The organism is Pseudomonas sp. MPR-R2A5 (assembly GCF_058793055.1).
In genome coordinates, this window is record NZ_JBXAFK010000005.1 from 1 (window position 1) to 107,531 (window position 107,531).

At 60.8% G+C, this 107,531-nt stretch carries 121 protein-coding genes and 1 pseudogene (1 of these 122 running past the window's edge); 62 read left to right on the forward strand and 60 right to left on the reverse strand.

Going from position 1 to position 107,531, the window contains the following annotated elements; translation table 11 throughout:
- Positions 1-201: 201 nt before the first annotated feature.
- The 3 genes from AC1Q6I_RS05225 to AC1Q6I_RS05235 all read right to left on the reverse strand — a co-directional run bounded on the left by AC1Q6I_RS05225 (position 202) and on the right by AC1Q6I_RS05235 (position 3,289).
- Complete coding sequence (locus AC1Q6I_RS05225; protein ID WP_102624941.1) at positions 202-1,815, reverse strand: NAD(P)/FAD-dependent oxidoreductase; 1,614 nt, start codon at positions 1,813-1,815, stop codon at positions 202-204.
- A gap of 106 nt (positions 1,816-1,921) precedes the next feature.
- Positions 1,922-2,593: a COG3650 family protein gene (locus AC1Q6I_RS05230; protein ID WP_024073880.1), complete on the reverse strand. Its 672-nt coding sequence runs from the start codon at positions 2,591-2,593 to the stop codon at positions 1,922-1,924.
- Between the two features lie 96 nt (positions 2,594-2,689).
- On the reverse strand, positions 2,690-3,289 hold the full coding sequence (locus tag AC1Q6I_RS05235) for a short chain dehydrogenase (protein ID WP_069075403.1): 600 nt from the start codon (positions 3,287-3,289) through the stop codon (positions 2,690-2,692).
- 104 nt (positions 3,290-3,393) lie between these two features.
- On the opposite strand from AC1Q6I_RS05235, the gene AC1Q6I_RS05240 reads away from it, so the two are divergent.
- Entirely contained in the window at positions 3,394-4,302 is a 909-nt protein-coding gene (locus AC1Q6I_RS05240; RefSeq protein WP_069075404.1) for a LysR family transcriptional regulator, read from the forward strand.
- Here the strand turns inward: AC1Q6I_RS05240 and AC1Q6I_RS05245 are convergent.
- The 9 genes from AC1Q6I_RS05245 to AC1Q6I_RS05285 form a co-directional block, all read right to left on the reverse strand.
- A complete protein-coding gene (locus AC1Q6I_RS05245; protein ID WP_069075405.1) occupies positions 4,299-4,784 on the reverse strand; it encodes a DoxX family protein in 486 nt (161 codons plus the stop codon). The genes AC1Q6I_RS05240 and AC1Q6I_RS05245 overlap by 4 nt on opposite strands.
- The gene (locus AC1Q6I_RS05250) at positions 4,781-5,557 is read right to left on the reverse strand and encodes an HvfC/BufC N-terminal domain-containing protein (RefSeq protein ID WP_102624940.1); all 777 of its coding nucleotides are present in this window, start codon (positions 5,555-5,557) and stop codon (positions 4,781-4,783) included. The genes AC1Q6I_RS05245 and AC1Q6I_RS05250 overlap by 4 nt, the downstream gene beginning before the upstream one ends.
- Entirely contained in the window at positions 5,554-6,432 is an 879-nt protein-coding gene (bufB, locus tag AC1Q6I_RS05255) for an MNIO family bufferin maturase (RefSeq protein ID WP_024073885.1), read from the reverse strand. The genes AC1Q6I_RS05250 and bufB overlap by 4 nt, the downstream gene beginning before the upstream one ends.
- A 22-nt stretch (positions 6,433-6,454) precedes the next feature.
- Positions 6,455-6,751, reverse strand: coding sequence for a BufA1 family periplasmic bufferin-type metallophore (locus AC1Q6I_RS05260; protein WP_102624939.1), 297 nt, complete (start codon positions 6,749-6,751; stop codon positions 6,455-6,457).
- Between the two features lie 234 nt (positions 6,752-6,985).
- A complete protein-coding gene (locus AC1Q6I_RS05265; RefSeq protein WP_017844798.1) occupies positions 6,986-7,687 on the reverse strand; it encodes an ABC transporter ATP-binding protein in 702 nt (233 codons plus the stop codon).
- Position 7,688: 1 nt separating this feature from the next.
- Positions 7,689-8,456 carry a high-affinity branched-chain amino acid ABC transporter ATP-binding protein LivG gene (gene livG / locus AC1Q6I_RS05270; RefSeq protein WP_016975067.1) on the reverse strand — a complete coding sequence of 256 codons (768 nt, stop codon included), beginning with the start codon at positions 8,454-8,456 and terminating at the stop codon, positions 7,689-7,691.
- Positions 8,453-9,706: a high-affinity branched-chain amino acid ABC transporter permease LivM gene (locus AC1Q6I_RS05275; RefSeq protein WP_024073887.1), complete on the reverse strand. Its 1,254-nt coding sequence runs from the start codon at positions 9,704-9,706 to the stop codon at positions 8,453-8,455. The genes livG and AC1Q6I_RS05275 overlap by 4 nt, the downstream gene beginning before the upstream one ends.
- Complete coding sequence (gene livH / locus AC1Q6I_RS05280; RefSeq protein WP_003172375.1) at positions 9,703-10,626, reverse strand: high-affinity branched-chain amino acid ABC transporter permease LivH; 924 nt, start codon at positions 10,624-10,626, stop codon at positions 9,703-9,705. The genes AC1Q6I_RS05275 and livH overlap by 4 nt, the downstream gene beginning before the upstream one ends.
- A gap of 228 nt (positions 10,627-10,854) precedes the next feature.
- Positions 10,855-11,982 (reverse strand): branched-chain amino acid ABC transporter substrate-binding protein, encoded by a 1,128-nt coding sequence (locus AC1Q6I_RS05285; RefSeq protein ID WP_024073888.1) that lies wholly within the window; start codon positions 11,980-11,982, stop codon positions 10,855-10,857.
- 340 nt (positions 11,983-12,322) lie between these two features.
- Between AC1Q6I_RS05285 and AC1Q6I_RS05290 the strand changes: the two genes are divergently transcribed.
- Positions 12,323-12,625, forward strand: a complete 303-nt coding sequence (locus tag AC1Q6I_RS05290) for a DUF2288 domain-containing protein (RefSeq protein WP_024073889.1) — start codon at positions 12,323-12,325, stop codon at positions 12,623-12,625.
- A gap of 221 nt (positions 12,626-12,846) precedes the next feature.
- Here the strand turns inward: AC1Q6I_RS05290 and AC1Q6I_RS05295 are convergent, their stop codons facing one another.
- From AC1Q6I_RS05295 to AC1Q6I_RS05305, 3 genes are all read right to left on the reverse strand, one after another.
- Positions 12,847-15,024, reverse strand: a complete 2,178-nt coding sequence (locus tag AC1Q6I_RS05295) for a hypothetical protein (protein WP_069075407.1) — start codon at positions 15,022-15,024, stop codon at positions 12,847-12,849.
- A 204-nt stretch (positions 15,025-15,228) separates the two neighbouring features.
- A complete protein-coding gene (locus AC1Q6I_RS05300) occupies positions 15,229-17,493 on the reverse strand; it encodes a putative bifunctional diguanylate cyclase/phosphodiesterase (protein ID WP_024073892.1) in 2,265 nt (754 codons plus the stop codon).
- A 138-nt stretch (positions 17,494-17,631) separates the two neighbouring features.
- Positions 17,632-18,000 carry a YkgJ family cysteine cluster protein gene (locus tag AC1Q6I_RS05305; protein WP_102624938.1) on the reverse strand — a complete coding sequence of 123 codons (369 nt, stop codon included), beginning with the start codon at positions 17,998-18,000 and terminating at the stop codon, positions 17,632-17,634.
- Between the two features lie 253 nt (positions 18,001-18,253).
- Here AC1Q6I_RS05305 and AC1Q6I_RS05310 point away from each other — a divergent pair, with 253 nt between their 5' ends.
- Positions 18,254-19,600 carry a spinster family MFS transporter gene (locus AC1Q6I_RS05310; RefSeq protein ID WP_069075410.1) on the forward strand — a complete coding sequence of 449 codons (1,347 nt, stop codon included), beginning with the start codon at positions 18,254-18,256 and terminating at the stop codon, positions 19,598-19,600.
- Between the two features lie 171 nt (positions 19,601-19,771).
- Here AC1Q6I_RS05310 and rapA read toward each other — a convergent pair whose 3' ends face one another.
- A complete protein-coding gene (gene rapA / locus AC1Q6I_RS05315; RefSeq protein ID WP_102624937.1) occupies positions 19,772-22,618 on the reverse strand; it encodes an RNA polymerase-associated protein RapA in 2,847 nt (948 codons plus the stop codon).
- A gap of 218 nt (positions 22,619-22,836) precedes the next feature.
- On the opposite strand from rapA, the gene AC1Q6I_RS05320 reads away from it, so the two are divergent.
- On the forward strand, positions 22,837-23,178 hold the full coding sequence (locus tag AC1Q6I_RS05320; RefSeq protein ID WP_024073896.1) for a hypothetical protein: 342 nt from the start codon (positions 22,837-22,839) through the stop codon (positions 23,176-23,178).
- Here the strand turns inward: AC1Q6I_RS05320 and AC1Q6I_RS05325 are convergent.
- The 3 genes from AC1Q6I_RS05325 to AC1Q6I_RS05335 all read right to left on the reverse strand — a co-directional run bounded on the left by AC1Q6I_RS05325 (position 23,175) and on the right by AC1Q6I_RS05335 (position 25,786).
- A complete protein-coding gene (locus AC1Q6I_RS05325; RefSeq protein ID WP_024073897.1) occupies positions 23,175-24,356 on the reverse strand; it encodes an aminotransferase class V-fold PLP-dependent enzyme in 1,182 nt (393 codons plus the stop codon). The genes AC1Q6I_RS05320 and AC1Q6I_RS05325 overlap by 4 nt on opposite strands.
- Positions 24,353-24,823, reverse strand: coding sequence for a RidA family protein (locus AC1Q6I_RS05330; RefSeq protein WP_102624936.1), 471 nt, complete (start codon positions 24,821-24,823; stop codon positions 24,353-24,355). Before AC1Q6I_RS05330 ends, AC1Q6I_RS05325 begins: the two co-directional genes overlap by 4 nt.
- Positions 24,824-24,913: 90 nt before the next feature.
- Positions 24,914-25,786: a LysR substrate-binding domain-containing protein gene (locus AC1Q6I_RS05335; protein ID WP_024073899.1), complete on the reverse strand. Its 873-nt coding sequence runs from the start codon at positions 25,784-25,786 to the stop codon at positions 24,914-24,916.
- A 131-nt stretch (positions 25,787-25,917) separates the two neighbouring features.
- Here AC1Q6I_RS05335 and AC1Q6I_RS05340 point away from each other — a divergent pair, with 131 nt between their 5' ends.
- Entirely contained in the window at positions 25,918-26,079 is a 162-nt protein-coding gene (locus tag AC1Q6I_RS05340; protein WP_017844811.1) for a hypothetical protein, read from the forward strand.
- Positions 26,080-26,222: 143 nt separating this feature from the next.
- Entirely contained in the window at positions 26,223-26,339 is a 117-nt protein-coding gene (ccoM, locus tag AC1Q6I_RS05345; RefSeq protein WP_024073900.1) for a cytochrome c oxidase subunit CcoM, read from the forward strand.
- Positions 26,340-26,526: 187 nt separating this feature from the next.
- Here the strand turns inward: ccoM and AC1Q6I_RS05350 are convergent, their stop codons facing one another.
- Positions 26,527-28,002: an inorganic phosphate transporter gene (locus tag AC1Q6I_RS05350; RefSeq protein ID WP_069075413.1), complete on the reverse strand. Its 1,476-nt coding sequence runs from the start codon at positions 28,000-28,002 to the stop codon at positions 26,527-26,529.
- A gap of 332 nt (positions 28,003-28,334) precedes the next feature.
- A complete protein-coding gene (locus AC1Q6I_RS05355) occupies positions 28,335-28,535 on the reverse strand; it encodes a hypothetical protein (protein ID WP_003172389.1) in 201 nt (66 codons plus the stop codon).
- Positions 28,536-29,060: 525 nt separating this feature from the next.
- Here AC1Q6I_RS05355 and pcaR point away from each other — a divergent pair.
- The 11 genes from pcaR to pcaC all read left to right on the forward strand — a co-directional run bounded on the left by pcaR (position 29,061) and on the right by pcaC (position 39,922).
- Positions 29,061-29,903, forward strand: a complete 843-nt coding sequence (pcaR, locus tag AC1Q6I_RS05360) for a pca regulon transcriptional regulator PcaR (RefSeq protein ID WP_024073903.1) — start codon at positions 29,061-29,063, stop codon at positions 29,901-29,903.
- A 141-nt stretch (positions 29,904-30,044) separates the two neighbouring features.
- Positions 30,045-31,385: a 4-hydroxybenzoate transporter PcaK gene (gene pcaK, locus AC1Q6I_RS05365; protein ID WP_069075415.1), complete on the forward strand. Its 1,341-nt coding sequence runs from the start codon at positions 30,045-30,047 to the stop codon at positions 31,383-31,385.
- Positions 31,386-31,651: 266 nt separating this feature from the next.
- Positions 31,652-32,509 carry a CoA transferase subunit A gene (locus AC1Q6I_RS05370; protein ID WP_102624934.1) on the forward strand — a complete coding sequence of 286 codons (858 nt, stop codon included), beginning with the start codon at positions 31,652-31,654 and terminating at the stop codon, positions 32,507-32,509.
- Positions 32,509-33,288 carry a CoA-transferase subunit beta gene (locus AC1Q6I_RS05375; RefSeq protein ID WP_024073906.1) on the forward strand — a complete coding sequence of 260 codons (780 nt, stop codon included), beginning with the start codon at positions 32,509-32,511 and terminating at the stop codon, positions 33,286-33,288. Before AC1Q6I_RS05370 ends, AC1Q6I_RS05375 begins: the two co-directional genes overlap by 1 nt.
- Positions 33,285-34,490, forward strand: a complete 1,206-nt coding sequence (pcaF, locus tag AC1Q6I_RS05380; protein ID WP_173903830.1) for a 3-oxoadipyl-CoA thiolase — start codon at positions 33,285-33,287, stop codon at positions 34,488-34,490. The genes AC1Q6I_RS05375 and pcaF overlap by 4 nt, the downstream gene beginning before the upstream one ends.
- 17 nt (positions 34,491-34,507) lie before the next feature.
- Positions 34,508-35,212: a protocatechuate 3,4-dioxygenase subunit beta gene (gene pcaH, locus AC1Q6I_RS05385; protein WP_102624932.1), complete on the forward strand. Its 705-nt coding sequence runs from the start codon at positions 34,508-34,510 to the stop codon at positions 35,210-35,212.
- A gap of 1 nt (position 35,213) precedes the next feature.
- Positions 35,214-35,780, forward strand: a complete 567-nt coding sequence (gene pcaG / locus AC1Q6I_RS05390) for a protocatechuate 3,4-dioxygenase subunit alpha (RefSeq protein ID WP_024073909.1) — start codon at positions 35,214-35,216, stop codon at positions 35,778-35,780.
- 188 nt (positions 35,781-35,968) lie between these two features.
- Entirely contained in the window at positions 35,969-37,264 is a 1,296-nt protein-coding gene (locus AC1Q6I_RS05395; protein WP_102624931.1) for an MFS family transporter, read from the forward strand.
- A 10-nt stretch (positions 37,265-37,274) separates the two neighbouring features.
- Complete coding sequence (locus tag AC1Q6I_RS05400; RefSeq protein WP_102624930.1) at positions 37,275-38,639, forward strand: 3-carboxy-cis,cis-muconate cycloisomerase; 1,365 nt, start codon at positions 37,275-37,277, stop codon at positions 38,637-38,639.
- 10 nt (positions 38,640-38,649) lie between these two features.
- Entirely contained in the window at positions 38,650-39,441 is a 792-nt protein-coding gene (pcaD, locus tag AC1Q6I_RS05405; RefSeq protein ID WP_102624929.1) for a 3-oxoadipate enol-lactonase, read from the forward strand.
- Positions 39,442-39,529: 88 nt separating this feature from the next.
- The gene (pcaC, locus tag AC1Q6I_RS05410; RefSeq protein WP_024073913.1) at positions 39,530-39,922 is read left to right on the forward strand and encodes a 4-carboxymuconolactone decarboxylase; all 393 of its coding nucleotides are present in this window, start codon (positions 39,530-39,532) and stop codon (positions 39,920-39,922) included.
- Here the strand turns inward: pcaC and AC1Q6I_RS05415 are convergent, their stop codons facing one another.
- The 7 genes from AC1Q6I_RS05415 to AC1Q6I_RS05445 form a co-directional block, all read right to left on the reverse strand.
- Entirely contained in the window at positions 39,923-40,822 is a 900-nt protein-coding gene (locus AC1Q6I_RS05415; RefSeq protein ID WP_024073914.1) for a polysaccharide deacetylase family protein, read from the reverse strand.
- 84 nt (positions 40,823-40,906) lie between these two features.
- Positions 40,907-42,157: an OprD family porin gene (locus tag AC1Q6I_RS05420; protein ID WP_024073915.1), complete on the reverse strand. Its 1,251-nt coding sequence runs from the start codon at positions 42,155-42,157 to the stop codon at positions 40,907-40,909.
- Between the two features lie 143 nt (positions 42,158-42,300).
- Positions 42,301-43,914, reverse strand: coding sequence for a J domain-containing protein (locus AC1Q6I_RS05425; protein ID WP_069075421.1), 1,614 nt, complete (start codon positions 43,912-43,914; stop codon positions 42,301-42,303).
- 10 nt (positions 43,915-43,924) lie between these two features.
- Positions 43,925-45,622, reverse strand: coding sequence for a molecular chaperone HscC (locus tag AC1Q6I_RS05430; protein ID WP_069075422.1), 1,698 nt, complete (start codon positions 45,620-45,622; stop codon positions 43,925-43,927).
- A gap of 236 nt (positions 45,623-45,858) precedes the next feature.
- Entirely contained in the window at positions 45,859-47,316 is a 1,458-nt protein-coding gene (adeC, locus tag AC1Q6I_RS05435) for an AdeC/AdeK/OprM family multidrug efflux complex outer membrane factor (protein WP_024073918.1), read from the reverse strand.
- Positions 47,313-50,474, reverse strand: coding sequence for an efflux RND transporter permease subunit (locus tag AC1Q6I_RS05440; protein ID WP_024073919.1), 3,162 nt, complete (start codon positions 50,472-50,474; stop codon positions 47,313-47,315). The genes adeC and AC1Q6I_RS05440 overlap by 4 nt, the downstream gene beginning before the upstream one ends.
- A gap of 3 nt (positions 50,475-50,477) precedes the next feature.
- Positions 50,478-51,623 carry an efflux RND transporter periplasmic adaptor subunit gene (locus tag AC1Q6I_RS05445; protein WP_024073920.1) on the reverse strand — a complete coding sequence of 382 codons (1,146 nt, stop codon included), beginning with the start codon at positions 51,621-51,623 and terminating at the stop codon, positions 50,478-50,480.
- A 287-nt stretch (positions 51,624-51,910) separates the two neighbouring features.
- Here AC1Q6I_RS05445 and AC1Q6I_RS05450 point away from each other — a divergent pair, with 287 nt between their 5' ends.
- Positions 51,911-52,543 (forward strand): TetR family transcriptional regulator, encoded by a 633-nt coding sequence (locus AC1Q6I_RS05450; RefSeq protein WP_024073921.1) that lies wholly within the window; start codon positions 51,911-51,913, stop codon positions 52,541-52,543.
- 305 nt (positions 52,544-52,848) lie between these two features.
- Here the strand turns inward: AC1Q6I_RS05450 and AC1Q6I_RS05455 are convergent, their stop codons facing one another.
- From AC1Q6I_RS05455 to AC1Q6I_RS05465, 3 genes are read right to left on the reverse strand one after another with little or no spacing between them, the layout of a single operon-like run.
- A complete protein-coding gene (locus AC1Q6I_RS05455; protein ID WP_024073922.1) occupies positions 52,849-53,904 on the reverse strand; it encodes an alkene reductase in 1,056 nt (351 codons plus the stop codon).
- 28 nt (positions 53,905-53,932) lie between these two features.
- The gene (locus AC1Q6I_RS05460; RefSeq protein WP_102625395.1) at positions 53,933-55,099 is read right to left on the reverse strand and encodes an MFS transporter; all 1,167 of its coding nucleotides are present in this window, start codon (positions 55,097-55,099) and stop codon (positions 53,933-53,935) included.
- Between the two features lie 13 nt (positions 55,100-55,112).
- Positions 55,113-55,451, reverse strand: coding sequence for an ArsR/SmtB family transcription factor (locus AC1Q6I_RS05465; protein WP_024073924.1), 339 nt, complete (start codon positions 55,449-55,451; stop codon positions 55,113-55,115).
- Between the two features lie 154 nt (positions 55,452-55,605).
- On the opposite strand from AC1Q6I_RS05465, the gene AC1Q6I_RS05470 reads away from it, so the two are divergent.
- A complete protein-coding gene (locus AC1Q6I_RS05470) occupies positions 55,606-56,190 on the forward strand; it encodes an acyl carrier protein phosphodiesterase (RefSeq protein ID WP_102625394.1) in 585 nt (194 codons plus the stop codon).
- Between the two features lie 109 nt (positions 56,191-56,299).
- Here the strand turns inward: AC1Q6I_RS05470 and AC1Q6I_RS05475 are convergent, their stop codons facing one another.
- Positions 56,300-57,091 carry a lysophospholipid acyltransferase family protein gene (locus tag AC1Q6I_RS05475; protein WP_041160860.1) on the reverse strand — a complete coding sequence of 264 codons (792 nt, stop codon included), beginning with the start codon at positions 57,089-57,091 and terminating at the stop codon, positions 56,300-56,302.
- Positions 57,091-57,846: an L-ornithine N(alpha)-acyltransferase gene (gene olsB / locus AC1Q6I_RS05480; RefSeq protein WP_024073928.1), complete on the reverse strand. Its 756-nt coding sequence runs from the start codon at positions 57,844-57,846 to the stop codon at positions 57,091-57,093. The genes AC1Q6I_RS05475 and olsB overlap by 1 nt, the downstream gene beginning before the upstream one ends.
- A gap of 185 nt (positions 57,847-58,031) precedes the next feature.
- Here olsB and AC1Q6I_RS05485 point away from each other — a divergent pair, with 185 nt between their 5' ends.
- From AC1Q6I_RS05485 to AC1Q6I_RS05500, 4 genes are all read left to right on the forward strand, one after another.
- The gene (locus AC1Q6I_RS05485; RefSeq protein WP_102625393.1) at positions 58,032-59,114 is read left to right on the forward strand and encodes a serine hydrolase domain-containing protein; all 1,083 of its coding nucleotides are present in this window, start codon (positions 58,032-58,034) and stop codon (positions 59,112-59,114) included.
- Positions 59,111-59,425 carry an amidase gene (locus AC1Q6I_RS05490; protein ID WP_102625392.1) on the forward strand — a complete coding sequence of 105 codons (315 nt, stop codon included), beginning with the start codon at positions 59,111-59,113 and terminating at the stop codon, positions 59,423-59,425. Before AC1Q6I_RS05485 ends, AC1Q6I_RS05490 begins: the two co-directional genes overlap by 4 nt.
- 99 nt (positions 59,426-59,524) lie before the next feature.
- Positions 59,525-60,115 (forward strand): YceI family protein, encoded by a 591-nt coding sequence (locus AC1Q6I_RS05495; RefSeq protein WP_102625391.1) that lies wholly within the window; start codon positions 59,525-59,527, stop codon positions 60,113-60,115.
- A gap of 1 nt (position 60,116) precedes the next feature.
- Positions 60,117-61,274, forward strand: a complete 1,158-nt coding sequence (locus AC1Q6I_RS05500; protein ID WP_102625390.1) for a phospholipase D-like domain-containing protein — start codon at positions 60,117-60,119, stop codon at positions 61,272-61,274.
- 128 nt (positions 61,275-61,402) lie between these two features.
- Here the strand turns inward: AC1Q6I_RS05500 and bglX are convergent, their stop codons facing one another.
- Positions 61,403-63,694 (reverse strand): beta-glucosidase BglX, encoded by a 2,292-nt coding sequence (bglX, locus tag AC1Q6I_RS05505; protein WP_102625389.1) that lies wholly within the window; start codon positions 63,692-63,694, stop codon positions 61,403-61,405.
- Positions 63,695-63,932: 238 nt separating this feature from the next.
- Between bglX and AC1Q6I_RS05510 the strand changes: the two genes are divergently transcribed.
- From AC1Q6I_RS05510 to AC1Q6I_RS05525, 4 genes are all read left to right on the forward strand, one after another.
- Positions 63,933-64,544, forward strand: coding sequence for a LemA family protein (locus AC1Q6I_RS05510; RefSeq protein ID WP_041160861.1), 612 nt, complete (start codon positions 63,933-63,935; stop codon positions 64,542-64,544).
- 18 nt (positions 64,545-64,562) lie between these two features.
- Complete coding sequence (locus AC1Q6I_RS05515) at positions 64,563-65,294, forward strand: TPM domain-containing protein (RefSeq protein ID WP_102690597.1); 732 nt, start codon at positions 64,563-64,565, stop codon at positions 65,292-65,294.
- Positions 65,295-65,325: 31 nt separating this feature from the next.
- A complete protein-coding gene (locus tag AC1Q6I_RS05520; protein WP_024073936.1) occupies positions 65,326-65,943 on the forward strand; it encodes a TPM domain-containing protein in 618 nt (205 codons plus the stop codon).
- A gap of 158 nt (positions 65,944-66,101) precedes the next feature.
- A complete protein-coding gene (locus AC1Q6I_RS05525; protein WP_102625732.1) occupies positions 66,102-67,319 on the forward strand; it encodes a class I SAM-dependent methyltransferase in 1,218 nt (405 codons plus the stop codon).
- A gap of 78 nt (positions 67,320-67,397) precedes the next feature.
- Here the strand turns inward: AC1Q6I_RS05525 and AC1Q6I_RS05530 are convergent, their stop codons facing one another.
- The 6 genes from AC1Q6I_RS05530 to AC1Q6I_RS05555 all read right to left on the reverse strand — a co-directional run bounded on the left by AC1Q6I_RS05530 (position 67,398) and on the right by AC1Q6I_RS05555 (position 75,224).
- Positions 67,398-68,312, reverse strand: a complete 915-nt coding sequence (locus AC1Q6I_RS05530; RefSeq protein ID WP_102625731.1) for a DMT family transporter — start codon at positions 68,310-68,312, stop codon at positions 67,398-67,400.
- A gap of 508 nt (positions 68,313-68,820) precedes the next feature.
- On the reverse strand, positions 68,821-71,379 hold the full coding sequence (locus tag AC1Q6I_RS05535) for a TonB-dependent receptor (protein WP_102625729.1): 2,559 nt from the start codon (positions 71,377-71,379) through the stop codon (positions 68,821-68,823).
- 124 nt (positions 71,380-71,503) lie between these two features.
- Positions 71,504-72,472, reverse strand: coding sequence for a FecR family protein (locus AC1Q6I_RS05540; protein WP_102625728.1), 969 nt, complete (start codon positions 72,470-72,472; stop codon positions 71,504-71,506).
- A complete protein-coding gene (locus tag AC1Q6I_RS05545; RefSeq protein ID WP_102625727.1) occupies positions 72,472-73,008 on the reverse strand; it encodes an RNA polymerase sigma factor in 537 nt (178 codons plus the stop codon). The genes AC1Q6I_RS05540 and AC1Q6I_RS05545 overlap by 1 nt, the downstream gene beginning before the upstream one ends.
- Positions 73,009-73,541: 533 nt before the next feature.
- Complete coding sequence (locus tag AC1Q6I_RS05550; RefSeq protein ID WP_069075432.1) at positions 73,542-74,414, reverse strand: dihydrodipicolinate synthase family protein; 873 nt, start codon at positions 74,412-74,414, stop codon at positions 73,542-73,544.
- 27 nt (positions 74,415-74,441) lie between these two features.
- A complete protein-coding gene (locus AC1Q6I_RS05555) occupies positions 74,442-75,224 on the reverse strand; it encodes an aldolase (protein WP_069075433.1) in 783 nt (260 codons plus the stop codon).
- A gap of 159 nt (positions 75,225-75,383) precedes the next feature.
- Between AC1Q6I_RS05555 and AC1Q6I_RS05560 the strand changes: the two genes are divergently transcribed.
- Positions 75,384-75,911 (forward strand): helix-turn-helix domain-containing protein, encoded by a 528-nt coding sequence (locus AC1Q6I_RS05560; protein WP_102623462.1) that lies wholly within the window; start codon positions 75,384-75,386, stop codon positions 75,909-75,911.
- A gap of 63 nt (positions 75,912-75,974) precedes the next feature.
- Here AC1Q6I_RS05560 and AC1Q6I_RS05565 read toward each other — a convergent pair whose 3' ends face one another.
- Entirely contained in the window at positions 75,975-76,991 is a 1,017-nt protein-coding gene (locus AC1Q6I_RS05565; RefSeq protein ID WP_069075435.1) for a DUF4917 family protein, read from the reverse strand.
- 123 nt (positions 76,992-77,114) lie between these two features.
- Here AC1Q6I_RS05565 and yiaY point away from each other — a divergent pair, with 123 nt between their 5' ends.
- Positions 77,115-78,263, forward strand: a complete 1,149-nt coding sequence (yiaY, locus tag AC1Q6I_RS05570) for an L-threonine dehydrogenase (RefSeq protein WP_024073946.1) — start codon at positions 77,115-77,117, stop codon at positions 78,261-78,263.
- Between the two features lie 249 nt (positions 78,264-78,512).
- On the opposite strand, the gene AC1Q6I_RS05575 is transcribed toward yiaY, so the two are convergent.
- On the reverse strand, positions 78,513-78,701 hold the full coding sequence (locus AC1Q6I_RS05575; protein WP_102623461.1) for a hypothetical protein: 189 nt from the start codon (positions 78,699-78,701) through the stop codon (positions 78,513-78,515).
- A 222-nt stretch (positions 78,702-78,923) separates the two neighbouring features.
- On the opposite strand from AC1Q6I_RS05575, the gene AC1Q6I_RS05580 reads away from it, so the two are divergent.
- Positions 78,924-79,598, forward strand: coding sequence for an NAD(P)H-binding protein (locus AC1Q6I_RS05580; protein ID WP_024073948.1), 675 nt, complete (start codon positions 78,924-78,926; stop codon positions 79,596-79,598).
- 20 nt (positions 79,599-79,618) lie between these two features.
- Here the strand turns inward: AC1Q6I_RS05580 and AC1Q6I_RS05585 are convergent, their stop codons facing one another.
- Entirely contained in the window at positions 79,619-80,107 is a 489-nt protein-coding gene (locus AC1Q6I_RS05585) for a DMT family transporter (RefSeq protein WP_102623460.1), read from the reverse strand.
- 77 nt (positions 80,108-80,184) lie between these two features.
- Between AC1Q6I_RS05585 and AC1Q6I_RS05590 the strand changes: the two genes are divergently transcribed.
- The 4 genes from AC1Q6I_RS05590 to AC1Q6I_RS05605 all read left to right on the forward strand — a co-directional run bounded on the left by AC1Q6I_RS05590 (position 80,185) and on the right by AC1Q6I_RS05605 (position 82,872).
- A complete protein-coding gene (locus AC1Q6I_RS05590) occupies positions 80,185-81,102 on the forward strand; it encodes a LysR family transcriptional regulator (protein ID WP_375156320.1) in 918 nt (305 codons plus the stop codon).
- A gap of 15 nt (positions 81,103-81,117) precedes the next feature.
- The gene (gene fos, locus AC1Q6I_RS05595) at positions 81,118-81,528 is read left to right on the forward strand and encodes a fosfomycin resistance glutathione transferase (protein WP_024073951.1); all 411 of its coding nucleotides are present in this window, start codon (positions 81,118-81,120) and stop codon (positions 81,526-81,528) included.
- A 54-nt stretch (positions 81,529-81,582) separates the two neighbouring features.
- On the forward strand, positions 81,583-82,224 hold the full coding sequence (locus AC1Q6I_RS05600; RefSeq protein WP_024073952.1) for a LysE family translocator: 642 nt from the start codon (positions 81,583-81,585) through the stop codon (positions 82,222-82,224).
- A gap of 120 nt (positions 82,225-82,344) precedes the next feature.
- Positions 82,345-82,872 (forward strand): DUF4142 domain-containing protein, encoded by a 528-nt coding sequence (locus AC1Q6I_RS05605; RefSeq protein ID WP_024073953.1) that lies wholly within the window; start codon positions 82,345-82,347, stop codon positions 82,870-82,872.
- Between the two features lie 53 nt (positions 82,873-82,925).
- On the opposite strand, the gene AC1Q6I_RS05610 is transcribed toward AC1Q6I_RS05605, so the two are convergent.
- From AC1Q6I_RS05610 to AC1Q6I_RS05625, 4 genes are all read right to left on the reverse strand, one after another.
- Positions 82,926-83,351, reverse strand: coding sequence for a low affinity iron permease family protein (locus tag AC1Q6I_RS05610; RefSeq protein WP_024073954.1), 426 nt, complete (start codon positions 83,349-83,351; stop codon positions 82,926-82,928).
- Positions 83,352-83,462: 111 nt separating this feature from the next.
- A complete protein-coding gene (locus AC1Q6I_RS05615; protein WP_102623459.1) occupies positions 83,463-83,963 on the reverse strand; it encodes a methylated-DNA--[protein]-cysteine S-methyltransferase in 501 nt (166 codons plus the stop codon).
- A gap of 101 nt (positions 83,964-84,064) precedes the next feature.
- Entirely contained in the window at positions 84,065-84,397 is a 333-nt protein-coding gene (locus tag AC1Q6I_RS05620) for a hypothetical protein (protein ID WP_102623458.1), read from the reverse strand.
- A gap of 48 nt (positions 84,398-84,445) precedes the next feature.
- Positions 84,446-85,363, reverse strand: coding sequence for a LysR family transcriptional regulator (locus AC1Q6I_RS05625; protein ID WP_102623457.1), 918 nt, complete (start codon positions 85,361-85,363; stop codon positions 84,446-84,448).
- Positions 85,364-85,458: 95 nt separating this feature from the next.
- Here AC1Q6I_RS05625 and AC1Q6I_RS05630 point away from each other — a divergent pair, with 95 nt between their 5' ends.
- The 3 genes from AC1Q6I_RS05630 to AC1Q6I_RS05640 all read left to right on the forward strand — a co-directional run bounded on the left by AC1Q6I_RS05630 (position 85,459) and on the right by AC1Q6I_RS05640 (position 88,343).
- Positions 85,459-86,625 carry an MFS transporter gene (locus AC1Q6I_RS05630; RefSeq protein ID WP_069075480.1) on the forward strand — a complete coding sequence of 389 codons (1,167 nt, stop codon included), beginning with the start codon at positions 85,459-85,461 and terminating at the stop codon, positions 86,623-86,625.
- A complete protein-coding gene (locus AC1Q6I_RS05635; protein WP_102623456.1) occupies positions 86,622-87,809 on the forward strand; it encodes an MFS transporter in 1,188 nt (395 codons plus the stop codon). Before AC1Q6I_RS05630 ends, AC1Q6I_RS05635 begins: the two co-directional genes overlap by 4 nt.
- A 294-nt stretch (positions 87,810-88,103) precedes the next feature.
- Positions 88,104-88,343, forward strand: coding sequence for a DUF6124 family protein (locus AC1Q6I_RS05640; protein WP_024073961.1), 240 nt, complete (start codon positions 88,104-88,106; stop codon positions 88,341-88,343).
- Positions 88,344-88,411: 68 nt separating this feature from the next.
- Here AC1Q6I_RS05640 and AC1Q6I_RS05645 read toward each other — a convergent pair whose 3' ends face one another.
- The 11 genes and pseudogenes from AC1Q6I_RS05645 to AC1Q6I_RS05695 form a co-directional block, all read right to left on the reverse strand.
- Positions 88,412-88,717 carry a DUF6482 family protein gene (locus tag AC1Q6I_RS05645; protein ID WP_024073962.1) on the reverse strand — a complete coding sequence of 102 codons (306 nt, stop codon included), beginning with the start codon at positions 88,715-88,717 and terminating at the stop codon, positions 88,412-88,414.
- 20 nt (positions 88,718-88,737) lie between these two features.
- Positions 88,738-89,262, reverse strand: coding sequence for a DUF3833 domain-containing protein (locus AC1Q6I_RS05650; protein WP_102623455.1), 525 nt, complete (start codon positions 89,260-89,262; stop codon positions 88,738-88,740).
- Between the two features lie 337 nt (positions 89,263-89,599).
- The gene (locus AC1Q6I_RS05655) at positions 89,600-89,827 is read right to left on the reverse strand and encodes a helix-turn-helix transcriptional regulator (RefSeq protein ID WP_102623454.1); all 228 of its coding nucleotides are present in this window, start codon (positions 89,825-89,827) and stop codon (positions 89,600-89,602) included.
- A gap of 85 nt (positions 89,828-89,912) precedes the next feature.
- Complete coding sequence (locus AC1Q6I_RS05660; RefSeq protein ID WP_173903799.1) at positions 89,913-90,068, reverse strand: hypothetical protein; 156 nt, start codon at positions 90,066-90,068, stop codon at positions 89,913-89,915.
- Complete coding sequence (locus AC1Q6I_RS05665; RefSeq protein ID WP_102623453.1) at positions 90,065-90,403, reverse strand: hypothetical protein; 339 nt, start codon at positions 90,401-90,403, stop codon at positions 90,065-90,067. Before AC1Q6I_RS05665 ends, AC1Q6I_RS05660 begins: the two co-directional genes overlap by 4 nt.
- On the reverse strand, positions 90,400-91,134 hold the full coding sequence (locus AC1Q6I_RS05670; RefSeq protein ID WP_102623452.1) for a metallophosphoesterase: 735 nt from the start codon (positions 91,132-91,134) through the stop codon (positions 90,400-90,402). Before AC1Q6I_RS05670 ends, AC1Q6I_RS05665 begins: the two co-directional genes overlap by 4 nt.
- Positions 91,131-91,865 (reverse strand): hypothetical protein, encoded by a 735-nt coding sequence (locus tag AC1Q6I_RS05675; RefSeq protein WP_102623451.1) that lies wholly within the window; start codon positions 91,863-91,865, stop codon positions 91,131-91,133. The genes AC1Q6I_RS05670 and AC1Q6I_RS05675 overlap by 4 nt, the downstream gene beginning before the upstream one ends.
- Positions 91,866-91,913: 48 nt before the next feature.
- The gene (locus AC1Q6I_RS05680; protein ID WP_102623450.1) at positions 91,914-92,597 is read right to left on the reverse strand and encodes an Arc family DNA-binding protein; all 684 of its coding nucleotides are present in this window, start codon (positions 92,595-92,597) and stop codon (positions 91,914-91,916) included.
- Positions 92,598-92,651: 54 nt separating this feature from the next.
- Positions 92,652-92,819: a DUF3927 family protein gene (locus AC1Q6I_RS05685; protein ID WP_173903800.1), complete on the reverse strand. Its 168-nt coding sequence runs from the start codon at positions 92,817-92,819 to the stop codon at positions 92,652-92,654.
- Between the two features lie 2 nt (positions 92,820-92,821).
- Positions 92,822-93,259 (reverse strand): tellurite resistance TerB family protein, encoded by a 438-nt coding sequence (locus AC1Q6I_RS05690; protein WP_102623449.1) that lies wholly within the window; start codon positions 93,257-93,259, stop codon positions 92,822-92,824.
- A gap of 166 nt (positions 93,260-93,425) precedes the next feature.
- A pseudogene (locus AC1Q6I_RS05695) lies at positions 93,426-93,662 on the reverse strand (sigma factor-like helix-turn-helix DNA-binding protein); the annotation flags it as partial.
- Between the two features lie 204 nt (positions 93,663-93,866).
- On the opposite strand from AC1Q6I_RS05695, the gene AC1Q6I_RS05700 reads away from it, so the two are divergent.
- A complete protein-coding gene (locus AC1Q6I_RS05700) occupies positions 93,867-94,142 on the forward strand; it encodes a DUF1654 domain-containing protein (protein ID WP_219730514.1) in 276 nt (91 codons plus the stop codon).
- A gap of 32 nt (positions 94,143-94,174) precedes the next feature.
- Here the strand turns inward: AC1Q6I_RS05700 and AC1Q6I_RS05705 are convergent, their stop codons facing one another.
- Positions 94,175-94,495, reverse strand: a complete 321-nt coding sequence (locus AC1Q6I_RS05705; RefSeq protein WP_102623447.1) for a hypothetical protein — start codon at positions 94,493-94,495, stop codon at positions 94,175-94,177.
- 59 nt (positions 94,496-94,554) lie between these two features.
- Positions 94,555-95,373, reverse strand: coding sequence for an XRE family transcriptional regulator (locus tag AC1Q6I_RS05710; protein ID WP_102623446.1), 819 nt, complete (start codon positions 95,371-95,373; stop codon positions 94,555-94,557).
- 90 nt (positions 95,374-95,463) lie between these two features.
- Between AC1Q6I_RS05710 and AC1Q6I_RS05715 the strand changes: the two genes are divergently transcribed.
- From AC1Q6I_RS05715 to AC1Q6I_RS05830, 24 genes are all read left to right on the forward strand, one after another.
- Positions 95,464-95,763, forward strand: coding sequence for a transcriptional regulator (locus tag AC1Q6I_RS05715; RefSeq protein WP_102623445.1), 300 nt, complete (start codon positions 95,464-95,466; stop codon positions 95,761-95,763).
- A gap of 356 nt (positions 95,764-96,119) precedes the next feature.
- Entirely contained in the window at positions 96,120-96,353 is a 234-nt protein-coding gene (locus AC1Q6I_RS05720) for a hypothetical protein (RefSeq protein ID WP_102623444.1), read from the forward strand.
- Positions 96,354-96,361: 8 nt separating this feature from the next.
- Entirely contained in the window at positions 96,362-96,688 is a 327-nt protein-coding gene (locus AC1Q6I_RS05725) for a hypothetical protein (protein WP_102623443.1), read from the forward strand.
- The gene (locus AC1Q6I_RS05730) at positions 96,685-97,152 is read left to right on the forward strand and encodes a Cro/CI family transcriptional regulator (RefSeq protein ID WP_173903801.1); all 468 of its coding nucleotides are present in this window, start codon (positions 96,685-96,687) and stop codon (positions 97,150-97,152) included. The genes AC1Q6I_RS05725 and AC1Q6I_RS05730 overlap by 4 nt, the downstream gene beginning before the upstream one ends.
- Entirely contained in the window at positions 97,149-97,883 is a 735-nt protein-coding gene (locus tag AC1Q6I_RS05735; protein ID WP_102623442.1) for a Rha family transcriptional regulator, read from the forward strand. The genes AC1Q6I_RS05730 and AC1Q6I_RS05735 overlap by 4 nt, the downstream gene beginning before the upstream one ends.
- Positions 97,880-98,473 carry a hypothetical protein gene (locus tag AC1Q6I_RS05740; protein WP_102623441.1) on the forward strand — a complete coding sequence of 198 codons (594 nt, stop codon included), beginning with the start codon at positions 97,880-97,882 and terminating at the stop codon, positions 98,471-98,473. Before AC1Q6I_RS05735 ends, AC1Q6I_RS05740 begins: the two co-directional genes overlap by 4 nt.
- Positions 98,470-98,697, forward strand: a complete 228-nt coding sequence (locus AC1Q6I_RS05745; protein ID WP_102623440.1) for a hypothetical protein — start codon at positions 98,470-98,472, stop codon at positions 98,695-98,697. Before AC1Q6I_RS05740 ends, AC1Q6I_RS05745 begins: the two co-directional genes overlap by 4 nt.
- Positions 98,694-99,425 (forward strand): helix-turn-helix domain-containing protein, encoded by a 732-nt coding sequence (locus AC1Q6I_RS05750; RefSeq protein WP_102623439.1) that lies wholly within the window; start codon positions 98,694-98,696, stop codon positions 99,423-99,425. The genes AC1Q6I_RS05745 and AC1Q6I_RS05750 overlap by 4 nt, the downstream gene beginning before the upstream one ends.
- Positions 99,409-100,206, forward strand: a complete 798-nt coding sequence (locus tag AC1Q6I_RS05755; RefSeq protein WP_102623438.1) for an ATP-binding protein — start codon at positions 99,409-99,411, stop codon at positions 100,204-100,206. The genes AC1Q6I_RS05750 and AC1Q6I_RS05755 overlap by 17 nt, the downstream gene beginning before the upstream one ends.
- Complete coding sequence (locus AC1Q6I_RS05760) at positions 100,203-101,576, forward strand: replicative DNA helicase (RefSeq protein ID WP_102623437.1); 1,374 nt, start codon at positions 100,203-100,205, stop codon at positions 101,574-101,576. Before AC1Q6I_RS05755 ends, AC1Q6I_RS05760 begins: the two co-directional genes overlap by 4 nt.
- The gene (locus AC1Q6I_RS05765) at positions 101,573-102,064 is read left to right on the forward strand and encodes a hypothetical protein (RefSeq protein WP_102623436.1); all 492 of its coding nucleotides are present in this window, start codon (positions 101,573-101,575) and stop codon (positions 102,062-102,064) included. The genes AC1Q6I_RS05760 and AC1Q6I_RS05765 overlap by 4 nt, the downstream gene beginning before the upstream one ends.
- A complete protein-coding gene (locus AC1Q6I_RS05770) occupies positions 102,061-102,345 on the forward strand; it encodes a hypothetical protein (protein WP_102623435.1) in 285 nt (94 codons plus the stop codon). Before AC1Q6I_RS05765 ends, AC1Q6I_RS05770 begins: the two co-directional genes overlap by 4 nt.
- Positions 102,342-102,686 carry a hypothetical protein gene (locus AC1Q6I_RS05775; protein ID WP_102623434.1) on the forward strand — a complete coding sequence of 115 codons (345 nt, stop codon included), beginning with the start codon at positions 102,342-102,344 and terminating at the stop codon, positions 102,684-102,686. Before AC1Q6I_RS05770 ends, AC1Q6I_RS05775 begins: the two co-directional genes overlap by 4 nt.
- On the forward strand, positions 102,683-103,003 hold the full coding sequence (locus tag AC1Q6I_RS05780; protein ID WP_102623433.1) for a hypothetical protein: 321 nt from the start codon (positions 102,683-102,685) through the stop codon (positions 103,001-103,003). The genes AC1Q6I_RS05775 and AC1Q6I_RS05780 overlap by 4 nt, the downstream gene beginning before the upstream one ends.
- Before the next feature lie 319 nt (positions 103,004-103,322).
- The gene (locus tag AC1Q6I_RS05785; RefSeq protein ID WP_158244420.1) at positions 103,323-103,469 is read left to right on the forward strand and encodes a hypothetical protein; all 147 of its coding nucleotides are present in this window, start codon (positions 103,323-103,325) and stop codon (positions 103,467-103,469) included.
- 10 nt (positions 103,470-103,479) lie between these two features.
- Positions 103,480-103,758 carry a hypothetical protein gene (locus AC1Q6I_RS05790; RefSeq protein ID WP_102623431.1) on the forward strand — a complete coding sequence of 93 codons (279 nt, stop codon included), beginning with the start codon at positions 103,480-103,482 and terminating at the stop codon, positions 103,756-103,758.
- A gap of 124 nt (positions 103,759-103,882) precedes the next feature.
- Complete coding sequence (locus tag AC1Q6I_RS05795; protein WP_102623430.1) at positions 103,883-104,134, forward strand: holin; 252 nt, start codon at positions 103,883-103,885, stop codon at positions 104,132-104,134.
- Positions 104,131-104,646, forward strand: a complete 516-nt coding sequence (locus tag AC1Q6I_RS05800; protein ID WP_256581197.1) for a glycoside hydrolase family protein — start codon at positions 104,131-104,133, stop codon at positions 104,644-104,646. Before AC1Q6I_RS05795 ends, AC1Q6I_RS05800 begins: the two co-directional genes overlap by 4 nt.
- 25 nt (positions 104,647-104,671) lie before the next feature.
- Positions 104,672-105,025: a crAss001_48 related protein gene (locus AC1Q6I_RS05805; RefSeq protein WP_102623429.1), complete on the forward strand. Its 354-nt coding sequence runs from the start codon at positions 104,672-104,674 to the stop codon at positions 105,023-105,025.
- A 41-nt stretch (positions 105,026-105,066) separates the two neighbouring features.
- Positions 105,067-105,480 carry a lysis system i-spanin subunit Rz gene (locus AC1Q6I_RS05810; RefSeq protein WP_256581198.1) on the forward strand — a complete coding sequence of 138 codons (414 nt, stop codon included), beginning with the start codon at positions 105,067-105,069 and terminating at the stop codon, positions 105,478-105,480.
- A 77-nt stretch (positions 105,481-105,557) separates the two neighbouring features.
- Positions 105,558-105,785, forward strand: a complete 228-nt coding sequence (locus tag AC1Q6I_RS05815) for a hypothetical protein (protein ID WP_102623427.1) — start codon at positions 105,558-105,560, stop codon at positions 105,783-105,785.
- A 50-nt stretch (positions 105,786-105,835) separates the two neighbouring features.
- A complete protein-coding gene (locus AC1Q6I_RS05820) occupies positions 105,836-106,273 on the forward strand; it encodes a hypothetical protein (RefSeq protein WP_102623426.1) in 438 nt (145 codons plus the stop codon).
- 4 nt (positions 106,274-106,277) lie between these two features.
- Entirely contained in the window at positions 106,278-106,487 is a 210-nt protein-coding gene (locus AC1Q6I_RS05825) for a hypothetical protein (protein ID WP_102623425.1), read from the forward strand.
- On the forward strand, positions 106,484-107,531 hold the 5' portion of the coding sequence (locus AC1Q6I_RS05830) for a portal protein (RefSeq protein ID WP_102623424.1). Its footprint extends 548 nt past the window's final position; only the first 1,048 of its 1,596 coding nucleotides appear in the window; it begins with the start codon at positions 106,484-106,486; its stop codon lies beyond the right edge, outside the window. The genes AC1Q6I_RS05825 and AC1Q6I_RS05830 overlap by 4 nt, the downstream gene beginning before the upstream one ends.

The following is a 107,531-nucleotide window of genomic DNA, read 5'->3' on the forward strand; positions in this document are numbered from 1 at the left end:
GAGCGGGCTTGCCCCGCGTTGGGCTGCGAAGCGGCCCCAATAAGGCCGCCGCGTTTATCCAGGCATATTAAATCGCCTGGTTTCGGGGCCGCTTCGCGCCCCAACGCGGGGCAAGCCCGCTCGCCACAACAAGCCAGCCCGCCACAACAAGCCCCCTTGCCACAGGGGGCCAGTTTGCTAGAGGTCGTGGGTGCGGTGTTCTCAGGCTTCGATGCCGAGCATATCCCGCGCCAACGCCTCGGCAATCCGAATCCCATCAACCCCTGCCGACAGAATCCCGCCCGCATAGCCAGCGCCTTCACCGGCCGGGAACAGGCCTTTGACGTTCAAGCTCTGCATCGATTCGTTACGGGTAATCCGCAGCGGCGATGAGGTGCGGGTCTCGATGCCGGTCAGGACTGCATCGTGCAGCGAATAGCCCTTGATCTGCTTTTCAAAGGCTGGCAACGCTTCGCGGATCGCTTCGATGGCGAAGTCCGGCAAGGCCAGGGCCAGGTCGCCCAGGCGCACGCCTGGCTTGTAGGAGGGTTCCACACTGCCAAGCGCGGTGGACGGCTTGCCAGCGATGAAATCACCCACCAGTTGTGCCGGTGCCTCGTAGTTGCTGCCGCCCAGGATGTAGGCGTGGGACTCCAGGCGCTCCTGCAACTCGATACCGGCCAGCGGGCCACCGGGGTAGTCCACCTCCGGCGTGATACCGACGACGATGCCGGAGTTGGCATTGCGCTCGTTACGCGAGTACTGGCTCATGCCATTGGTGACCACGCGATTCGGCTCGGAGGTGGCGGCCACCACCGTACCCCCCGGGCACATGCAGAAGCTGTAGACCGAGCGGCCGTTCCTGGCGTGGTGCACCAGCTTGTAGTCGGCGGCGCCGAGTTTCGGATGCCCGGCGTATTTGCCCAGGCGTGCGGCGTCGATCAACGATTGCGGGTGTTCGATACGGAAGCCGACCGAGAACGGCTTGGCCTCCATATACACGCCCCGGTCATGCAGCATGCGGAAGGTGTCACGGGCGCTGTGGCCAAGGGCGAGAATCACATGCTTGGACAGGATCTGTTCGCCGCCATCGATGACCACCCCGTTCAGCTGGCCGTCTTCGATCAGCACGTCGGTGACCCGCTGTTCGAAGCCCACCTCACCGCCAAGGGCAATGATCTGCTCACGCATGTTTTCCACGACGCCGGTCAGGCGGAAGGTGCCGATATGCGGCTTGCTGACATAGAGGATTTCTTCCGGGGCACCGGCCTTGACGAACTCGTGCAGTACCTTGCGACCGTGGAATTTCGGGTCCTTGATCTGGCTGTAGAGCTTGCCATCGGAAAAGGTCCCGGCGCCGCCTTCGCCGAACTGCACGTTGGACTCAGGGTTGAGCACGCTTTTACGCCACAGACCCCAGGTGTCCTTGGTGCGTTGGCGCACTTCCTTGCCGCGTTCGAGGATGATCGGCTTGAAGCCCATCTGCGCCAGCAACAGCCCGGCGAAGATACCGCACGGGCCGAAGCCGACGACGATAGGACGCTCGCTCAAGCCTTCCGGCGCACGGCCCACCACCTTGTAGCTGACGTCCGGCGCCGGGTTGACGTTGCGGTCATCGGCGAACTTGAGCAGCAGGGCTGCTTCGCCCTTTACGTTCAGGTCGATGGTGTAGATGAAGCACAGCTCCGACGATTTCTTGCGGGCGTCGTAGCTGCGCTTGAACAGGGTGAAATCGAGCAGGTCATCACTGGCGATGCCCAGGCGCTGCACGATGGCGGGCCGCAGGTCTTCTTCGGGATGGTCGATGGGCAGCTTGAGTTCGGTGATTCGTAACATGACAGGATCCGGTGTGCGGCGTTTGGTGGGGCCGGCGGTTTTGCAAACCGGCGATTATAAGCCCCAACCGAGGTTTCCCGTCATGTTAAAACAGCGCAGGCGCCAATCAATCGTCGCGCGAACCGCCGAAAGCCGCGCAGCCGCGCTGCACTTGACCGTTGATCCGCAATTCGGCGGTCATGTGTTGCAGGCTGCCGCTGACGCTGTCGATACAGCGTTGCGGGGCGACCCACAGTTCGATGTGTTGGTTATTGGCTTCGGTCATCAGGTTGAAACGGCCGTCCCCCAATTGCTCTTCGACATAAGGCACCGCGAGAGGCGGCTGGCCTTCGCGCTCCAGCACCATGCCCTTGGCCGTGACGTTCATTGCCCAGGCCGGCTTATGGCCGTTTGCCCGCAGGATCATGCGCTTGAAGTCCGGGTCGTTGCAGGCCGATGTCGAGCGCTCGACGCGATACAACTGTTGCAGGTCCACCGAGCCCTGGGTGCCGCTGGCGACGCCGGAGAACTTGCCGCGCAAATCGGCAAACAGTGCGCCTTGCTGGCCGGCCAGGGAAGCGGCTTCCTGCAGGACACTGGTGCCGCCGGTGTCGTTGACGACGTAATCGCGTTGGTCGTTGCAAGGCTTGAACAGCAGTTTGCCGCCGACGGCGGTCAATTCGCCCTGCATACGGGTCAGCCCGGCGGTAGAGGGCTTGGCGGGCTCGCTTTCGAACATCTGGCAGGCGGCAAACAGGGGGAGCAAGGCAAATAAAGCAAAGGTACGGGCGGCACGCATTATCGGGTCTCCTGACAAGTGCCGCCACGTTACGCAGGCTGGCGATGCATCACAAGCCCGCGGCCCAGGTTCAGGCAATTCTTACAACGTGCCGATTCAGCCCACGATAAAGGTTTGGCCGGTCTGTAACCCTTCAACGCTTTTCGCGTAGGCCAACGCCACATCCGCGCCCGGCGCCGGTTTATAGCCACGGAAATACGGCGCGTAGCTGCCCATGGCTTCCAGCAGTACGGTCGGGCTGACGGAATTGATGCGCAGGCCACGCGGCAACTCGATGGCTGCCGCTTTGACAAAGGCGTCGATGGCACCGTTGACCAGCGCCGCCGAGGCGCCCGTGCGGATCGGATCGCGGTTGAGAATGCCGCTGGTAAAGGTGAAAGAGGCGCCATCGTTGGCGTACTCGCGGCCGATCAGCAGCAGGTTGACCTGCCCCATCAGCTTGTCGCGCAGGCCCAGTTCAAAATCGGTTTCGCTCATCTCGCCCAGCGCTGCAAAGGTGACGCTGCCTGCGGCACATACCAGGGCGTCGAACTTGCCGGTCTGTTTGAACAGCGCGCGGATCGAGGCGCTGTCGCTGATGTCCACCCGGAAGTCACCGCTGTTGCGACCGATGCTGATCACCTCGTGTCGCTGCGCCAGCTCTGCCTTGATTGCTGAGCCGACCGTGCCGCTGGCACCAATCAATAGGATTTTCATCGTGCGGTTCCTCCAGGGGGTAAGTGAAGGTTCAGTCTAGGCTGGCTTTTGAGGTGGATAAACGTGCTAATAGGCAACCTTTGGTTTTCAAATGGAAACAATCCATGAGTGAGATGGATGACCTGGCCGCCTTTGCGGCGTTGATCGAGGCCGGCAGTTTCACCGTGGCGGCGGAGCAGTTGGGTTGCAGCAAGGGGCAACTGTCCAAGCGCATCAGCCAGTTGGAAGCGCAGTTTGCGGTGATATTGCTGCACCGCACCACGCGCAAGCTGAGCCTCACTGCCGCCGGCGCAGCGTTGTTGCCCCAGGCCCAGGCATTAGTGGTACAGGTGGATCGCGCCCGCCAGGCGCTGGCCCGGCTCAAGGACGATCTGTCGGGGCCTGTGCGTATGACGGTGCCGGTGTCGTTGGGCGAAACGTTCTTCGATGGCCTGTTATTGGAGTTTTCCAAGCAGTACCCACAGGTGCAGATTGAGCTGGAACTCAACAATAGCTACCGGGATTTGGCGCGGGACGGTTTTGACCTGGGCGTGCGCTCGGGGGCGATCGAACATGAGCGCCTGGTGGCCAAGCCGCTGCTGGCCTGGCATGAGATGACCTGCGCGAGCCCGGCCTACCTGGAGCAGCACGGCGAACCCCTGACCCCGGCGGACCTGGCCGCGCACAGCTGTTTGCTCAACAGTCACTACAGTGGCCGTGAAGAGTGGTTGTACCACCAGCAGCACGAATTGCTGCGGGTCCGCGTGAGCGGCACCTTCGCCTCCAACCATTACAACCTGTTGAAAAAGGCCGCACTGGTGGGGGCCGGTATCGCCCGCCTGCCGTCCTATGTATTACCCGCGGAACTGGCTGACGGTCGATTACGCTGGCTCCTGCGCGATTATCAGACACGCAGCCTGCCGATGTACCTGGTCCACCCCTACCAAGGTGGCCTGCCACGCCGAACCCAGGTCTTGGCCGACTACCTTGTGGACTGGTTCAAGCGCAGTGGCGAGGCCCTGGATCGCCTCTAGCGATAGCGACGGGCGACCAGGTGATCGATGGACAGTCTGCCTGGCCCTTTGGCGACCAACAGTAGCAGCAGCGCGAGCCAGGTGCCGTGGGTGGGGTAGGCGTCGGGGTAGACGAACAGTTGGATGGTCAGGGTCATGCCGATCAGGGCCAGGGCCGAGAAGCGTGTGGCGAACCCGACCAGGATCAGCACCGGGAAGAAGTGCTCGGCAAATGCCGCCAGATGCGCCGCCACTTCCGGCGACAACAGGGGCAGTGCGTATTCAGTGCGAAACAGCGGCAATGTCGAGGCTGCCAGTTTCGGTGCACCGAATTGAAAAGTGCCGCTGACCAGGTCAATGGCAAAGCCTTCGACCTTGGTTTGCCCCGACTTCCAGAACACCGCTGCTATGGAGAAACGCGCGATAAAGGCGATCAGGCTGTAGGGGATTTGTTCGAACAGATGGACGGCCTGTTTGATCAGGCGCGCAGCGCTGGTGTTCATGGCGATACCTTGTGTTCTATGTGCAGGTGAGTGATGGCCTGGTGGCTGATCAGCAGCGACAGGCATTGGTGCAGGTCGAATTCGGCCGAGGCATCGAGGGCCTCTGCCACGGCCCTTTGCAGCCCTGTGCCGTGCTGCAGGCTGTTGATAAATGCCACCGAGCCGCTGTCGATGGCGAAGACCTTGACCTCCAGCCCTTGGCGCAGGACCAGGGCGCTTTGGGCATGCCAGGGGTTCAAGGAGGCGATGGCGCCCTCGGCCTGGTGCGCCGCCCATACCGCCACGACGGCGTAGGGGGAGGTCAACGTGGAGACGGACGGGTGCAGTTGCAGGCGTAACTGCCCCAGGTCTGTTCGTCCCTGCAGTTGCCCGATAACTGCCTGTGAGTCCAACGGTTCGGTGTCTGCCACGTGATAAGCGCGAACCCGCAGGCGTTCCAGTCGCGCGATATCCGCCAGGTAAGGCACGCTCGCCGCAGGTTCGAAACCCTCGATAAAACCGGCCAGTGTGCCGCCATATTCGCTGATCAGCGGACTGTCGGGAGGGCATGCCTGGACGTAGAGGCCAGCCATGGCACGGAAAAAAGCATCGCCCACCAGTTGCGCCGTCACCGGATACGCGGTGGCCAATGCCTGGATCAATGAGCTGTGGACGTTGTTGCGATACACCGCAAAACGGCTGCCCGGGTCGGCGCCGTTGCTGCTGAACAGGCCGTCAGGGCAGGCAGGCTCAGGTGCCAGCAGGGCGGTGGTGAATGCATCGTGGAGGCTCATGGGGTCACCTGCGACAGATGCCATTGGGCCTGTTGCGCTTCAGCCATCAGCCTGTTGAAGGCCGGTACCTGGTGGTCCCGCTCGATCAACGTGGCGACCGGGCCGGTGCGTGCCAGTACCTGTTCGTACAACTGCCAAACGGCGTTATCGATGGGAGCGCCGTGATCATCGATCAGCAGTCGGTCACCCAGGCTGTCGGTGTCTTCGGCAAAACCGGCCAGGTGAATCTCGCCAACCGCCTGCAAGGGCAGGGCGTCGATATAGGCTTGCGGGTCACGTTGATGGTTGATGCACGACACGTAGGCGTTGTTGACGTCGAGCAGCAGGCCGCAACCGGTGCGGCGGATGATTTCGCTGATGAAGTCCGTCTCGTCCAGGGTTGAGCGCTGGAACTGCAGGTAGGTCGACGGATTCTCCAGCAACATCGGGCGCTTGAGCGCACTTTGCACGTGGTCCACGTGTTCGCACACCCTGTTCAAGGTCGCGACGTCGTAGGCCAGGGGCAGCAGGTCATTGAGAAACACCGGGCCGTGGCTCGACCAGGCCAGGTGTTCGGAGAACGAGTGGGGTTGATAGCGTTCGATCAGTTTGGCCAACCGCGCCAGGTGTTCACGGTTGAGTGGGCTTTCGCCGCCAATGGACAGACCCACGCCATGCAGCGACAACGGGTACCGCTCGCGGATCAGGCCCAGGTAGTGATGAAAAGGACCGCCGGCCACCATGTAGTTTTCGGCGTGTACTTCAAAGAAACCGATATCGGGAGAGGTCTCGAGCACTTCGATGAAATGCTCGTTTTTCAGCCCCAGCCCGACCCGCGGCGGAAGGCCGGGCACCTGAGCCAGTGAGACCGTTTGCAAGGATGAAAGCGTCATCATCAGTACTCAGGCTGGGCGGGGATCAGGACTTGGCGGTGAAGGCGGCTTCCTGGCCGAAACCGGTCGGCGAGGTGGAGCTGTGGGTTTGGGTGCAGGTACCGGCGGGGACCAGTCTCCAGGCGTTGGCCTGGTCCTTGGTTTTTGAAGTGCCGGCGCAGGAAGTACCGGCGCCGGCGGCGCAATCGTTCTTGCCGGCTTCGGCGACGCCGAAGCATTTCTGCATGTCGTCGGCAGCGTGGGCGGTGGTGGTCAGGGCAGACAGGCTCAAGGCCGAGCCCAGGGCGAGGACGAGGGTAGCGGCGGACAGTTTGGTCGTCATGGTGGATCTCCAGCAGTAGGTTGAGGAGCGGGCTTGAATGCCTGCTTGCACCACTAGAGGCGGGAGGACGATGTTCGTTACAAGGCCAGAGGAAATAATTTCAAACACTGCAAAAAAATGTGGGAGGGGCGGTGCGACGATTCGACTTGCTCCCGATGGCGGCACATCAGTCACATTCTCTGTGCCTGACACACTGCTATCGGGAGCAAGCCCCTCCCACATTGCAACCGGGTGTTAACCGCCCAGGTACGCCTCGCGAACCTTTGGATCGGTCAGCAACTGTTCACCCGTGCCTTGCATCACCACCCGACCGTTTTCCAGCACATAGGCGCGGTCAGCGATTTTCAGCGCCTGGTTGGCGTTCTGTTCTACCAGGAACACCGTCACTCCGTCCTTGCGCAGCTGTTCGATGATGTCGAAGATCTGCTGGATGATGATCGGGGCCAGGCCGAGGGAGGGCTCGTCAAGCAGCAACAGCTTGGGTTTGCTCATCAGCGCCCGGCCGATGGCAAGCATTTGCTGCTCGCCGCCGGACATGGTGCCGCCACGCTGGCTGAAACGCTCCTTGAGCCGGGGGAACAGGTGCAGCACCTTGTCCATCTGCTCCTGGTAGTCGCCCTTGTCGGTAAAGAACCCGCCCATGGCCAGGTTTTCCTCCACGGTCAGGCGCGAAAACACCCGTCGGCCTTCCGGCACCACGGCAATGCTCTTGCGCATGATGTGTGACGACTGCTGGCCCACCAGTTCCTCACCCATGTAGCGGATGCTGCCGCTATGGGCCTGGGGCGAACCGCACAGGGTCATCAGCAAGGTCGACTTGCCAGCACCGTTGGCGCCGATCAGCGTCACGATCTCACCCTGTCGCACTTCCACGTTGACGCTGTGCAGGGCCTGGATCTTGCCGTAGAAAGTGGAAACGTTTTCGAATTGCAGCATTTTACGCTTCCCCCAGATAGGCTTTGATCACTTCAGGATTGTCGCGGATCTGCTCCGGCGTCCCGTCGGCCAGGGGCGTGCCCTGGTTGATCACCACGATATGGTCGGAAATGCTCATGACCAGTTTCATGTCGTGTTCGATCAACAGCACCGTGGCGTTGTTTTCCTCACGCAACACGCTGATCAGCGCCTTGAGGTCTTCGGTTTCCTTGGGGTTCAGGCCGGCGGCCGGTTCGTCGAGCATGAGGATCCGCGGGCGGGTCATCATGCAGCGGGCGATTTCCAGGCGACGTTGCTGACCATAGGCCAGGGTGCCGGCAGGCCGGTTGGCGAACTCGGTGAGGTTGACCTTGTCCAGCCAGTACTCGGCGTACTCCATGGCCTCGCGCTCGCTCTTGCGGAACGCCGGGGTCTTGAACAGGCCTGCGAAGAAGTTGGTGTTCAGGTGACGGTGCTGGGCGATCAACAGGTTCTCGACCGCCGTCATGTCCTTGAACAACCGCACGTTCTGGAACGTGCGCACCACACCCTTGCGGGCAATTTCGTGACCGGCCAGGCCCTGGATCGGCTGGCCGTCCAGCAGGATGCTGCCACCACTGGGCTTGTAGAAGCCGGTGAGGCAGTTGAACACCGTGGTCTTGCCGGCACCGTTGGGGCCGATCAACGCCACGACCTGTTTCTCTTTCACGGTCAAGGCGACGCCATTGACCGCCAGCAAGCCGCCGAAGCGCATGCTCAAGTTTTCGACTTTCAGGATCTCGCGGCTCATTTGCGCAGCTCCATGTGTGGACGTTGCATGGGCAGCAGACCCTGAGGGCGCCAGATCATCATCAGCACCATCAAGGCGCCGAACATCAACATGCGGTATTCGCTGAACTCACGCATCATTTCCGGCAGCAGGATCATCACGATCGCGGCCAGGATCACGCCCAACTGCGAGCCCATGCCACCCAATACCACGATGGCGAGGATGATCGCCGACTCGATAAAGGTGAATGACTCCGGGGTCACCAGGCCTTGGCGAGCGGCGAAGAAACTGCCGGCGAAACCGGCGAATGCAGCGCCCAGGGTGAACGCGGAGAGCTTGATGATGGTTGGGTTCAGGCCCAGGGCACGACAGGCGATTTCATCTTCGCGCAGGGCTTCCCAGGCGCGGCCGATCGGCATGCGCAGCAGGCGGTTGATCACGAACAGCGCAGCCAGGGCCAGCAACAGGGCAACCAGGTACAGGAATACCACCTTGCTCACCGGGTTGTAGTCGATCCCGAAGTACTCATGGAAGGTCTGCATGCCTTCGGCGGCGGTACGGTCGAACGACAACCCGAAGAACGTTGGCTTGGGGATGCTGCTGATACCGTTGGGGCCACCGGTGATGTCGGTGAGGTTACGCAGGAACAGACGGATGATTTCCCCGAAGCCCAGGGTCACGATCGCCAGGTAGTCACCGCGCAGGCGCAACACCGGGAAACCCAGCAGGAAGCCGAACGTCGCGGCCGCCATGCCGGCCAGGGGCAGGCAGATCCAGAAGCTCCAGCCCAGGTAGTGCGACAGCAGCGCGTAGGTATAGGCACCCACGGCATAGAAGCCCACATAACCCAGGTCGAGCAGGCCGGCGAGGCCCACCACGATATTCAGGCCCAGGCCCAGCAACACGTAGATCAGGATCAGCGTGGCGATGTCGACCGCACCGCGTGAACCGAAGAACGGCCAGATCAACGCGGCCACGATCAGGCCGATGATGATGTAGCGCTGGGTGCGCGGCAGGGTGAGGAACTGGCTGACCTTGGGTGAAACCAACGGGCCACGGTTGCCTTTGAACAGGGCGCCGACTTGCTGGGTAAACAGCACGCGCAGGAACATCAGCACCGAGCACAGGGCGATGATGGTCAGGGTCACGGGGCCAGTGCCATGCACTTCCAGGTTGATGCCGACAATGCTCAGCTTGAGGCCGAGTACCGGAAAGGCAACCGCCCATACCAACAAGGCGCTGAAAAACGCCGATTTAAGATATCTGCTCATACTTTCTCAACCTCCGGACGGCCCAGGATGCCGGTCGGACGGAACAACAGCACCAGAACCAACAGGCCGAACGCCACGACGTCCTTGTACTGGTCGCCGAAGATATCGGCGCCAAACGCTTCGGCCACACCCAGCACCAGGCCACCGAGCATCGCGCCCGGGATACTGCCGATGCCGCCCAGGACCGCCGCGGTGAAGGCCTTGAGGCCCACCAGGAAACCGGCGTTGGGGTTGATCACGCCGTACTGCATGCTCAGCAACACGGCCGCGACAGCTGCCAGCGCGGCACCGATCACGAAGGTCAGGGCAATGATGTTGTTGGTGTTGATGCCCAGCAGGTTGGCCATCTTGATGTCTTCGGCACAGGCCCGGCAGGCGCGCCCCAGACGGGAGCGAGAGATGAACAGGGTCAGGCCCAGCATGGCCACCAGAGTGACCACGAAGACCAGGATCTGCATGTAGGAAATCAGGACTTCTTCCGCGCCACCCGGGCCGAAGGAGAAGCTCCCCGGGATCAGGTTGGGGATGGATTTATCCTTGGAGTCCTGGGACAGCAATACGGTGTTTTGCAGGAAAATCGACATGCCGATGGCGGAAATCAACGGGATCAAACGGTTGCTGCCCCGCAAGGGACGGTAGGCGACCCGCTCGATACTGTAGCCATAGGCACTGGTTACGACGATCGACGCAAGGAATGCAGCGGTCATCAACAGCGGCAGTGAGTGGATACCCATCATGGCCAGCCCGGCAAGGGCGATGAAGGCCACGTAGGAGCCAATCATGTATACCTCGCCATGGGCGAAGTTGATCATTCCAATGATGCCGTAAACCATTGTGTAGCCAATGGCTATCAAGGCATAGGTGCTGCCAATGGTCAGGCCATTAACCAGCTGTTGGAAAAAATGATAGATCTCAGGCATTACAACGCTCCTAAAAACCCGATACGCATTTCACTGGTGGAGTCATGTTCCGGCCCTGTGCTGTGTTCTGTGAGCACATTTGCACAAAGCGTTTGCCAGCGAACCGCTGGTGACGGTTTTAAGATTTTCAGGTGAGCCAGCGCCCGGATCGCGGGTGACAGGCCCATAAACCTCGTAAAACAAAGCCCACTGCTCTCACAGTGGGCTTGTTGACCAGTAACGCCTGGCTTACTGAGGGGAAACTTCGGTTTTTGGTTTACCGAAGTGCCATTCGTAGACCACGAACTTGAAGTCCTTCAGGTCGCCCTTGGCGTCGAAGCTCAGGTCGCCGGTAGGGGTCTTGAAGGTGCCCGCGTGGATGGCGGCTGCCACTTTGGCGGTGTCTTCGCTCTTCGCGGCAGCGATACCGCCAGCGATGACTTCAACAGCGGAGTAGGCCGGGAACACGAATGGGCCACTCGGGTCCTGCTTCTTCTCGGTGAACTTCTCGACGATGGCTTTGTTGGCCGGGTCGGCGTCGAAGGATTTCGGCAGGGTGACCAGCAGGCCTTCGGAGGCGCCTTGGGCGATTTGCGAGATGGAGTCGTTGCCGACGCCTTCTGGGCCCATGAACTTGGCGTTCAGGCCTTTTTCCTTGGACTGGCGCAGGATCAGGCCCAGCTCTGGGTGGTAGCCGCCGTAGTAGACGAAGTCGACGTTGGCTTGCTTGAGCTTCTGGATGATCGAGGAGAAGTCTTTGTCGCCGGCGTTCAGGCCTTCGAAGACGGCAACTTTTACGCCTTTCTTCTCGAGGGTCTGTTTGACGGCGGTGGCGATGCCTTCACCGTATTGCTGCTTGTCGTGCAGCACGGCAACGATTTTCGGCTTCACGTGGTCGGCGATGTAGTTGCCAGCCGCTGGGCCTTGGGCGCTGTCCAGGCCGATGGTGCGGAAGATCAGCTTGTAGCCACGGGCGGTGATTTCCGGGCTGGTGGCAGCCGGGGTAATCATGATCACGCCTTCATCTTCATAGATGTCGGACGCTGGTTGAGTGGAGCTGGAGCAAAGGTGGCCGACCACGAACTTGACGCCGTCGTTGACCACTTTGTTGGCTACGGCAACGGCTTGTTTAGGGTCGCAGGCGTCGTCGTATTCCTTGGCTTCCAGCAATTTGCCGTCTACACCGCCTTTGGCGTTGATGTCTTCGATGGCTTGTTTGGCGCCCATGAACTGCATGTCGCCGTACTGGGTCACAGGGCCGGTTTTAGGGCCGGCAATACCGATCTTGATGGTGTCAGCTGCGAACGAATGGCCGGCAACCCCAGCCAGGACCATAGCGGCAAACAGTTTGGAAATCTGCTTAGTAGCCTTATTCATAGTGCTCCACTCTTACTGTTGTATTTTTTATAGTTCTAGCGGCCTTGTGAGCTGCTGAACCGGATCAGATATCTCGGATATCCCCCCGGCAGTGCCCTGGCAACTGTACCGGTACAGTGTAGAGCGCCGGTTGATCGCTTGAAAAGCTGGCTGCTGGGGGCAAAACCCGGACGTGTCGCTTAAATGAAAGAAAAAGACAGAATTGCGGCGGGGTGATGCCAGAGTCTCGGGCAATCCTTGGCTTTCCTGACAGTTTCAATCGTTGACTCATTTGCAACTGGGTTTTTCTACAAGAGCCGCGACGTTATGATTGCGCCGATTTTTACTCAGGTGAACTCCCATGACGCAAGAACCTAGCACCCTCTATGCCAAGCTGCTCGGTGAAACCGCCGAAATTTCCTGGAAGGAGCTTGAACCGTTCTTTGCCAAGGGTGCCCTATTGTGGGTCGACGCCAGCGTGGATTTGATCGAGGCGGCCGAAGGCATGGCCGAGGATAATCGTGACAAAGTCGCTGCCTGGCTGGCCTCGGGGAGCCTGGGCGAGGTGTCTGCGACGCGGGCACTGGACCTGGTGGAGCGTGATCCGAGCCTGTGGGCCGTGGTGGTATCGCCGTGGATTCTGATCCAGGAAAGGGCAGCGTAAGAAAAGGTTGCACCGAAAAGGTGCGTCTTTTGTGCCCGCCTAAGTGTGTAGCGGAGTAACCGCCGGGCCGGTGATGGCATCTTGCCGTAGAGAAAGGTCACAGGTGAGGGTGACGTGCGCGTCATGGGAACAGTTTTGCGGGGGCTGAAACGCCGTAGGAATTGTTTCCGGGTGTGAGTCGATCAGGGTGGCGAGGGAGCAGGCTCCCTCGCCACACCAGCCTAGCCAGTCTTGCCGGTATGGTTATTCAGCGAGATCACCTTGGTCTTGCCGATCCGGTGACGGTAGATCTCACGCAAATACTTGATCGCCTTCTTCACGCAATCCCGTGACAGGCGAATGTCATTGATCGAGACAAACTTGTCTTTGTCATTGATCAGCTCCCGGTACTTCTTCTCGTACATCGGCTTGATCGCGTACCAGTTGGTATCGAGGATCTTCGCCGGGTTTTCAAACTCGTTGAGCAGTTGATCGATCCGGTCTTCGTCGAAATCCTCGTGGATGATGAAGTCCAGGATCGAGTTGTCCAGCGTGTCATCGAAACGGTACGGGTTACGCGCAAAGCAGCGTTTGATAAACGCCACGATCAGCGTCAGGAAGTCATCCGACAGGCACGGGCTCTTGGCGATCAGGGTGGTCAGCGACAGGTTCGCCGAGGCGCCGATTACCAGTGCGTAGCGTTTCAGGGTGGTGTTGGGGAACAGGCTGTTGAGGTGGGTCTTGAGCCGGTTCAGGTCCATGTAGGACAGCTTGTAGTCCTTGGGCAGCGAGACGATGGACACCACCGACGAGCAGTTCTTGAAGAAGTGCAGGTCATGCAGCGCCGCCGCGTCGTAGCCGGAGTTCTTGTACTGCTCCAAGGAGGCCTTGTAGCGCTTGGACTCGATCGGCAGCAGGCTGATGCCTTCGATGGCCTGGGTGACCTTGTTGAAGTGCGGCAGGTCGATCGAGCGGAAGAACAGGTCGTCGATGTTCAGGCGCTGCGGCTCTTTTTCGAAGACCTTGAACTTGTCATTCGACGGCGCCGGCGTTTCCGGGACCACCGATTCGGCGTAGGCAATCGCCACCGGCCCGGCCAGGCTCATGAACAGGTCGTTGGCGTCGAGGCGGATAGTCTCGCCAATGTCGATGCCGGCACGACGGAAGTAGTTCTGGTCGTAGTCGGTGGTCACCGCCTGGGCGGTCAGGATGTTGAAGATCTGCTGGGAGATGTACTGGTTGGCGTGTTTTTCCATGGCATTGACGTCAATGTTCTGGATATTGCCGTCGTCGCTCTCTTCGGCGTAACGCATGATGTCGTTGGAGATCAGCATCATCGCGTTCCAAGGGCGAATACGCCCCTTCACACTGGCTTCGCTGCTGTCTTCATTGTCGAAGTTGTATGAGAAGTCCCATTCTTCCGACAGGTACTTGCACAGCAGTCGCCCAGCGTTGATATGCAGCGCCTCGGACATTTCGCTGCGGTGGTCGGAAATATTCGGCAGCACACAGATGCCGCTGGTGAAGATCGGCTCGAAGACAAAGGCGTGGCCGCTCTTGCTGTCGTGTTCGTCGGCAGGCTTGGTGTCGAACGTCTTGTTCATGTACGAGTGTTGCTGGGCCAGGCCGAATTCGGACGCCATGCCCGAGCCGGTACCACCGCCAGCGCTGAAGATCGAGAAGTACAGGCGCGATTGGTTGGCCTTGATGCCACAGGAGTCGATGAGGTACGAGTGGATCATCTTCCAATCGGGGCTGGAAAAGCGCTGGGTGTCTTTATTAAGGATGATCTTGGCCAGGTATTGGCCAAGGATCGGCGCGTTACCGGCGCCACCGGCATGGACTTCCGAGAGGTCCATGATTTTCATCTTGCTGTAGTCGCGCAGAAAGCCGCTTTTCTCGCCCTTGCGTGAGAAACGGATGCGCCCGGCGATGTCCTTGTCCAAGTCACCCAGCATCACCAGCGGCTCCACCAGGAACACGGGTTTGCTGGCCTTGCCGCCGCCCAGGCGCAGGTTGTTGCGGATCCATTGGGCCGGGCTGTAGCCCTTGTCGAGGGTTTTATCTTCGGTACTGAATTCGTTCAGGTAGAACTTGCGCGCGTTGTACACCAGTTCCGCCACGTCCAATGCGATGTTCGAACCGCAGCGGCCCAGGCCGATCAGGCACACCGACGGGAATTCCTGCTCGCTGTGTGGCTCGCCGTCGCCTTCCAGGTGGGGTGGCCGCGGGAACACCATGTCGCGCAGGCCATCGAGGTTATCGAGGATGCGGTCGGTATTGGTTTCGGTGAAGTACAAGTATTGCTGGGCGGCCAGCGGGCGGGCGCTGCTCAATGACTTTGAGCCTGGGTTTTTTTCCGCAGGGGCTGTCGGCAACACGTCGGAGACCACGGTGGCAGGGTTATTTTTAGAAGTCATTGGGCGCCATGTACCTGGACGGACGGCTGAAAAATATCAAATAGCCATCAATGAATGAGAGTTCGCGACTTTGCAGTGCGTCCTTATCCGGTGTAGTCGGGTTTAACCCTAGTTTTTTAAGGGAAATCCTGGCCGGACTCTGATTAATCGGCCGTTTGTCGGCGTTCTTTAGGTAAGTGATGGCGAAATGCCAAAGAATCGGCGTCATCGGATTGGCCTGATGACCGAGGTGGAGCCGGTACGAGCGGTGGCGGGATCCTTCGGCGATGGCGTGTCCTTGGCGCCGGCAACACTGAAGGGGGAGAGCGGAGTGCGCCTGTGGATACCTTGGATGACCCCGATGATATCGCGGGCAGGCACCGCCGGACTCAGCAGGTAGCCTTGGATGAAGTCACAGCCATGCTTGAGCAGCAGTTCGAATTGCGCCTGGGTTTCCACCCCTTCGGTCACGACCTGCAGGTGCAGGGTGTGGGCCATGCCGATAATGGCCTGGACGATTTCGATATCGGCGTTGGACTTGGGGATGTCCTGGATGAACGAGCGGTCAATCTTCAAGGTGTTGAGCGGCAGGCGCTTGAGATAGGCGAGGGAAGAATAGCCGGTGCCGAAGTCATCGATGGCCAGGGACACACCCAGGGCGCGGATCTGTCGCAACAGTGCCAGGGTGCTGCTGATATTGCCCATCAATGCATTTTCGGTGACTTCCAGTTCCAGGCGGTTGGCGGCGATCCCGCTGAACCGCAGGGCATCTTCGATTTCATCGGCCAGCTCATCACGTGTCAGGTTCAAGGCTGAGCAGTTCACGGCCATGGTCAGCTCGGCGTAACCCTTGTCCGACAACAGGCTCAAGTCGTGGCAGGCCTGGCGCAGTACCCAGTGGTCCAGTTCGGCAATCAGCCCGTTGCTTTCGGCAATGCCGATAAAGCGCTCGGGTGTCAGCAAACCGTGTTGTGGGTGCTGCCAGCGTACCAAGGCTTCCAGGCGGGTGACCTTGCCCCGTTTCATGTCGAAAATCGGTTGGTAGAACAGCACCAGTTCGTTGCGGGCACGCAGGGCAGCGCGCAACTGTTCTTCCAGTTGCAGTTCGAGGAAGGCGCGGGTCTTCAGGTTGGAGCTGAAGAAGTTCAGGCTGTTACGGCCTGAATCCTTGGATTGGTACAGCGCCAGGTCGGCGGTTTTCAGCAGTTCTTCGCAGGTCAGTCCGTCGTCGGGAAACAGGCTGATACCGATGCTGGTGGTCATCACCATGCGCCTGCCGGCGAGTTCGACGGGCTCTTTCATTTTTTGCATGATGCGCTGGGCCAAATGCTGCGCTTCGTCGCGGTGGTGGATGTTGATGAGGATGCAGAACTCATCGCCGCCAAACCGCGCGACCACATCGGCGTGGCTGCGCACCGAGCTCTTGATATGCCCGGCCAGTACGCTGAGCAACTGGTCGCCCGCGTCATGCCCGAGGCTGTCATTGATGCGCTTGAAATGGTCGATATCGAGGAAAATTACCGCCAACATGCCGTCGTGAGCGGTTTTTTCCGCGAGTTTCTCCGCGAAAATCTGATTGAAGCCGCGGCGATTGAGCAGGCTGGTCAGCGCATCGTAATGGGCCACCTGTTGCAGCGAGGCGCGGGCCTGGTCCAGTTCGTCGAGCAGGGCGTTGACCCGGCGCAGGTCACGTTCCTTGTGTTGCAACTTCTTGTCCGCCAGGGCCGCGCTGATGCTGCTACCAATCACCAGCAGCGTGATCACCGCCACTGACAGGCCCAATTGGATGGGGTTATTGTCCAGCGGCAACGAAAGGTCGGCCCCGGCGGGTACCAGCATTTGCATGGCCGCCATGCCGGTGAAATGCATGCTCAGGATGCCGGTGCCCAGCATCAGGCTGGCGGCGTATTTGAGCAGTTGATGGAAGGTGCCCATGCCATTGCGCAGGCAGATCGACAGCAGCAACGCCGCGAGGCTCGCGGCAATGGCGATCCCTACCGAAGCCATGAACAGTCCCGGTTTGAAGTACAACTTGGCCTCGGAATCCATGGCCGACATGCCCACGTAGTGCATCAGCGCGATGCCCAGGCCCATCCAGACCGATGCCAGCAGGTACTGGTGAAGGCGCAGTTGCGCGTGACTGAGGGTTTGCATGGCGAACAGCGAGGCGATCAGGGCGATCACCAACGAGGCGAACGTCATGATCAGTTCGTAATGAATGGCAATGGGCGCCTGGAACGCCAGCATGCTGATGTAATGGGTAGACCAGATACCGCCCGCCAGGCAACCCGCGCCCAGCCAGCGCCAGTGGCGGCGGGCGGTGGGGTCTTCGACATGGCTGACACGTTCTGCCATGTCCAAGGTGCCGAAACCGGCCGCACAGGCGACCAGGTAGGCCAACAGCACCAGAAAGGGGTTATGGCTGCAATTGAGTAGTAGGTGCCCGTTCCCTGGAAGATCGATAAAAAAGTGCAGACCCAGCCATTCCATAGCGTGTCCTGTCATAGCGTCTCGTCACTGCCTACGGCGATGACCTATGAGGTCGAGTATAGAAGCCTCGCGGAATTTGCCATCAATAATGGCACTTTGCTTTGAATGATTTTGGCATGCCGTCCATAGCGTTTGATGCTAAGCGCTGATGGGCAACTCCAGCTCGAAGGGCGGTGCCTCCAGCGGTACCAGACCAAACGCGGCGCGGGCGGCGTCGCAATCGAGGTTTTGCACGCCTTGGTTCCACGACGAATCGAACTCACGGCACACGCTGGAGCGCTGCTCGTAGATCGTGCAACGGGTGGCCTGGCCCACTTCGCCCTCAAGGCTGCAGCAGCGTGCGGGTTTCTGGTCGGTACCGATCATCGCCACGCGCGTGGGGTTGATCTGGACCACCAGGTCATCGGGCACGGTGCCTCCTGACGAGGCGCACTCCCCCCAGAAGAAAGACACACGAAAGTGTGAACAACAGGCACCGCAATTCAGACACGGACTGGCTTCGGACATGGGCGTCATCGATTAGAAAGGGAAGTGGGGTTGTGACAGGAAGGCTCGCCATTCTAATCGTGCCGTGGCCATTGGGAAGAGGGGAGCGCGCTTATATTTTCCGTAGGGAAAGTCCCGTAGTTCCGGGTGAAATCATGCCCTATCAGCTTTACGAATCATTACAGACAACCGCGACGTGTCTGACTATGTTGCAGGGACCTGAGCAGGATGCATCGGGCATCGCAGCTCTCATAACAATAAAAGAGACGGACCCATGCAGAACTCGACCCAAGCGGAGAATGCCTGGCGCATTCTGTTCCTGCTGTTCCTCGCCAACCTGTTCAATTTCTTCGACCGCACCATTCCTGCGATCATCATCGAGCCGATCCGCATGGAATGGCACCTGAGCGACTTTCAGCTCGGCATCATCGGCACCGCCTTCACCATCGTCTACGCCATTGCCGGCCTGCCGCTCGGGCGCCTGGCCGACACCGGTTCACGCAGCAAACTCATGGGCTGGGGCCTGTTCGCCTGGAGCGGGCTGACGGCGATCAATGGCATGGTCGGCAGTTTTTGGACCTTCCTGCTGGTGCGCATGGGCATCGGTATCGGCGAAGCCAGTTATGCGCCGGCGGCCAACTCGCTGATTGGTGACCTGTTCCCGGCCCACCGCCGCGCACGGGCCATGGGGATCTTCATGCTGGGCCTGCCCTTGGGCCTGCTGCTGGCGTTCTTTACCATTGGCGCGATGGTCAAGGCGTTCGACAGTTGGCGTGCGCCGTTCTTTATCGCGGCGGTGCCGGGGCTGATCCTGGCGGTGTTCATGTTCTATATCAAGGAGCCCAAGCGCGGCGCGGCAGAAACCGTGCAGGTCTCCCAGGAACGCGTCGACCGCCCGATCCGCCGCGTGTTGGCGGTGCCGACCTTCCTCTGGCTGGTGCTGGCCGGGCTGTGCTTCAACTTCGCCACCTATGCCTGTAACTCATTCCTGGTGCCGATGCTGCAGCGCTATTTCCTCATGCCATTGCAGGAAGCGGCCGTTGCCACAGGGGTGATTGTCGGCGTCACCGGCTTGGTGGGCCTGACCTTGGGCGGCTGGATTGCCGACAAGATCCATCAGCGCATTGCCAATGGTCGCCTGCTGTTTGCCGCGTTCAGTTTGATCATCTCCACCGTCACCACCGCCTGGGCCTTGCATGCCGGGCGTATTGAAATCGGTGTGTTCGTCGCACTGTTCAGCGTGGGCTGGCTGTTTGCCTACAACTTCTATACCTGCGTGTACACGGCGATCCAGGACGTGGTCGAACCGCGCCTGCGGGCCACGGCGATGGCGCTGTTTTTCGCTGGGTTGTACCTGCTGGGCGGCGGCATGGGGCCGATTGTGGTGGGGGGCTTGTCCGATCACTTTGCGCATTCGGCGATGTATGCGGCGGGGGCCGAGCAGATGACTGAGGCTTACAAAGCGGTGGGGTTGCATGACGCCATGTATCTGATCCCGGTGGCGCTGTTCCTGACCATGCTGTTTCTGTTCCAGGCCTCGCGCAGTTTTGTGCGCGATGCCAAGCGGATGAAGGAGGGGTTGGCGGCGGTGGAGGTGCCGGCTGCTGCTGCGACGGCGTGAAACCGTGGTGACTCTATCGGGGGCAAGCCCCCTCCCACAGTTGACCGAGTTGGCTGATCAATGTGGGAGGGGGCTTGCCCCCGATGAGGCCCGCAAAGCCAAAGCTGTTCTCAAGTGAATAAAAAAGGCCCGCATTGCGCGGGCCTTCTATTTAGCAGGGCAGGGCAGCAATCAACCTGCCACCAACACCCGAATCGCTTCCAGTCGCAGCGCCGCCTTGTCGAGCATGGCCAGGCCTTGTTCGCGTTGCTGGCGCAGGGCAACCAGTTCGCTGTCACGCACGGTCGGGTTGACCGCTTGCAACGCGGTCAGGCGCGCCAGTTCTTCGTCGGTGTCCGCTGCCAGGCGGCGCTTGGCCTCGGCCACACGCTCGGCGTGGCGCGGGGTGATTTTCTCTTCACCGGCATTGATGCGTGGTGTGAGTTGGTCGCGCTGGGCCTGGACGAACTTGTTGGCGCTGGCTCGTGGCACGCTTTCGAGCTGGTCGTTCAGGGTTTCGAACGAGACGCGACCGGACAGGTCATTGCCGTTGGCGTCCAGCAGGCAGCGCAGCGCGGCCGGTGGCAGGTAGCGGCCCAGTTGCAGCGAGCGCGGGGCAACCACTTCGCTGACGTAGAGCAGCTCCAGCAGTACGGTGCCCGGCTTGAGCGCCTTGTTCTTGATCAGCGCCACGGCGGTGTTGCCCATGGAGCCGGACAGCACCAGGTCCATGCCGCCCTGCACCATCGGATGTTCCCAGGTGATGAATTGCATGTCTTCGCGTGACAGCGCCTGGTTGCGATCGTAGGTGATGGTCACGCCTTCGTCGTCGCCCAGGGGGAAGCTGGCGTCGAGCATTTTTTCGCTGGGCTTGAGGATCAGCGCGTTTTCCGAATGGTCTTCGCTGTCGATGCCGAACGCGTCGAACAGGGTTTCCATGTAGATCGGCAGGGCGAACTGGTCGTCTTGCTCAAGAATGGCCTCCACCAACGCATCGCCTTCACCCGCACCGCCGGAGTTGAGCTCCAGCAAGCGGTCGCGGCCGGTATGCAGTTCCTGCTCCAGGCGCTCGCGTTCGGCACGGGCCTCGTCGACCAGGGATTGCCATTCGCCATCGTCGGCGTTTTCCAGCAGCGGCAGCAGGCGCGGGCCGAACTGATGCTGCAAGGCGTTGCCGGTCGGGCAGGTGTTGAGGAAGGCGTTCAGTGCTTCGTGGTACCACTGGAACAGGCGCTCTTGCGGGCTGGTTTCCAGGTAGGGCACGTGCAACTCGATCACATGCTTCTGGCCGATCCGGTCCAGGCGGCCGATGCGCTGTTCGAGCAGGTCGGGGTGGGACGGCAGGTCGAACAGCACCAGGTGGTGGGAGAACTGGAAGTTGCGGCCTTCACTGCCGATCTCCGAGCAGATCAGCACCTGGGCGCCAAACTCTTCATCGGCGAAGTAGGCGGCGGCGCGGTCACGCTCGAGGATGTTCATGCCCTCGTGGAACACCGTGGCCGGGATGCCGGAGCGCACACGCAGGGCGTCTTCCAGGTCCATGGCGGTTTCGGCGTGGGCGCAGATCACCAGGACCTTGGTGCGCTTGAGCATTTTCAGTTGGTCGATCAGCCACTCGACCCGTGGGTCGAAACGCCACCAGCGGTTTTCTTCCTCGACGTCCGGCTGCGACTGGAAGCTGACTTCCGGGTACAGCTCGGCGTGTTCGCCCAGTGGCAATTTGAGGTATTCGTCCGGGTTCGGCAGCGGGTAGGCGTGCAGCTTGCGCTCCGGGAAACCTTGTACGGCGGCACGGGTGTTGCGGAACAACACGCGACCGGTGCCGTGGCGGTCGAGCAACTCGCGCACCAGGCGCGCGCTGGCTTCGGTGTCGCCATCGTTGACGGCGGTCAGCAGCGCTTCGCCTTCATTGCCGAGGAAACCCTGGATAGTCGTGTGCGCGGCCGGGGAGAGGCGGCCCTTGTCGAGCAGCTCCTGCACGGCTTCGGCCACCGGGCGATAGTTCTCGCTCTCGGCGCGGAAGGCCTGCAGGTCGTGGAAACGGTTCGGGTCGAGCAGGCGCAGGCGCGCGAAGTGGCTGTCCTGGCCCAGTTGTTCCGGGGTGGCGGTGAGCAGCAGCACACCGGGAATCACTTCGGCCAGTTGCTCGACCAGGCTGTATTCCGGGCTGGCCTTGTCTTCATGCCACACCAGGTGGTGGGCTTCGTCGACTACCAGCAGGTCCCAGCCGGCGGCGAACAGCGCGTCCTGGGCTTTCTCGTCGTCCACCAGCCACTCAAGGGCGACCAGGGCCAGTTGGGTGTCTTCGAACGGGTTGGCGGCATCGCTTTCGATAAAGCGTTCTTCGTCGAACAGCGCAACCTGCAGGTTGAAGCGGCGGCGCATTTCCACCAGCCACTGGTGCTGCAGGTTTTCCGGGACCAGGATCAGCACACGGTTGGCGCGGCCGGACAGCAGTTGGCGATGGATCACCAGGCCGGCTTCGATGGTCTTGCCCAGGCCCACTTCGTCGGCCAGCAGTACCCGCGGCGCGATACGGTCGGCGACTTCGCGGGCGATGTGCAATTGGTGGGCAATCGGCTGTGCACGTACGCCACCCAAGCCCCACAGGGAGGATTGCAGCTGGCGGCTGGTGTGTTCCAGGGTGTGGTAGCGCAGCGAGAACCAGGCCAGTGGGTCGATCTGCCCGGCGAACAGGCGATCGCTGGCCAGACGGAACTGGATGAAGTTCGACAGCTGGGTCTCCGGCAGGGTGACCTGTTCGTTCTGCCCATTGAGGCCGTGGTAGACCAGCAGGCCGTCGACGTCGTCGACTTCTTGCACGGTCATTTTCCAGCCTTCGAAATGGGTGATGCTGTCGCCCGGCGAGAACCTCACGCGGGTGAGGGGCGCATTCCGTAGCGCATACTGGCGCGTATCGCCAGTGGCCGGATAGAGCACGGTCAACAAGCGGCCGTCCTGTGCCAGAACGGTGCCTAACCCCAGCTCTGCTTCGCTGTCACTAATCCAGCGTTGCCCCGGTTGATACTGCTGCGCCATGCTGCCTGACTCCCGCCGTGAAAAAGCCGACTATCTTAACGGAACAAGGCCCTCATCCAAAGGACTCTGACAAAAACTACTGCGTTTGCACGGTGGTCCGCTGCTGAATCGACGGGTGGCGGGCACTTGCGAGTGTCGACTGGGTCACAGGTTGGCGTGCTTGAGCTCAAGTCGCCCTGCAACCCGCCGACAGCCTGTTGATCAGGAGAATAATCACTATGCTGCCACCCATGCTGCCCGTCAGTGTTGTGCCGGTCACGTCACAACTCGACCCGGTGCGCCAGAAGCCGGACATCCCGCCCGTGGTGCCCGTGCAGGCGGGCTCGAACGAAAGCACCATCGACCTGAAAAAGGGCGATGCCGAGCAGTCGACCTTTTTGCTGCGCGAAGAACAGCGCCGCCAGCAAGAGCAGCAAAAGCGCCGGCGTGAAGCCGACGCGGACGCGGAGCAGCACCTGGCCATTCCTGGTGATGTGCTCAACGCCGACAACACCGTACCGGTGGTGCCGCTGATTGAAGACGCGCCGCGCCAGGGGCTGTGGGTGGACGTCGAGGTTTAATCGCGCAACTCGCGCAAGGCTGTCAGCAGCACCTCGATATCGTGGTCGTTGTTGAAGGGGCTGACGGAGATACGCGCGATGCTGCTCAGGCCGCGGGCCTGCATATCCAGCGGGGTGTAGGCCACACCGTTGGCGCCGATGTTGATTCGCTTCAATCCCAGCCGCCGCTTGAGTTCGAAGGCGTCCCAGCCGGCGAGGTTGAAGGCGATCAAGCCTGAGTGCGTAGCGCCCAAGTCATGCAAGGAAATGCCCGGTATCTGGCGCAGTGCTTCACGGATCCGCGCGCTGGTCTGCCTGACGCGTTCCCAGGCCCGCTCGATCCCCAGTCGATTGATCTCCTGCAGTGCGTTACCCAGCCCCGCCAACAAGGCGGCGGACACTTCGCTGGTTTCAAAGCGCCGGGCGTCGTTACGCAAGTCGTAGCCGTTGGCGTTCCAGGGGGCCGAGAACACATCGCGCTGGGCGGGGTTCAGGTGCTGGAGAAACGCCGGCCGCACATACAGCAGCGCCGTGCCGCGCGGCCCGCGCAGGTGCTTGCGGCCGGCCGATTTGAGCACATCGCAGTGCAGCGCCTGCACATCTACCGGTACCTGGCCGACAGCTTGACCCGCGTCGACAAAGTAGGGAATGCCATGGCGCCTGGCGACGGCGCCGATGGCTTGGGCGGGATTGATCAGGCCGCCATTGGCCGGGAGCCAGGTCAGGTCGATCAGCTTCACGTTTGTATCGATCATCGCTTCCAGGGCCACCGGGCAGACCGCGCCGGTTTCATCGCAGGGGATGACCTCGACCCGTGCGCCGGCATGCACCGCCAGTTCCATGCTCGCCAGGTTACCGCCCCATTCGTGGCGGCCCACCAAAATGCGCTCGCCCGGCTGCCAAGGGCCGAGTGCCTGGAACGCCATGCTCCAGGCCGTCGAGCCGCTGCTGGCAAAGGCAATCGACGAGGCGGGCGCATTGAGCAATTGCCCGGCGGCGCGGCGGGCTTGCTCTATCAGGGCCGCACCGTGTTCGCCGGCTTCCATGGGGCCGTCGCGAGCTTCACGCTGTAATTGTTCGATGATGGCATCGAGGGTTGCCTGGCTGGGTAAGGACGCGCCGGCGTGATTGAAATGCACGATGCCGGATAGGCAGCCAGGGGTGTTGTCCCGCAGTTGCTGGACTTCAAGCGGGCTCACGGTTGCAACTCGAAAATGGCGTCCACTTCCACCGCCACGCCGGCGGGCAGGCTGGAAACGCCGACGGCGGTGCGTACATGCCGGCCTTTTTCGCCAAGGGCATTGACCAGCAGGTTGGATGCGCCGTTGGCGACGCCACTCTGCTGCTTGAAGTCTGCGCTGCTGGCGATAAACACACCCAGGCGAACTGTGCGCACCAGGCGCGACAGGTCGTCTTCCAGCGCCGCGCTCAATTGCCCCAGCAGGCCCAGCGCCGCCAGTTCTGCCGCCTGGGCGCCTTCCTCATCGCTGAGGGATTCGCCCAGCCGGCCCACATAGGCAGGTTTGCCCTCCACCAGAGGAATCTGTCCGGAGATGAACAGCTGGTTGTGGCTGATGACATGATTGATGTAGTTGGCCGCCGGTTGGCTGGGGGAAGGCAGCGTCAAGCCAAGGGCGTGCACACATTGGCGGATGGAAGTGCTCATGTTGAATCCTCTTGGGTCGGGAGGATTCAGCATGGTGGCCGTGGTGTTCGGCGACAAACGGATAGATCTCATGGGACGTATCGAAATAACTCACGCGTCGGTGCAGGCTTGCTGCAACCACTCGCTGAAACAGCGGGCGGCCTCATTGGCAGGGCCCTGGGGGGTAATCAGCCAGTAACCGATCGCGCTGTGATAGGGCGGCCAGTCGAACGCCTCCACCAGGCTGCCGTCCTGGAGCCTGCGCTCGATCAAACGGTGACGCCCCATGGCGATGCCCTGGCCGGACACGGCGGCTTCGACCACGATGTTGTAGTCGTGCAGCATCACGCGGGGGTGTTGATCGAGGTCGACTCGATAATGCGCGGACCAATCCGTCCATTCGAATGGCCGGTGCGAGGTGGCCATCAGCAAGGGACCGTGATGCAGTTGGCTGGCTTTGAATGCCGGGCTGCATACCGGTGAGAGTATTTCAGGCATCAGCCGTATGGCCTGCACGTCGGGCCAATCGCCCTTGCCGTAACGGATGGCCAGGTCGATCGTTGTTCCGTCTACGTTCGCCAATTGAATCGCTGGCAACAGTTCCACCTGGATATGCGGGTAACGGTTGAGAAACCCGGCCAGGCGCGGTGCCAGCCATAAGGTGGCAAAGGATGCGAGCAGGCCAATGCGCAACACTGTGGCGCCAGGGGCGACCCGTTGGGTGCGGGTGGCGGCCGCGATGGCATCGAGGGCGGGGCGGATTTCGTCGTAATAACGCTGGCCGTCGGCTGTCAGGTCGATCGCGCGGGTACGCCGGATAAACAGCGGCTTGCCCAGGTGCTGTTCGAGTTTTTGCACCTGGTGGCTCAAGGCGCTCTGGGTGACCGACAACTCATTGGCCGCCTTGATAAAACTCAAGTGCCGTGCCACCGCTTCAAAGGCGCGCAGGGCGAGCAATGGGGGAAGGTCCTTGAACAGTGCCACCTGGGGGGCCTCCGGGTGCGGGCTTAAAGTGCCGATTTTGGGCGATGCCTCGCCTTTTGTCGCTCGCTGATTTGCCGCCGGACGGGGGAGGCCGCATTATTGAGGCACTCCCGCCATAACGTAGCCAAGCCATGAGTGATGACGACAAGCTGATCGACCTGAATGCCGAACGTGCCAAACGTGTGCATGACCTCAATGACAAACGCCTGAATGAAGTGCGCCAGGCATTTGAACAGGCGATGCCCTTGGGGAAAGTTAAGAAAAAGCCGAAGAACAAACCGAAAAAGCGTTGAAAGGGCCTGCATTTATTGATGCAGGTCAGTTATTACCCTTCTTTACACCCCGTTGAGGGCGACATTGATCCTCGTCAATTTTCCAGAGTGCCTTCTCCATTAACTTAGCCCTATCGCAACAGGGCAAGTGCAGGAGGCCGGTCATGTTTTTCGATAATGTGGTGTTCGCCGGGGTGCTGACTGTAAGCCTCATGGTGATGTTTTTTGTAGGGTTTGGATTTTTTATCTGGAAAGACGCACATAAGCGTAAAAAACCATAAGTTTTTCCGGATTACATGAGCACGCAAGGCATTTTGGGCGACTTCGGTCGCCCTTTTTTTTGCCTGCGATTTAATCAACACCCCATTTGAACTGAGTCCGGTGGCGCAGCAGTTTAAGGACGGGACACACGCATAAAAAAAGGTGCGACCCTCGCAGGTCGCACCTTTATTTTTTGCGGGTTGGCTATCAGCTACCCAATGCCTTGGACGCCAACCAGAACAACCCGGCCGACAGGCCTACGGTGGCTGGCAGGGTCAACACCCAGGCCATCAGGATGGTCTTTACGGTACCGCCTTGCAGGCCGCTCTTGTTGGCAACCATGGTACCGGCGACACCGGAAGACAGTACGTGCGTGGTCGAAACCGGCAGGCTGAAGATGTTGGCCAGGCCGATCATGCTGGCGGTGGTGATCTGCGCCGACATGCCCTGGGCGTAGGTCATGCCCTGCTTGCCGATCTTCTCACCGATGGTCAGTACCACACGCTTCCAACCCACCATGGTGCCGAGGCCCAATGCCAGGGCGACCGCGAGGATTACCCAGAACGGCGCGTACTCGGTCGTGGCGGTCAGGTCTTTGCGCAGCTTGTCGAGGTCGGACTTCTCACGCGCATCCAGGCCCGGCAGCTTGCCGACTTTCTTCGCGGTGTCATCCAGGCATAGCAGGTAGCGACGTACCTCAATGCGCTGGTCGGCATTCAGCGCGTGGTAATCGGAAACGCCTTTCAAGGTGTCCACGAGCGCGTTGATGGTCGGCTCGGTCTGCTGCGGGTTGCAGCGGAACTTGCCCGGCAAGTCATCCTTCACGCTTTTCCCCAAGGCCAGGAACTCGCCCAGGGTTTCGTGGTTGCGCTGGTAGAACTGATTCAAGTGCACGGTGGCGTCGCGGGTGCGCTCGATCTGGTAGGTGGTGCTGCCCAGGTCGAGGACGAACTGTGCCGGTACGATGCCGATCAGCACCAGCATGATCAAGCCGATACCTTTCTGCCCATCGTTGGAGCCGTGCACGAAACTCACGGCCATGGCGGAAATCACCAGGACCAGGCGGTTCCAGAACGGCGGGTGTTTCTTGTCGTCGAGCTTGCGGCGCTGGTCCGGGGTCTTGTGCATCTTCGACAGCGGGCGCCACCACTTCAGGCCGAGCAGCACCAGGGCGGCAACCAGGAAGCCGGCCATCGGCGAGAACACCAGGGAGGCGCCGATATCGATCGCTTTCTGCCAGTTCACCCCGTCAGCCAGGGGAATGTCATTGATCAGGGCGTTGGCCAGGCCGACACCAAGGATCGAACCGATCAGGGTGTGGGAGCTGGAGGCGGGGATACCGAAGTACCAGGTGCCCAGGTTCCAGGTGATCGCCGCCGCCAATAAAGAGAAGACCATCGCCAAACCATGGCCGGTGTTCACATTGATCAGCAACTCCACCGGCAGCAAGTGCACGATGGCGTAGGCGACACCGACACCACCGAGCAACACGCCGAGGAAGTTGAACACCCCGGAGAAGAACACCGCCAGGTGCGGCGGCATGGCTTTGGTATAGATGACTGTGGCCACCGCATTAGCGGTGTCATGAAAGCCATTGATGAACTCGAAGGCGAGGACAAAGGCCAGGGCGAGCAACAGGCTCACGAGAACCCAAGCATCCAGTCCGCTGAATAAATCGATCATGAAGGTTTTCTGACCCGGTCGTAAGGGGGCGCGATTATGCCAGAAAACCTCGGTAATCGATGCACTAGCTGCTCATTGGTAACAATCTTCATTGAAAAAACACGGGCAAAAGGTGCTCATCCCAGGCTTTTCGGGGCTTTGGCAAGTCTTTGATTTATAAAGCGCACAGCTGAAAAGGTGCGGTTTTGTCACCTAATCGTCATGTCTGAAACATTTGTACGAAATTTCCCTGGGGCGGCAGGGTGCTGAGCCGTGGAGGCTCATGCAAGGTGCCCTCCGCCGGCAATAAGCCGGCAGAGACAGCAAGACCCTGAGGACTCGAACCGAAGTGCTTATGGCTCTTCGGCCTTGAGTTCCTGTTCAATCTTTTGGATTTCCTGGGCAAAGGCCTGATCGAGCAGACTGGCTCGTTTGCGCCATGGCTTGCGTTCTGGCTCAGGCTGGGCGGCGTAGGTGGTGACTTCCCCGCCGTAAACGTCCTTGTAACGTTGCTCCTGGCGCTCAAGTTCCGCGCGCAGTTCATCTTTCGTCACAGTGCTACCTAATTGAGTTGAGTTTAATTACCGTGCAGCGGTGGAGCTGAAAATTGCCCTCGGCGTATTTCAATGTTGAACAGCCAAACTGTTCAAGTTTGAATAATTGACCAAAGGTGACTTCGTTAAACCGGTAGTGATAACCGGCGACGCGTTCCGCATGCACCGCCTGCGAGCTCCGATCCCGATAGTGATACCGGGCTGACCTCTGCACAGGTTGCATTATAGCGGCGCATTTGAATAACTCTATCACCATAAAGTTAAAAAACGTCAACTTGCTGTGAGAGTTTTGTTACATGTACGCGTCAGTATTTCGCTGGAAAACCGGCGCCATCATTTTTGCGCTCTTGTAAAAGTTGTCGCGGCCTGTCCGATATTTCTCTACGTCCAGGTTGATTGCGATAATCGAATGATCGTCCGATAATCGCCCAATGTTGTTGGCCCAAGCTTGTGCCTCGCGTCTGGCACGGCTTTCAATAGTGATCAACCCTTCCAGCGGTTGAAAATAAGAGAAAGGATCCGGAAATGAACGATCAATTGCGCAACTCCTTCGCGTCAGCGGCGCCGCCGATCGTGGCTTCGCCCGCCAAGCGCATCCAGGCGTTTACCGGTGATCCAGACTTCATGACCTCCCTGGCCCGTGGCCTGGCCGTGGTGCAAGCGTTTCAGGAGCGCAAGCGGCACCTCACCATCGCCCAGATCAGTCACCGCACCGAAATCCCCCGCGCCGCCGTGCGACGTTGCCTGCACACCCTGATCAAGCTCGGCTACGCCACCACCGATGGGCGTACTTATTCGCTGCTGCCCAAAGTCCTGACCCTGGGTCATGCCTATTTGTCCTCCACGCCCCTGGCGGTCTCCGCGCAACCTTACCTGGACCGTATGAGCGAGCAGCTTCACGAAGCCTGCAACATGGCGACCCTTGAGGGCGACGACATCCTCTATATAGCCCGTTCCGCCACGACCCAGCGCCTGATTTCCGTGGACCTGTCGGTGGGCGGGCGCTTGCCGGCATATTGCACGTCCATGGGCCGCATCCTGCTTGCCGCGTTGGATGACGCCTCGCTGCAGGACTACCTCGACCACGCCGACCTGCAAACCAAGACCAGCCGCACCCTGACCACCCCCGAAGCCTTGCTCGAATGCCTGCAACAAGTACGGCAGCAGGGCTGGTGCATCGTCGACCAGGAGCTGGAGCAGGGCCTGCGCTCCATCGCCGTACCGGTGTACGACGCCTCGGGCCAGGTATTGGCCGCGTTGAACGTCAGTACCCACGCCGGGCGGGTCAGCCGCAGCGAGTTGGAGCAGCGCTTCCTGCCGAGCATGCTCAGCGCCAGCCGCGAGTTGAGTGCGCAATTGTTTGCTTAAGCTGTTCGGTGACCGCACAGATCCCGGTTTGATGAATTGACGGTGTTTCCCCTGGCTTATTACTGTGCGGCAGCGCTCTAGCGCCACAATAATAACGACGACCCCAGGTCGTCAGCCCGCCATCGGTGTGGAATAAAAACAATGAATCAACCTTCTGTCGGCACCACACTGGACGTCCAGGCCTTTATCAATGCCCAACCCTTGTCACGTTATCAGTGGCGCGTGGTGATCCTGTGTTTCCTGATTGTCTTCCTCGATGGCCTCGACACGGCTGCCATGGGGTTTATCGCGCCTGCATTGTCCCAGGACTGGGGTATCGACCGCGCCAGTCTCGGTCCGGTGATGAGTGCCGCATTGATCGGCATGGTGTTCGGCGCCCTGGGCTCCGGGCCACTGGCTGACCGCTTCGGGCGCAAAGTGGTGCTGGTGGGGGCCGTGCTGGTGTTTGGTGCCTTCAGCCTGGCCTCGGCCTACAGCACCGATGTCGATCAATTGCTGGTGCTGCGCTTCCTGACCGGGCTGGGCCTTGGCGCCGGCATGCCGAACGCCACGACCCTGCTCTCGGAATACACCCCGGAGCGCCATAAATCGCTGCTGGTCACCAGCATGTTCTGCGGCTTCAACCTGGGCATGGCCGGCGGCGGGTTTATCTCCGCCAAGCTGATTCCGGCATTCGGCTGGCATAGCCTGTTGATGATCGGTGGTATCTTGCCGTTGATCCTGGCGCTGGTGCTGCTGGTGTGGCTGCCGGAATCGGCGCGTTACCTGGTGGTGCGCAATCGCGGCACCGACAAGGTGCGCAAGACCCTGTCACCCATTGAACCCAGCCTTGTCGCCCAGGCCATGGCCTTCAGTGTCCCCGAGCAAAAAACCGTCAAGGCGCGCAACGTGTTTGCGGTGATCTTCTCCGGCACCTACAGCGCTGGCACCTTGTTGCTGTGGCTCACCTATTTCATGGGCCTGGTGATCGTTTACCTGCTGACCAGTTGGCTGCCGACCCTGATGCGCGACAGCGGCGCCAGCATGGAACAGGCAGCGTTTATCGGTGCGTTGTTCCAGTTTGGTGGTGTATTGAGCGCGGTGGGCGTGGGCTGGGCGATGGACCGCTTCAATCCCCACAAGGTCATTGGCACTTTCTACTTGCTGGCCGGAGTGTTTGCCTACGCGGTAGGGCAGAGCCTGGGCAATATCACGTTGCTCGCGACCCTGGTGCTGATCGCCGGGATGTGCGTCAACGGCGCGCAGTCGGCAATGCCGTCCCTGGCTGCGCGCTTCTACCCGACCCAGGGCCGCGCCACCGGTGTGTCCTGGATGCTCGGCATCGGCCGCTTCGGTGCGATCCTCGGTGCCTGGATGGGCGCCACCTTGCTGGGCCTGGGCTGGAATTTCGAGCAGGTACTCACGGCGCTGGTAATCCCGGCGGCATTGGCCACGGCTGCGGTGGTGATCAAAGGCATGGTCAGCCACGCCGACGCAACCTGAGGCCTGGCACGCTCAAATGTGGGAGTGGGCTTGCCCAGGCAGCAGTGGGGCGGCCAATACATCGGGTGGCTGATACACCGCTCTCTGGGGCAAGCCTCCTCCCACATTGACCGCGTTTGGCTGAATGATTAGCGAGGTAACAATATGTTCGATAATCGAACGCTGAGTCGATTATCGGATTGTTTGGCCCATTTCCCCGGCTTAATCTTCAAGCACTTCGGCGCCACCTCAGCGCCTTTTACGATCAACACCGGGAGCCCAACCCCATGGCTGAAATTCTCACCTTGCGTGATGCGGTCAAGCGCTTCGTGAATGACGGCGATACCGTCGCCCTCGAAGGCTTTACCCATCTGATCCCTACGGCGGCAGGTCATGAAATCATTCGTCAGGGCAAGAAAGACCTGACGCTGGTACGGATGACGCCTGACCTGATCTATGACCAGTTGATCGGTGCCGGCTGCGCACGCAAGTTGATTTTCTCCTGGGGTGGCAACCCCGGCGTGGGGTCCTTGCACCGCCTGCGTGACGCGGTCGAGAAGCAATGGCCGCAGCCGCTGGAAATCGAAGAACACAGCCACGCCGACCTGGCCAATGCCTACGTCGCCGGTGCCTCTGGCTTGCCGTTCGCGGTACTGCGCGCCTACGCTGGTTCCGACCTGCCCAAGGTCAACCCGCTGATCAAGACCGTCACCTGCCCCTTTACTGGCGAAGTGCTGGCGGCGGTGCCATCGGTGCGTCCGGACATCACCGTGATCCACGCGCAAAAGGCTGACCGCAAGGGCAACGTATTGCTCTGGGGCATTCTCGGCGTGCAGAAGGAAGCGGCCCTGGCCGCCAAGCGCTGCATCGTCACCGTGGAAGAGATCGTCGACGACTTGAACGCGCCGATGAACAGCTGCGTGTTGCCGACCTGGGCCCTGACCGCGGTGTGCCATGTGCCCGGTGGTGCGCATCCGTCCTACGCCCACGGCTACAACGAGCGTGACAATCGTTTCTACCAAGCGTGGGATCCAATCGCCCGCGATCGTGGGACCTTTACCGCCTGGATCGATGAATACATCCATGGCACTGCCGACTTCAGTGAATTCCAGGCCAAGCTGGCTACCGCGCAGGAGGCCAAGTAATGGCTTACTCGACCAACGAAATGATGACCGTCGCCGCCGCCCGCCGCCTCAAGAACGGCTCGGTATGCTTTGTGGGCATCGGCCTGCCATCCAAGGCGGCCAACCTGGCGCGCCTGACCTCGTCGCCGGACGTGGTGCTGATCTACGAGTCCGGTCCGATTGGCGCCAAGCCCAGCGTACTGCCCCTGTCTATCGGTGATGGCGAGCTGGCGGAAACCGCTGACACGGTCGTGCCGACCGGTGAGATTTTCCGCTACTGGCTGCAAGGTGGGCGCATTGACGTGGGCTTTCTCGGTGCAGCCCAGGTCGACCGCTTCGGCAATATCAACACCACCGTGGTCGGTGACTACCACCAGCCTAAGGTACGCCTGCCGGGTGCCGGTGGCGCGCCGGAAATCGCCGGCTCGGCCAAGAGCGTGCTGATCATCCTCAAGCAGTCGTCGCGTTCGTTTGTCGACAAGTTGGACTTCATCACCTCCGTCGGCCACGGCGAAGGCGGCGATTCGCGCAAACGCCTGGGCCTGCCGGGTGCCGGCCCCGTCGGAATTATAACCGACCTGTGCATCATGGAGCCGGAAGAGGGCACCCATGAGTTCGTGGTCACTGCACTGCACCCTGGCGTTACCCGCGAGCAAGTGGTGGCGGCCACCGGTTGGCCCATCCGCTTTGCCGACCGGGTGGATACCACCGAGGAACCCACCGAGGTCGAACTGACCGCGCTGCGTGATCTGGAAACTCGCACCGCCGCCGCCCACGGCCAAGCACCGGGAGAAGCCTGATGCGTGACGTCTTTATCTGTGATGCGATTCGTACCCCTATCGGCCGGTTTGGCGGGGGCTTGGCCACGGTGCGTGCCGATGACCTGGCGGCGCTGCCGATCAAGGCACTGATCGAACGCAACCCTTCGGTGGACTGGAGCGCGGTCGACGAAGTATTCCTCGGCTGCGCCAACCAGGCGGGTGAGGATAATCGCAACGTCGCACGTATGGCGCTATTGCTGGCGGGCCTGCCTTCGAGCATTCCCGGTGTGACCCTCAACCGGCTGTGCGCCTCGGGCATGGATGCGATCGGCACCGCGTTTCGTGCGATTGCCAGCGGTGAAATGGAGTTGGCGATTGCCGGCGGCGTCGAGTCGATGTCCCGTGCGCCCTTCGTGATGGGCAAGGCCGATGCAGCGTTCTCGCGCAGCATGAAGCTGGAAGACACCACCATTGGCTGGCGCTTTATCAACCCATTGATGAAGGCCCAGTACGGTGTCGACGCGATGCCGCAGACCGCCGATAACGTCGCTGATGATTACCACGTGTCCCGCGCCGACCAGGACGCCTTTGCCCTGCGCAGCCAGCAACGTACCGCTGCCGCCCAGGCGGCCGGGTACTTCGCTGAAGAAATCGTGCCGGTGCGGGTCGCCCATAAAAAAGGCGAAACCGTGGTCGATCAGGATGAGCACCCACGCGCAGACACCACCCTGGAAACCCTGGCGCGGCTCAAACCGGTGAACGGCCCGGACAAGACCGTCACCGCCGGTAATGCTTCTGGCGTCAACGACGGTGCCGCCGCGCTGATCCTGGCGTCCGCCGATGCGGTGAGAAAACATGGCCTCACTGCCCGCGCTCGTGTATTGGGCATGGCCAGTGCCGGTGTCGCACCACGGGTCATGGGCATCGGTCCGGTGCCGGCGGTACGTAAACTGGTGGAACGCCTGGGCCTGGCGGTTACCGACTTTGACGTGATCGAACTCAACGAAGCCTTCGCCAGCCAAGGCCTGGCGGTGCTGCGTGAATTGGGCATCGCTGACGACGCGCCCCAGGTCAACCCGAACGGCGGCGCTATCGCCCTCGGCCATCCCCTGGGCATGAGCGGTGCACGGTTGGTGTTGACGGCTTTGCACCAGTTGGAAAAAACCGGTGGCCACAAAGGCCTGGCGACCATGTGTGTGGGCGTCGGCCAAGGCTTGGCCCTGGCGATTGAACGCATCTAATAAGAGAGGACAGCTCCATGACTGATAAGCCCGGTTACCGGCGCCCGCAAGCGGGCACCCAACCTGAGTACCTGCACCCGCCCTACCAGTCGACGAGCCTGCGTTCGCCGTCCAAGCCGTTGGTGTTCCTGCCCCATTCGCTGTCGGAAATCACCGGCCCGACCATCGGCGCCGAGCGAGTCAGCGAGAAGGATAACGACCTCACCGCCCAACACGACGGCGAGCCCCTGGGTGAACGCATCATCATTCACGGTCGCGTGCTGGATGAAAACGGCCTGCCGGTGCCGGGCATCCTCGTGGAGATCTGGCAAGCCAACGCTGCCGGTCGCTACAACCACAAGCGCGACCTGCACGACGCGCCGCTGGACCCGAACTTCACCGGCACCGGGCGCACGGTTACCGACGCCGACGGCTGGTACCAGTTCCAGACCATCAAGCCCGGCGCCTACCCGTGGGGTAACCACCACAATGCGTGGCGCCCTGCGCATATCCACTTTTCGCTGTTCGGGCCGAGCGTGCTGACGCGCCTGGTCACGCAGATGTATTTCCCCGGCGACCCGCTGCTGGAATACGACCCGATCTACAACTGCGTGCCGGACACCAGCGCCAAAGAGCGCCTGATCGCGCGTTTCGATCTGGAAAAAACCATTCCTTCCTATGCCCTCGGCTACCGCTGGGACATCGTCCTGCGTGGCCGTGACGCCACGCCGATGGAGAAATGAGATGACACTCAATGCGACCACGTCCCACACCGTCGGGCCGTATTACCACATTGGCCTGACCTGGCTGAATCGCGAAGCCCTGGCCAACGCCGACACCCTCGGCGAACGCGTGGCGATCAGCGGGCAGGTGGTGGACGGCAACGGTGATGTCGTCAACGACGCCATGCTCGAAGTCTGGCAGGCCAATGCCGCCGGCAAATACGACCACCCGGAAGATGAGCAGGACAAGGCCGTCGATCCCAACTTCGAAGGTTTTGGCCGCGTACCGGTGGACGCCGAAGGGCGGTTCCGCTTTACCACCATCAAGCCGGGCAGTGTGCCGGGGCTGAAAGGCACCACCCAGGCGCCGCACCTGGTGGTACTGGTGTTTGCCCGTGGCCTGGTGAAGCATTTGCTGACGCGGATCTATTTTGACGGCGAGGCGTTGAACGGGGATGACCCGTTGCTGGCGTGTGTACCTGCCGAGCGGCGGGGTACCTTGATTGCCAAGACCGATGCGGACGGCGTGTATCAGTGGAATGTGATTTTGCAAGGGACAGATAAGGAAACGGTGTTTTTCGATTATTGAGTCGCTTGTCAGGGCCCCATTGGGGGCAAGCCTCCTCCCACATTTTGATCGCGCTGCCTATCAAATGTGGGAGGGGGCTTGCCCCCGATAGGGTCGGTTCAGGCACTGAGTACTCAAATGTCTGCTTGCGGAACATGGTTGTTGCAAAGTATGTCTAGGCTATAACCGTTCCCACTGAGTGAAAAAACATGACAACAACGACAAGTCACTACACCGGAGAAGAACGCAGCAAACGGATCTTTGCCATCGTCGGCGCTTCCTCCGGCAACCTCGTCGAATGGTTCGACTTCTACGTCTACGCCTTCTGTGCCATTTACTTTGCCCCTGCGTTTTTCCCCTCGGACGACCCTACGGTCCAACTGCTCAACACCGCTGGCGTATTCGCCGCCGGGTTCCTGATGCGACCCATCGGCGGCTGGCTGTTTGGCCGGGTTGCCGATAAGCACGGGCGCAAGAATTCGATGATGATCTCGGTGCTGATGATGTGCGCCGGCTCCCTGGTCATCGCCTTCCTGCCCACCTACAAGGATATCGGCGCCTGGGCGCCGGCCTTGCTGCTGGTGGCGCGGCTGTTCCAAGGCTTGTCGGTGGGGGGTGAATACGGCACCACCGCAACCTACATGAGTGAAGTCGCGCTCAAGGGCCAGCGTGGGTTCTTCGCCTCCTTCCAGTACGTGACCCTGATCGGTGGGCAACTGCTGGCGGTGTCGGTGGTGGTGATCCTGCAACAGATCTTCAGCGAAGAGGAACTGCGCGCCTGGGGCTGGCGCATTCCGTTCGTGATTGGCGCCATCGCGGCGGTGATCTCCCTGCTGCTGCGTCGCAGCCTGAAAGAAACCACCAGCAAAGAAATGCGTGAAGACAAGGACGCCGGCAGCATCGCCGCGCTGTTCCGTGACCACAAGGCCGCGTTTATCACCGTGCTCGGCTACACCGCCGGCGGTTCGCTGATTTTCTACACCTTTACCACCTACATGCAGAAGTACCTGGTGAACACTGCCGGGATGCACGCCAAGACCGCCAGCTACATCATGACCGGCGCGCTGTTCCTGTACATGTGCATGCAGCCGCTGTTCGGCATGCTGGCTGACAAGATCGGCCGGCGTAACTCGATGCTGTGGTTCGGCGCCCTGGGGACCCTGTGCACGGTGCCGATCCTGCTCAGCCTGAAAACCATCAGCAGCCCGTTCCTGGCGTTTGTATTGATCACCCTGGCCTTGGCCATCGTCAGTTTCTACACCTCCATCAGCGGCCTGGTGAAAGCTGAAATGTTCCCGCCACAAGTGCGCGCCCTCGGCGTGGGCCTGGCCTATGCGGTGGCCAACGCGATCTTCGGTGGCTCGGCGGAATACGTAGCCTTGGGCCTCAAGTCCATGGGCATGGAAAACACTTTCTATTGGTACGTCACCGGCATGATGGCGGTGGCGTTCCTGTTCAGCCTGCGCTTGCCAAAACAGGCGGCGTACCTGCACCACGATCTGTAAGGGACGAGTTATGACACTGCGCACGAGCAACCAATTGTTCGACGCTTACTTCACCGCCGACAGCATGGCCGAGGTGTTCTGCGACCAGGGACGCTTGCAGGGCATGCTGGATTTCGAAGCCGGGTTGGCGCGGGCCGAGGCCCGGGTTGGGTTGATCCCGCAGGCCGCCGTGGCGCCGATTGCCCAGGCGTGCCTGGCATCGCTGTATGACGTGGATGCCCTTGGGGTGGCGATTGCCACCGCGGGTAATTCGGCGATTCCCTTGGTGAAGGCACTGGGCAAGTTGATTGCCGCTGAAGACCCGAGTGCCGAGCGTTATGTGCACCTGGGGGCGACCAGCCAGGACGTGATGGACACCGGCCTGGTTTTGCAGTTGCGGCGCGCGGTGGCACTGATCGAAGCGGACTTGGCGCGCTTGGGCGACGTTCTCGCCGCCCAGGCGCAGCGTTATGCCGCCACACCGCTGGCCGGGCGTACCTGGCTGCAGCACGCGACGCCGGTCACCCTGGGCATGAAGATCGCCGGTTGGCTGGGCGCGGTGACGCGCAGTCGCCAGCGCCTCACGCAACTCAAGCCACGCCTGCTGGTGCTGCAGTTCGGCGGCGCCTCGGGCACCTTGGCCGCGCTCGGCGTTCAGGCCATGCCGGTAGCCGAGGCCCTGGCCGCCGAATTGCAACTGAGCTTGCCGGAGCAACCCTGGCACACCCAGCGTGATCGCCTGGTGGAACTGGCCAGCGTGCTCGGTTTGATCGCTGGCAGCCTCGGCAAGTTGGGACGGGATCTCAGCCTGCTGATGCAGACCGAAGCGGCGGAAGTGTTCGAGCCATCGGCACCGGGCAAAGGTGGCTCGTCAACCATGCCCCACAAACGCAACCCGGTGGGCGCCGCTGTGCTGATCAGCGCCGCTACCCGCGTGCCCGGCCTGGTGGCGACGATGTTCAGTGCCATGCCCCAGGAGCACGAACGCAGCCTGGGCTTGTGGCACGCCGAATGGGAAACCCTGCCGGAAATATGCCGACTGGTCTCCGGCGCCTTGCAACAGGCGTTACTGGTGAGCGAAGGCTTGGAAGTCGACCCCGAGCGCATGACGCACAACCTCGACCTGACCCAGGGCCTGGTGCTGGCCGAAGCCGTCAGCATCGTATTGGCCCAACGCCTGGGCCGCGATACCGCGCACCATCTGTTGGAGCAATGCTGCAAGCGCGCCGTTGCAGGAGGTCGCCACCTGCGTGCGGTACTGGCGGACGAAGCGCAGGTCACTGCCGAACTCTCGGCGGCTGAACTGGACCGCCTGCTCGACCCGGCGCATTACCTGGGCCAGGCCCATACCTGGGTCAGCCGCGCTGTCACCGAACACTTTGCATTGACTGCCTGAGGAGGCCACTGTGGCATTTGTACAACTCGCCGAAGGCGAACTGCATTACCAACTGGACGGGCCTATCGACGCACCGGTACTGGTGCTGTCCAACTCACTGGGCACCGACCTGCACATGTGGGACATCCAGGTCCCGGCCTTTACCCAGCATTTTCGCGTACTGCGTTTTGACACCCGTGGGCATGGCAAATCGCTGGTCACCGAGGGGCCCTACAGCATCGAGCAGCTTGGCCACGATGTGATCGCGCTGCTGGATGCGCTGGATATTCAGCGCGCTCATTTTTGCGGGCTATCCATGGGGGGCCTGATCGGCCAATGGCTGGGGATTAACGCAGGCGAGCGTTTGCAGCGCCTGGTGGTGTGCAACACCGCTGCCAGCATCGGCACGCCGGAGATCTGGAACCCACGGATCGAGATGGTCCTGCGCGACGGCGCGGCAGCCATGGTGGCCTTGCGCGATGCATCGATTGCACGCTGGTTCACCGCCGATTTTGCGACGGCCAACCCGCACCAGGCCAAGCAGATCACCGATATGCTTGCCGCGACTTCGCCCCAAGGTTACGCGGCCAACTGTGCCGCCGTGCGTGATGCGGATTTCCGTGAGCAGTTGTCGAAGATCAAGGCGCCCACCCTGGTGATTGCCGGTACCGAAGATGCCGTCACCCCACCGGCCGGTGGTCACTTTATCCAGCACCATGTGCAGGGCGCCGAGTACGCCGAGTTCTACGCCGCGCACCTGTCCAATGTGCAGGCCGGCGCTGCATTCAGTGACCGGGTGATCAAATTCCTGCTGGCCCGCTGAGGCCGCTGTTGTGGCGAGCGGGCTTCCTGTGGCAAGCCCGCTCGCCACAGGTGATCGAGTTGAAATCTAATTGAACCAGGAGTTTTTTGTGGACGAGAAACAACGTTATGCCGATGGCCTGCAAGTGCGCCGCGAAGTATTGGGCGATGCGCATGTCGACCGCAGCCTCAACGCCCTGACAGAGTTCAACAGCGAGTTCCAGGAAATGATCACCCGCCACGCCTGGGGTGATATCTGGACCCGCCCCGGCCTGCCACGGCATACCCGCAGCCTGATCACTATCGCCATGCTGATCGGCATGAACCGCAGTGAAGAACTCAAGCTGCACCTGCGCGCCGCCGCCAGCAACGGGGTAACCCGTGCCGAGATCAAGGAAGTGCTGATGCAGAGCGCGATCTACTGCGGGATTCCGGCAGCGAATGCCACGTTTCACCTGGCGGAGTCTGTATGGGATGAGCTGGGTGTCGAGTCGCGGGAGTGATCAGTGGGCGTCGGCATCCCATACCCAATTCCATACGCCCGGCAGATGCACCGGTTCGTTCACATCCTTGACCGTACGCGCCAGCGCCGCGCGTTCCAGCACGGCATGGTCGGTGTAGAACGGTTCGGCGGCGGTCTTGATACCGTTGATCCGCGCGCTGTCCATCAGGATCTGCAGGTACTCCTGCAGATGCCGCGCGGTGTAGCGGTTGATGTCGTGGAAGGTCACGACCACCGGTATCACGCCGTCCACCGTTGGCAGTTCGCCCAGGGCAATACGTTCGCGCACCACTGACAGTTGCCGGTACAGGTTGGCGCGGCGCCGTGGGCTGGCGTTGAAGCCCCAGATCTTGCCGTCGTTGGCGCTCAAGTCGGTCAACAGCACCTGCATGCCATGGCGCTGGTAGGCGGCATAGGTGCGTCGGTCGTAGTTCCAGAATGGCGGGCGGACCAGGGTCGGCGGCGTGCCGGTGATCGCGGCGATGTCGGCTGCGCCCTGGCTGAGGGTGCGTTCCAGCTCTGCATCGCTCAGCCAGCGATGGTTGGTGTGAAAAGCCGTGGCCGTGTGGAACGCCAGGACATGGCCACCCGCGTATTCACGCTCCATGGTCTTGCGGCCCCGCGCACTGCCACCGGAGCGGGCCGCTTCGGTCTGTAGGAAGAACACCGCCTTGATGCCCGGTAACACCGGGTTGTTTGCCAGGTCAGCCAACACTGAACGGCTCGGGTTGTTGTAGCCCGAGGCGCTGGGCCCGTCATCGAAGGTCAGCAGGAAGCGGATCGGCGCCTGGGCTTGCAGGCGCTGTTCGGTCTGCGGTGTCAGGGCGATGGGCGCACTGATGCAGCCGCCGAGGCTCAAGGCCAGGCTCAGTAGGAGGGAAGCGAGGACGAAGGATTTCATGGTGTGGGCTGGCTCGTCTGGAGGCCGCCATTGAGTGAACTCAGTGGCGGCAGGCGCGCACCATACCGTAAGTACGGCGCCGGTTTACAGCAGACTTATCGGGTAGCTGACGATCAACCGGTTTTCATCGAATTCGTTGTTGCTGTAGTCGCGGCGCATGCTGGAATTGCGCAAGCGCATATTGAGGTTTTTCAACGCGCCGCTCTGCACGGTATAGCCCAGTTCGGTCTCGCGGCCCCATTCCTTGCCGTCGGTGATCGTGCCGGTGTGTACGTTGCTGCCGCTGATATAGCGGTTCATCAGGGTCAGGCCGGGCACGCCGAGGGCGGCGAAGTTGTAGTCGTGACGTACTTGCCAGGACTTCTCTTGGGCGTTGTCGTAGCTGGAGTTGTAGCTGTCGTTGGCCAGGGTGCCGCCGCTGGTGCCGTTGACGCGCATCCACGCGCTGTTGCCGGTGAGTTTTTGCAGGCCGACGTAGAAGGTGTTGCCGCCGTACTTGGCGGAGAACAGACCGGACCAGGTTTTGTTGTCCAGGTCGCCTGCGCGAGCGCTGCCGTCGTCCTTGCCATAGAAGAACCCGAGGTTGGCGCCGAGGGTCCAGTCGCCAATGGGCTGGCTGTGGATCAGGTTGACGAACTGCTGGCTGTAGATGTCCTTGAGCTGGGCGTTCCACAGGCCGATCTGGGTGCGTTTGTCATTGAACAGGTATTCGCCGCCCTGGAAGTTGAAGCGGTCCGAGGTGAACGCGGCTTTGCCGAACATCGACATGTCGCTCATGCTGCTGTCGTCACGCGGGCTGTTGGCGCGGAACTGGCCGCCGTAGAGGGTCAGGCCGTCGATCTCTTTGGAGGTGATCTGCCCGCCACGCAGGGTTTGCGGCAGCGAGCGGCCGTCGTCGGCGCGCAGGATCGGCAGCACCGGCATCCACTCGCCGACCTTCAGTTCGGTCTTGGACATACGCGCCTTGAACGCCACGCCCAGACGCCCGAATTCATCCGCAGGGCGGCCATCGTGGTCCAGCGGCAACAGCTGGGTGCCACCCGTACCGCGTCCGCCATCGAGCTTGAGCGAGTACAAGCCCAGCACATCCACGCCAAACCCTACGGTGCCCTGGGTGAACCCGGATTTGGCGTCGAGAATGAAACTCTGCGTCCACTCCTGTGCACCGCCCTGGGCCTTTGTAGGGTTGGTGTAATTGCGGTTGAAGAAGAAGTTGCGCAGGTTGAGGTTGGCATTGGCGTCTTCCAGGAAACCGTGCTCTTCGGCGGCGACGGGAAGGGCAAGGCTGGCGACAGCGGTAGCCAGCAACAGCTGGCGAGGGTGAAAAGTGCTCATGGCGTTGGACCTGTTGTTATTGGGGGTTATGCAGGTGGCGGCCATGGTGCGGGGCGTTGTGGGGGCGATGAAAGTGGGGCTGGGCGGGTTTTGGGCGATGATCGAACGCAAGTTGCCGGGCGCTGGGGCCCGGCATTTGCGGGTTATCGTTTGGGCAGGTCGAAGTGGGTCCAGGGCACCGCCGGCAGGTAGTGTTGCGCCGCGACGATCAGCGCCACCATCACCACCAGGAACACCACTTGCAGGGGGCTCCAGAAGGCCCAGTGCAAACCGTTCAGCCACGGGTAGCCTTCGCTGAATTTCTGGCTCATCTGACCGATACGCGTCTTGTGCAACAGGTTGATCAGGACCATGCCCGCGTAGGTGAACATGCCCAGCACGCCGAGCATCAAGCCGCAGGCCACCAGCATGATCGCCTGCGGTACCCCGTGGCGAATGACCAGCCAGTAGTCATTGGGGTTGATTCGCTTGGGGATCAGGTACTGGCTCAGCCACACATCCAGAACCCGATAGGTTGAACTCATCCCGGCCCACATTTGGGTGACGCGAAAGCCAACGGCCGCCGGCACGAACGCCATCAGCATGAAAATGACCAGCGACATCCCGTCCATTCTGTCTGGCTTAGCGTGGGCGATGCTCAGGCCAAGCCCCAGGGCGAAGATGGCCCACAGCCGGATAAACACCTGGGTGTAGATCGGCCGGGGCACGAATTTACGCCAGAAGAACAGATCGCTGTGGGGCAGTCGTTCAGCCAACTGCGGGTAACGCCAGGTCAATACTTGCGCCAGGTGCTGGCAGGCGTTCCATTCGTTTTCGCCAAAGCCGTCGATCATGCGTTTGTGTTGCGTGGCCGACATGGGCGTCAGCAGTAGACGCGCCGCCAACGCATCCGGGGATGTGCGCCGCAGATCCTGAGCCTTGTCCTGCAGGTTGGCAAAGAAACTTTCCTGCTCGCAACGCGACACCAATTCGCGCCACATCCACGCCGGTTCCGGGTACACGCCTTTCTCGTCGTCCCAACCGAATGCCTGGCACACGCGCTCGAACAGCGGCACGCTCCATTGGGTGTCATGCAGCAGGTGCAGGACGATGCGCTGCCACTGCTGTTGCAGGTCGAACACCCGTAGCCAGGGCTGGTTGGTGTATTGAGTGAGCTGGGTGATGAACTCGCGCTCGGCCTTTTGCTCCAGCAGTTCCTGCAGGGTGCGGCGGTAGTCTTGCAGCAGCTCGCCGGTCAGCGCTTCGTATTGCCACGGGGTCATGGCCACCTGCTGCCAGGGGGTCAGCCATTCCAGGTGTTGCACGGCCCAACCGACGATGGCACTGCGTTCGCCCGGTGCTTCGAAACAATGGCGCAACAGCCCGGCCTGGAATGCATCGGTGCAGCCCTGTTGCCGAGCCTGCGCCCAGCGTTCATCGAGGTTGTGCGCGTTAAGGCCGCCAAACAATGCCTGCGCCGCGTCCGGTGTGGGGGCTTCGAGGGGCGCGGGGCTGACGGGGCTGACGTCCATCAGTTCGGCCAGGTCGTTCAGGTTTCCGTAGACCGCTTCGGCTACGGGCGCCTGGACGCGTTCTTCCCCTTCGTTATCAGCCCGCCAGCGTGCTTCACTCAACGCGTGTTCATAGGCTTCGCGCAGGCGCTGGAAGCCTTGGGCATCGTCGTCCGGGCGGCAGCTTTTGAGCAGCCGCGCATAACTGCGCTTGATGCTGCGCTCGTCGGCGTCATCCGGCAGTTGCAGTACGTTCCAGCAATCCATCGGTATTCCCTCAGCGCCAGAACCCGTTGTCGAGTTGCTCAAGTTGACGGGTCAGTTCGCTGCGGGCATCGCGGATGCGGCGTTCGTCCTGGGTGTCAAGTACCTGCTGGAACTGCGCCGCCCAATGCCCGAGCTGTTCGCGCAGTTCGCCGAGGTTTTCCTGGTAGAGCCGTTCGAGGCGGGCGACGAGCACGGTGTTGACCTGCTGGTCGCGTGGGTGAACCTTCAATTGCGCCAGGGCTTGCAGGCGTTGCTGGATCTCCTGCGGGCTGAGCACGCCGGGGTTGTTCTCGATCACCAGCGAATGCTGCTCGCCGGTCAGCGGGATATTCACCTGGGCTTCCAGCAGGCCGTTGTTGTCGTAGGTGAAGCGCACGTCCAGGGAGACCTCGCCGGCCTTGCGCTTGGGCACAGGAATATCCAGTTGGCCCAGCTCGATGTTGTCTTTGACCAGGCGGCTTTCGCCCTGGTAGATCTTCAGCAGCACGTGGGTCTGGTCATCGCGCAGGGTGACCACGTTTTTGACCCGGCTGACCGGCACGCTGCTGTTGCGTTCGATCAATGGCAGGTAATGGCCGCTTTCGATATAGCCGCCGTACTGGTTCGAGATTTCGATGCCCAGGGTGTAGGGGCACACGTCGGTCAGCACCACTTCTTCGAGGGCGGCGGAGCGCGCCTTGAGCGCGGCCTGGATCGCCGCGCCGTGGGCCACCACCTGGTCGGGATCGAGGCTGATGGAAGGGAAGCGCCCGAACAGGCCAGCGGCGAGCTTACGTACCAGGGGCATGCGCGTGGTACCGCCCACCAGCAGGATTTCATCCAGGTCGCCGACCCGGATCCGCGCGTCGCGCAGGGCGCGTTCGATCGGTGCGCGCAGGCGTTCCAGCAGTGGCGTGTAGAGCTTGGCCAGTTCCTGCTGGGTGATGGTCTTCACCCATTGCTGGCCGTCGACGCGCAGGGCGAATTCGGCGCTGTCATCCTGGCCCAGGGCTTTGCGCACGCGCTCGGCTTCGCGGCGCAGGGCTTGCAGCACAGTGCTGGTGGGCGGGAAACCCGTGGCGTTACGTTGGCTGTCGACAAAGTGTTCGAGCAACAGGGTGTCGAAGTCTTCGCCACCGAGGAAGTTGTCGCCGGCGCTGGCGCGTACTTCCATCACCCCGTCGAACAGCTCGATGATCGACACGTCGAAAGTGCCGCCGCCCAGGTCGAAGACCAGGAACGAGGTTTCTTTATCACGTTGATGCAGGCCGTAGGCCAAGGCCGCGGCGGTCGGTTCGTTGATCAGTTTTTCAACGTTGAGCCCCGCCAGTTCACCGGCGATGCGCGTGGCCTTGCGTTGGCCGTCGCTGAAGTAGGCGGGCACGCTGATCACCGCGTCGGTGACGGTTTGGCCGTAGGTGCGCTCGATGTCTTCCTTGAGGCTTTTGAGCACCAGCGCCGAGAGTTCTTCGGGGCGGAACGAGCGGTCGCCCAGGCGCACTTCGGTGGCGCTGCCCATGTAGCGCTTGAACAACGAGGTCGTCAGGTGCGGGTGGGTGTGCAGGCGCTCTTTGGCGGCCTGGCCTACCAGGACACGGCCTTGGTCGTCCAGCCCGACCACGCTTGGGGTCAGCAACTGGCCCAGGGCATTGGGCACCATTTCGGCGGTATCACCGCGCCAGACTGCAGCGAGACTGTTAGTGGTCCCCAGGTCGATTCCTACGATCATTACGACAAGCTCCCTCTGTGGTCTGTAAGAATCTGTGACAGATTTTACCCTGAAAGGTTGAGCGGAAAGCAAGGCGGGAGAGCGTGGTGACGAACGCGATTATTGTGCTGGGCGGGCTTGTTGTGGCGAGCCCGCTCGCCACAAAAACAGTCCGGTCATAGCACGCAAGCACCGATGACCAGGCATAAAAAAACCGCTTCCTGCGAGGGAAGCGGTTTTGTTTTACAGCGCTGCTATCAGAACAACTTCAGCTTCGGCGCTTCTTCTTTCAACGGCTCGTTCTTCGCCGTCTGCTCGTTCCAACCACCGCCGAGGGCCTTGTACAGGTTGACCTCGCTGGTCAGTTGCGCAAGGCGATCGGTGATCAGCGATTGTTCGGCGCTGAACAGTTGGCGCTGAGCGTCGAGGAACGTCAGGTTGCTGTCGACACCGATGCGGTAGCGACGCTCGGCCAGGCGGTAGTAATCCTGGTTGGCCGCGACGAAGCCGCGTTGGGCATCCAGTTGCTGCTTGTAGGTCTCACGTGCGGCGAGGCCGTCGGAGACTTCCTGGAAGCCGGTCTGGATCGCCTTCTCGTAGTTGGCCACGTTGATCTCTTTCTGGATCTTCGAGTAGTCCAGGCTTGCGCGCAGGCTACCGGCGTTGAAGATCGGGATGTTGATCTGCGGAGCAAACGACCAGGTACCCGAACCGCCCTTGAACAGGCCGCCCAGGGTCGGGCTTGCGGTACCGGCGCTGGCGGTCAGGCTGATGCTTGGGAAGAACGCTGCACGGGCCGCGCCGATATTGGCGTTAGCCGCCTTGAGGTTGTACTCGGCCTGCACAATGTCGGGACGACGTTGCAACAGGTCCGAAGGCAAACCAGCCGGCACTTCGCTGAGCAGGTCATCCGACAGCGGCTTGCTGGCGAGATTCGCTGGCAGCCCGGTGCCCAGCAGCAGGGTCAGGCTGTTTTCGTCCTGGGCCACCTGGCGGGTGTAGCGTGCCAGTGCCACCCGGGCGTTTTCCACCGAGGTCCGCGCCTGGCTCAGGTCGAGAGCCGAGGCCACGCCAACTTCGTTGCTGCGCGAGGTGAGCTTGAAGCTCTGCTCGTATGCGCCCAGGGTGTCCTGGGTGAGCTTGAGCAGTTCCTTGTCGGCCTGCCAGGTCAGGTAGGCGTTGGCCACGCTGGCCACCAGGCTGATCTGGGTACTGCGCCGTGCCTCTTCGGTGGCGAAGTACTTTTGCAGGGCTTCTTCGCTCAGGCTGCGTACGCGACCGAACAGGTCCAGCTCATAGGAACTGATCCCGAGGCCGGCCGAGTACTGGCTGGCGATAGTCGCTTCGCCGCTCTGCGACAGCTTGGCCGGGGTGCGCGAACGGCTGCCGCTGCCTGTAGCCGACACAGCGGGGAACAGATCAGCACGCTGGATCTGGTACTGCGCGGCATAGGCGTCGATGTTCAGGGCCGCGACACGCAGGTCACGGTTGTTCACCAGTGCGGTCTGGATCAGCTGTTGCAGGGCAGGGTCATGGAAAAACTGCTTCCAGCCCTGCTCGGCAGCGGCCTGGCCCGGCGCCTGGGCCGACGAATACGCCGGCCCTTGTGGGAACTGAGCTGCCACCGGCGCTTCGGGGCGCTGGTAGTCAGGGATCAGCGAGCAGCCACTGAGCACGAATGCCGTGACCGCCAGGGAAAGTAGCGACTTGCTCATTGGCCAGCCTCTTTAGGGGTTTCAGTAGTAACAGTCTTTTTACGCTCGCCAGCAGCGGACACGGTTGCGAAGAACAGTGGCACCCAGAAGATCGCGAGCACAGTTGCGGTGATCATACCGCCAATTACGCCGGTACCGATTGCATGCTGGCTGCCCGAACCCGCGCCCGTGGACACGGCCAGCGGCAGTACGCCGAGCATGAACGCCATGGACGTCATGATAATCGGGCGCAGACGCATGCGGGACGCTTCGATGGCAGCCTCGACGATACCTTTGCCCTGCTCATGAAGTTCCTTGGCGAACTCCACGATCAGGATGGCGTTTTTCGCCGCCAGGCCCACCGTTACCAGCAAGCCCACCTGGAAGAACACGTCGTTGGACAGGCCGCGCAGGCTGGTGGCGATCAGAGCACCGATGACACCCAGCGGTACCACCAGAATCACCGCGATCGGGATCGACCAGCTTTCGTACAGTGCCGCGAGGCACAGGAACACTACCAGCAGCGACAGCGCATACAACGCAGGTGCCTGGGAGCCGGACAAACGTTCTTCATACGACAACCCGGTCCACGAATAACCAACACCCGCTGGCAGGTCCTTGGCGATACGCTCGACTTCCGCCATCGCGTCACCGGTACTGTAGCCCGGTGCCGGAGTACCGAGGATTTCCATCGCCGCTACACCGTTGTATCGCGAGAGCTTCGGCGAACCGAAGATCCACTTGCCCGACGAGATGGACGACAGCGGCACCATCTTCCCGGAGGTGCTGCGCACGTACCATTTGTCCAGGTCTTCCGGGGACATACGGCTGGCGGCATCGCCCTGTACATACACCTTCTTCACACGACCACGGTCGATGAAGTCGTTGATGTAGCTGCCCCCCAAGGCAATTGCCAAGGTCTGCTGGATGTCTGCCAGGCTGATGCCCTGGGCACTGGCTTTCTCGTCATCGACGCTCAGCTCGTACTGCGGCTCATCGTTCACGCCGTTGGGACGCACGCCTGCGAGGATCTTGCTTTGGGCGGCCGCACCGAGGAACTGGTTACGCGCTGCCATCAGCTTGTCGTGGCCGACGCCACCCTGGTCTTGCAGGAACACGTCGAAACCGGTGGCGTTACCCAATTCCAGAACCGAAGGCGGCACGATGGCAAATACCATGGCGTCCTTGAAGGCACCGAAGAAATAGCCCTGGGCACGTTTGGCCACTTCAAACACCGACTGGGTCGCGTCACGCTCGTCCCACGGCTTGAGCATCACGAAGGCGAGGCCCGAACTCTGGCCACGGCCGGCGAAGTTGAAGCCGTTTACGGTAAATACCGACTTCACGGCCTTGCCTTCGCCTGGCTCGCCTTCCTTGTCGTTCAGCAGGAAGGCACGCATATCGTCGATGACTTTTTGTGTGCGTTCAGCCGAAGAGCCGACGGGGGTCTGCACCTGGGCGAAGATCACACCCTGGTCTTCATCGGGCAGGAACGCACTTGGGATACGGGTGAACATCCAGATCATGCCCAGCAGGATCAGCGCATACACCAGGAACGCTGGAACCTTGTGCTTGATCATGGAACCGACGCCGCGCTCGTACTTCTGTACGCCGCTATCGAAGGTGCGGTTGAACCAGCCAAAAAAGCCGCGCTTGGGTTGGCCGTGCTTTTCCGGATCGATCGGCTTGAGCATGGTGGCGCACAAGGCCGGGGTGAAGATCAGGGCAACCAGTACCGACAACGCCATGGCCGAAACGATGGTGATGGAGAACTGTTTGTAGATCACACCGGTGGAGCCGCCGAAGAACGCCATCGGCAACAGGACCGCCGACAGTACCAGGGCAATACCCACCAGGGCGCCCTGGATCTGGCCCATGGATTTGACCGTCGCCTCCTTCGGCGACAGGTGCTCCTCGGCCATGACCCGCTCGACGTTTTCGACCACCACGATGGCATCGTCCACCAGCAGGCCGATGGCCAGGATCATGCCGAACATGGTCAGGGTGTTGATGGTGAAGCCGAATGCCGCGAGGATCCCGAAGGTACCCAGCAGCACCACCGGTACGGTCATGGTGGTGATGATGGTGGCGCGGAAGTTCTGCAGGAACAGGAACATCACCAGGAACACCAGCACGATCGCTTCGACCAAGGTGTCAACCACACCGGAGATCGACTCGGTTACGACCGGCGTGGTGTCATAAGGCACCACGGCCTTCATGCCAGGCGGGAAGAACGGTTCCAGCGATGCCACGGTGGCGCGGATGGCCTTGCCAGTGTCCAGGGCGTTAGCACCCGCCGCCAGCTTGATTGCCATGCCGGATGCCGGCTTGCCGTTGAACTGCGCACTGATGCTGTAGTTCTGGCCGCCCAGTTCGATACGGGCAACGTCGCCCAGGCGAACCTGCGAGCCGTCGGCGTTCACCTTCATCAGGATCTTGGCGAACTCATCTGCACTTTGCAGGCGTGTCTTGCCAATGATGGTGGCGTTCAGCTGGGTGCCGGGCAGGGCGGGCAGGCCACCCAATTGGCCAGTGGCAACCTGGACGTTCTGGGCCTGGATGGCGTTGCTGACATCCACCGGCGTGAGCTGGTAGTTGTTCAGCTTGGCCGGGTCGAGCCAGATACGCATGGCGTACTGCGAACCGAAGACCTGGAAGTCACCTACACCCGCAGTCCGGGAAATCGGGTCCTGGATGTTGGACACGATGTAGTTGGACAGGTCGTCCTTGGTCATGCTGCCGTCTTCCGACACCAGGCCGATCACCATCAGGAAGTTCTTCACTGACTTGGTTACGCGGATACCCTGTTGCTGCACTTCTTGCGGCAGCAGTGGGGTCGCCAGGTTCAGCTTGTTCTGCACCTGGACCTGGGCGATGTCCGGGTTGGTACCCTGGTTGAACGTCGCAGTGATGGTCATGCTGCCGTCGGAGTTACTGTCCGAGGCGACATAACGCAGGTTGTCGATACCGTTGAGCTGTTGTTCGATGACCTGCACCACGGTGTCCTGCACGGTTTGTGCAGACGCGCCTGGGTAGGTCACCTGGATGTCGATGGCGGTTGGCGCAATGGCCGGGTACTGGTTGATGGGCAGCTTCAGGATCGAAAGTGCCCCGACCAGCATGATCACCAGGGCAATTACCCAGGCGAAAATGGGACGGTCGATAAAAAATTTCGACATGGATTACTCCCCTTTGCCAGCAGCGGCAGCAGGAGCAGCGGTGCCAGCGGGCTGGGCGTTGCCGGCGTCCTTGACCTTGACTTCGATGCCCGGCTTGATGAATTGCAGGCCTTCGGTGATCACACGGTCACCGGCGTTCAAGCCTTTTTCCACCAGCCAGTAGGCACCCGTCGTACGGTTGGCCACCAGTTCACGTTGCTCGACCTTGTTGTCGGCATTGACGATCAGCGCTGTCGGGGTGCCCTTGAGGTCGCGGGTCACGCCTTGCTGCGGCGCCAGGATGGCCTTGCTGTTCACGCCGGCTTGCAACTGGGCATGTACGAACATGCCCGGCAGCAGGGTGTGGTCAGGGTTGGGGAACACCGCGCGCAGGGTCACCGAGCCGGTGGTCTGGTCGACCGACACTTCGGAGAACTCCAATTTACCGTCCAGGCCGTAGCTGCTGCCGTCTTCCAGGGTCAGTTTGACCTTGGCGGCGTTGGCGCCGGCTTTCTCCAACTGGCCGCTTTCCAGGTCGCGGCGCAGTTTCAGCATTTCAGCCGAGGACTGTGTGACGTCGACATAGATCGGGTCCAGTTGCTGGATCACGGCCATGGCATCGGCCTGGCCATTGCTGACCAGCGCGCCCTCGGTCACCGAGGAACGGCCAATACGCCCGGAAATCGGCGCGAACACCTTGGTGTAGCGCACGTTGATCTGGGCGGTTTGAACGTTTGCTTCGGCGGTCATGCGGTTGGCGACAGCGGTGTCGTATTCCTGACGGCTGACGGCTTGTTCGTCGACCAATTGCTTGTAGCGATCCGAGATCGACTTGGTCTGCGTCAGGCTGGCTTGTGCGCTTTTAAGGGTGGCCTCATAGACCGAGGGATCGATCTGATAAAGCTGCTGGCCTTCTTTCACATCCCCGCCTTCCTTGAACAGGCGCTTGAGGATGATGCCACTGACCTGAGGGCGAACTTCCGCGATGCGGTAGGCGGTGGTGCGGCCTGGCAGCTCGGACGTCAGGGTGAAGGCTTGCGGTTGAAGGGTGACCACGCCGACCTGAGGAATTTGAGCGGGCGGAGCCGCCTCTTCCTTTTTACATCCGCTGAGCAGCGATGCCAGGGCGACGGCAGTGACCAGAGCGGTAACAGCTGGCTTAAGTTGCATGAAGATCCTCGGGTCAGGCGCGCAGGGTGCGCACAAGAAGTGTGGAAGGGTAAAAAACAGGTTGTGAGTAGATAAGTAGCTTGCTACGCAATATACTTACGTTCATGGTTGTTTGTAAACTCTTGACAGGTTTCGCGCAATGTTGACAAAGCAACGCCCAAAGCCTCGATTCTAGTACGTTCGGCGCCCATGACGGTGTCGTCCCACAATTTATTCAGATGATCGTTACCGCCTATTAAAGCCGCGTTACCGATAGTCTCAAGTATCCCGATTGAGGTTTTACTGCCATGGTTCGTCGCACCAAAGAGGAAGCTCAGGAAACGCGCAACCAGATTCTCCAAGCCGCCGAGCATGCCTTTTACGAGCGCGGTGTTGCGCGGACCACGCTGGCGGATATCGCGGCGTTGGCCGGGGTGACGCGGGGCGCCATCTATTGGCATTTCAGCAATAAGGCCGATTTGTTGCAGGCGATGCTGGAAACCCTGCACGAGCCCCTGGATGAATTGGCGCGCGCCAGTGAAAGCGAGGATGAGGTTGACCCGTTGGGGTGCATGCGCAAGTTGCTGATTCATCTGTTTCATCAAGTGGTTCTGGACCCGAAAACCCGACGCATCAATGAGATTTTGTTTCATAAGTGCGAATTCACCGATGAAATGTGTGACATGCGCCGCCAACGCCAGACCCACACCCTCGAATGCAACCTGCGCATCGGCCTGACACTGCGTAACGCGGTGAACCGCGGGCAACTTCCGGAAAACCTCGACACTGTCCGAGGGGCAGTGTGCCTGCATGCCTACATCGACGGGCTGCTCTGGCAATGGCTGCTGGTGCCTGACAGCTACGCGTTGCATCAGGAGGCAGAGCGTTGGGCCGACATAGGGTTGGATATGCTGCGCCTGAGCCCTAACCTGCGCAATTAAGACAAAATGTGTAATTGCGTCAGATTGTGTCAACAGTAAAGCCTAAGGACAGTCAATCGTCCTTCTGCCTGATTGATGGAGTGACTTTATATACGGGCTGGCGGGCGGTTGATAGGTAGCCGCCTAAGTATTTTGTAGCGATTTTGTTTCGGTTCTGTGAAGCAATGTAGCCAGAACCTGCACGCAGCCAACAATGAGGGAGGGGGCTTGCCCCGATGGCAGTGGTTCAGTCAACACATACTGTGACTGACGCACCGCCATCGGGGGCAAGCCCCCTCCCTCATTTGGTCTTAGGTTTCGGCCGATTACAGCGGCAGGGTCGGGTAGTCGATGTAACCAACTGGCCCTTTGCCGTAGAAGGTTTCCGGGTGCGCTTCGTTCAACGGCGCATCGGCCTTCAGGCGAGCCGGCAGGTCCGGGTTGGCAATGAACGGTATGCCGAAGGCCACCGCATCCGCCTTGCCCGAGGCCAGCCAGGCATTAGCGCTGTCCTTGGTGAAACGTTCGTTGGCGATATAGGGGCCGCCGAAGGCTTTTTTCAGTTGCGGGCCGAGGCTGTCGGCACCTTCCTTTTCACGCGAGCAGATAAAGGCGATGCCTCGCTTGCCCAGTTCGCTGGCGACGTAGGTAAAGGTTTCCGCCAAGTTGTCGTCACCCATGTCATGGGCGTCGGCGCGGGGTGCCAGGTGCACGCCCACACGGCCGGGGCCCCAGACTTCGATGGCGGCATCGGTCACTTCCAGCAACAGCCGTGCGCGGTTTTCCAGGGAGCCGCCGTATTGATCGGTGCGCTTGTTGGTGCTGCTTTGCAGGAACTGGTCGAGCAGGTAGCCGTTGGCGCCATGGATTTCCACGCCGTCGAAGCCGGCGGCCTTGGCGTTCTCGGCACCGGTGCGATAGGCGTCGACGATGTCGGCGATTTCAGCGGTTTCCAGCGCGCGTGGTGTCGGGTAGTCGGCCAGTGGGCGCACCAGGCTGACGTGGCCTTTAGGCTGGATGGCGCTCGGGGCCACCGGGGTCTCACCGTTCAGGTAGGACTCATGGGAGATGCGGCCAACGTGCCACAGTTGCAGGAAGATCTTGCCGCCCGCGCCATGCACCGCCTTGGTCACATTGGCCCAGCCGCGCACCTGGTCGTTGGACCAGATGCCCGGGGTGTCCGGGTAGCCCACGCCCAGCGGCGTCACGGAGGTGGCTTCGCTGAGGATCAGCCCGGCGGAAGCCCGTTGCACGTAGTACTCGGCCATCAGCGCGTTGGGTACGCGGCCGGCATCGGCACGGCAGCGGGTCAGCGGCGCCATGATGATGCGGTTCGACAGTTCCAGGTCGCCCAGTTTGATCGGATCGAAAATAGTCGTCATGGGATAACACCCTTCTGTTTGAAGTTGATCAGTTGGTCGCAGGGGCCAGGTCGGCATCGCCGCTCTGACGGAAAGTAATCAGGGTTACCAGCAGGGCCAGGATCGCCAGGGCCGCAGCCGCCAAGGGCACGCTGGTCAGGCCGAAACCGTGGGCAATCACGCTGCCGCCGACCCAGGCGCCGAGGGCGTTGCCGATGTTGAAGGCGCCGATGTTCAGGGTGGACACCAGGTTCGGTGCGGCCTTGCCGAAGGTCACCACGTTGATCTGCAGCGCAGGTACGGCGGCAAATGAAGCGGTGGCCCACAGGAACAGGGTGATCTCGGTCGGGATCACGGCGACGCTGGTCCAGGTCAGTGCGGTGGAGACCACCGCCATGCTGATGAATACGCCAATCAGGGTGGCCGCCAGGCGTTTGTCCGCCAGCTTGCCGCCGATGATGTTGCCCACGGTGAGGCCCAGGCCGATCAGCAGCAGGGTCCAGGTCACGCCCTTGGGCGATACGCCGGTGACATCACCAAGCAGTGGTGCCACGTAAGTGAAAAGGGTGAACATCGACGCGGCGAACAGTGCCGTCATGCTCAGCGACAGCCAGATGCCAGCCCCTTTGAGGACGGCCAGTTCGGCACGCATGTCGAGTTTTTCTTCGTCCCGCTTGGCCGGCAGGAAGCGGATCAGGCCGATCAAGGCGATCACGCCAATGACGGTCACCGCCCAGAAGGTCGAGCGCCAGCCGGCTTGCTGGCCCAGGGCGGTACCTAATGGCACACCGAGTACGTTGGCCAGGGTCAGGCCGGTGAACATCAAGGCGACGGCCGAAGCGCGTTTGTTGGCCGGCACCAGGTTGGCCGCCACCACCGAACCGATACCAAAGAACGCACCGTGGCACAGCGCGGTGACCACACGGGCAAACATCAGCACGTTGTAGTCACTGGCCAGGGCGCAAAGCAGGTTGCCGATAATGAAGATGCCCATCAACGCTACCAGGGCAGCCTTGCGTGGCAGCTTGGCGGTCGCCAGTGCCATGAACGGTGCGCCGATCGCCACGCCCAGGGCGTAGCCGGTGACCAGCCAGCCGGCACCGGGAATCGACACACCCAGGTCCGCCGCCACATCGGGCAACAGGCCCATGATGACGAACTCGGTGGTGCCGATGGCGAAGGCGCTCAGGGCCAGGATGAGGAGCGAGAGGGGCATTTGGGTTTCCTTGTTAAAGCGGTGCGCGCATTTCAGAACTGACTTCAGGGCTGAGTTCAGTAACGAGTGCCGCGAGAAAAGCCTGGATGGTTTCCTCGTTGCGTTTGAAAAAGTGCCACTGCCCGGCCTTCTGGCTGCTGATCAATCCCGCCCGTTGCAAGGTGGCCAGGTGGGCCGACACGGTGGACTGGGACAAACCGCAACGCTGGTCGATCTGGCCGGCGCAGATACCGTATTCGTGGTTGTGCAGTTGCTCGGGGAACTGCACTTTCGGGTCTTTGAGCCAGGTGAGAATGTCTCGTCGTACTGGGTGTGCCAGGGCTTTTATTATTTCGTCGAGGTCAATGGACATGGCAGTTGCTCGGTTTCGTAAAGCGTTATATCGCGATTAGGCGAACTTTAAATCGATACATCCCGATATACCAATATGATTTCGGTCTTAGCCAAGACTGAATCGGTATATCGGGTTATAACGATACGTGGGTCGCAGTGATAGACTGCGCACCATGAATTATCTCGCACATCTGCACCTGGGCGGCCAACTTCCTGCTCAACTGCTGGGCAGTCTGTATGGCGACTTTGTCAAAGGCCGCCTGCAAGGCCAGTTCAGCCCGCCCATCGAAGCGGCGATCCAGTTGCATCGCTCGATCGACCGCTTTACCGACAGCCACCCGTTGGTCGGCGAGGCGTTGTCGCGCTTCAGCCTGACCCGCCGACGCTACGCCGGGATCGTCCTCGATGTGTTTTTCGATCACTGCCTGGCGCGGGATTGGGCGCTGTATGCCGAGCAGCCCCTGGAACGCTTCACCTCGCAGGTGTACCGCGTGCTCGCGGCCGAACCGCAATTGCCGGGACGGTTGGCGCAGATTGCACCCTTTATGGCGGCGGATGATTGGCTCGGTTCGTACCGGGAGTTCGCGATGATGGAGCCGGTGTTGCGCGGGATTTCGCGGCGGCTCACGCAGCCTGATGAGCTGGGGCATGCGATGCAGGAATTGCGGATTCTGTATGAGCCGCTGAGCAAAGACTTCAGTGAGTTCTACCCGGAGCTACAGGCGTTCGCACAACGCCAACTGAATACCGGGATCTAAATGTGGGAGGGGGCTTGCCCCCGATAGCGGTGGTTCAGCCAATGAATCTGTTGACTGACACACTGCCATCGGGGGCAAGCCCCCTCCCACATTGTTGCCCGTGCCCGCTTCAGGCCGCGAAGGCCGGCCGAACCGCAATCTGTTCTGTTTCCGGCAGGGCCCCAAACAACGCCTTCTGCACCGCCTGCTGCGCCTGGAACGCCAGCGCCGCGCGTTCCTGCCCGGCGCAGGCAATCGGCTTGAGCACATGGATTTCCACGTCGCCCTGGTCATTGCCGAACAGGCGCATTAGGTGCGAGAGCAAATCATCATCGCCAATAAACGGTGCCAGCGGGTCCACTTGCCCGTCGCGCAGATAACGGATCGCCACCGGTTGCAGCGATACATCGGCATCGATCGCACTGGCCAGCAAGCGCCCGTGAAAGGTACGCAGGCTGCGCCCGTCGGTGGTGGTGCCTTCGGGGAACATAAGCAGCGGGTGCTGTTGCTCCAGGTGGCGGGTCATTTGCTTGCGGATCAACTGGCTGTCGCCCGAACCGCGACGGATAAATAAGCTACCGGCCTTCGCCGCCAACCAGCCGGCCACCGGCCAGGTGCGCACTTCGGCCTTGGACAAAAACGACATCGGCGTGACCATGCCCAGCAGCGGGATATCGGTCCACGACACGTGATTGCTCACCCACAGCATCGGTGTCTGCGGCAACTCGCCGTGCACCGTCACCCGAAAGGGCAGGGCATTGGTCAATCGCGCCATAAAGAACCGCGACCAACGTTGGCGTCGCACCATCGAGTTAGCCACGCCCAGGCGCTCGAACACACCAAACACACTGGCCATGCTCAAGCCCAGCGCCACCACCAGCAGCACGCGGGCGATGCGCCCGTACACGCGCAGACGGCGCATCACATGGCCGCCTTGAAGTGGCGTGCGTAACGCGGGCACAGTTCATCGCGCTTGAGCAGGATAAACACGTCGGCCACTTGGAAATCCTCATCCCAGCACGGCTCGCCGCAGATCTTCGCACCCAGGCGCATATAGGCCTTGAGCAGCGGCGGCATTTCCGCGATCACGTTGGACGGCAGATCCAGCGCCGGCAGAGGTTTTTTCGGCTCGGCGCGCAGATGTTCGTTGCACAGGTAGCGTTCGCGCAGGCGTTGCATGATGGCGTGGGCCTGGATGCCGCCGTCGTGCATCGGGATGCTCGCACACCCCATCAGGTAGCTGTAGCCGCCCTGGTTAAGCACCTCGGCCAACTCGCCCCATAACACGGCGATGGTGCCGCCGTTGCGGTAGGCGGGGTCGACACAGGTGCGACCGATTTCCAGGATCGGGCCCTGTAAATGCAGGAGGCCATGCAGGCTGAATTCTTCTTCGCTGTAGAACCGACCCAGGCTGCTGGCGGCCTGGTGGTCGAGTAAACGGGTGGTGGCGACCAGTCGACCGCTGTTCAAATCCCGCACGCCGATGTGGCTGCAGTGAACATCATAGTCATCCATGTCCAGCCCCAATTCCGCGCCTTTCAGCTTGGCGTTGAATTCGCCGCTGAACACGTTGAACCGCAGGGCCTGGGCTTCCTGCAAAGCCTTTGCGCCAACCAGGCGTTCGGCTTGCAGACGGCGTTCATTGCCGGTGTCGCTGATGCGGGCGATCTGAGTCATGGCGAATCTCCGAGTGCCAGCCACCTTTCGGCCGGTCGACTTGTTTGTCCAAACTCAGGCTATGTAGGCTCGGTGTCATCTCCATGAAGTTCCGGTGACGCTTAGATGACAGCCCTCCGTGTCGCCAATCTGTCATCGGCCTCGGCTAGGCTCGCGGGCTTGAACGCCCCCTTGAGTTTGTGTCCATGGTCCGAGGCCTGTTGTGCGTTGCCCTGCTGTCAGTCACCGTTACTGCCCATGCTGAAACCTGGCCTGACAAGGAGTGGGCCAAGGCCCCGCCGCTCTCCGGTCCTGCTGTCGATGCCTTGAATGCCTATGCATTCCCCGCGCGTGACGACACCCATCGCCAAGGTATTCGAACCGACGCGCTGCTGGTGATTCGCGATGGCGCAGTCGTCTATGAGCGCTACGCCGAACCCACCACCGCGAGCACGCCGCACTTGACCTGGTCGGTCAGCAAAAGCCTGATGGCGACGGTGCTCGGCGTGGCCTATGGCGAAAAACGCTTCAAGTTGACTGACCCGGTGGCGCGCTTCTATCCGCCAATGAAACAGCACCCGACGGTCAGCATGGCCGACCTGCTGCACTGGGCCTCGGGCCTGGATTGGCAGGAAGACTACGAGTTCGCCCCGCTGAAATCCTCGGTCGTCGCGATGCTCTATACCCGTGGCCGCGCCGACATGGCGGAATTCACCGCCGGCATGGACGCCGCCAGTGCACCGGGCCGGGTCTTCCGTTACTCCAGCGGCGACAGCAACCTATTGTCCGCGGCCCTCAAAGGGATGCTCGGCCACAAGGCCTACATGAGTTACCCCTGGGATGCGTTGTTCAAGCCGTTGGGTATTCACAACGCCACCTGGGAAACCGATGCCGACGAAACCTTTGTCGCCTCGTCCTACGCCTACCTCACTGCGCGCGACCTGGCGCGCGTCGGCCTGCTGATGGCGCGCGACGGACGCTGGGGCGATCAACAATTGCTGCCTGAAGACTGGGTTGCTTTCAACCGTAAACCTTTCGACCAATACAAGGCCGGCCAGGACGAAGCCGTCCCCGGCGGCCATTGGTGGCTCAATCGCGAAGTGCAGGGCGCTGCCCGACCCTGGCCCGATGCCCCCGCCGATACCTTCGCCGCCCTCGGGCACTGGGGGCAGGCGCTGTATGTGATGCCGGATGAGCACCTGGTGATCGTGCGCTATGGCGATGATCGCGACGGCAGCTACCGCCATAACGAACTGCTCAAGCGCGTGCTTGCGGCGGTGCAACCATGATTCGTCGTCGGCCGTTCACCAGCCTTTTTCTCGTGCTGTTGCTTGCCCTGGTGGGCTGGGTCTGGCACGAGCGCGTCAACCTGCAAGCCTTCCCCGACATCATCGCGGCGTATACGGCCAAGGAGTACTGCTCGTGCCGGTATGTGGCGGACAATCCAGCCGAGTATTGCCGGGGGTATGTGAAGCAGTACGTGCCGATCAGTGCGTTCACCGATGACCCGAAGCGCAGTGAAGTCACCGCCAGTGGATTGGGGCGTACCCATACCGCCAGATGGTTGGGCGAACACCAGGGGTGCCGCCTCATCCCCTGAAACGTCATACCCGATGTGGGGGCGGCTGTGTCAGTTACATTGCGCCCGGCAGGCGGCACAGTTAAGGTTCGTTCAGGTTTTTCGCCCCACGAGTCCTTAATGTTCAACGCGTCTGTCATCAAACCCCTGGCCTTCGCCGTGCTGGCCGCTGCCGCAGTGCCTGCCCATGCCGACTGGTACCTGGATAACGAATCCTCACGCCTGTCGTTCGTCACCACCAAAAACACCGAGATCGCCGAGGTGCAGCGCTTCCTGGTGCTGCACGGCAAGGTCGACAGCAAGGGCGCTGCGCAATTGGAGGTGGAGCTGGAGTCGGTCAACAGTGGCATCCCGCTGCGTGATGAGCGCATGCGCAATCAACTGTTCGAGATCAAGACCTTCCCTGAAGCGCTGATCAGTGCGCAGATCAACCTGCAACCCATCAATGACCTGGCCCCTGGCGCGCAATTGGAATTGCGCCTGCCCATGAGCGTCACGTTGCATGGCAAGACCCAGACCTACAACGCCGAGCTGCTGGCCACGCGCCTGGATGACCGGCGTTTCCAGGTGGTCACCCTGGAACCGTTGGTGTTGCACGCCGAGGATTTCGACCTGGCACCCGGTGTGGCGGCATTGCGCAAGGCGGCTGGGCTCAAGTCGATCAGTTTGTCGGTGCCGGTGGGTGCGGTGCTGATCTTTACGGCGCGCTGACGTGAGCGGCGCAGTGTTCCCGTGGCGCAGCGCCAACCGGTTCGAGTTGTTGATCGACGGCCCGCAGTTTTTTCCGCAGATGCTGGTGGGCATTGCCCGGGCAGAGCGTCAGGTGGAGCTGGAGCTGTACCTGGTGGAAGCCGGGGCCTGCGCCGAAGCCATGGTGCAGGCGCTGGTGTTGGCGGCTGGGCGTGGCGTGCGGGTTCGTTGCTTGTTTGACGATTACGGCAGCCTGGCGTTTACCCTCGGGTTGCGCAAACGCTTGACGGATGCCGGGGTGGAACTGCGCTTTTACAATCGCCTGAGCTGGCGGCGCTGGATGCGCAACCTGTATCGCGACCACCGCAAGCTGTTGCTGGTCGACCAGCAAATCGCCGTGGTCGGCGGCACGGGCGTGACCGATGAATTCTGGACCCCAGGGCAAGACACCGCTGACTGGCATGAAGTGATGGTGCAGATCAGCGGGCCGCTGGTGCTGGATTGGCAGGCGTTGTTCGACCGGCAATGGCACGCGAACAGCGCGCGCCGGGAGTGGAAGCCCGCCACTCATTTCGGTTTGCCGCGCCTGCCCAAGGTGCCCGCGACGGGGCCAGGCCTGGGGCGCGTGGCGTATGCCGATGCGCGCCAGCACCGCGACATCCTGCAATCGTTGATTCGCGCCTTGAACAGCGGCAAGCACCGCATCTGGTTGGCCACCCCGTACTTCCTGCCCACCTGGGGGGTACGCCGTGCCTTGCGCCGAGCGGCGGGACGCGGGGTCGATGTGCGTCTGCTGCTCACCGGGCCACGCACCGATCACCCCTCCGTACGCTATGCCGGGCACCGTTATTACCCGCGCCTGCTGCGCTCGGGTGTGCAGATATTCGAGTACCAGCCGTGCTTCCTGCACCTGAAGATGGTGTTGGTGGATGACTGGGTCAGCATCGGCTCATGCAATTTCGACCACTGGAACCTGCGCTTCAACCTGGAAGCCAACCTGGAAGCGTTGGACCCTGAGTTGACGCGGGACGTGGTGGACAGCTTCGAGCGGGATTTTACCCAGAGCCAGGCGGTGAGCCTGGAAGCGTGGAAATCGCGGCCGTTGTGGCGGCGGGTGAAGCAGCGGGTGTGGGGCTGGATTGATCGCTTGGTGGTGAACGTGCTGGATCGGCGCGGCTAGCAAGAACACTGAGATCAAATGGGGGAGGGGGCTTGCCCCCGATAGCGGTGATTCAGCGACAGATCTGCTGGCTGATACACCGAAATCGGGGGCAAGCCCCCTCCCACATTTTTTGACCGTGTCAGGTGTCAGAGCAGTTCGAAGGTCTGCTGCTGCACATCCTGGGAATCCAGCCCTATCTGGACATTGAATTCGCCCGGCTCCGCTGCGAACTTGAGCTGGGTGTTGTAGAACTTCAGGTCTTCCTCGGTGATGGTGAAGTGCAGCGTGCGCTCTTCACCGGCCTTGAGCATGATTTTCTGGAAGTTCTTCAGCTCCTTGATCGGGCGGATCATTGAGCCGGCCACGTCCTGGATATACAACTGCACCACGGTTTCGCCGTCCACCTTGCCGGTGTTGGTCACGGTGACACTGGCGTCGAGCTTGCCGGTCTTGTTCAGGGTGGTGGAAGACAGCGCCATGTCCGAGAGGCTGAACGTGGTGTAGCTCAGGCCATAACCGAACGGGAACAGGGGCCCAGTGGTGTCATCGAAGTACTGCGAGGTGTAGTTGCCCGGCTTGCCTGGGGTGAAGGGCCGGCCAATGGTCAGGTGGTTGTAGTAGGTTGGAATCTGCCCCACCGAACGTGGGAAGGTGATCGGCAGCTTGCCCGACGGGTTGTAGTCACCGAACAGCACGTCGGCGATGGCATTGCCGCCCTCGGTGCCGGCGAACCAGGTTTCCAGGATCGCGTCGGCTTGCTGGTTCTCTTCGAGAATCGACAGCGGGCGGCCGTTCATCAGTACCAGCACCAATGGCTTGCCGGTGGCCTTGAGCGCCTTGATCAGGTCGCGCTGGCTTTGCGGGATATTCAGGTCGGTGCGGCTCGACGATTCGTGGGACATGCCACGGGATTCACCCACGGCGGCGACCACCACATCGGCATCCTTGGCGGCCTTGACCGCTTCATCGATCATCACCTGGGCAGGGCGCGTGTCATCCACCACTTCCGGGGCATCGAAATTGAGGAAGTTGAGGTAGTCGACCACGGCCTTGTCATTGGTGATGTTGGCGCCACGGGCATAGATGATCTTGCCTTTTTCGCCGATCACCGCGTTGAGGCCGTCGAGCAGGGTCACCGATTGTGCCGGCTTACCGGCGGCGGCCCAGCTGCCCATCATGTCGATGGGCGCCTTGGCCAATGGACCCACCAGGGCAATGGTCGCGGATTTCTTCAGCGGCAGGGTACCGTTCTGGTTCTTCAGCAAGACCATGCTGCGGCGCGCCACGTCACGCGCTTCGGCGCGGTGCAGGCGGCTTTCGGTATAGGTGTCGGCCGGGTCGTCCTCGGCCTTGCCGATACGCAGGTACGGGTCTTTGAACAGGCCCATGTCGTACTTGGCGCCAAGCACCTCGCGCACGGCGTTGTCGATGTCGCTTTGCTCGATCTCACCGGACTTGAGCAGCCCTGGCAATTCCTTGCCGTACAGCGAGTCGTTCATGCTCATGTCGATGCCGGCCTTGATCGCCAGCTTGGCGGCTTCACGCCCGTCCTTGGCCACGCCGTGCTTGATCAGCTCGAAGATCGCACCGTGGTCGCTGACGGCCAGGCCCTTGAAGCCCCAGTCCTTGCGCAACAGGTCGTTCATCAGCCAGGTGTTGGCGGTGGCGGGTACGCCGTTGATCGAGTTGAGCGCCACCATCACGCCGCCGGAACCGGCCTTGATCGCCGCGTGGTACGGGGGCAGGTAGTCCTGGTACATCTTGACCGGGCTCATGTCGACCACGTTGTAGTCGCGCCCGCCTTCCACGGCGCCATACAGGGCGAAGTGCTTGACGCTGGCCATGATGCTGTCGGCATTCGCGGGGCTGGTGCCCTGGAACGCCTTGACCATCACTTCGGCGATGCGCGAGACCAGGTAGGTGTCTTCGCCGAAGCCTTCGGAGGTACGGCCCCAGCGCGGGTCGCGGGAGATGTCGACCATCGGCGCGAAGGTGATGTCGAGGCTGTCGGCGGCGGCTTCCTGGGCGGCAATGCGCCCGGACCGGCCGATGGCGTCCATGTCCCAGCTGGAGGCCAGGGCCAGGCTGATCGGGAAGATCGTGCGGTGGCCGTGGATCACGTCATAGGCGAAAAACATCGGGATCTTCAACCGGCTGCGCATGGCCGCGTCCTGCATCGGACGGTTTTCCGGGCGCGTGATGGAGTTGAACGTGCCACCGATGCGGCCGGCGGCAATTTCCTTGCGGATCAGCTCACGGGGCATTTCGGGGCCGATGCTGATCAGGCGCAATTGGCCGATTTTTTCATCGAGGGTCATCTGCTTGAGCAGGTCGCTGACGAAGGCGTCCTTGTCTTTAAGCGCAGCAGGCTTTGTTTCTGCCCAGACGGGGTGGGTGGCCAGAGTGGCAACAAGGCCGAGCAAACACAGCTTCTTCATGAATATCCTTTTTCGGCTCACTGCACAGCGCTAGCGCTGATCGGCCAAAATGTGGGGAGCGTCTATTGTTGTTCGGGTGTTGTTCAGATAAATGCAGCACACTCTGAACTCTTTTTCGCGCTGGGCATCTTTGTAGCTGATTGGCTCGATGCATTCCAGTGGTGGCGGATTATGCCCCAAGCGCGCGGTTTATAGGGTTAGTCGTCAAATTCCATCAAGATTGGCCAGGAGAAACACCATGCAAGCAGCACAAGGTTACCGCTGGGGCTTGAAAGCCGCGGCGTTGTTATTGATCAGCAGCGTGCTGAGCGGTTGCGGTATCAATACCATTCCGACCCTGGATGAGCAGGCCAAGGCGGCCTGGGGCCAGGTGCAGAACCAGTATCAACGGCGTGCCGACTTGATCCCCAACCTGGTGGAAGTGGTCAAGGGCTATGCCACCCATGAGCAGGACACCCTCACTGCGGTGATTGAGGCGCGGGCCAAGGCCACCTCGATCCAGGTGGATGCCAGTACCCTGGATAACCCGGAAAAACTCAAGCAATTCCAGCAAGCCCAGGACGGTTTGAGCAGTGCACTCAGCCGCTTGATGGTGGTGTCCGAGCGCTACCCAGACCTGAAGGCCAACCAGAACTTCCTGGCCCTGCAATCCCAGTTGGAAGGCACGGAAAACCGTATCGCCGTGGCGCGTCGCGACTTTATCCAGGCGGTGCAGGCCTACAACACCGAGATCCGCACCTTCCCTGGCCGCCTGTGGCACAGCGTGATGTACAGCGACCTGCCGATCCGCGCCACGTTTGAAGCCACCAGTGCCGATGCCGATAAAGCGCCGCAAGTGAAGTTCAAATAAGGCTGCATTGAGGTGTCGATGCGTTTATTACGGATAGGCCTGGCGCTGTGGTTGCTGGCATGCGTCACTTCGGCCCAGGCGGCGTTGACCTTCCCGGCACTGACCGGGCGGGTGGTGGATAACGCCCAAATGCTCGACCCGGCGACGCGCCAGCAATTGACCGAGCAGTTGCAGGCGCTGGAGCAAACCACCGGCGACCAGATCGTGGTGGTCACGGTGCCCGACCTGCAAGGCGTGCCCATTGAGGACTACGGTTACCAATTGGGCCGCCAGTGGGGTATTGGCCAGAAGGGCAAGGACAACGGCGCGTTATTGATCGTTGCCCGCGATGAGCGCAAGTTACGCATCGAAGTCGGTTACGGTCTGGAAGGTACGCTGACCGATGCGCAGTCCTGGGTGATCATCAACCAGGTGATTGCACCCAAGTTCAAGGCCGGCAATTTCAGCCAGGGTATCAGCGACGGCGTAGCCGCCATGATCCAGGTGGTGGGCGGTCAGCCACTGGCAGTGCCGGCCCATGTGGCGGATGCCAACTTTGCCAAGGATAATCCCGGGTTTTCCATCGGCTTGTTTGTCCTGCTGATCGGCGTGTTGTGGTTGTGCAATCGCCTGGGCCTGCCGGTGGGGGCGATCCTGCTCGCGATCCTCAGCAGCAGTGGACGCGGCGGTGGGGGCGGTGGCGGCGGCGGCGGCGGTTTCCGAGGCGGCGGTGGTGGCTTCGGCGGCGGCGGCGCGTCGGGCGGCTGGTAATGACAATAACTAGAAAAGAGCATCTACAACCATGGCATTACTGACTGAACACGAGCAGCGCCAGGTCGCCGAAGCGATCGCCCGGGTCGAAAAAACCACCGACGCCGAACTGGTGACCGTGCTGGCTGCCCGTGCCGACGATTACGCCTATATCCCATTGCTGTGGGCCAGCCTGATCGCGTTGGTGGTGCCGGGCGTGGTGCATTACCTGTCGGGCTACCTGACCATGTACACCTTGCTGCTGGCGCAATGGGCGACGTTCATCGTGCTGTGCCTGGTGTTTCGCCTGCCCAAGGTCACCACGCGCCTGATCCCGCGTTCGGTGCGCCATTGGCGCGCGTCGAACCTGGCGCGCCGGCAGTTCCTGGAGCAGAACCTGCACCACACGCTGGGCAGCACCGGGGTGCTGATTTTTGTCAGCGAGGCCGAGCGTTATGTGGAAATCCTGGTGGACGATGGCATCTCCAGCCGCCTGGATGACAGCCATTGGGAGGGGATCGTCAAGGCGTTTACCCAGCAGGTCAAACAGGGGCAGACGCTGGCTGGGTTTATTGCTTGTATCGAGGCGTGTGGCGAGTTGCTCAAGGTGCATGTGCCGGTGACTCAGACACGTAATGAACTGCCCAACCGCCTGGTCGTGCTCGAATAGAACATCCAACACTGGAGATCAAATGTGGGGGAGGGCTTGCCCCTCCCACATTGGGTCCCAAGTGGTCAGGCGCAGTACCGTTGATCAAATAACCCCGTGCCCTAAACCCCCATCCCCCCTAAAATGCCCGGCATTCCCTGCCCGAGGCGTTTTTGTTCATGTCCGTTACCGCTCAACCTGCCCGCCCTGCGCCGGATCATCATGCCCAGTTCATCGAACTGCTGAGCGCAAGCCTTCAGCACGACGCTTTTATCAAGCTGGTGCTGGCCAAGTACGTGGGTGAGGACGCCGAGCTGCAACGGCTGATCATCAAGCCGGTGACGGTCAAGGAACAGCCGTGCCTGTCCTTCGTATACCGCTACAAGACCCGCGACATTACCAAGAACCTCCCGGTGGCCGACGGCGTGGCGGCGATTGCCGAGCTGTTGCCGGCTTCGTTCAAGAACGCTCACTTGCTGGCACTGACCGACGAAGCCCAGCTCGAATACAGCAAAAAGAACAAAAGCTCGCTGTTCAAAAGCAAACCCCAGCAATTGCGCGAAGCGCCGTCGGCCGAGCATAACCGCGAGAAGCATCGTTTCCTCGAGTTGAGCCGACCGTTCCTCTTCGACCTGGGCGTGACCGACGCCAAGCACGCGCTGATCCCGTCGATGTCGCGCAAGTGGAAGCAGATCAACAAGTTCATCGAAGTGTTCAGCCATGCGCTGACCTCGTCACCGCTGCGGCTGGACGGGCCGGTGCGCGTCGCTGATTTCGGTTCGGGCAAGGGCTACCTGACGTTCGCCATCCATGACTACTTGCGCAACACGCTCAATGTCGAGGCTGAGGTCACTGGCGTTGAATTGCGCGAAGACATGGTGACCTTGTGCAACACCGCCGCTGCGCGCCTGGACCACCCAGGGCTGGTGTTCAAGTGCGGTGACGTGCGCAGCGTGGCACCGAGCGAGCTGGACGTCATGATCGCCCTGCACGCCTGCGACATCGCCACGGATTACGCCATCCACACCGGTATTCGTTCCGGTGCGTCGATCATCATGTGCTCGCCGTGCTGCCACAAACAGATTCGCCTGCAGATCCAGAGCCCGGTGCTGTTAAAGCCTATGCTGCAATACGGGTTGCACCTGGGCCAGCAGGCGGAAATGGTCACCGACAGCCTGCGCGCCTTGTTCCTTGAAGCCTGTGGTTATGAGACCAAGGTGTTCGAGTTCATCTCCCTGGAACACACCAACAAGAACAAGATGATCCTGGCGGTCAAGCGCGCCGAACCGCTGGACAATGCGCAGTTACTGGAAAAAATCCAAGAGCTAAAGGCGTTCTACCACATCACTGAGCATTGCCTGGAAACCCTGCTGCGTGCGGATGGCTACCTGATCTGACCGCCGCCCCCTGTAGGAGCGAGCTTGCTCGCGAAAAGCCTGAGAGCACCGCAGGCTTTCAGGTTTCCCGCGTTATCGTTAGCGACCTTCGCGAGCAAGCTCGCTCCTACAGGGGGCTGGCGCAGCCTGCACCGCGGTCTTGCGCCCGAGCATCACCGTCACGATCACCCCACAGGCAAACACCCAGGTAATCGGCTCGATATGTTCACCAAAGAACAACGCCGAAAATGCAATGGTGAAGAAGATCTGCAGCAGCTGAATCTGGCTGACCCGCGCAATGCCGCCCATGGCCAACCCGGCGTACCAGGCAAAGAATCCCAGGAACTGCGAGAACAGCGACACATAGCCGAACGCCCACCAGGTGCGCATCGAAATCGCGCCCTGGTGCTGCGCCGCCAGGTACCACACCGGGCCGATCAGCACCGGGGTCGACAGTACCAGCGCCCAGCAGATGACCTGCCACCCGCCCATCTCCTTGGCCAGCCGACCGCCTTCGGCATAACCCAGGCCGCCCACCGCAATGGCGCCGAGCATCAACAGATCGCCGGCTTGAATGCTGCCGGCACCGGTAATCAGCGCATAGCTCAATACCAACGCGCTGCCCAGTGCGGCGCAGGCCCAGAAGGCTTTCGACGGCCGCTCATGGGACAGCCACGCTGCATACAAGGCCACGCACAGTGGTTGCAGGCCGTTGACCAGCGCGCCATGAGAGGCCGGTAACGTTTGCATGGCCCAGGCTGACAGCACCGGGAAACCGAGGATCACGCCTGCGATCACCAGGCACAAACCGCGCACCTGGCGCCAGGTTGGCCAACGCTCGCGGCGCCACAGCAACAGCGCCGCCGCCGGAATCGCCGCGAACAACGCACGGCCCAGGCCGTTGAGCAACGGGTGGATTTCCTGCACCACGATGCAGGTGAAGGGCAGGGTCAGGCTGAAGATGATGACGCCCAGCAGGCCGAGGGCCATGCCGGTGTTTTCGCGCGAGCTCATGGGGAGAACCGAAATCTAGAGGGCTTCAAGGGAAGCCCATCTAGCCACAACCCCCGGCGATTGCGGGCCTACAGCTGGGTGCGGATTTATCCGTACAGTTGCTGTTGTGTGGGCGCTGTCGAGTTTCAGTGAGTCTGCGATGGGCGCACCGCAGACTTACTGATAAACCGCGTCGCCTGTATCGCGGGCAAGCCCTAATGCCAGTCAGTTAAGAGATAGAGCGGGCAAACAGGTCACCTGTGGAAGAGATGGAACGGGCAAACGGTCATCTGTGGAAGAGATGGAACGGGCAAACAGGTCACCTGTGGCGAGCGGGCTTGCCCCGCGTTGGGCTGCGAAGCGGCCCCAAAACCAGGCACCGCGGTGTGTCAGTTAAAAATACATCGCCTGTAATGGGGCTGCTCCGCAGCCCAACGCGGGGCAAGCCCGCTCGCCACAACAAGCCCGCTCGCCACAACAGGCCCGCTCTCCATAACAAGCCCGCTCTCCACAGTGGCAGTGCCAGTCTTCAGAAGAAACGTGTGACGCTGATCTTGGCATCGCGCCCCTTGGTGTAGGCACGATCACCGCTCAGCGCCGGACGGAAGTTGTTGTTGAACAGGTTGTCCACGGTGAAGTTCACCTCGGTGCCTTTCAGGTAAGCCTGTTGCGGTGCCCATTTCGCGAACAGGCCCTGGGTGTTGTAGCGCTTATTGCCATACTGGTCGTAGAACAAGTCGCCGACACTGCTGCCGGGGCCGCCGGAGTATTTGTCGCTGGGCAGGCGAGTGGTTGCGCCGATGAACTGCCCCGTCCACCCCACCTGGGCATCCCAGGCCGGGATGTGGGTCCCCACCACCAGCACCCACTTGGTCGGCGGAATATCGCGGGCCGCCACATCCGGGCCCCAAGGGTTGGTATAGGCACCCTCGTGTTGGCCGGTGGCATAGGCGAACGATGCCGAGCCGAACAGGTAGGTGGAGTTATAGAGCGTTTCGAACTCGAAGCCCTTGATGGTCAGCGCGCCGATATTGCGGTAGTTGGACATCGCCCCCGGTGGGCAAGCGTTGGCAATTGTGCCCCCGTTGATGGCCTGGTTCTGGCAGCCCACGCCCGTGGCCTTGAAGATTTCGTCTTCGACTTTGTTGTGGAACAGAGTGGTGCGCAGTTGCAGGTTGTCGTCCTGGGCGATCAGGTTGTCGAAGCGGGTGATGTTACCCAGGGTGATCGAGGTGATGCGCTCCGGGTCGAGGTCGACGCTGGTGGCTGTGCGGTTGCCCAGGCCCTGCACTTCGTATTGCTCGTCGATCACTGGCGCCCGCCAGGTCTGGCTCCAGTTGGCGAACAGGCCGACGTTCGGGGTCACCGTCCAGAACAACGCCAGGCGCGGCGACCAGCCGGTGTAGGTGCGATCGCTGTAGTCATGGCCGACGGCGGGGTCGGGGTTGCTGTAGTACGGTGCATCGTTGGCCTCGCCGCGATTGCGTACATGGTCGTAGCGCAGCGACGGGGTGATCGTCACATCGCCCAGGGTCACCGCGTCCTGGATGAAGAAACTGTTGGTATCCACCTTGCCGTGGGGCATGAAGCCCGGTTGAAAGTGCCCATAGTTGTAGCGTGGCGTGTTGTAGGTGGTGCCTGGCATCCACATCTCGGTTTCGCGGATGTGCTTGCGCAACTGCCCACCGATAGTCACCGCATGCTGCAACGGCCCGGTGTCAAACAGGCTGACGTTACGGATGTCGAGGTTCTTGTCGGTGTAGGACGTGTCCATCTTGCGCCCACCCGTGGCCAACTGGAAAAACGCCGTGGCGTCGCGCTCGTCAGTCTGCTCGGTGTTGGACTGAGAGTACTTGACGGTCAAGTCCACCAGCGGGTTGTCCAAGGGTTGGTATTCATACTTGCCCGACCAGGTGGTGTCGACGGTGTCGCGGTGTGCCAGAAAGCGCTTCAACGCGCCTTCGTAGCCGTAGCGGTTGATGTTGGCCTGGGTCGGCGGTGTCGGGTAGCTCGCGGCGGAAAAGGGTGTCCAGCGATTGCTGTGGGAACGCGAGTACGACAGGCCGAGACTGTGTTCATCGGTGAAGTGTGCATTGACCTTGAACAGCTTGCCGTCCACGTCCTGGGCGGTGTTAGGCAGGCGTTGGGGGTTGATCGGGTACTGGTTGTTCTCATTGGGCAGCTTGGCGGCCACCTTCATGTCACCACCGTCGCGTTGGGTCAGGTAAGCCAGCGCATCGAACCGGCCATCGTCGGTGCGGCCATACACGGCGCTGCTATAGACCTGTTCATGGTCGTTGCTGGAGTAACCGTACTTGAGCATCGCACCGCTGTTGCGACCGTCCTTGAGCAAGTCCGGGGCGTCCTTGGTGGTCATGTTGACCGTGCCGCCAAAACCGCCGTTGCCGGTAAACGGCGAATTGGGGCCTTTCTCGACCTCGATGCTTTTGATCAGCTCGGGTTCGATAAATACCGTGCCTTGCTGGTAGCGCTCGAAGCCGCTCTTGGTGGCACCGTCGACGGTCATCGGTACATCCTCGGCATCGCCGAAACCACGGATGTTGATGGTCTGGCCACCGGGTTTCAGCGAGCCACCCTGGCTGACCCCAGGCAGGGTCTGCAGCAGGCTGGGGATGTTATTGGCTTGGTAGCGGTCGATGTCGGCCTGGCTCAGGGTGGAACGGTTCACGGTGCTGGAGTCGACTTCATTGCCCGTGCCGATCACGCTCAAGGTGTCCAGCTGGATCGCGCCGCTCTGGGTAGTCTTGCCCGCATCGGGGCGTACGACGTAGGTAGTGCCGACCTTGATCAGGGTGAACTCACCAGGGGCCAGCAGGGTGCGGATCGCCACTTCCGGGGTGAAGTCACCATTGAGGGCCTGTGCCTGCACGTTCTTGAGCAGTGTTTCATCGAACAGCAGCTGGATCTTCGTCTGCTGCGCCACCTCGCTCAGTGACGTGGCCAGCGACTGGGCCGGCAGGTGCAGCGTGAACGACTCGGCCTGGGCCGTGAGGCTGAACGCCAGGCAGGTGGCAAGCAGGGTCGGTTGAAGCAACAGGTGCGAAGCGTGGCAAGGCGCGCGAAACATGAAATCCCCCGGGTGGCCAAATAGCCAAAAAGGTGTGCGTATCAAACACAGTCGGGAGGAAGACGGGGCAGGCTAAAAAAACCACACGTGCAAATGCAAAATATTCTCAAGTACGGTTTTTGTATTATTTGCTCGGCTCAATGCTTATCACGCCATCGGCTGAAGCCATGACTTTTACCGGCAGCAGGGCGGGCAGGGCATTGAGTAAGGCGTCTGGATCATTCACATCGAGATTGCCCGAGACCTTCAGGTGTGCCACTGCATTGCTCACCTGCAACGGTGCCTGCGGGCGGTAAAGGCTCAGTTCATCGATCAGGCTGGCCAGCTCGCGGTTGCGGAACGACAGGTGTCCACTGCGCCAGTCGGCCACGTCTTCGGACGTGAGGGGTTGTTGCTGCACGGTGCCCTTGGCGTAGTGGTAGATGGCGCGTTGCTGGGCGCCGAGCAAGGTGACGGCGTTTTTGGCGTCCGGCTCGAAGGCGACCTGGCCATGGGCGACGCTGACCACCAGTTGCTGCGGGCTGCGGCGCACATCAAAAGCCGTGCCCACCACCCGCACATTCGCTTCGCCGGCTTGTACGAACAACGGCCGTTCCTTGTCAGCAGCGACCTCGATATACAACTGGCCCTTGTCCAAATGGATGATGCGTTGGTAGGCGGTGAAGTCGACGCGCAGGCGGGTGTTGGCATTCACATACAAGGTGCTGCCATCGGGCAGGTCCAGGGTACGCACGCCCTTGGCGTGGGCCGCGACCTGGCTGTGATACAACTCGCGCGGTGCACCCAGATGCGTGGCCAGTACGGCACAGAGCACGGCGGCGGCGGCGGCGAGGGCCGGGCGCCAGAAGGCTGGTTTGCGCGGGGGCAGCGCCACGGGTTTGCTCCGTTGCTGCAACTGGGCGAGGTCCGCCCACAGCTGCTCGAATTCGGCATAGGCGCGGGCGTGGGCCGGCACGGCTTGCCAGGCGGCAAAAGCCTTGCGGTCGGCGCGCCCCGCATCGCTACGGTTGCGTGCAAACCAACTGGCGGCTTGGGCATCGATGGCGTCGCTCGCTTCGATGTCCAGGGCGTCGATGTCGCTCAGGCGGTTCATTAGGGCTGCTCCGTGCCGAGGTCGGGTTGAAGGCGTCGCTTGCAATGCAGCAGGGCAAAGGCGATATGCTTTTCCACCATGCTGGTCGAAATGCCCATGCGCTCGGCGATCTGTACCTGGCTCAGGCCTTCGAAGCGGTGCAGCATAAGGGCTTCTCGCCTGCGCGGCGAGAGCTCGGCGAGGACTTCTTTCAACTGTTCCAGGCGTTGCAGGCGTTGTGCGGCGACCATGGGGTCGTTCTGCTCGTCAATGACCGGCTCGGCATCCTTTTCGGCCTGATCGGCGTGGACGGTTTGTCGTACCTTCTGTTTGCGCCAATGATCGCGCAGCAGGTTGCGCGCCATCTGGAACAGAAACGCCCGTGGCTGCTCGACCTTGGCGCGGTCGCGGTAGTCCAGCCACTGAGTAAAGACATCCTGGGTCATGTCGGCCGCGTCGCTGGCGTTGTCCGTGCGTTTGCGCAGGAAATACAGAATGTCTGCATAAAACCCGCGAAAGGCATCGGCCGACAACGGGTCGGGCTTGGGACGAGACATGGATATCCTTCTTGACGAAGCACGACGTGGAAAAGTCGTGAATTCTATCGAGAATCATTATCATTTGTCTCTATTAAAATGTGGGAGGGGGCTTGTCAGTCAGTTAAGGAGGAACACTGTAACTGTGACGAGCGAGCTTGTTGTGGTGAGCGCGCTTGTCGTGGCGAGCGGGCTTGCCCTAATGCCGTTCAGTTAAGCGGACATCGCCTTCTGTAGGAGCGAGCTTGCTCGCGAAAAACGTCAACGATAACGCGTGTTTCCTGAATGAACGCGGCGTCTGTGAGTTCTTCGCGAGCAAGCTCGCTCCTACAAAAAAACCTTAACTGAACGGCATTAGGGCTTGCCCCGCGTTGGGCTGCGAAGCAGCCCCAATAAGGCCCCCGCGTTTATCCAGGCATATTGAATCGCCAGGTTTTGGGGCCGCTGCGCAGCCCAACGCGGGGCAAGCCCGCTCGCCACAGGTTACGGTTTGCTCGTTCTATCTCTTAATTGACTGGCACTGGGTCAAGCCCCTCCCACATTGGATCGCGGCGTCAGCGCAGCAATGTTTTCAGCTGTTCGATTCCGGCCTCGCCCAACGGGAATACCGGCAAGCGGGGATCACCCACCTCCAATCCGGTCAAGCGCAACCCTGCCTTGATCGTCGCCGGCAACCCGCCCTTGAGGATGAATTCCAGCAACGGCAACTGCCGATAAAACAGTTCGCGCGCCTTGCCCAGGTCATTGGCCAACACTGCCGCATACAAATCCAGGTTCAGTTGCGGGATCAGGTTTGGCGCCGCCGTGCACCAACCCTTGGCCCCGGCCGTGAAGGCTTCCAGTGCCAACGGGTTGCAGCCGTTGTAGAACGGCACGTCGCTGCGCTGGTGCAACTGGTGCATGCGCTGAATATCCCCGGTGCTCTCCTTGACCATGGTGACGTTGGCGACCTGTTTGATAATGCGCAGGATCAAGTCCACCGACATGTCCGTGCCGCTGGTAGCCGGGTTGTTGTAGAGCATGATCGGCAAACCGATGCTGTCGCCAATCGTGGCGTAGTGGGCGAGGATTTCCGCCTCGCTGAGTTTCCAGTACGAGGCCGGCAGCACCATCACCACATCGGCGCCATGGGCCTCGGCGTAACGCGCGCGGCGTACGGCCTTGGCGGTGGTCAGGTCGGACACGCTGACAATCGTGGGCACGCGCCTGGCGACTTTTTGCAGGCTATAGGCGCTGACTTCGTCCCACTCGGCCTCGCTCAGATAAGCGCCTTCACCGGTGCTGCCCAAAGGCGCGATGGCATGCACGCCGCTGGCGATCAAGCGGTCGATGGAGCGGCCCAGGGCGTCGAGGTCAATGCGTTGGCCGTCGGTGCTGAATGGGGTGATGGTGTAGCCGATGATGCCGTGAATGGTTGGGCTGGACATGGGAGGTCTCCGGTCGAAAAAGGGCAATCAATTCAGGCAGTCGGCGTGCTTGCGCAGGTTCTGCCGGGCGTAGTAATTGAACGCAGCGCCATGACGCTTGGGCTTTGAGATCCAGTCATGGGCTTCGCGTCCCAATGCCGGCAGGATCGGCTTGAGGGTGCCGGCGGCCATCGCCAGCAATTGCAACTTGGCCGCACGCTCGATCAACTGCGCGATCACGCAGGCTTCCTCGATATTTGCCCCGGTCGACAACTGGCCGTGGTGCGAAAGCAAAATCGCGCGCTTGTCACCCAGTGCCGTGGTGATGATTTCCCCTTCTTCATTGCCCACCGGCACCCCTGGCCAGGCTTCCAGGAACGCGCAGTCCTCGTACAGCGGGCACAAGTCCATATGGGATACCTGCAGCGGCACTTCCAGCATCGACAGGGCGGCGATGTGCGTCGGGTGGGTGTGAATGATGCAGTTCACATCCGGCCTTCCACGGTAGACCCAGGTGTGAAAACGGTTGGCCGGGTTGGGGATGCCGTGGCCTTCCAGCACCTCGAGGTCTTCGTTGACCAGCAGCAGGTTGCTCGCGGTGATTTCGTCAAAGCCCAGGCCCAGTTGCTGGGTGTAATAGGTGCCAGGCGTGGGCCCGCGCGCGGTGATCTGCCCGGCCAGGCCGGAGTCGTGGCCGTATTCGAAGAGGATGCGACATGTGAGCGCCAGCTTTTGCCGGTCGGTCCACGTATTATCCGCCAGGGTGTTTTGCATCTGGATCAGCGCTTGCTTGACCAGTTGGTCTTTGGGGAGTGCTAATGTCTTGGCCATATCGGTGTCCTTTGGGTGGTTCAATGGACGTCGGATTTGCTGGTCCCCCGCTGCTCGCAAGGTCGTTGGGTGAGGCAAATGACACTAAAGATGCTATATGACACTTTGTGTCATTGGCAAGCACAGCTCTTCGCTTTCTGCATGGATTAACCGCAGCGCATGTCTATCCGTTTGAAATTATTGAGAAAAAAACTCGGCGTGACGTTGGAAACCCTGGCCGAAAAATCCGGGATGACCAAGAGTTATCTGTCGAAAGTCGAGCGCGGGCTCAACACACCGTCGATTGCCGCTGCGTTGAAACTGGCCAAGGCGTTGAACGTGAAAGTGGAAGAACTGTTCAGTGAAGACAGCGTCAGTCTCGACAGCTACAGCCTGGTGCGCTGCCATGAGCGGCCCGACACCGCGCCGGGTTATGCGGTGCTGGCCCATCAGGTCAGTGAACGCAGCCTGTTGCCTTTCATCATTTACCCGCCGGCGGAGTTCACCGACAAGACCTTCAAGGAACACGTGGGGGAGGAATTCCTGTTCGTGCATGAAGGCCAGGTGGAAGTGGACTTCATGAATGAACGGGTGATCCTGGAGCGGGGCGATGCCCTGCATTTCAATGCACAGAAGCCCCATCGGCTTCGCTCGGTGGGGGATGTGCAGGCGCAGTTGTTGGTGGTGGTGCACAGCGCTGAAGAGTGACCGCGCTGACGGCTTGAAAGGCGATCAATGTGGGCGGGGGGCCAGCTCCGTCCCATAGGTTGCTCAGCGTTCCACCGGTACCGACAGTGCTGGATGACCCAACGGATGCGTGCGCGCCGCAAAAAACTTCAGCTCCACGCCGCTGCCGTCAAACAACTCCGAATACCGCCGCTTCTGCTGGCGAATGAACCCGTCGCTGCGTCCCGACACCGAGATCGCCAGAGTGGTCGGGCTGGCCTGGCGAATCGCATCCACCAGGTGTTTATCCTGCGGCCCCAGGTCGTGGCCGAAGATGCACAGCGCGCCGGCATGGGTGAGCAACTGCTCATAGCAGAACGACAGGTAATCCGAACTGCGGATGGTCTTGAGCTTCTCCTGCACCTTGCCTTCGCTGACAAACAACGGCACATCGTCCAGGGTCTTGATCGTGTTGTTGATCGCGAAACTGCTGAGCAGGGTGCTGTCGGTGCTCGGCAATTTGCGCGCGGTGCCGTCGAGGTTGCGCACCAGGTGCAGGCCGCCGTGCAGGTAGAGAATGCGTGGTGCATCGGTGCGGGTATTGCGCAGGTCGAAGCTGGCGTCGGCGCTGCGGAACAGGTCGTCGATGCCCGGCGTGTGCAGGATCGCCCAGTAGTTGAGCAGGTCGTAGTTGCTGGTGAAGACCGTGGGGTAGCTGGCCAGCTCGGCGTTGATCGTCGCCAGCGTCGACGGCTGCACCAGGCGCCATGGGATGTGCACGGCGTGGATGGTGTTGATCAGCGCTTCCTTGATTGCGTAATAGCGATTGCGCGGCGCCGCCGAGCTGACGGCCAGGGCCTTGTTGACCCGGCTGGTGGTTTTCAAGGCGCCCAGGGCCTGTTCGAAGCTGCGGGTTTGCAGGGCGTCGAACACACTCAGCTCGGATTGGCTCAGGGGTTTTTCTTCGACGGTGCGGGCGTTTTCGAACAACGAGTCGTAGGCAAAGTCCTCCCAAATCGCCCGGCTGGCGCCGTTGCCGATCAGAATCCCACTGAAGTCGATGGTGCTGCGCAGCGCGCTCCAGTCTTCAAGGTGGGCGTCAATATCCTGGAAATCCTTCATCGCGGTGGGTCTACTCGAAATCGGCTGGACGCAGACTTTATCATGAGCGAGGGTTGATCCTGGTCAAGGTGCACCATGCGCTCTCAGTGGATTCTGTCGGCATAACGCCTCTGAGGATTCGCCATGAGCAGTACCTTCTTCATTCCCGCCGTCAACATCATGGGCACTGATTGCCTCGACGAAGCGATGGTTGCCATCCGCAACTACGGTTTTCGCAAGGCCCTGATCGTCACCGACGCCGGCTTGGCCAAGGCCGGCGTGGCCAGCATGATCGCCGAGAAACTGGCGATGCAGGACATCGACTCGGTCATCTACGATGGCGCCAAGCCCAACCCCAATGTGGAAAACGTCGAGAAAGGCCTGGCGCTGTTGCAGCAAAGTGCCTGCGATTTTGTCGTGTCCCTGGGCGGTGGTTCGCCCCATGACTGCGCCAAGGGTATCGCCCTGTGCGCCACCAACGGCGGGCATATCGGCGACTATGAAGGGGTCGACCAATCCAGCAAGCCGCAACTGCCACTGGTGGCCATCAACACCACCGCCGGCACCGCCAGCGAGATGACCCGGTTCTGCATCATCACCGACGAAACCCGCCACGTGAAAATGGCCATCGTCGACCGCAACGTCACGCCGCTGCTGTCGGTCAACGACCCCTCGCTGATGGTCGGCATGCCCAAGGGGCTTACCGCCGCCACCGGCATGGATGCGTTGACCCACGCCATCGAAGCCTACGTATCCACGGCCGCCACGCCGATCACCGACGCCTGCGCGATCAAGGCCATCGAGCTGATCAGCGCCAACCTGCGCCTGGCCGTACGCGACGGTACTGACAAAGCCGCGCGGGAAAACATGGCGTATGCCCAGTTCCTCGCCGGCATGGCCTTCAACAATGCTTCCCTGGGGTTCGTGCATGCCATGGCTCACCAACTGGGCGGCCTGTACGACCTGCCCCACGGCGTGTGCAACGCGGTGTTGCTGCCCCATGTGCAAAGCTTCAATGCCAGCGTCAGCGCCAAGCGCCTGAGCGATGTCGGCCGTGCACTGGGCGCGGACATCAAGGGGGGCTGTGCGGAAGAGGGCGCCCAGGCTGCCATTGCCGCGATTCGTACATTGGCCCTGGACGTCGAAATCCCAGCGGGCCTGCGTGAGCTGGGGGCCAAGTTGCAGGATATCCCGCTGCTGGCGGCCAATGCATTGAAGGATGCCTGTGGGCTGACCAACCCACGACGGGCTGATCAGCGTCAGATCGAGGAGATCTTCCGCAGCGCATTCTGATCCTTGCTGTGGCGAGCGGGCTTGCCCTTTGGGCAAGCCCTAATGCCGTTCAGTTAAGCGGACATCGCCTTCTGTAGGAGCGAGGGGGACGCCTAGTTCTTGCTCGCGAAAAACGTCAACGATAACGCGTGTTTCCTGGATGAACGCGGCGCCTGTAAGTTCTTCGCGAGCAAGCTCGCTCCTACAAAAAAGCCTTAACTGAACGGCATTAGGGCAAGCCCGCTCGCCACAGGTCACTGTTTGCTCGTTCTATCTCTTAACTGTCACCAGCAGGCTCGCCACGCCCCCACTCATCGTCTTCAGCCGCCCCGTGGGCGCGACGAAGTGATTGAGCATCAACGTCTCTACCCGATACGCCTCTCCCCAACCCGCCATATCGCGCTGCAATCCACTCGAAACGCCCTGCAAAATCAAAGGTGCGCGGGTGTTGAACACCATGATCGCCCCATCGCCTGAACCTTGCGCCAATGCCGCGTGCAAATTGCGGCTGATGCCGACTTGGGTAAGGAGGGCCGCGCTGCAAGCAAGGGCGGGGTGGTGGTGCGTTTCAAGAACGGACGATTCCTATTTGGGCGCTAAGCTACTGGCAGCACGCTACAAGCTGTTAGTGTATTTGTCTTTAGCGTGCCGTTGATGGCAGGCCATTGAAGGTAAAACCTTATGAGAGTCTTATTATTCGGTGCCACCGGCATGGTCGGCCAGGGCGTCCTCCGTGAGTGCCTGCTGGCCGCGGATGTGCAGGAAGTCGTGGCCGTCGGCCGCACGCCGCTGGCCCAGGAGCACGGCAAGCTGCATCAGGTGTTGCACAGCGACATGCTGGATTTCCAACCCCTGGAAAACCTGTTGCAAGGTTTTGATGCTTGCTTCTTCTGCCTCGGCGTTTCGTCGGCGGGCATGAATGAAACCAAGTACACCCACCTCACCTATGACCTCACCCTTGTCGCCGCCAGTACCCTGGCTCGGCTTAATCCGCAGATGACCTTTATCTACGTGTCCGGCGCGGGTACCGACAGTTCCGAGGCGGGCAAGTCGATGTGGGCGCGGGTCAAGGGCAAGACCGAGAACGCCTTGCTGCGCCTGCCGTTCAAGGCGGTGTACCTGTTCCGGCCGGGGGTGATCCAACCCTTGCATGGCGTGCGCTCGAAGACGCCGTTGTACCAGTTGTTCTACACGGTGCTCGGGCCGTTGCTGTCGGTGGTGCGTGGGATCAAGCCGGGCTGGGTGGTCAGCACCGAGACCGTGGGGCGGGCGATGCTGGCGGCGGTGCGCAACGGCGCGCCGCAAGCGGTGGTGGAACAGGCCGAGATCAATCGACTGGCTCGCGACACACCCTGAGCCCTGTGCACCCGTGCGGATCAGCCTGCCGTCGCCAGTGTGCGGGCGGGTGTGGCACTGAACTGGATCAACGCCACGCCGCCCATCAACAAGAGCGCTCCCAGCACCCGGGGCGTGGTCAGTTGCCGCTCTACCAGGCCAAACAGGCCGAAGTGATCCAGCAGCAGCGACGCTAGAATCTGCCCGGCCATGGCCAGGGCGATAAACCCCGATGCACCCAGCTTGGGCAGCAGTATCAGTGCCAGCGAGATAAAGCACACACCCAATGCGCCACCGGCCCACATCCACAGCGGTGCCTTGCTGATAAACGCCAGGTTCGGCAACGGCAGGCGCAGTGCGACGATCACCGGCAGCAGCACGATAATGCTCACCAGCAACGACGCCAGCGTCGCCCACAGCGGGTGGCCGAGACCGCGACCGAGGTTGGCATTGATCGCACTTTGAAACGGCACCACCGCCCCGGCGATCACCGCCAATAGCAACAAACCAGCCCAATGCAACGTCGTCATGTCGAATCTCCCAGAGGTTTTGCTGGACTCTAGGCTATTCGTCACGCAAATTTAAATTCCAATCCCTTATGCCAGGCATGCAGCTGATGAATGATCTACGGCGCATCGACCTCAACCTGTTGGTGATCCTCGACGCCTTGCTTGCCGAGCAGCACGTCACCCGTGCGGCGGCGCGCCTGCACCTGAGCCAGCCGGCGGTCAGCCATGCGTTGGCGCGCTTGCGTGATGTGCTCGGTGATCCCTTGCTGGTGCGCCAGGGAGGCACGTTGGTGCCGACTGCCCGCGCGCTGGAATTGGCGACTCCGTTGGCCGAGGCCCTGGCCCAGGTGCAGGCACTGCTGGCACCGAATCAGTTTGACCCGGCCTCGGCCAAGCGTCGGTTTCGCGTGGCGATGTCGGACTACAGCGCGGCGATTTTCCTACCGGGGCTGGTGCGAACCTTGCGTCACGAAGCGCCGGGTATCGACCTGCAGATTGTCCAGGCCAGCCGCGAAGGCATGGTGGAGGGCGTGCTCAATGGCGACCTCGACCTGGCCGCTGGTGTGTTCCCCGATATGCCCGCCGAACTGCGCAGCTCGCCGTTGTTCGAAGAGCATTACACCTGCCTGGTGGACCGCGACAGCCTGCCGGAGGGCGGCATCCTCGACTTGCCTACCTACCTGTCGCGGCCCCATGTGTTGCTGGAAATGCGCGGCAGCGGCACGCCGGAAATCGAGCGCGCGTTGACGGCGATTCGTGAGCGGCGGCATGTGGCGATCAGCCTGCCGCACTGGGGCGTGGCACCGCAGTTGATTCGCGGCACGGACCTGATCCTGACGGTGTCATCGCGGGGGTTGCTCAACATCGACCATCAGCACCTGCTGACCGTGCCGCCGCCGTTTCCTATTCCCTCGTTTGCCTTTGAGCTGGTGTGGCATGGGCGGCGGGGCGGGGATTCGGGGTTGCAGTGGTTGAAAGACCAAATGCAGGGTGTATTGTCCGAAAACCACCGCTAACACAGAAAAAACAACATGCTCACCGGCCTCAACCACCTGACCCTGGCCGTCACCGATCTGCCTCGCAGCGTCAGCTTCTACCATGGGCTGTTGCAACTGAAGCTCGAGGCCACCTGGGACAGCGGCGCCTATTTGTCATTGCCGGGCCTATGGCTCTGTTTGTCCCTCGATCCTTTACGCGACTCGAATCCGACGGCCGACTACACCCACGCTGCGTTTACCGTCGCAGCGTCAAATTTCACCGCATTGGTCGAGCGCCTGTGCGCCGCCAACGTACAGGCGTGGCGCGACAACCGCAGCGAAGGCGCCTCGTTCTATTTTCTCGACCCCGACGGCCACAAGCTTGAAGCCCATGTGGGCGACCTGGCCTCGCGCCTGCAAGCCTGCCGCGACAAACCCTATGTCGGCATGAAGTTTTACCCTTAGTACTGGAACGTGCAGAATCCAGCCACCTCCACATCCTCTGTCAGAGTCGCGCCCATGACCCTTTCCTTGCTGTTCGCTGTGCTCGCTTCGGGTTTTATCTACGGGATTACGCCGGGGCCGGGGGTACTGGCCGTATTCGGCATCGGCGCCGCCCGTGGTCGTCGGGCCGGGGCGGGGTTCCTCTGCGGGCACCTGCTGGGCGATGTGCTGTGGTGCAGCACCGCGCTGGTGGCGATTGTCGGCGCGCGGGAAGTCGGCAGCAGCGCGTTCGATGTGCTGGGCGTGCTCAGCGGCCTGTACCTGTTCTGGCTCGGCTGGCGCGCGATTCGGACCCAGCGTCGCAACGGCGATGCCCCCCAGGGCGCGGCGCGCCATCCGTTCTGGCACGGTATTGTGTTCGGCCTGACCAACCCCAAGGCTTACCCGGTGGCCGTGGCGACGTTCACTGCGCTGCTCTCCAGCCGTGCCGAGTTGCTGACGTGGTCGATGTTGCCGTCGTTGATCTTCCTGAGCTTCGTCGGTGGCCTGCTGGCCTATGCCATTCTGATCGGTGTGGTGGGTGCCCAACGGGTGCGCACGGTGTATCAACGCCATGAAATCCTGATCACCCGACTGTGCGGCGTGATGTTCATCGGCTTTGCTATAAACGCCCTGGCCCATGCGTTACCGGGGCTGTTTGGCAGCAAACCGGCTTGAGGTGGCGACGACCGTTCGTCGCAACGGCAAGTTTTTTCTAAACCTTTGCCGCCCAGAAAATTCGAATCCAGGGTGGGGTGTATTCCCCCCGCACCTATTTTTGCCCTGGAGGAACCCATCATGAGCCGCATGGCTATCCGGTTACGCACCGCCAGTTTCGCGATGCTGCTGGGCCTCGGCGCCAGCAATGCTTTCGCCCAGTCGCCTGCTGAGTTCATCGAGCAGGCTTCGGCCAAAGGTATGGCCGATATCGAGACCAGTCGCATGGCCCACGCCAAAACCTCGTCCCAGGAAATCAAGGACTACACCATCGAGGTGATCAACGAGCGCACCCTGGCCAACCAACATTTGGCGGCGATTGCCAAGAAGCTCGACTTGCCGGTGGCCCCACGGGAGAAGATCGTCGACAAAGCTGAAACCCTGATGCCCGAACTCAAGGAGGGTGACTCCTTCGACGCCGCCTACACCGCACAACAGGTCAAGGAAAACGAAGAGGCCATCGCCCTGTTCAAGCGCGAAGGCGCCGCGTCCGATGTCCCGGAAATAAAAGCGCTGGTGGATGAAACGCTGCCCAAGCTGGAAGAGCGCCTGCAAAAGGCTCGTGCCCTGGCATCCACCTACGGCAAAGGTCATCAAGGCGATGGTTGAGGCCTTTACTGCTTAGGAAAAACGGCGGTTGGAGCTGATCCAACCGCCGTTTTTCATGCCTGGTTCAAATCGGTCTTGGTGGGGGCCGCATCGTCGGCAGCGTGACCGCAGCTGCTGTTCAGGCTGACGCTGCCGGTTTTGCCAATGCTGCGGTATTCCTGGCGTAGCTTTTCCAGTTCTTTGCGGTCCAGGCCGTCCAGGCTCAACACGGCATTTTGCGCGTCCTTGGACACGCGCAGCAGTTCATCGATCTTGATGTGCAGGATGTCGTTATCGCGGTTTTGCGTGTTTTGGATCAGGAACACCATCAGGAAGGTGATGATGGTGGTCGAGGTATTGATGATCAGTTGCCAGGTGTCGTTGTAGTGGAAATACGGCCCGCTCAGGCTCCACAGGAAAATCAGCGCGACGGCCGCGTAGAACGTCCGGGCACTGCCAGCCCAGCGGGACAGGGATTGTGAGACTGCGGAGAATTTCATGACCGGTTTCCTTAAGGGGAGGTGATGAAGTGATGGACCGCAGCGCAGTGCTGAAATTTCTTTTTACAACTGGTCTCCTGAACAAAGGGGACGTTTTTGCCGCGGCGCGTTTCAGAACACCAGTTCGGCCTGGCCGCCGCCTTCCAGCGCGAGCAAATATTGCTTGGCCTCCAGCCCGCCAGCGAATCCGGTCAGCCCGCCTGACGCGCCGATCACCCGATGGCACGGAGCAATGATCGAGATCGGGTTGCGACCATTGGCGGCTCCCACGGCACGCACGGCTTTCGGGTTGCCAATCTGCTGGGCGATCTGGCTGTAGCTGCGGGTTTCGCCAAAAGGGATCGTCAGCAATGCCTGCCACACCGATTTCTGAAAATCGGTGCCGGTGAAGTCCAGTTCCAGCTCGAACCGGTGACGGGTGCCGGCGAAGTATTCGTGCAATTGGCGCTTGGTTTCCAGCAACACCGGGTTGTGATTGGCCTCATGCAATTCACCCAGGCGTACGCGGTTGGCGCGCTCGCATTCCCACAGGATGGCGCTGAGCTTGCCATTGCGCGCCACCAGGGTGAGCTCGCCGACGGGGGAGGGCATGAGTGTGTATTCGTAGCGCATGAGTGGGCTCCTCGACAGGCGGCGTTAAAAGGTTCAGCGCTACTGTAGCGCCATCGGCTTGCCTGGAAACTGCGCTTCTTGCGGTCAAATTCGCCTTGAGACTAAAAACTCCAGTAAAGCCAGTTGGCGAAATACGGCCACCAGTAGAGCCGCGCGAGCATGTAGAGCGCCATGAGTACTGATGCGGTGCTCAGCATGACCCATGAAACGGCATTGAGCAGAGTGACAATCAGCGCGAACATCGTCACGCGTCGACTGGCGTGGTGCCAGGCATACCTCACGCCATAGGCCGACGCTGCAATCACTCCCAGCGCCAGGAACAGGCCAAAGGGAAATGGCAGCCTCACCCATGAGACCAGGAAGGGCAGAACCAGCACCCAACCGACCACCTGGCGCAGTACGGGTTTGGGGGTGGATTGTTCAGGCTCAAGCATTGCGGGTGCCTCACTCTCAGGGCTAACGGGTTGACAGTATTACGGTGCTCATTTGTGGGTGCATTCAGACTTTGCTGGCGTTGCAGCTACCTCACCGATCACTGCCATAAAGGCTTGGACCGACAGGTTCGATTCCTCCTTGCGCGTCAGCACCAATAGCTTTGCACGGGCATCCACCTCCACCAGCGGCCGATACGTCACCCCCTTGTTCATCAAACTTTGCGTACAGGCCGGAACCAGCGCCACCCCTTGCCCGGCCGCCACCAGCGCAATGATCGAGGTGATCTGCCGCCCGGTCGGCCCCGCGTACAGGGGCACGCCATGGTGGCGGTACAACTGCTCGATGGACTGGTTCAGCCCCGAGCCGTAATCGGCCGGGAACAGAATCAACGGAAATGCGCTGAGCCGCGCCAGGCTGATTTCGGCCTGGCTGGCCAACGGGCTGTCACTCGACACCGCTGCCACCAAGCGTTCCTCGCCCAACGACAGCGCTTGCACCGCGTCGTTTTGCGGCAACAGCCGGCTCAAGCCAATATCCAGTCGCCCGTCGGCCACTTGCGCACCAAGGCTGCCGGAGGCGCATTCCACCAGGGTCAGTTGCACATCGGGAAAGCGCTGGGCAAAGGCCTGGATCGCTTGGCTGAACAGGTCCGACAGGGCGATTGAACTCACATAGCCCAACGCCAGTTGCCCGGCCGTGCCCGCAGCCAATTTAGTGGCGATCACTTGTGCCAACTCAACCTGTTCCAACACGCCACGGGCGTAGGGCTGGAACGAGCGGCCCTGGGCGGTGAGCGTCACCGTGCGGCTGGTGCGATCGAACAGCTTGAAGCCCAACTCTGCCTCCAGCGCTGAAATCTGCCGGGTCAACGGCGGCTGGGCGAGGTGCAGGCGCAGGGCGGCGCGGCCGAAGTGCAATTCTTCGGCGACCGTCAGAAAGTAACGCAGCTTGCGTAGGTCGAGCATCCTGGTCCTTGGGTATTGATCGGTCGGAAAACGGTATTGGTCACGATCATGCCGCTCATTCTATAAAAGCGTCACAAAATAAAACGAGAGCTTTCATGAAACCGCGCCTGCATTGTGCCCGCCTTGCCCTGTTCCTGTGTGGCTGCGCGGCGTTTCTCAACCTCTATGCGACCCAGAGCATTCTCCAGACGTTTGCCGAGTACTTTCATATCAGCGCCAAGGTCGCGGGCTGGAGCATTACCGTCACCACCCTGGCGGTGGCCGTCACGGCGCCGTTTGTCAGCCGTCTGACCGGGCGCTTCGAACAGCGCACGGTGATCGCCGTGGCTGCGCTGCTGTTGGCGGTGCCGGCGTTGATGACGGCCTATGCAGACAGCTTCGCCGAAGTGCTGGTGTGGCGCTTGATCGAAGGCATGTTGATTCCGGTGGTGTTCGCCACCAGCGTGGCCTACATCGGCGATCGCTGGCAGGGCGGCACGGTGACTGAAGTCACCAGCTTGTATGTTGCAGGCACCGTATTGGGTGGGTTCGCCGGGCGCTTCGTCACCGGCGTGATGACCGAATATGTAGGCTGGCGCGAAGCCTTTGAGTTGCTCGCGGTGCTGAGCTTGATGGTCGGCGGTTTTATCCAGTTTTTGTTGCCGGCCAACAACCGCCCACGCACCGAGCAGGCTAAAGGCTCTTCGTCAGGTGGGTTTCGCCGGCCGTTGCTGGCCGCTTATGCCGTAGGTTTCTGCGTGCTGTTTTCGCAAGTCGCGGCGTTTACCTACGCAGGTTTGTACTTGGGCCTGCCGCCATTCAACCTTGGGCCGGCGGCGTTGGGGACGCTTTACATGGTCTTCCTGCTGGCCCTGTTCGTGATCCCCATCGCCGGGCGCCTCAGCAAAGCTCGCCCTCACGCCGAACTGCTCAGTGTCGCTGCCATGCTGGGTGTCAGTGGCTCGGCCCTGACCCTGCTGCCGTCCCTGTGGTGCATCGTAGTGGGCCTGGCGCTCAGTTCCACCGGCGTGTTCTTGGCCCAGGCTGCCGCCAATGCGTTTATCACCGCCACCGCGCGCGATAACAAGACGGGCGCTGTCGGGGTGTATCTCACCTGTTATTACCTGGGCGGCAGTTGCGGCGCCATCGTCCCGGCGCTGATCTGGGATCGCTGGGGCTGGGGCGGCTGCGTGGTGCTGATCATCGCTTTCCAATTGCTGACCTTGTTGATCGCCTTGACCGGCTGGAAGCCCCTTAAACCTGAGCTGATTCCTACACCATGAACGACACTGTCGCTTTGCCTGCTTGCGAAACGTCCCGCCGCCGCCGTGCGTTGATCGCCGGTTGCAGCGCCCACGCCGTGCATGATGGCCTGACCGATGTCATCTACGTCCTGTTGCCGATCTGGCAGGCGCAATTTGCCTTGTCCTATGCTCAGGTCGGCCTGTTACGCGGTGCCTACTCCGGGGCGATGGCCGTGTGTCAACTCATGGCCAGCCGCGCCGCCAAACGTTGGGGGCGGTTACCGATGCTGATCGGCGGTACCGCGCTCGCGGGCGTCGCTTATTTGCTGGTGGGCCAAGCCACCGGGTTGACGCTCTTGTTGCTCGCGCTGCTCCTCGGTGGGCTCGGCGCCAGTACTCAACATCCATTGGCTTCCTCGATGATCACTGATGCCTATGAAGAGGGCGGCGGGGTCAAGCAGGCCCTGTCGCAGTACAACTTCTCTGGCGATATCGGCAAAACCCTGATCCCCGGCCTGGTAGGCTTACTGCTCACCGTGGTCAGTTGGCAGGCCAGCGCCACCGCTCTGGGGCTGCTCGGCCTGGCGGCCGCGGGACTGCTGTGGTGGCTTATCCCCACCCAGGTATCCGCGTCCACGGTCACGAAAAAAGCCAAGCCCCTCAGCGGCAACGGCTCTGCCACCGGCCTGCGCGCGCTGATCCTCATGGGCACCCTCGACAGCGCTGTGCGCATGGGTTTCCTCACCTTCCTGCCGTTTCTGCTGCAAGCCAAAGGCGCCGGTACCGCCGGCATCGGCCTGGCCCTGACCCTGCTGTTCATCGGCGGCGCCTTCGGCAAACTGCTCTGCGGCTACCTCGGCGCACGCATCGGCATGATGACGACCGTGTGGATCACCGAAGCCAGCACCGCGCTGCTGATTGTCGCGGCGGTGTATCTGCCGCTGAGCGGGTTGATGGTGATGTTGCCGCTGCTGGGGTTGGTACTGAATGGCACCTCCTCGGTGCTGTACGGCGCCGTGCCCGACCTTGCCGGCGCGGGCCAGCGCGAACATGCGTTTGCGCTGTTCTACACCGGCACGATTGGGGGTGGCGCGCTGGCGCCGGTGGTGTTTGGCGCAGTGGGGGATGCGCTGGGCGTGCCGGTGGCGGTGATGGTGTTGGCGGGGATGTTGTGTGTGACGTTGCCGTTGGCGTGGGTGGTGCAGAGGGGGGAGGATGAGTGAAAAGTGAGGTGTCAGAACGTAGAGTTGAACCTTGCGGCATTGCCTACACAATGATCAGACTCGTCCGAGTTGTGCGCCTTGGGCGACCTCTTTAAGGTTCGTCAGCCGCTGCCCATCAGCGGTCGGGTTTAGTAGCCCGATACGATCAACGGCGTACAGCTGCTCTTATGGTGGCTGCACGCAGGGCGTCTTCGGGCGCGCCGGTTTCGTTGATTCGCCGGTCTACTAACCTGCGTACAGCCGCCACCCATTGTTTAGTAGCTCTGGTATGCGGTCCCTAACGAGGATCAACAGATGTGTACTGATTCATGCAACCCTGCCGTAAAACTGTTCAGCGTCCGTCCCGAAATCGACACTCAAGCGCTGCTCGCCAACGCCTACGAAACCATCGCCGGTGCAGGTGCCATGACCCACGAGTTCGTCGAAAGCCTGCCCTCTCAACAGCGCTACCTGGCCCTGGCCATTGAGCAAATGATTGAACTGGGCCTGCTGCTGGTCGAGGCTGTTCAGGACCGCGTGGACCGAGCCGCGTAGGTCACCCGTACGGTGTAAACGGCTTGCCTTCCCAGGCCGCCCATACCACGGGGGAGGGGAGCCAGCATTTAGAGTGTCGCCGCCAGCGAAAACGGAACGCGCAACGCACCGATAGGCCCTTCACGCGTGCCGCACATTTCATCGTGAACGCAGTGTTGCACCAGTACGCAAGGAAACGGCGGAACCCGCTGCAACAGGTCGCGTAAATGCGTGGTGGACCCAATGCGCATCGGCTTGCCGTGATCGTCCAGTAACGTCGCCTCGACGTGCTCCAGCCTGATGCGAGCGATATAGAAACCGCCCTCCAGGGACAGCAACTCCAGCTCACGTATTTCGCCTTTCTCGGCCAGCTCGGTGAGCATTTGCATATTCATGATTTACCCTCGCTCGGGGTTCATTGGCGACGAAAGAACAACGTGACCTGGCCCCACTCGACACCGAACTTGGACATGCTCGAGCGGTTGATCAAGGTGTCCTCGTCCATCAGGTACATCCAATCGTCAAAGCTGACTTCATACACCGAGCCATCCACCGGCAGATTGAGCCGGTAGCGCCAACGCAACGTATTACCCGCTACTTCGCCGATGGCCTCGCCCACCACATCCCCAGCTCGTCCGCGCCAGCGCCCTGGGCCGTCCGGCGTCAGCGTCCACACCCGTTGCTGGCGTGTGCCATCGCTGTACAGGAAGCGCTCATCCAGAATCAACGCGTTGCCCTCGTGCCGGCTGGCAATATTCACCTCAAAGCGCTTGGCCACTTCCCCGGAACGCTTCTGGAAGATGCCCCAGGCTTTCACGGGTTTACTGAAGAAACGCTCCAGATCCAGTTTCGGTTGCTGGTCGGCGTAGTGGTCGACCTCAACGTTGGTGCAACTGGCCAAGCTCACTATCAGCAACAGTGAAAACAGTAGACGTGTCATGGCCTGGCTCTTCGAAGGTGCGGGGCGAAGTGCCGCCGCTCGAAGCATGATACTTGTACAAGAAAAATAATTTGTACAGGTTTGTGCGCGCTTTATTTTTTGAATCTCAAATCCCACCCATAAAAAAACCGGCCACCAAGGACCGGTTTTTTTATGCATTCCCCGCCAAAACCCTGCTGGCGTGGAATCTATGTCTGAGTGGAGCGGGTGAAGGGCTTGTGACTGGCCTTTGTTTATAGGGCCTGCAAGGCATACAAGATAAACGCCATACACGCCGCCATACAAAAAATATGGGGCTGTTGCGGATCGCTAAGCCCCGGTAGATTTGCGTTTGTAATTACTGGTTGGCACCCGGTTGGTCGCGAGCGGACTTCTTGTTGGCAATCCACTGTTCGATTTCGGCAGGATCGAAACGGAGTCGTGCGCAGCGTGCATCGCTGGTTGTGATCGGCTTGGGAAACGTTTTGTCGCGCTCCCGAAGCTTGTTCAGTCCTGACACGCTCTGCATGCCGATCATCTTGCTTGCTTCTACGTTGCTGATCAGGATAGTGCGTTGTTGTTCCATGGATATTTCCTCGTTAGATGTGACCTAGGTGCACTCTTGCTTGTTGCGCGCCACGTTTTTGTTTATCGCAAATCGTGGCGCGAATTTAAGATCGGTTGAAGTGGTCGGCCAGCACCCGGCGTGCGTCGACCCCGCACGATGCCGACATAGCGTAGATCTGGCCGAACGTGGTTTCCCGACGCTGCAGGGCGTTGAACAGCTCGATCAGGCGCTGGCCCTTGGTGCTGTTGTGGCGGTTCATAGTTGGAACCCCTTTTCATATGACCCACCTGCCGATGCGCTAACTTGCGATTTTGCGCAAGTTGACGATTCGCTGGTTTCGCGCGGCAGTGGGGCGGCCACTTGAAGTCCTTTTTTCGGACCTGAATCGGCGTGAGAGTCCCGGCCTACCTCGCTTGATGGGGTGGCGGTGGGGTGGCCTTGAAATGAGCCATCTGGCAAGCAGCTGATCCCTGTGTTGTTCAAGATCCAGCAGGTGACGCCGCGCACGCTGTCGTGCTGGACGTCGATCAATTGCTCGCCGGCGGTGGTCTGGCCAGCGATCAGCAGCAGGATCATTGTGATGATGGTTTTCATGGCCGCTCCTCCCAGTCCCAGTTCAGTTTCGGATTGACCGGCGGGTGGCACTGCAACGTACCCAGGTCGATCAGTGTGAAGTGACCACCCATCCAGGCCCCGGTGTCGATGTGATACACGTTGCCGAGGATTGCCGGCTGGCGCACCGGGGTGTGCCCGACAATGACCGCGCGCACGCCGCTGACCCCTTCATGGTTTTCGTCCGTGATACGGCTGCGCGACCACTGGCAAACAGCATCCACGTTCAGCAGGCCCGGCATCTGGCCGTTGAGCGCATCGCGCAGCATCGACCACACAGGGAAGGGGCAATCGGCATGTACGATCCCTACAAGGCCCTCGCCCGTCACAACTTCAATCGCGATCGGGAGGTCAGCCAGCAACGCGGCATAGCAGCCACGCTCAACAGATGGCAGGCCCAGCATCCAGGCACCACCGTTCGCGACATGCAGGTTGCCCGCGCGGCCATCAGGGTCGAAGTGATAGGCGTCGTACACCATCGCCTCATGGTTGCCCTGGACGGCGAAGAACCACGGCTTGGCCAGCCAGGTGTCCACGTCGGCAGACTCGGGCCCGCGGTCCACCAGATCGCCGACACTGAACAGTCGATCAATGGCAGGATTGAACCCGGCCGCATCCAGTGCTGCCTGGAGTTTGGTGAAGTGTCCGTGCACATCACCGACGGCGAAGTCGCGGCCCGTGGTGTTGAGTTCGAATCGCTTGAATTTGTTCATGCTCGTGCCTCCCCTGCGATCATCGCCAGCTTGGCCAGCAGGTCATCAGTGCGTCCGTAGAAGCGCCCGGTGTCTTCGTTGATGAACTGGCCCAGCACCTCGGCCACCGCCGGGCTGGCGGTCAATCCGCCCAGTTCACACACTGCTACGTTCGCAGCAATATCCGTCGATGGCTCATGCACGAAGGCGTCGGCCTTGATCTGCAGGACCTTCACCGGCCGTATCCCGTTGCAGCCGCTGACCCAATTGGTGTCCGGCACCGCCCATGGATACATACCCATCAGCCATGCCGTAGCCGCGTTCTCTTTCTGGGTGCTGGACCAATACTGATGGGAGCCACGGAACGCCTGCGGCGCGGCCTCACATATGCGGTGATTCCAATCTGGCAGCTGTAGCAGGTTACCCCGCATCAGGTTCAGCTCTTCAATGCTCGGGATATGCCAGCCCCAGGTGCCCCGGATGTTCATGCCCAGCACCTTGGTTGCGATGGTGCTGCCCTCGGCGCTCATGGCCAGGGTGTTCGCCATTCCGTCAAATCGGTGTGTTGCACCACGGATGCGTGGTCGCGGGCCTTCGTGGTCCCACCAGTGGGCGGCGGTCTCGAATTCCTGACCAGCATCGATAAGTGCAAACTCGGCACCGTCGAAGTAGATCCGGCCTGCGTAGAAGCCGCCGGCGAACGGTTGGCCGATAGCGGGCAGGGCGGCGGGTGATATTTGGCGGCGTTTCATCGCGCTATCTCCAGTGCGGCCGAAGCCGCAGAAGCAATAAATGAATTATTAAATAGGCAGCCTGCGGACGGGGCGGACACGGAGCTCGTAGAACTTGGCGTTGGTGTCCTGAAAGCCATCACCGAAGTACATGTCGAATGCGCTGTAGGCTGAGCGCTGCGAGCTGCTCCAGTACGCCTCGTTGGCGAAGCTCTCCGGGATGTACAGCCATGCGTGACTCAGTTCGCCGATGCTTGGCAGATAGAAGTCTTGGTGACCGTCGGCCGTGTAGTTCACTGCTGTTTCGGCGGCAGGGCTTGGGGCGTCGTGGTCGATCAGGGCGGCGGTGTTTGCTCGACCGTCGGTGCGACTGGTCACCAGATCGAAACCGGTTTTGCTCCAGGCGTGTCCGCCCACGTCCTCAGCAGCGAACACGACGTGGCACAAACCTTCCGGGTACTCGCGGCGACCGCCATAGATGCCGCCTTGGCCTGGCCAGTATTCGCCGATCGCTGGTGGAACAATACCTGCCGGCGAAGGTTGGGTAGGGGTAGCGACTGCGTTGGCCAGAACACTCAACAGGATCTGTTGCTGGTGTTGGCCGTCCAGGTACTGGCGCACGGCCCGGACGAACACGCTGTTCATGCTTCGGTCGTCGGCATTGGCCGCGGCTTCGATTTCGGCGCGCAGGCCGTCCGGAAGGCGTACCACAAACTTGTCAGCGGTGCGTGAATCGTAATTTGGTGAACTCATGGTGTTCTCCTGGCCGACTCCACAAAATTGCGGAGTCGCCGTTGTTGGGTAGACTCAGTTTGGCTTTGACTTGCCGGCCATCAGCACCACCAACAGCAGGACAACCAGGACCAGGTCGCCCACCATTGATAGGATGCGACTGGCCGAGTCGACGAAGACAACGCCACCGGCGAGCCCGTAGGCTGCCAGCGAGCGTGCCTTGGTACCGAACTTGGCCAGCATGGTTACAGGTAGTCTTTGAGGTTGAGGTTCATGATCTTGGCGGCCTTTTCCAGCACCACCATCTCGGCGGGCTCGATCTCGCCGTCAGCCTCGGCCACGGTAAGCATGAAATTCAGGACGGTTGCGGCGTCGTCGACGCTGTGGGCCAGGTCCTTCAATTCCTTTTCGGCGTTCTGGCGGATGATGCGCGGGCCGCCGTCGTTGAAGTCGGCCTTTGCGCGATCGATGGTGTTGCTCAGCTCAGCGCCGAAGCCCTTGAGCGCCGCCGAGTTGTTGATCAGTTTCTCGATTTTTTCGAGCTCTTCCTTCTCGATGTCGCCATCAGCCGAAGCGACGTAGAACACGCCGTAAACCGAAGCCTGCATCAGGTCACGATTAGTCATCACGGCCAGGGCCTGACGTGCTTCGCCGGATTTTTTGCCAAACAATTTACCGAGCATGGGTGTTTCCTCTTTCGTGGGTGGGGTGAATCTTTTTCGAGGCCGAAAGAATCCCGGCCGCGTTGTTGGCTTTCGCGAAAATATGTGAGTAAAGGCTCTGGCTTTAGGCCAGGAAGACCCCTTCGCAATCAGAATTTTGTTGCTGTGGATCGGGCGTAAATGTGTGGATGAGGCCGCGCTTGAACGCTTCCATCACCAGGCCGCGAATGCTGCGGACGCCGAGCTTGAACTTCGCATCGTCCAGGCGCTTCGAGACTGCGCCAGGAGTAATACCCATCAACCGTGCGATCTCCTTGGCCGTCAGGTCATTGGCGGCATAGAGGGTCGCTTCCAGTTCGCGCGGAGCCAGGCCCCGGCCAAGAGAGCCAGCCCAGTTACCGGCGGTGATGGTTGCAATGTTCATGCGTAAGGCTCCATAGGGTTGCGTTGGGGCAAATATAGGTCAGCCTTTATTGTGGTGTCAACAGGCATACCTTTATTTTTCATTGAGCACCACATGCACCTTCACTTTGGGTACGCTTATGTTTCGCTGTATAGATATACAGTTAATCGGGAGGTGAAAGTGGCTAAGGCGAGAAGACAAGCGGACCCGGCAGACCGGCATATCATGAGCGGCGTAGAGCGCTTGGGCTTGCGGGTTTCATCAATGATCAACCATCCCACGGCTCAGCATCAGCGCTGGGTGACAATCCACCGGCTTGATACAGACGGTGATCGTGAGTGGGAGGAGGTAATGGGGCGCCTGGCTGAGACCGACGACATTGAAATGATTTTCAATGATGAAAGTGAGTCGGTGACGCTGAGGTGGGAGGCGGCATCGGACGATGACCGTCCTGCTGAGGCAGCTGACTTTGAAGTGCTGGAAGAGGTGCCGGTTTTTTAGCAGGGGTGAGCTGTATATATTCCGCTATGTAATTACTTCACGAACCAGCAGCCGATCGCGCAGGCGGTACCGATAAAGCCGGTGATTGGCTGTGTGAGCACCATAGTTTTTGCGCCTTCCCCCGAGCCAGCAGCGGCCTTTGCCATCAGCCCAACGAAAAAAGACAGGCCGATAAAGATCGCGATCGTCCACCAGCTGAACGCGTAGGCAGAACGCCAAATCAGGGACACGAATGCAGGAACCGCAATCACTCCAAAGAAAACGCCGATCGTTCCTGAGTGGCCAAACTTTTGAGACGTCCCTAGGACGATCAGGCAGAACAAGCCAACGACAATTATTGATCCAATCAGCATGTGCAGAGCTCCATTAATCCAAAAAGGCTGGGTTGTGTTAACCCGGCCGTGTCAGGCAATCATGCCTTTCTGGCGTTCCAGATGAGCAGCACCTTGGCGTGAATAGTCACATCCTCAGAGCGTGCTTCCTGGTCTTTGTGCTTGGTGTTGTCCGAGATCAGCCATAGGCGCTCAGCATCCAGAACCTGCAGGCGTTTGATGTATAGCAGGCCATGCCAGGTGATAACGTAAATCCCGTCTCCGACAAACTCATTGACTCCGCGATCAACAATCACCGGGTCTTTGTCGTTTATGGTCCCTTCCATGCTCTGCCCCCAGCCAGTGATCACCGCGAGTGCTGAAAGGGACGTATAGGTGATCCCTTTCTCCAGCAAGACGTCCTCACGAACAACAAGGTTGCGAACTGCCTCGTTGTAATCGGCCGGAACCTGTCCGTGCCCCATGGATGCACGGATATCGTACTGCGGGATCAGGATCTCATCCGGCTTTACCTTCAGGAATGGCAATTCATCCCCAACTCCGCCTGGAGGCTGCAATGACTCTCCATCGATCGCGGATAGAATTTTGCTGCGGGCTTCGTCAGGTAGGCCTTTCCCAATCCTTGTGAGCATTGATCGGATCTGATCAGCCGAGCTCATGCGTGAGTCCTCCTGAACTTGTGGTCGCACGCCGGCTTCCGCGAATCCAACGCCCTCAGCAAGCCATAGCGGATCAACGCCACAGATCGTGGCTATTTTCACAAGATATGCGCTCGTACGGGACAAGCCACGCTCAATTTCAGACACGGATGCCTGTTTGATACCGGCTTTATCGGCAAGCTCAGACTGAGTCAGGCCGGCCCTTTTTCGAGCGTATTTAAGACGATCTTTAAGTTCCATAGCGGCTCAATTTAATGGTTTGCCTTTTAGCTTGCAAAAAGGAGTGCCTTTAAAATACAGTAAAGGCATACCTCTATTAGGTCGTGCGAGATGGCGAATGTATTTGAAGAGCTGACTACCTTCTTCGGCGGGCAGGTCCCTCTGGCGAAAGCGTTAGGTGTAACCCAGGGAACCGTTAGCGGATGGGTCAGGGGGGTTCATGGCTGCTCGGCAGAAATCGCTTTCTTGATCGAGCGCAAAACCGGTGGGAAGTTTTTGGCGTCCCGGCTCCGTCCATCGTTGGCAAGCGCCTCGCCAACCCTGAATCAAACGATACGCCAAGCCTCATCGAATGGTCAGTCCGTTGATGATGCTGTGAATCCATCCAGTATAAAAAGATGCGTCGCGTAGTGATCACGCAGACCATTGAACATTATCGCCAGCGCATCGTCTGGCCTTGCATTCCTGGAGACCGTGCTATGCGCGCCCAAGCATCTATTCCGCCCGCCCAACCTGGGTAGGTCGCAGCTCTCTCACTGAGAGGTTGCATAAATTTGTGACGTGTAACGATGGGTTGGACCTGAAAGACACGCACAAAAAAGCCCGCTGTTGGAGGCGGGCTTCTTAATCGTCACTTGGTTGGACAAGTGATTAGGTACTTCTTCGTTCTGGAGAACGATATGTCACACCAAAAAAATACCACTACGCCATCAAACGTGCAACTCCCGAAGCTCAAGCCTTGCGCTTTTGGGATGGAGTACACCGAGATGTTCAGCATCAACCCGGAAGCAAACTTGATTGATGCGCTCTCTATTGCATCCGATCTGTCCGACGGCATCAGCCAGTTGTGTAGCCGCCTGGCTTACGCGATCAACGATGGCGAGATCGCTTATCTGTCTGAGGTTCGCACCCTGGGCTTCATTGGCGACGTTGTATCTGCGCTCACTCGTTCGGCCGAGCGCGGACTCAAGGCTGCATACGAAGCGGAGGACGCCCAATGAAGCCTCCAATGTGGAACCAACTGCTGGTCGATGTCGAAAAGATCTTCCCCGCTCAGTCAGCCAAAGGGGCAAAACTCAGTCCTGAACAGGTTGAACAACTCAAGTGCGTTGAGAACGCCAACGACAACTTCCAGATCAGCACGCTGCACGGTGTTGCGGCTATCGGCGAACTCATCGTGCATGCAGCAAATCACGGCGAACTGTCCGATGAGCTCGCTATGAGCGCCGGCTGGCTGGTCAATTCTTTGGCTCTTCTGTCGATGTCAATGGCCGAGGCCGGCGCTGCCGCCGCTTACAAGCTGCAGAACATCCCTCACCAGGGAGCCGCCAAATGAACGGACCACTACCAACCATGCAAGAGGCCGCTCAAGAAGCTGAGTTTCAGCTGCTCGCAGCTAAAGATGTGCTCGAGTGGCAGCACGCACTGATCAAGGCCATTCACCTGGATCACCTGCACGCTGGCGGAAAAGGGATTGCCACCTTGTTTGAGGTGGCGAAGTACTTCAGCGACACCGGTTTCGGCGGTGTTTACAGCGCTATCGACCAATTCAAGGATCTCGGCGAATCCGCGCCACAAAACGCGCAATACGAAAACGTGGCGCGCATTCCGTTGGAGGCATTTGCATCTGGCCGTCACGCATCCACTGCTCGTCGACTAGGTATGTCGCAAGGTTCGCTCAGCAAGGCGATCAGGGAAGGTCGCTCGATCTTTGTGTCAGAAGGGTCGGAAGGCGAACTGCGGGCTTATGAAGAAAAGGAGTTCCCGGGCCAGCGCCGGGAATCGGAGGGCGCCCAATGACCATCGCAAAATTCCAAGGCGGCGATGCCGTCACCATGTCTTCGCGTGAAATTGCCGAGCTGACCGAAAAGCGTCACGACCACGTCAAGCGTGACATTGAAAACATGCTTGCCGAGCTGAAACAAGATATCCCCAGTTTTGGGGGCATCTATTTGGACAGCATGAATCGGGAGCAGGTCGAGTACCACCTCGACAAGGAGCTGACCGAAACCTTGATCACCGGCTACAGCATCCCGTTGCGGCACAAAGTGATTCGTCGGCTTAACGATCTGGAAGGGCAGGCCGCGCGCCCAATGACCCAAGCCGAGATCACCGCCGCCAATGCGAACCATCTGGTGGCGGTCGAGCGTCAGCAGCGTGAGCAACAGGTGGCGCTCGAGCGGATAGAGCGCCGCGTCGAGGACTTGAGCCAGACGACGGTGTGGGATCACTGCCCGCAGAACTGCCAGTCCCTGACCCGCATCAAGGAAACCATGTTGGCGCGCCACGGCCTTTCCGGCGCCGTTGTCGACTACGTGCTGAAGGTCTGGCCAAACCAGCCCAATCCCGCCGGTATGGTCCGCAACGGCCACGAGGAAGCGCTGGGCTCTCAGTACCTGGTCTGGTCCAAGAGCCACGTCACGGCCGCATTCCACCGGTTTGTTTCCGAATCCACCATGGTCACCGCCACCCAGGCGACCCACCCATATTTTGAGGGCCGGTTCCGCCTGGTCCAGAAGGTGCCCAAATGAGCAACGTATTGAATTTTCCACCGCAGGTACTGCCCGTTGAGCATATCGACGAGGCCCTGTTCGAAAAAAATAACGACGCAGCCTTGTTGCTTAAGTGTTTCGAAGTAGTGAAGGACGTATTGGACGTGATCGCCGAGCCCGAGTATTCCATTGAAGACGGCGATGACACTCACATCGACCTCTACCGCGCCTACTATGCGCTCAAAGTCTTATTCCGGCGGCGCACCGGGCACGATGCCGCGCAGGTAGCCAAGGATCACTTCGACGCAATGGGCCGTCACCTGCTGGCGGGTGAGCCTCGCCCCGATAACAAAATACCCATCGTCGTGTACCCGGCCGAGTGCTTGCCGGACGAAGCGTTCGACGGCCTGACTGATCAACAGCTGGCTTGCTCGGCGTTCAACTACAGCGACCGCGTTCGGCGCCTGCTCAGCGAGCACTCTCCGACTGGCCTGGCGCTTGACGAGGCCAGGACCTTCTCCATTGATTCCAGCACCGCGCTCCGCCTACTGGTATTGCGGTTGTCTGGCGGCTCACTGGAATCCATGGCCGAGCAAATCAGCCGCAAACCAGGGGAGACGCTGCAATGACCATCATCAACCCTCATGCCCCCCCCCAGGACGCCCGTACAGCGCCGGTAATCGTCGGGCCCTGGCCGAGCTATGCCGCGTTCGCCGATCTGCCGGAGCATCAGCGCTGGAAGATGTACAGCGGCGCCAAGGCCCACCGCGAGATGCTGGAACAGGCGGGCTTCGTCATGAGTGAGAACTATGACGACTTCGTGCGCCGGGTAACGCGGGAGCTCAACGTATGAGCATGGATCTGATGGTCAGGGCCATGAAAACCAAGGTGGGCAACCCGTTGCGCAAGCTGGTGCTGGTCAAGCTGGCCGATAACGCCAGCGACCAGGGAGAGTGTTGGCCGTCGTACCAGCATATCGCTGACCAGTGCGAGATCGACCGTAGCACTGTTCGTAGGCATATCAAGCAGTTAGCCGAGCAAGGGTTGTTGCGAGTGGAGAATCGCGACGGCCCAAAGGGAAACTCTTCAAACCTGTACTTCCTGACCCTCGGGGGTGTAGGCCAAAAAAGCACACCTGTAGGCACAGAAAGCACAGGTGGGGGCACACCGCCTACAGGGGGTGTAGGCACAGAAAGCACCAGAACCAGTCACTCTTCTGAACCAGTCAAGGAACCTAAAACCTTGTGTGCCCAAGGTGATGAATTGGCTGAAGCCTTCGAGGTGTTCTGGAAGCTGTACCCCAACAAGAAATCGAAGAAGGACGCTCGCAAGACATGGGAGAAGCTCAAGCCAAGCGCTGAACTTCGCCAAACCCTAATGACCGCCCTGGGCAGCCACCGCGTTTCTCGCGACTGGACCAAGGATGACGGGCAGTACGTGCCGATGGCGTCGACCTGGCTGAACGGTGAGCGCTGGACCGACGTACTCAAGCCCGCCGGCTCCACACAGACCGCTTTCAACAACCTGCCCAACCACACACCCGACATGTACCAAGGAGGCGAAGATGGCCCAGCGTTCTAACTTTCGTCGCCAGCCAGAGCAACGTACCTTCGCCGGCGAGTGCCCAGTCCACGGCAAGGTTGATCGCTCCGAGGTTGAGCAGTTCAACGGCACCATGGCTGTGCGCCCATGCAAGGAGTGCCAGTTCCACGGCCTGCGCGTAGCGCCACGAGGCAGCGAAGAACACTCGCAGGCGCTGGCCAACCTGCAAGCCGAAAGCGTCAACAGCGCGCTTGTAGGCTCTGGCATCACGCCTCGGTTTGCCGACAGCACCTTCGCTACCTACCGTCCCACAACTCCGGAAATGAAGCTGGCGCTGGAAACTTGCCAGGGATACGCCGACAGCTTCGGCGAGCACTTCCAGGCCGGCCGCAACCTGTTGCTCTGTGGCAATGTCGGTAACGGTAAGACGCACCTGGCCAGTGGCATCGTCCAACACGTCATTCGCCATCACCGGGCCGTGGCGGTGATCACCACCGCCTCCGAAATCATCCGCGTCTTCAAGCGCTCGATGGACCGCAACGCCGGGTACACCGAGGGCGACGTGATCAGCGAACTGGCGAGTTTCGACCTGCTGGTGATCGATGAGGTTGGCGCCCAGGCCGGTACCCATTACGAGCTTTCGGTTCTGCATGAGGTGCTGGATCGTCGTTACAACCTGATCCGGCCGACGGTTGTGGTGTCAAACCTCAGCGCCCAAGGCCTGAGCCAGTACATCGGCGAGAGAGCCCTTGACCGTCTGCGTGAGAACAAGGCGCTGCTGGTCGGCTTCACCTGGGCATCGGCACGGGGGCGCGTATGAGCGAATATCGCGAGTTGTACAGCGATGAGGCCGAACACGCGCTGCTCGGGTCGCTGATGCTGGATGGCGAGTTGTTCGACTCGATCACCGCCGCGGTTACAGCTGCCGATTTCCACGATCCGGAAAACGCGGCGCTGTTCCAGGTGATGCTGGATCTGCACGCCACTGGTGCTCCGGTTGATCCTGTCACCCTTCACGACTTCAAGCCGGTCCTCCCGAGTGGCGGCACAACCATTGCGTATGCCGGTGAGCTGGCGAGGAACACGCCCAGCACCGCCAATTGGAAGGCGTATGCCCGCACTGTTGCAGAACGGGCAGTGCTTCGCCGCCTGGTTGAAGCTGCCGATGCGGTTCGCGATTCGGCGAACGAGAACCGGCCGGTTGCAGAGATCATTGCCAGTGCTCAACAAGCGATGGCGGACCTGCGCGATCTGGATACTGGTGAGCCGGATTACAAGCGCATGGATGAAGTGGTAGCCAGAAACATCGACATCATTGACGCCAAGTACAACGGGAGCGTGCAGGCAGGGCTATCCACCGGCCTGGTGGATCTGGACAAGCTGGTCCGTGGGTTGCGCAAAAAAACCGTGACCATCGTTGCGGGCCTGCCGGGCAGCGGTAAGACAACCCTCGGCCTGCAGATAGCCCAGCATATCTCTTGCACCGGCCTCGGCGTCGGCATGGTGTTCTCGTTGGAAATGCCAGAAGAGGAGTTGGCCAACCGAGCGCTGGCGTCACTTGGCAGCATAGACCTGCAGGTACTCGACAACGGGAAGCTGGAGGACGACGACTGGCCTCGGCTGACCTCCGCGGTCAACAAGATCATGGACAAGCCCCTTTACGTCAGCGACAAGTCTGGACTCACCGTCGCGCGCATTCGGAGTATCTGTCGCCAGGTCAAGCGTAAGCACGGCCTGGACGTGGTGGTCATCGACTATATCGGTCTGATCGGATCAGACGGCAAGGCATTCAATCGAACTTCCGAACTGGGCAAGATCTCGACCGGCATCGTGAACATCGCCAAGGAATTGGAGGTGCCAGTGATCCTGTTGGCCCAACTCAACCGCGATTCGACCAAGCGCCCTAGCAAAAAGCCGATCGCCTCAGACCTGCGCGACTCCGGACAGATCGAGGCGGACGCCCACTGCATCATCCTGGTTCACCGAGACATGGACAGCGAGGAGGGTCAGAACGGTGCGACTGAACTGCTCATGCCTAAGTGCAGGCACGCGCCGGTCGGTTCGTGCGTTGTTCAGCAGCAGGGCAAGTTCGCCCGATTCGTCAACTTCGCAGGCCGCGAACCCACCCAGGAAGAGGTGGAGATTAGCCGCCCCTTCGCCGAACAGTACAAGGGGAGAAAGAAACCATGAAGCCATTCGCTTTTTTGCGGCGCTCCATTGCAACAAAAGACATCAGTCAGCCCTTGGCTGGCGGGCTGGTGATCACTGTGGCCAAGCGTAGCGACGTTGCAGTTCGCCGCCAACCGCAGATCGGGCCATGCGATATGCCGGCGACATTGGCCGAGTGCGATGCCCTGGAGGAAAGGCTCTGCCGCGACTCAATCCGTCTGGAGTGCCAGTTGGGGATCGCGAAAGGCAAATCCCAGGCCGAAGGCGAGTACGCCGATCCTCACTGGTACCACAAAGCAAGCGCCGCGCTGAAACATATCAAGCGCGATCGTCAGCGCCTCGCCGTGCACATGAAACAACTGCGCATAGCCGCCCGGCGCACAGACCCGCATTGGCAGGGGCGTGACCAGGCACTGATCCGCGCGCTGCGTGACGAACTGCCGGAAGGGCGTTTTGACCAGATCGTCGAGGAAGTTGAAATGAACATCGAAGCGGGGATACCCCAATGAACAGTGTCATCAACGCAATTCCACGCAAGGTGTTGCAGCCATTCGAGCGTGATCTGCTCCGCGCTGGTAATCGCATGCTGCTGGAGGAAACCAACGGGCGTATCGGCTCTGCAGCGCTCATGGACCTTGTGACGGATTGGTTGGCTCACCGCTCGGCCATGGGGTTTGAGCAATTCGCCAAGGCCTGGATCACTCAGGGAGGTGCCAAGAACAAGATCGCCGAAAGGCTTCTACGCCAGATGTTCGGCATGGATGAACCAGACCCAAGGAGAGCTGCATGAAGCCAGAACTGCACTGGTCGTGCTTCGACCTTGCGGGTGGCTGGGTGATGTTCGGCGTGGACGCTTACCTGTCCACGCCAGCTGAACCGGAAAGCCTGCTCGCCTACCGACGCGCCGTTGATCCGTCCGAGATCCTTGGCGCTGAAAATCCGGGAATGGCATTCGCCGAAGTTATAACCGAAATGAAGGGAAGGATTGAAGCGGGGCTTGGATTGACCACGCAACCGCTGTGTGCCTCGCGCGCGCACGCGTTTGAGGGGGAGGGCGCAGGCGTCACAACCCCAGAGTTCATGGCGGAGTTTATAAAAAACTACCGTGCCGCAATTGAAGGTGATCAATGAACGCTACCCATGCCTTGCCCAAGACGATCGCGCAACAGATTGCAGCGCGAGCCGAGGTGATCAGGATCGCAGAGCCATACATGGGGCGGATGCTCACCATCCTGAGCTTGACCATGCCAACCATGACGATGACCCGGCATGAGGGTCATGTATCAATCGAAACCAGTTACCCGCCAGAGGTTCAGGGTGCACTTGATCGGATACAGGTCATGTGTAGCGAGGCAGTGCGCCGATACCTTGAGCGAGAGGGCTTTGTGTATGGATCGATGTATGGTGGCGACTTAAAATCGCACGGGGCCTATGATATTCATGACTAGTTCGACTCCTTGTATGGGCGTCGAACCAGGTATTGAACGCAATGCTGCCTGTATGGCGCACCACGAAGGCGGGGTCTGAATGAGAAACCCGATCCATCCAAGCCAGCTCGATCTGTGCTTTCCGCCGGCACTAGACACCGCCGTGGAAACTCGCCACGGCCAGGTAGTTGCGCGCTTGTCGATACCTCGGCGCGAGAGGCCGCGAACAGTTCCGCAGGTTGAGCGCCGGGTTGACTGGTTCAAGGTCATCACGCAGCTATCACGTGCCGGGTACTCGCCACACATAGTCTCCGACCGAATAGCGGTCCCGCGCTCAACCTTGATCGGGTGGAAGCAAGGCGCCGAACCCCGTTACACCGAAGGCGAGCGCCTGGTAACCCTCTGGTGCCAGGTCATGCGCCGGGATCGCTCCAAACTGCCCATGGTCGCCGTCGGTGACTGGTGGGCTTATCACTCCAAGGCTTGAGGGCTGAACCATGAACACCGGTAATCAAGAACTGCACGACATGCGCGTGCTTTGCTCGGAACAAGCGCTGCAGATCCGCAACAAGGAACTGGAGATACTCTCGCTCAAGTCCAAAGTGGGCACGCTCGAGACCAAACTCGACCGCACGAACCCAACGTCCGTGCATTCACAGATGGCATTTGTGGAGCGCATGCAGGGGCTTGGGTACAACACGGAGCGCTTCGAGGGCGCGTATGTCAGCAAGATCACCCAGGAGTTCTGGGAGTGCTGGCAGGCTTCCCGCGCATGAAATAGTCGGGATTCCGACACCTGACCCCGACGACTCTTACGGTCATCGCAGCCCAGCCAACTAGCGCTGGGCTTTTTTTTGACCCTGGAGGCCGACCATGAAGGCGCCAGTTAGGAGTAACAGCATGGCCAACCCTGCGCCGGAAAGCATCGTTGAGGTAGTCGGCGCATCAGTCGCGAGCAAAGGGATGCTCACGGGCGGCGCTGTTGGCCTGGTGGGATTCTTCTCCCAGGTGAACTGGATAGGCGTGTCAGGCGTTGTCATTGCGGTGGTGGGCCTGGTGATCAACGTGTATTTCCAGTGGCGCAAGGATCACCGCGAGTCCCTGGAGAGCGCCGCACGCATTGAAGCGCTGCGCGAGCGTGCCAGGTCGTGAGCCCCCAACTGCGCCAACGCATCGCCGTAGGGCTGCTCAGCATCAGCGCTGCCGGCTTCGCTACCTGGCAGGCCAGCGAAGGCCTGACCACCACCGCCGCCATCCCCACCAAGGGCGACGTTCCCACCATTGGACACGGCTCCACTCGCTACGAGGACGGCTCGCCAGTCCGCATGGGCGACACCATCACACCGCAGCGTGCCGAGGTCCTGGCCCGCAACCTGAACAGCCAGGCCGAGAAGCAATTCGCCGCATCCCTCCCGGGCGTGAAGCTCCACCAGGATGAGTTCGATATCTACATGGACTTCGTTGGCCAGTTCGGCATGGGCACCTGGCGCGCGGGCTCACCGCGCCGTGACCTGCTGGCCGGCAACTACGCCCAGGCCTGTCACGACCTGCTCAAGTACCGCTTTGCTGCTGGCTTCGACTGCTCAACACCGGGCAACAAACGGTGCTGGGGCGTCTGGACCCGTCAGCTTGAACGCCATGCCAAGTGCATGGCTGCGCAGTAATCCCCCAAACCCCGAGGCAATCCCCATGACTCAACACTACGTCGGCACCAAGATCGTTATGGCCTGGTCCCAGGACAAGGACGGCCAACCCGGCTACACCGTCAAGTACAGCGACGGGTACACCAGTTTTTGCCCCAAGGCTCAGTTCGAAGAAGCCAACGTCGCTATCGGTCACGTCGGTCACCTGCCGCCACATCAGCAACGCGTGATCGCCGAGCGTGAGCAGCTGGCCGACCGCATCCAGAAGCTGGAAGCGTTCCTGCACACCGATCTGTACGCCAGCCTGCCCGATGACGAGCAACAGCTGCTCAAGATGCAGGCCGATGCGATGGTGCTGTACCTGGGCATCATCAACACCCGCACGTCGAAGTTCGCCTGACCATGGGCGCCGTGGCTCGCTATCTCGTTGCAGGCCTTGCCATGGCGCTTGTGCTGGCACTCTGGCGTCTCGACCATGTCAGCACCAGTCTGGACACCGCAACGGAGCGTGTAGGCGTGCTGGAGGCTGCCAACGCATCACGCAAGGCCACTCAGCGCCTGCTGATCCAACTCGACACCGACAACACGAAGGTACTCACCGATGCTCAAGCCCAGAACAAAGCCCTTCTTGCTCGCGTTGGCGCTGGCGCTCAGCGGCTGTCAGTCCCAGCCCGCTGCCCCGTCGTGCGAGCCAGCCCAGGCCCCGGCCGCGTGGATGATGCAGAAGCGCGCGCCGAACTTGACCCAGCGGCTGGTCAACGAATTGTCGCCATCGCCGGCGACGGAGACGAGGCCATCATTGCCCTAAACAGCTTGATTGATTGGGTCAACACCGCCTGCCTCCCTCGCAAATAGTCGGGAACCCGACAGCCTCCCCATCCGATCCTTGGCCCTCAATTCGTTGATTCCCCATCAGCAAGAGGGCTTTACCCATGCCAGTAGCAACCCCGCGCCGCGTAGACATCGATGACCTGAATCAGGCAATCAGCCTGATCGACGCCGCTGCCCGAGTATCCGCAGCTCTCCCGACCCTTACCCGTCTCGATGTGCAGGACGCCTACAACAGCCTGGCGCTGGACCTGGTGGCATTCGCCAAAGAGCTGATCAAAACCGAAATCCCGGCAGCGCCTGAAGCACTAGCACTCAAAGCCGCCGAGTAATCCCCCATCGCCCGGCCACGTGCCGGGCTTTGCACATCAGGAGAAGGCACATGCCAGCCCCAGACCTTACCCCGCAGACCCCAGGCGATCCGCTCGCCAATGCCATCAGCACCGCCACGGCCAGCACCGGCAACCAGGATGCCAACGAGCAGGCCACCGCCAACGCCCAGGCACCAGCCGTTCCAGACTTCACCGCCAAGCACAACGGCGGCGGCCGCTGGGTCGTGATCGACGCCAACGCTCCGCAAGTGGACGGCAAAGACGTGAAGATCGGCGACTTCACCGGCACCAAGGACGAAGCCCTGGCCGAAGCCGTGCGCTTGAGTGAAGGCGGCGAACCGCTGGTACTGGACCCCAAGCGCGAGAACGAGTCGAAGCCAGCCGTCACCGCCACGGCCAGCACCGGCACCATCGATGCAACCACGCTCAAGCAGGCTGTCATGACGCCCGAAGGCTGGTTGTGCCCTGAGCCAGTAGCCAAGGGGTAACGACATGGGAAGCAAGAAGCAAAAGGCCCCGGCCGTCGTCGCGCCACCCGATCCAGCCATCGAGGCCCAGAAAGCTGCCGACGCTGCAGCCGTGAAGGCCAACGAAGAAACCGCCACCCGCAAGAAGCGCAAGGCCGAGAGCAGCCTGCTCACGTCTGGCGCCGCTGGTACCGGCAGTGTCCTATCCCAAGGCAAGAGCACCCTCGGCCAATGAACGCATCCCAGATCTGCAAAACGTTGAGCACCTTGAAGTCGCTGCGCTCGCCGCATGAGCAGACCTGGCGCGACTGTTACGACCACAGCTACCCGATTCGGGGTAGTGGCTTTTGCACTGAGCAGATCACGGCCATGGAGGCGCAGATGCGCAAGGCCAGGATGATCGATGGCACCACCACGGACGCGGCCCGGATTCTGTCGTCCGGGATCATGTCGGGCCTGACCCCGGCCAACTCGCTGTGGTTCGGCATGGATGTTGGCCAGGAAAGCGAGGATGAGCGCCGGTGGCTGGATGATTCGGCGGACATCCTGTGGCAGAACATCCACGCATCCAACTTCGACGCGGCCGCCTTTGAGGGGCTTATCGACGTTGTGTGCGCTGGGTGGTTCGCCCTGTACATCGATCAGGACATGGAGAAGGGCGGTTTTACCTTCGACCTGTGGCCGATTGCGAGCGTCTACTGCTCGGCATCGAAGGCCGGCGGCAAGATCGACACCGTGTATCGAGAGTACAAGCTCACGGCAGAGCAGGCGGCGAACGAGTTCGGCGAAGGGAACGTGAGCGACGTCACCCGCAGGCTGGCCAAGGACAAGCCACAGGAAATGGTGAAGTTCATTCACGCCATTTACCCGCGCAGCACCTACATGGTTGGCGCCAAGCTGGCGAAGAACATGCCCGTTGCTTCCTGCAAGGTCGAGGTAGACCAGAAGCACCTGGTCAGCGAGTCGGGCTATCACGAAATGCCCGTCGTTGTGCCGCGCTGGATGATGATCCCCGACAGCGTTTACGCCGTGGGCCCGGTGTTCGATGCCCTTCCGGACTCGCGCACCTTGAACGAGCTGTGCCGGATGGACCTGGCAGCCGGCGACCTGGCCATCGCAGGTATGTGGATTGCCGAGGACGACGGTGTATTGAACCCCCGAACCGTCAAGGTCGGGCCGCGCAAGATCATCGTGGCCAACTCTGTGGACAGCATGAAGCCGCTACAGAGCGGGTCCAACTTCCAATACGCCGAGACCAAGATCCAGCGCCTGCAGGGCT

Bases quoted from the DNA above. Each gene is read 5' to 3' on its own strand.
- AC1Q6I_RS05225 (WP_102624941.1), bottom strand. From the start codon at position 1,815: ATGTTACGAATCACCGAACTCAAGCTGCCCATCGACCATCCCGAAGAA.
- AC1Q6I_RS05230 (WP_024073880.1), bottom strand. From the start codon at position 2,593: ATGCGTGCCGCCCGTACCTTTGCTTTATTTGCCTTGCTCCCCCTGTTT.
- AC1Q6I_RS05235 (WP_069075403.1), bottom strand. From the start codon at position 3,289: ATGAAAATCCTATTGATTGGTGCCAGCGGCACGGTCGGCTCAGCAATC.
- AC1Q6I_RS05240 (WP_069075404.1), top strand. From the start codon at position 3,394: ATGAGTGAGATGGATGACCTGGCCGCCTTTGCGGCGTTGATCGAGGCC.
- AC1Q6I_RS05245 (WP_069075405.1), bottom strand. From the start codon at position 4,784: ATGAACACCAGCGCTGCGCGCCTGATCAAACAGGCCGTCCATCTGTTC.
- AC1Q6I_RS05250 (WP_102624940.1), bottom strand. From the start codon at position 5,557: ATGAGCCTCCACGATGCATTCACCACCGCCCTGCTGGCACCTGAGCCT.
- bufB (WP_024073885.1), bottom strand. From the start codon at position 6,432: ATGATGACGCTTTCATCCTTGCAAACGGTCTCACTGGCTCAGGTGCCC.
- AC1Q6I_RS05260 (WP_102624939.1), bottom strand. From the start codon at position 6,751: ATGACGACCAAACTGTCCGCCGCTACCCTCGTCCTCGCCCTGGGCTCG.
- AC1Q6I_RS05265 (WP_017844798.1), bottom strand. From the start codon at position 7,687: ATGCTGCAATTCGAAAACGTTTCCACTTTCTACGGCAAGATCCAGGCC.
- livG (WP_016975067.1), bottom strand. From the start codon at position 8,456: ATGAGCCGCGAGATCCTGAAAGTCGAAAACTTGAGCATGCGCTTCGGC.
- AC1Q6I_RS05275 (WP_024073887.1), bottom strand. From the start codon at position 9,706: ATGAGCAGATATCTTAAATCGGCGTTTTTCAGCGCCTTGTTGGTATGG.
- livH (WP_003172375.1), bottom strand. From the start codon at position 10,626: ATGCCTGAGATCTATCATTTTTTCCAACAGCTGGTTAATGGCCTGACC.
- AC1Q6I_RS05285 (WP_024073888.1), bottom strand. From the start codon at position 11,982: ATGAATAAGGCTACTAAGCAGATTTCCAAACTGTTTGCCGCTATGGTC.
- AC1Q6I_RS05290 (WP_024073889.1), top strand. From the start codon at position 12,323: ATGACGCAAGAACCTAGCACCCTCTATGCCAAGCTGCTCGGTGAAACC.
- AC1Q6I_RS05295 (WP_069075407.1), bottom strand. From the start codon at position 15,024: ATGACTTCTAAAAATAACCCTGCCACCGTGGTCTCCGACGTGTTGCCG.
- AC1Q6I_RS05300 (WP_024073892.1), bottom strand. From the start codon at position 17,493: ATGGAATGGCTGGGTCTGCACTTTTTTATCGATCTTCCAGGGAACGGG.
- AC1Q6I_RS05305 (WP_102624938.1), bottom strand. From the start codon at position 18,000: ATGTCCGAAGCCAGTCCGTGTCTGAATTGCGGTGCCTGTTGTTCACAC.
- AC1Q6I_RS05310 (WP_069075410.1), top strand. From the start codon at position 18,254: ATGCAGAACTCGACCCAAGCGGAGAATGCCTGGCGCATTCTGTTCCTG.
- rapA (WP_102624937.1), bottom strand. From the start codon at position 22,618: ATGGCGCAGCAGTATCAACCGGGGCAACGCTGGATTAGTGACAGCGAA.
- AC1Q6I_RS05320 (WP_024073896.1), top strand. From the start codon at position 22,837: ATGCTGCCACCCATGCTGCCCGTCAGTGTTGTGCCGGTCACGTCACAA.
- AC1Q6I_RS05330 (WP_102624936.1), bottom strand. From the start codon at position 24,823: ATGAGCACTTCCATCCGCCAATGTGTGCACGCCCTTGGCTTGACGCTG.
- AC1Q6I_RS05340 (WP_017844811.1), top strand. From the start codon at position 25,918: ATGAGTGATGACGACAAGCTGATCGACCTGAATGCCGAACGTGCCAAA.
- ccoM (WP_024073900.1), top strand. From the start codon at position 26,223: ATGTTTTTCGATAATGTGGTGTTCGCCGGGGTGCTGACTGTAAGCCTC.
- AC1Q6I_RS05350 (WP_069075413.1), bottom strand. From the start codon at position 28,002: ATGATCGATTTATTCAGCGGACTGGATGCTTGGGTTCTCGTGAGCCTG.
- pcaR (WP_024073903.1), top strand. From the start codon at position 29,061: ATGAACGATCAATTGCGCAACTCCTTCGCGTCAGCGGCGCCGCCGATC.
- pcaK (WP_069075415.1), top strand. From the start codon at position 30,045: ATGAATCAACCTTCTGTCGGCACCACACTGGACGTCCAGGCCTTTATC.
- AC1Q6I_RS05370 (WP_102624934.1), top strand. From the start codon at position 31,652: ATGGCTGAAATTCTCACCTTGCGTGATGCGGTCAAGCGCTTCGTGAAT.
- AC1Q6I_RS05375 (WP_024073906.1), top strand. From the start codon at position 32,509: ATGGCTTACTCGACCAACGAAATGATGACCGTCGCCGCCGCCCGCCGC.
- pcaH (WP_102624932.1), top strand. From the start codon at position 34,508: ATGACTGATAAGCCCGGTTACCGGCGCCCGCAAGCGGGCACCCAACCT.
- pcaG (WP_024073909.1), top strand. From the start codon at position 35,214: ATGACACTCAATGCGACCACGTCCCACACCGTCGGGCCGTATTACCAC.
- AC1Q6I_RS05395 (WP_102624931.1), top strand. From the start codon at position 35,969: ATGACAACAACGACAAGTCACTACACCGGAGAAGAACGCAGCAAACGG.
- AC1Q6I_RS05400 (WP_102624930.1), top strand. From the start codon at position 37,275: ATGACACTGCGCACGAGCAACCAATTGTTCGACGCTTACTTCACCGCC.
- AC1Q6I_RS05415 (WP_024073914.1), bottom strand. From the start codon at position 40,822: ATGAAATCCTTCGTCCTCGCTTCCCTCCTACTGAGCCTGGCCTTGAGC.
- AC1Q6I_RS05420 (WP_024073915.1), bottom strand. From the start codon at position 42,157: ATGAGCACTTTTCACCCTCGCCAGCTGTTGCTGGCTACCGCTGTCGCC.
- AC1Q6I_RS05425 (WP_069075421.1), bottom strand. From the start codon at position 43,914: ATGGATTGCTGGAACGTACTGCAACTGCCGGATGACGCCGACGAGCGC.
- AC1Q6I_RS05430 (WP_069075422.1), bottom strand. From the start codon at position 45,622: ATGATCGTAGGAATCGACCTGGGGACCACTAACAGTCTCGCTGCAGTC.
- adeC (WP_024073918.1), bottom strand. From the start codon at position 47,316: ATGAGCAAGTCGCTACTTTCCCTGGCGGTCACGGCATTCGTGCTCAGT.
- AC1Q6I_RS05440 (WP_024073919.1), bottom strand. From the start codon at position 50,474: ATGTCGAAATTTTTTATCGACCGTCCCATTTTCGCCTGGGTAATTGCC.
- AC1Q6I_RS05445 (WP_024073920.1), bottom strand. From the start codon at position 51,623: ATGCAACTTAAGCCAGCTGTTACCGCTCTGGTCACTGCCGTCGCCCTG.
- AC1Q6I_RS05450 (WP_024073921.1), top strand. From the start codon at position 51,911: ATGGTTCGTCGCACCAAAGAGGAAGCTCAGGAAACGCGCAACCAGATT.
- AC1Q6I_RS05455 (WP_024073922.1), bottom strand. From the start codon at position 53,904: ATGACGACTATTTTCGATCCGATCAAACTGGGCGACCTGGAACTGTCG.
- AC1Q6I_RS05460 (WP_102625395.1), bottom strand. From the start codon at position 55,099: ATGCCCCTCTCGCTCCTCATCCTGGCCCTGAGCGCCTTCGCCATCGGC.
- AC1Q6I_RS05465 (WP_024073924.1), bottom strand. From the start codon at position 55,451: ATGTCCATTGACCTCGACGAAATAATAAAAGCCCTGGCACACCCAGTA.
- AC1Q6I_RS05470 (WP_102625394.1), top strand. From the start codon at position 55,606: ATGAATTATCTCGCACATCTGCACCTGGGCGGCCAACTTCCTGCTCAA.
- AC1Q6I_RS05475 (WP_041160860.1), bottom strand. From the start codon at position 57,091: ATGCGCCGTCTGCGCGTGTACGGGCGCATCGCCCGCGTGCTGCTGGTG.
- olsB (WP_024073928.1), bottom strand. From the start codon at position 57,846: ATGACTCAGATCGCCCGCATCAGCGACACCGGCAATGAACGCCGTCTG.
- AC1Q6I_RS05485 (WP_102625393.1), top strand. From the start codon at position 58,032: ATGGTCCGAGGCCTGTTGTGCGTTGCCCTGCTGTCAGTCACCGTTACT.
- AC1Q6I_RS05490 (WP_102625392.1), top strand. From the start codon at position 59,111: ATGATTCGTCGTCGGCCGTTCACCAGCCTTTTTCTCGTGCTGTTGCTT.
- AC1Q6I_RS05495 (WP_102625391.1), top strand. From the start codon at position 59,525: ATGTTCAACGCGTCTGTCATCAAACCCCTGGCCTTCGCCGTGCTGGCC.
- bglX (WP_102625389.1), bottom strand. From the start codon at position 63,694: ATGAAGAAGCTGTGTTTGCTCGGCCTTGTTGCCACTCTGGCCACCCAC.
- AC1Q6I_RS05510 (WP_041160861.1), top strand. From the start codon at position 63,933: ATGCAAGCAGCACAAGGTTACCGCTGGGGCTTGAAAGCCGCGGCGTTG.
- AC1Q6I_RS05515 (WP_102690597.1), top strand. From the start codon at position 64,563: ATGCGTTTATTACGGATAGGCCTGGCGCTGTGGTTGCTGGCATGCGTC.
- AC1Q6I_RS05520 (WP_024073936.1), top strand. From the start codon at position 65,326: ATGGCATTACTGACTGAACACGAGCAGCGCCAGGTCGCCGAAGCGATC.
- AC1Q6I_RS05525 (WP_102625732.1), top strand. From the start codon at position 66,102: ATGTCCGTTACCGCTCAACCTGCCCGCCCTGCGCCGGATCATCATGCC.
- AC1Q6I_RS05530 (WP_102625731.1), bottom strand. From the start codon at position 68,312: ATGAGCTCGCGCGAAAACACCGGCATGGCCCTCGGCCTGCTGGGCGTC.
- AC1Q6I_RS05535 (WP_102625729.1), bottom strand. From the start codon at position 71,379: ATGTTTCGCGCGCCTTGCCACGCTTCGCACCTGTTGCTTCAACCGACC.
- AC1Q6I_RS05540 (WP_102625728.1), bottom strand. From the start codon at position 72,472: ATGAACCGCCTGAGCGACATCGACGCCCTGGACATCGAAGCGAGCGAC.
- AC1Q6I_RS05545 (WP_102625727.1), bottom strand. From the start codon at position 73,008: ATGTCTCGTCCCAAGCCCGACCCGTTGTCGGCCGATGCCTTTCGCGGG.
- AC1Q6I_RS05550 (WP_069075432.1), bottom strand. From the start codon at position 74,414: ATGTCCAGCCCAACCATTCACGGCATCATCGGCTACACCATCACCCCA.
- AC1Q6I_RS05555 (WP_069075433.1), bottom strand. From the start codon at position 75,224: ATGGCCAAGACATTAGCACTCCCCAAAGACCAACTGGTCAAGCAAGCG.
- AC1Q6I_RS05560 (WP_102623462.1), top strand. From the start codon at position 75,384: ATGTCTATCCGTTTGAAATTATTGAGAAAAAAACTCGGCGTGACGTTG.
- AC1Q6I_RS05565 (WP_069075435.1), bottom strand. From the start codon at position 76,991: ATGAAGGATTTCCAGGATATTGACGCCCACCTTGAAGACTGGAGCGCG.
- yiaY (WP_024073946.1), top strand. From the start codon at position 77,115: ATGAGCAGTACCTTCTTCATTCCCGCCGTCAACATCATGGGCACTGAT.
- AC1Q6I_RS05575 (WP_102623461.1), bottom strand. From the start codon at position 78,701: ATGGTGTTCAACACCCGCGCACCTTTGATTTTGCAGGGCGTTTCGAGT.
- AC1Q6I_RS05580 (WP_024073948.1), top strand. From the start codon at position 78,924: ATGAGAGTCTTATTATTCGGTGCCACCGGCATGGTCGGCCAGGGCGTC.
- AC1Q6I_RS05585 (WP_102623460.1), bottom strand. From the start codon at position 80,107: ATGACGACGTTGCATTGGGCTGGTTTGTTGCTATTGGCGGTGATCGCC.
- AC1Q6I_RS05590 (WP_375156320.1), top strand. From the start codon at position 80,185: ATGCAGCTGATGAATGATCTACGGCGCATCGACCTCAACCTGTTGGTG.
- fos (WP_024073951.1), top strand. From the start codon at position 81,118: ATGCTCACCGGCCTCAACCACCTGACCCTGGCCGTCACCGATCTGCCT.
- AC1Q6I_RS05600 (WP_024073952.1), top strand. From the start codon at position 81,583: ATGACCCTTTCCTTGCTGTTCGCTGTGCTCGCTTCGGGTTTTATCTAC.
- AC1Q6I_RS05605 (WP_024073953.1), top strand. From the start codon at position 82,345: ATGAGCCGCATGGCTATCCGGTTACGCACCGCCAGTTTCGCGATGCTG.
- AC1Q6I_RS05610 (WP_024073954.1), bottom strand. From the start codon at position 83,351: ATGAAATTCTCCGCAGTCTCACAATCCCTGTCCCGCTGGGCTGGCAGT.
- AC1Q6I_RS05615 (WP_102623459.1), bottom strand. From the start codon at position 83,963: ATGCGCTACGAATACACACTCATGCCCTCCCCCGTCGGCGAGCTCACC.
- AC1Q6I_RS05620 (WP_102623458.1), bottom strand. From the start codon at position 84,397: ATGCTTGAGCCTGAACAATCCACCCCCAAACCCGTACTGCGCCAGGTG.
- AC1Q6I_RS05625 (WP_102623457.1), bottom strand. From the start codon at position 85,363: ATGCTCGACCTACGCAAGCTGCGTTACTTTCTGACGGTCGCCGAAGAA.
- AC1Q6I_RS05630 (WP_069075480.1), top strand. From the start codon at position 85,459: ATGAAACCGCGCCTGCATTGTGCCCGCCTTGCCCTGTTCCTGTGTGGC.
- AC1Q6I_RS05635 (WP_102623456.1), top strand. From the start codon at position 86,622: ATGAACGACACTGTCGCTTTGCCTGCTTGCGAAACGTCCCGCCGCCGC.
- AC1Q6I_RS05640 (WP_024073961.1), top strand. From the start codon at position 88,104: ATGTGTACTGATTCATGCAACCCTGCCGTAAAACTGTTCAGCGTCCGT.
- AC1Q6I_RS05645 (WP_024073962.1), bottom strand. From the start codon at position 88,717: ATGAATATGCAAATGCTCACCGAGCTGGCCGAGAAAGGCGAAATACGT.
- AC1Q6I_RS05650 (WP_102623455.1), bottom strand. From the start codon at position 89,262: ATGACACGTCTACTGTTTTCACTGTTGCTGATAGTGAGCTTGGCCAGT.
- AC1Q6I_RS05655 (WP_102623454.1), bottom strand. From the start codon at position 89,827: ATGGAACAACAACGCACTATCCTGATCAGCAACGTAGAAGCAAGCAAG.
- AC1Q6I_RS05660 (WP_173903799.1), bottom strand. From the start codon at position 90,068: ATGAACCGCCACAACAGCACCAAGGGCCAGCGCCTGATCGAGCTGTTC.
- AC1Q6I_RS05665 (WP_102623453.1), bottom strand. From the start codon at position 90,403: ATGAAAACCATCATCACAATGATCCTGCTGCTGATCGCTGGCCAGACC.
- AC1Q6I_RS05670 (WP_102623452.1), bottom strand. From the start codon at position 91,134: ATGAACAAATTCAAGCGATTCGAACTCAACACCACGGGCCGCGACTTC.
- AC1Q6I_RS05675 (WP_102623451.1), bottom strand. From the start codon at position 91,865: ATGAAACGCCGCCAAATATCACCCGCCGCCCTGCCCGCTATCGGCCAA.
- AC1Q6I_RS05680 (WP_102623450.1), bottom strand. From the start codon at position 92,597: ATGAGTTCACCAAATTACGATTCACGCACCGCTGACAAGTTTGTGGTA.
- AC1Q6I_RS05685 (WP_173903800.1), bottom strand. From the start codon at position 92,819: ATGCTGGCCAAGTTCGGTACCAAGGCACGCTCGCTGGCAGCCTACGGG.
- AC1Q6I_RS05690 (WP_102623449.1), bottom strand. From the start codon at position 93,259: ATGCTCGGTAAATTGTTTGGCAAAAAATCCGGCGAAGCACGTCAGGCC.
- AC1Q6I_RS05700 (WP_219730514.1), top strand. From the start codon at position 93,867: ATGAGCGGCGTAGAGCGCTTGGGCTTGCGGGTTTCATCAATGATCAAC.
- AC1Q6I_RS05705 (WP_102623447.1), bottom strand. From the start codon at position 94,495: ATGCTGATTGGATCAATAATTGTCGTTGGCTTGTTCTGCCTGATCGTC.
- AC1Q6I_RS05710 (WP_102623446.1), bottom strand. From the start codon at position 95,373: ATGGAACTTAAAGATCGTCTTAAATACGCTCGAAAAAGGGCCGGCCTG.
- AC1Q6I_RS05715 (WP_102623445.1), top strand. From the start codon at position 95,464: ATGGCGAATGTATTTGAAGAGCTGACTACCTTCTTCGGCGGGCAGGTC.
- AC1Q6I_RS05720 (WP_102623444.1), top strand. From the start codon at position 96,120: ATGTTCAGCATCAACCCGGAAGCAAACTTGATTGATGCGCTCTCTATT.
- AC1Q6I_RS05725 (WP_102623443.1), top strand. From the start codon at position 96,362: ATGTGGAACCAACTGCTGGTCGATGTCGAAAAGATCTTCCCCGCTCAG.
- AC1Q6I_RS05730 (WP_173903801.1), top strand. From the start codon at position 96,685: ATGAACGGACCACTACCAACCATGCAAGAGGCCGCTCAAGAAGCTGAG.
- AC1Q6I_RS05735 (WP_102623442.1), top strand. From the start codon at position 97,149: ATGACCATCGCAAAATTCCAAGGCGGCGATGCCGTCACCATGTCTTCG.
- AC1Q6I_RS05740 (WP_102623441.1), top strand. From the start codon at position 97,880: ATGAGCAACGTATTGAATTTTCCACCGCAGGTACTGCCCGTTGAGCAT.
- AC1Q6I_RS05745 (WP_102623440.1), top strand. From the start codon at position 98,470: ATGACCATCATCAACCCTCATGCCCCCCCCCAGGACGCCCGTACAGCG.
- AC1Q6I_RS05750 (WP_102623439.1), top strand. From the start codon at position 98,694: ATGAGCATGGATCTGATGGTCAGGGCCATGAAAACCAAGGTGGGCAAC.
- AC1Q6I_RS05755 (WP_102623438.1), top strand. From the start codon at position 99,409: ATGGCCCAGCGTTCTAACTTTCGTCGCCAGCCAGAGCAACGTACCTTC.
- AC1Q6I_RS05760 (WP_102623437.1), top strand. From the start codon at position 100,203: ATGAGCGAATATCGCGAGTTGTACAGCGATGAGGCCGAACACGCGCTG.
- AC1Q6I_RS05765 (WP_102623436.1), top strand. From the start codon at position 101,573: ATGAAGCCATTCGCTTTTTTGCGGCGCTCCATTGCAACAAAAGACATC.
- AC1Q6I_RS05770 (WP_102623435.1), top strand. From the start codon at position 102,061: ATGAACAGTGTCATCAACGCAATTCCACGCAAGGTGTTGCAGCCATTC.
- AC1Q6I_RS05775 (WP_102623434.1), top strand. From the start codon at position 102,342: ATGAAGCCAGAACTGCACTGGTCGTGCTTCGACCTTGCGGGTGGCTGG.
- AC1Q6I_RS05780 (WP_102623433.1), top strand. From the start codon at position 102,683: ATGAACGCTACCCATGCCTTGCCCAAGACGATCGCGCAACAGATTGCA.
- AC1Q6I_RS05790 (WP_102623431.1), top strand. From the start codon at position 103,480: ATGAACACCGGTAATCAAGAACTGCACGACATGCGCGTGCTTTGCTCG.
- AC1Q6I_RS05795 (WP_102623430.1), top strand. From the start codon at position 103,883: ATGGCCAACCCTGCGCCGGAAAGCATCGTTGAGGTAGTCGGCGCATCA.
- AC1Q6I_RS05805 (WP_102623429.1), top strand. From the start codon at position 104,672: ATGACTCAACACTACGTCGGCACCAAGATCGTTATGGCCTGGTCCCAG.
- AC1Q6I_RS05810 (WP_256581198.1), top strand. From the start codon at position 105,067: ATGGCGCTTGTGCTGGCACTCTGGCGTCTCGACCATGTCAGCACCAGT.
- AC1Q6I_RS05815 (WP_102623427.1), top strand. From the start codon at position 105,558: ATGCCAGTAGCAACCCCGCGCCGCGTAGACATCGATGACCTGAATCAG.
- AC1Q6I_RS05820 (WP_102623426.1), top strand. From the start codon at position 105,836: ATGCCAGCCCCAGACCTTACCCCGCAGACCCCAGGCGATCCGCTCGCC.
- AC1Q6I_RS05825 (WP_102623425.1), top strand. From the start codon at position 106,278: ATGGGAAGCAAGAAGCAAAAGGCCCCGGCCGTCGTCGCGCCACCCGAT.